This window comes from uncultured Succiniclasticum sp. (assembly GCF_902793885.1).
Taxonomy (GTDB): Bacteria; Bacillota; Negativicutes; order Acidaminococcales; family Acidaminococcaceae; genus Succiniclasticum.
Genome location: NZ_CADBFF010000010.1, coordinates 1 through 92,203, shown reverse-complemented (window position 1 = coordinate 92,203; position 92,203 = coordinate 1). Strand labels below are relative to the sequence as shown.

Here is a 92,203-nt window from a genome sequence, read left to right as displayed (position 1 = left end):
GCGGTAGGAGACTGAACCAATCCACAGCATCCTCTACAGTGTAGCATATGACCTTGGAGAGGGTCACTAAAAACTACTACTCTATAATACAAGGAGACTGAAAAATGTTTTCATTTTTCAAAAAAGACAATATCCATGAAATTAATTTTAAGGCACAATTTGCTAATTTTCGTAAAAAATATGATAAAGAAATTCGTGCCGTAGGTATGGATGAATTTGGTAAAGAGTTTGGACAGGTAATTGATGAATCCGAAAAAAAGGTTATGAATACTATTAAAAATTCAAAGAATGTACCTGAAAATATAGATTACTGGAATGTTACTGTAAATCAGGTATTATTGGATTTATTAAATAGAGTAATATATGGACGTTATATTTACCGAGGAATGCCCGCTTATGAAACTGCTTATTTCGTAAAAATGTACAAAAAGCTGGTAGAGGATGCATATAATTCAGGTATGTGTAATGCGGAAGAAAGACAAAATGCTTTAGAGAATTTAGCCGACGAAATCAGAAATAATGGTTAGATATTTTTTTTGACAAAACATTAAAGTTTGATAAAATAATAGACAAAAAATACCCCCTTGCCAATTGTTTGACAATTAGCAAGGGGGAATGTTTTATCCCAAAATGTCTTAGCTTAATGACATTGGGTATATCCGGCAGTTTTTGTTTTTAGGGGTAGGGAGTATTTACGTAATACATTATAATTTGTTATTATACTTATAGAAGGTCTATTCGTTCATCTAAAAAAATTATTTCTACATAAAAGTTGAAAGTGCTTGAACTTATGCGGATTATAACGATGAGAGCATGTAGTTTATGTATTTATTGTTATTTTTTGTTGTAATCATATTGATTTTTTAAAAAGTTAAATAACTTCATAGAAATAAAAGAAAGGATGTTATTATGAAGATTAAAAATTTGTTGATTGTTAATTTGGAAAATGATAATTATGTTGGGCGTATGTATTGGAACAGGTATCATTACTTTAAATCAAGGCAGGGTGCAGAACCGGTATGGGACTCTTGTGCTGACAGTTCTTTGACTGTGGATAAAGCTATCGTTTGGGATTGTAAGATGGTTGAGGAATGTGTTTCCCGTACAAAAGATAGTTTTATCCGTCGTTGTTTGTCCTGGGTATCTGACCATGAGGGAATTGACCCTGAACCCTTGCCTCTGACATTACAGGAAATTATTACTGCGAAGATTGACTATGCTGATGTAGGTGTTAAGAGTATTTTATCAAGTGATACTGTAGCGATTTATTTCATTGAGGTTGATACTGAAGAAGTATTAAAGACATATGGCTGGAATTATTAAGTTGTAGATAATGAAAGGAAATTTTATATGAGGTATCAATATCCTGCTTTGTTGATAAAAGAAGATAATGGATTTGTTGTAAAGTTTATTGATTTTGACGATGTTTTTACACAAGGTCAAACCATTACGGAAGCAGTTGAGAATGGTGAAGATGTTCTTAATTTAATGTTATGTGACAAGGAAGAAAATGAATTTGTTATTCCAAAACCTTCTTCTCTTGATACTATTGATATACCGAAAGATGCTTTTGTGGTTTTGATTAAGGCAGATACTGTCAAATATAGGATGACGCTAGATAAAAAAGCTGTTCGTAAAAATGTTTCTGTTCCCTCATGGCTTAATCAGTTGGCATTACGACAAAATCTCAATTTTTCTTACCTTTTGCAAAAGGCATTAATGAAAGAATTAAATCTGTTTTAAAGATTGAGGATTTGGTCTGAAAAGGACATAGTTGGAAAGTAATTATAGTGAATCGTTCTCGTTTTGGTAGAGGTTGGAGGGCTTATGTAATGTCAGAATTATTTATGGAATATGAACAGATTTTTACTGGAGTAGGATTGCTTTTTGTGCCGTTTATATGTGTTTTTGGGTTTTTATTACTTTTGTGGATTATGAAACTTTTTAGAGTGAGCATTTCTTTGCTTACGGATGAAATGACTCGGTTTGGGTTAATTTTGTTTGGCGGGACACTTTTCTTTGGTATTCTTTATTTTTTAATCATTAATTATTTATTGGTCAAGTATACTTCACTTGATTCTATTGTTCGTCTGTTAATATCGTTAGTTGTTGGTTTATTCATTCTTCCGAATCCTATGCCATTTTATTTGAGATGGAAAAAAGAGAAATGGAAGAAAGAAGGAAAAATTGTTGATGGAAAAGTAGTTAGGGAAAAGTTCGAAGATTAAAAAAGGCATTAATGAAAGAATTAAATCTGTTTTAAAGGACATAGTTGGAAAGTAATTATAGTGAATCGTTCTCATTTTGGTAGAGGTTGTCTTGAATGTTCAAAAAATAAGCGAAAGAAAAAATAAAAAACACCCCCTCGCTAATTGTCTGACAATTAGCAAGGGGGCTTGTTTTTACCCCTAAATGTCTTAACTTAATGACATTGTGTGTAAAAACGGGGGATTGGATTGGAGGAAAAACATGAGTATCATACGCACCAATCTGATTTGTTACATAAAAAGGAGCTATATTTTACTCATTTTCATTATTCAATTTTACATCTGAAATCTATATGATACATTAGTCTGTACCTTTAATAGCTGACCATTGATTTAAACGGTTCCAACACCTCCCTGTCAGCGGTAATTTTCGATTTACTGTCTACTTTTGCATTCTTCTGTACCATGACTGCACCATTGATAATACTGTCCGATCCAACGGTCAGATTCCCCTGACACAGAATCAACGCTTTTTCTAATTTCACACGGTTGCCTATACGCAAATCGCGGTTTGCCAGAATAATAATGCGACCCGTAAACACGGTATTGTCGCCAATTGCCGCATCTTCCGCAAACGCAAGGATTCCATCTCCACTTACATTCAGGCCGTCAGCAAGGGATATGCCCTTGCTGCAATATATCCACCCGTTCAATCCGTCACGTTGCAGTTCCGACGCCGAAGGCAGATCAGTCGAAGTCCAGATTGCTATTTCTTCCACAGAAAATTGCGGAAAAGCCACGCCATCTGATTTGCCTGTGATAGTATTCGTATTCTTCTCTTCTGATCTTTCCTGCACGTCAGAGCTTAGCACAACAACAGGCGAAGATACGAACTGCTGATGTAAATCTTCAGGAAGCAACAACACACATTGCCGCAATATGAAACTGTTCAATAAGGAATCTGAAACGTCAACTTTCAGAAACCGCAAGCCTAAATCCGAAACCCTGTTAACAGAAACGGAAACCTGTACTTCATCATTTCCAGGCTGCAAAGAGGGCAATTTATAAACTGCGTCTGCTAATTCCGTTTCATTTTCCTGTTGCAGGGCAACAGACACAAAGCTTTGCGCAATGATTTCCAACTGTTTCCGACACATAAATTCCCGAGCCGTCTCTGTTTCCCGGAGCACACTGCGCCCATAACATAAGGCCAAACCTGAACAAACCATCAGGAACAGCAGGAGCGGAAGCACAATGAATCCCTGCTTCCTTTCCGATCCTCCCGCTGTATCCCGATCGTTTGCCCCACTTGCAAAACATCTCATCAGAACTTCACTGAACGATAAAACCATTGCTTAAAAACACAGAGAAAGCAGCCTGTCTTTCCAACCCGGTTTCCGGTTCCCTCAGATTTATCACGATACCAAGTTTCTCCTTCCCTAACGGAATGGTTCTGAAACCGGTTATCTGAACATCCGGATCAGAAAACGGATTAGTTCCTGTCGCAGCGCCTCTCATTGTTTTGCGGTATAAAACCCCACCTGAAAGATACCAATTAGATTGCGTATTGTTTACTGTTTTCCGACAGACAATCTGATCCCTGTTATTGAGGTCCTTGCTCAGCTTCACCTGCGTCAAATTGTAGGAAAGTTCTCGGCGTACAATGCTTTCTGTATAGCGTGCTGCCTGAGCTATTTCAATGTCCGCCAGGATTTTTCTGTAGTTCTTAAGAACCGTTTGAGACATATTACAGTAAACACCGCTGACCATGACTATGATAAGGAATATAATGTTTAGTTCTAAAAGAATTGAGCCAGATATTCTTTTATTACAGCAATTATCATGCTTTTCAGGATGCATGGTCGTCTATTTTTCCTATTGGTATAAATTCCATGCGGTTCACCAGTGTCTTTCCCGTAGTTTTATGGCGCATTTCTTTAACAAGAAGAATGTACGGCCCCACTTTCTGTGTGGATACGACTCTTTCATAATCCGTTTTGTACATTACTTCCCATTTGGCAGATAGCGCTTTGTCCTGCCAGGTCACCTCATCATCTTCCAGCAACGAATACGCCTGCATCATCTCATTCCTGTGCGTCATAGCCTGTATTGAATAAGAGACAGAACCGGCGATTGCTGTAGCAAATCCCAGTAGCGTCAAAAATGCCGGAATCATCATCACCGTAATAAAGCCTTCTGCGGTTTTTCCTGGCCGAAGCCTTTTTCGATAATTTTTTAAGATAGTATTTTTCTGCTTCATAAGCTCACACGTTCTACCCGCACCCTGCCGGTAACAGGTTGAAGGCTGACTTTAGCCTGTACAGACCTGAACTTTTCATGCTGTAATACGAAGACTCCGGTTGCAGAAGGAGAACCATTGACAGAAAACTTAATGATGTAAGCAGGAATACTGCTGAATTGCAACGCTGAAGACCCAGCCGACGCAAAATCCCGTTTCTTATCAACCAGATTCGGCCTCCGATAGACCCTGTACCCTTTACGCCCGCTGCTTAATTCTACAAATCCGAGGGCAGAACCAGCCAGGGCTCTTTCCCTTGTGCGCAGAATATCCTCAGCAAACTCCCGGGCCGCGTTTTCTACCTGCACCGTTGCCAATACTCTTTCATACCCGGAAATCCCCGTATACAGTCCGGAGAAAAATACTCCGTACAAAAAAATGCCTGCCAGCCATTCTGCAAGCAGAAATCCGTTATCCCTGGGTTTCCGCCGCAACACTGCCATTTGAAGTTACAGTATTGCCTTCCGCGTCTGAACCGGTCAGACTGTAATTATTGCCGGATACGGAATACTGGAAGTCTTCGTTTTTCGCATCCTTGAATCCCTTGTTTTTGGCAATATAACCAGGCACCAGATTATCAAGAGAGGCCGGAACGCTACCCTGTTCAAGCTTGTAGGTGGCAATTGCCTGATCCAATGTCGCGAGATCATTTTTAAGTTTAGCATTGCGCGCCTTGGACCCTGCACCGTCAATCGCAGGCATCAGCATGGTTGCCATTACGCCGATAATAATCGTAACAGCGATTACTTCAATCAGGCTGAAACCGGCATTACATTTATTAGTATCCTTTTCTCCGGCTTTCCCGGCAAAACACATCTTTTTTTTAATTCTTTTTAACAAAGCTATCCCTCCTGTCAGGTATATTCCGGCATTCGGGTCATCAAATCAAACAGCGGCGAGAGCATGACAGCCATTACGGCAAAAATCATCGTCGCTATTATGACAACCAAAGCCGGCTCTAAAATCGACTTTATGTCCCGGAGGTGTGTAAAAAGTTCCTGTTCCTGAATTTTCGCAAACTCGTCCAGCATATCCGGAAGATTACCGGAGCTTTCCCCAATACTCAAAAATTCTAATCCCGTTGGGCTGAAAAGATCACCCGACTGCATAGCCGCTTCTGTAATGCCCACACCACGCAGAACATTCTCCGAAAACTTTTTTGCGTTATTCTTCATAGACGCGTCTGTCAACGTAACAGAAGCACGCAGAATAGCTTCCGGAAACGATATGCCGCTATGTAACATCAGAGCCATCAGCCTTGTAAACCGAATTTCCAGAAAGGAATGGCGAATCCGCCTGATTCCCGGAAAACGCATCAGCAGAGACAGAATGCTTGCACGCTGCTGCAATAATAACCTGCCGCCGACCACACACATGCAGGAAAGAGCAATTGCATGATTCTCCAATAGATTGGAAATGGAAAGCAGCATCTGCAGAAGCGTCGTTTCCCTCACTCCCAGCGATCGATACAGGTCTGCAAAAGAGGGTACCAGTTTCACACTGAAAAAAATGAATGTAAGAAAAGCCAATGTGAGCAAAAAGCCCGGATAAATACAGACATTGCGTACCAGTTTTGCAAGTTTATCCTGCTGTTTATAAAATTCAGACAGCGATAACAGAACCTGGGAGATTTGACCGCTTACTTCGCCTGCCTCAACAACCGAAACATTCATTTCAGAAAAACTCCCTGGCTGTAAGGACATGGCATAGGATAAAGGGCGTCCGCTTTGTAAACTCAGGTTAAGCCGCGTACAAATCGGCTTGTATTTTTCACTCAACCTCTCGGCGACCATTTCAATCCCCTTCACAATGGGGATGCCAGCATCCAACAACGTGGAAAGCTGTTTATAAAAGTTCGCTCTTTCCCTGTTTGAAAATTGCAAGCGCGGTTTAAACAAACGATGAAAGGCCTTTTTGTTTTTAACCCTTTCAATGTTTACGACATACCCATAATTCCTGTGGACGAAGTCAATAACCTGTTTTTCGTTCTCTGCATAGTATTCGCCGTTATATGCTTTTCCACCCGAACTCCGGGCTTGCCATCGGAACAACCGCAACGTATCAGCCTCCTTTCGCTTAAGGAAACACCGGTCAATTCGTCTGCACGCTGACCGGTGCTTTTCGTGACTGACTGTCTCAATCGCAAAAAGCCCTCAGTCATTGCACAGCCTCATTTAATCGGCGTCTCCGTAACGCAAGTTTTAGTTTAAAGACATGCGACAAAAAAATAAAGCGTTTTTTCGGCTGAATTGTGAACAAAAATTCATAATTCAAGACTGTTTTCAGCCTTTTTCCGAAGAAACGCTAATTTTTGACAAAATTTGTGAAAAACCTGTGAACTATTTTCTCCCTCACCTCACCATCCACCAGTACACGATGCTCCCGATGCCGATGAGTCCGGCGAAGTTGTAGAACAGGAACATGCACAGGTAGCTCATCACCTGGTGGGGATAGGCGGCGGCGTACAGTTTATAGGAGATTACGCTGGCCATGGAGGCGATCAGGGTGCCCAGGCCTCCTACGTCCACTCCCAGCAGCAGTTCCCCGGCGTTGCGGGTGAAGCCGGCCAGCAGCATGGCGGCGGGCACGTTGCTGATAAACTGGCTGGCTACGATGCCGGTCACGTATACGATGCCCCGGGCGTGGTGCAGGTAGTGGTGCAGCTGCCGGATGGCATCCCAGTGGGACAGGTTGCCGATGAAGATGAAAAAACCGATGAAGGTCAGCAGCAGGGAGTAGTCCGCCAGTTTCAGCAGGTTGCGGTCGGTCAGGGCCACCACGGTCACTACGACGGCGGTGCATATCAAGGGGCTCACCACGTGGGCCACGGACAAAAAGCACAGCAGCAACAGGGCGGTAAAGAGCAGGATCCGCAGCCGCGGGCCGGTTTCCGTTTCCCGGTGTTCCATCTGCAGCGGCCGGTTGGGCAGCCCCAATACCAGGATGGCCAGCCACAGGGCGCTCAGCACGGACAGAGGTCCCAGCACGGAAAAGAAGTAGCTTGTGGTCAGCTGGTAGTGGTAGTAGATGAACAGGTTCTGGGGATTCCCCATGGGGGTGCAGGCGCTGCCCAGGTTGGCGGCCAGGGTCTGGAAGATGACGATGCGCCCTACGTCCAGTTTCATCTGTTTGCCGGTGATAAGGGTCAGGGGCACAAAGATTAAAAGGGCCACGTCGTTGGTCACCAGCATGGACAGGAAAAAGGTCAGCCAAATCAGCACTGCCCCCACGTGCCGGGTGGTACGGCAGCGGGAGAACAGGACGCCGGCGACTTTTTCCAGCACGTGCAGCTGCCGGAAGCCGACCACCACCAGCATAAAGGACAGCAGCATGCCCAGTACGGGAAAGTCAATATAGGAAATGCGGGGTTTGAAAAAAAGAGAAGAAACCAGTGCAAGCACCAGGGAGATGGTCAGTACCAGGTCCCGTTTCAGGATGCTTCTGATTTCCTGTTTCAGCTTAACGGTATGCATCGGTTACTATCCCTGTCACAGACCCAGATTTTCGCCTACCAGCACCACTTCCATCTCCATGTTGCTCATCTTCTTGAACTCGATCAGCAGTCCGTTGCAGATACGTTCGGGGCTGGCGCAGTTATAGCAGCGGTCGCCGCGTTTTGCGCAGGGCGTGGCCTTGTGCTTGCGCAGGCAGTTGCGGGGGGCGGCAATGTTGCGGAGCCGCCAGATGGCGTGGTCCAGGTCCGGGCAGATTTTGTTCACCCCTGCCACGTAATACACTTTTTCGTGTCCGAACAGCGCGGCAGCCACCCGGTTCCCCGTGCCGTCCATGTTCACGAGGATGCCGTCTTCGGTCAGGGCGTTGACGCTGCACAGGAACACGTCCGTAAGCAATGTGCCTTTGGCGTATTCAAAAAATGACGTGCCTTTGTTGATGGGGCTGCGCTGCACGTTGTGCACCTGGTTGTGGGCAGCCAGCGCTTCGTGCAGTTCCAGTTTCCGCAGTGTCTCCGAGTCGCCGATGCCAACTTTTTTGCCGTCAATTTTACCGTTCAGGTACGCCCGCGCTTCGGCGGCATCGGCACAATAATGGGCTTCAAAGCGGTTGGCCCGCAGTCCTTGCAGCACGCGTTCGATATCCGGGGTATATACCGCTGCCGCAGAGCCTTCAGGGCTTGCCTGCCAGGCGCGGGTTATGGCGTCGTCCAATTCGGGCCGTGTAACATCGATCATCGTATTTCCTCCTTGTATCCGGGGCGCGCGGATCCCCTGTGCGTGCATACCTGCCGGCATGTGTTGCGGACGGATCGGCGCTTTTTTAAATTGTACCATAAAATATGCTTTTTTTTCAATTTTACCGGAGTTTTCCTGCTGCCTCTTTCAAACGACATTATAACGATAAGGAAGAAACGAAACGGAAAGCTGGCGCTGAATACACGCCTTTGCGCATACAGATGATCCGAGATTCCCCGGAGCATAAAGGAAAAACCAGAGGTCAACGGATTCTTTTCCGCAAGCCTCTGGCTTTATTTTGTAAAAATATGCGGTTCGTTTCGATGAATTCAGGTTGCGGCGCAGTCGCTATGTTGCCGCAGTCCGGTCTGTTTCCGGTCAGGTCAGCTTATGCTGTGTAAAAGGTAAAGGTACGTTTCCCCTGCTTCTTGGATTTGTACATGGCCTCGTCGCCCTTTTTCAGCAACGCTTCCGCATCCGCTGCCTGGGTTCCGTGCACAATGCCTACGCTGACAGAAAACGGTGGTATCCCGTCTCCCGGCGTCTGCAGTTCCCGGTTGATATTGACCATTTTCCGTTCCACGAGATGGCGCTGCATTTCGTCGGAATGCACCATAAATACCACAAATTCGTCGCCGCCCAAACGGCAGATATAGTCGTCGGAGCGGAAGCTGCCCTTCAGCACCTGCACCAGCTTTTGCAGCACTTTGTCGCCGATTTCGTGTCCGTAGGTATCGTTGATGACTTTGAAGTTATCCAGGTCAAAGAACATCAGGTACGTGGATTTCATATCCAGACTCGAAACCAGGAGGTCATAGCCGGCCCGGTTATAGGCTCCCGTCAGTTCGTCGTGGGAAGCCTTGAAGTTAAGGTTCGCAATGCTTTTCCGGTAGATGGCATACAGATTGTTGTAGGCGTTGGCCAGATACCGGAATTCGTTGGCCCCTTTCTCCCGGATGGGACTGTTGGCCTTGATCTGATCCACCGCGTGCAGGATGGGGTTGATGCCCTGGGAGGCGGTCAGCCACACCACGAAGAAAATCGCCAGGATCTGGAGGATGATGCCTGCCCGGCCCAGGTTCAGTTCGTTCTGGAAACCATCCAGTGCTTTCGTCTCTTCTGTCTGGATCAGGTCCTCCACGGCCTGCAGGCTGTTTTTCACTTCCCGGCGGATCCAGTTTTTCTGTTCATAGTATCCGTCGTCCAACACCAGCTCCGCAGCCCGTTGCATTTTTGCTTCCGGGGAAAGAGCGGCGTCTTCTGCAGTCAGCTTTACCTGTTTAATCTGGTCCGGATAGTCTTTGATGCCTTTCGCTTCCACCACCAGGCGCATGGAGTAGTACTCCCTGTCCATGAGTTTGATGGAATGCCGCAGCGCTTCCTGCAGCCGTTCCACGGCAGCGGTGGCTTTGGGGTCCAACTGCATTTCATCGATGGCCTGTTCCCGTCGTTTGGAATTAAAGGCTTCTTTAAAATACTGATCCATAAACCGGCGGTCGCCGTGTACGGTAAAGCGCTGGGCGTTTTCCGTAAGGTAGTCGGACGCTTCCATCAGGTTATCGATGGCGCTCTCCAGCACAATATTTTCGTTCAGGGTATCACGCACATGCATGAAGTTGTTCATGATCCGGTAGGTTGAGTAAATCATGAAGGCTGACACAATGACGGCGATAACGATCAGCCCCCTATGGATTTTGCGAAGGGATATGCCCTCTTTCAGTTTATTCATTTTGCATCACCCGTATTCGGGAAACGCTGGCACAGCGGACGGCTGCATCGGGTCCCGGACCTTTACGCTTATAGTAGTACTGCTTTACTCGTATTAATTGGTTTTATACTATCTATAGATTATAGCATAATTTGTAAAAATAAACCATGGTAAATCAATTATGCACTTTTATATACTCTGCGCGGCGCGGTACGCGGAGGCTCGTGCATCACAGGTTCTTCATCATGGCCTTTCGGTGGTACATGATATCGTCGGCCCGGTCAAACACGTCTTTTATCGTCTTATCCTGCAGCGGATTGAACAGGGAGCAGCCAAAGGCGATGGCGGTCTTTCCCTGCTGCGCGTTCTCCGCCATCTGGTTTTCCAGACTTTCCAGCAGCGCGTCCCGGTTTGTGTAGTCCGCCCCTTCCAGAATGACGGTAAATTCGTCGCCGCCGATACGATACACCGGGCTGTGGGCAAAGCAGCCGCAGATAGCCCGGCAGGCTTCCCGGATCGCCTTGTCCCCGGATTCATGCCCCAGGTGGTCGTTGATGGCCTTCAGGTCGTTCAGGTCGCAGACCACCACGCCGAATTCCGCCACGCTGCCGTCGGCAATGCGCTGATCCATGCGCTTTGTGGCTTCCAGGTAGGCGTGCTTGCTTTTTACGCCGGTCAGCGGGTCCGTGTTCACCTTTCGGATGGCGGTCTGCAGCTTTTCTTTCTGTTGCAGCTCCCGGCGCAGCCCCTCTTCGATCTGCCGCTGCTGTTCCATCATCTTCCGTTCCGTTTTCAGCTTTTGCAGCAGCAGGAAAATGGTGAGGGCCGCTGCCGCTACGATGACGGCGATGACGGCAATCCAGTTATTCTTGAGGAACTGGGTAAAGGAAACTTTCTGGTTTACATGGGCGTACGAAGCCAGGGCGGAATCCATATCGCCCCGCTTGGCCAGGACCGTAGTTTTGTTCATGATGAAATAGAGTTCCCGGGCGTCTTTGTTTATCGCAAAGGCAAGGGGCATGGATTCGCCGGTAGGAACGGAGTACAGCTTGTATTTTTCCATGACTTCCTGCATGGCGTTGATCCGGTAATTGCTCACGAGGAAACAGTCCGCCTTGCCGGATACCAGTGCCTCGCAGCACTCTTTCAGGGTGGAATAGTAAGCCAGATTGCAGAGGGGGTAGTGATCCTTGATGAAGGTCTCAATGTTGGCGTTGCCGCTGTTGACAGCAATGGTAAGGGTGCTTTTCGGGCTGATGTCCCGGGTGTCCGTAGCCCGCATAATGGCCTGCATTTCGGTCCGCATCACCGGGTTTGTCAGCACCACATCGGCCACATTGGCGTCGTGGGCGCTGAGATTGACCGGGAACAGGCAGTCGATCCGGCCGGTTTTCATGGCCAGCATAGCCGCTTCCGTAGTAGCAAAGGGCACCGCTTCAAAGCTGATGTTGGAATGCTTCAGGCTGTTGACAGAATGAGCCAGATAATCTTTCAGCGCCCCGGTCAGCTTGTCCGTGGCTGCTTCTTTCGCGCTGAACGGCAGATACTTATCCCGGTACCCTACCCGGATCTTTCCGTGTTCCGCCAGCCACTTTTCCTGGGCCGGGGTCAGAAACGCGTTGGTCTTGGTGAGGAAGAGATGTTCTTCAAACATCCGCTGGTTATAGAACGGGTCTTCGTCCTGAATGCCGGACAGGGCCCGGTTCAGGTCATCCAGCAGGTCCGGCCGGTTCTTATTGACGGCATAGAAAAAGTCCGAAGCCCCTACCTTGCAGACCGGGATTACTTTTTCCTTGGCGCCGAAGGTGTTGGTGGACGTATAGCCGTCGATTTCCCCCCGGGCCAGCATGGCCATGGATTCGGCTTCTTCCACTGTCAGCGGGAGGACGGTCAGCGCGATGTTGTGTTTTTGCGCCCAGGTCTTCAGGTATTCTTCCTGCACGCTTCCCTTGTTGACGCCGATCCGTTTGCCGTTAAAGGACTTCCAGTCGTCCGGCGTGATTTCTTTGTTGCCCGCGTCAATATAAATATAGTAGGATTCCGACCCCATCGGCAGATCGGGGAAGGACATGGACGCCGTGCGCTCTTTGGTATAGGAAACGTCGCTCAGCAGGTCGATTTCGCCTTTTTTCAGTTTTTCCAGCAGATTGGACCAGCTGTCCTCCACATATTCGTAGGTCCAGCCTGTATAGGCGGAGAGCTTTTGCTGGTACTCATAGTCAAGGCCGCAGCGTCTGCCGTACCGATCCCGGAAACAGAACGTGGATTCATACCAGCCGACGCGCACGACCTTCCTTTTGGGCGAATACGCATAGACTGACACCGGCGCCAGGATGCTGATTGCCAGCAGCACGCACAGGATGAGCCGAAGTATTTTATTGCAGCGCATGGTTGTCCACCTACTCTTTATCGTATATTGTAGTCTTGCTATTCGATATTTGTATGTATTTATGCTATATTATATCACTCTTTTTATGGTTCTTCTACCTTGAAACAGCAAAACAGCCGCGGAATGATATCAATTCCACGGCTGCTGTCGGTCGTAACGTTATTCCTTTCTCTTCCAGTCTTTGGTGATCCGGTAATCGTCGCAGGGATTGACGTCCGCATGGATAATACCGGTACGGCTGACAATGTTGGTCTTCGGATACCCGAATACGATGACCGCCGTATCGTCCAGCAGGATCTTCTGCATGTCGAGGAGCATTTGTTTCTGTTTCGCCGGATCCGCTTCCGCGGCCAGCGCATCGCTTAAGGCATCGAAGGCTGCATTGCGGTAGCCGGAAGTATTTTGCGGATTGCTGCCGTTTGTATCCGATTTCCAGTTCCGGTCCAGATAATGCAGCGGGCTTCCGGCCAGCGTCGTCATGCCGGAATGGATCAGCATGTCATAGTCGCCGGTTTTGCGCGCCTGTTCCAGCGCGTTGCGGTCCGCTGTTTTAATGGTCACCTTGATCCCGACGTTTTTGGCGTCCAGTTTCACGGCCTCGGCAAACAGCGGCAGTTCCGCCCGGTCGGTGCAAATCGTAAACCCGATCTCCAGGGTTTTGCCGTCTTTGTCCACGAAGCCGTCGCGGTTGGTATCTTTCCAGCCTGCTTCCGCCAGCAGTTTCTTGGATTTTCCCACGTCCTGTCTGCTCCCATACGACTGCATCAGTGCATCGTAGCCGTATCCCAGGCCCGGCGCCAGAACCGGACCGCCGGGGATAAACGTGCCTTTCAGCAGCGTCTTGCAGTAAGCAGGGCGGTCGAGGCAGCAGATCAGCGCGTCCCGGATCCGTTTATCCGCCAGGGGCTTTCCCGGTTTAACATTGAGCAGGGACAGGACGGAGCTGACAGACTCCGTTTCGCTGACACGGAAGGTGTTGGCATCCTGAAACAGGGTAAGGTCGCCGGAAGCAATATCCAACGCCGCGTCCACCTGCCCTTTCTTCAGGGCCATGGCGCGGGTATGGGGGTCAGCGAGGACCGGAAGCTCCACCCCTTTAAAGGGAACGGGGCCGTCCCAATAATGGGGATTAGCTTCCAGGACCGCTTTATCCCCTGCGAAGGACGTTACTGTATAGGGACCGGTGCAAACAGGTCCCCTTTGCGGGATATCCCGGTCTTTCACCGAGGTATCGATGACGGTAAACCGGGGGTCGCACAAAACGCCCGGTAAGTGGGGAAGCGGCTGCTTGGTTCGGATGGTCAGGGTCTGGCCTTCCGCTTTCATGGATCCGATCCGGGCCCAGCCTTTCGCCTCCGGGGATTTGGCCAGCGTCCGCTCCAGGGAAGACCGGACGGCTTCGGCCGTAACCTTGTTGCCGTTGGAGAACTTCGCCCTGTCCCGGATGGTAAAGGTCCAGGTCAGCTTGTCATCGGCAACCTGCCAGCGTTCCGCCAGCCAGGGGGCCGCGTGCATGGTTTTGTCAAACTTTGCCAGCGTCTCACCCTGGCCCCAACGGATCAGGGTCTGGCCGGCGGCATAATCGGCCGGTTCAAGGGTATCAGCCAAACCGGCCACCCCTACTTTCAGGATTTCCTTTTTGCCGGCATTTTTATCTCCGCCGCCGCAGCCTGCCGCCGTTACAATACATAATCCGGCCAGCGCCGCTGCGGCTGTTTTTTTCCAACGTACTTTCATGGGCTCCGCTTCCTTATATATTTCCTGTTTTGATTCCTTTTGTGTTTCGTTTTCTTGCTATATTAATTATAGCCTCACCATATCCCGGGTAATTTCCGCCAGGGTATGGGCGCCGCACATTTCCATGGTGTCTTCCAGCTCCGCCGCCAGTTTTTGGGTCAGCACACGGATTCCTTCCGCACCGGCGCCGTACACCGCCGTTACATACGGACGGGCAATGATGACCGCGTCCGCCCCGATGGCCAGTGCTTTGAAAATATCCACGCCGGAACGGATCCCGCCGTCTACCAGAACCTTCATCTCACCCTGCACCGCATCCACGATTTCCGGCAGCACTTCTGCCGTCGCAGGACACTGATCCAGCACCCGGCCGCCGTGGTTGGAAACCACAATGGCGGCAGCGCCGGCGGCTTTTGCTTTCAAAGCGCCTTTCACCGTCATGATGCCTTTTACGATGAACGGCACGCCGGCGTTGCGGATAATTTCAGCCAGTTCAGCTTCCGATTTGGAACCTGCCGACGTGTTCAGCTTTTTCAAAAAAGGCAGACCGGCCCCGTCCACGTCCATGGCGCAGGCAAAGGCACCGCTGTCTTTCACACAGGCAAACTTCTCCTGCAGCGTTTCCGGTCCCCAGGGTTTCACGGTGGGAATGCCCAGGCCGCCGACCTTTTTAATAGCCCCGCAAGCCGCCTGCATCACCGTGGCGTCAGCGCCGTCGCCGGTCATGGCTACGATGCCTTCCGCGGCGCAGCCGGAAACCAGCACATCGTTATAGGTGGTATCCGTATAGGCATCGCTGTAATGTACGGCCACCAGCCCTACCGGTCCGGCGATAATCGGGTATTTCAGGCGTTTGCCGAAAAAGTCCAGGCTCATGTCCACGGGCTTCCGTTCCACCAGCGTGTCCATGTTGATACGGATTTCCTTCCACTTTTCATAATTGCGGATCGCCGTATCCCCGATGCCCTTAGCGCCCGGTCCGGGCATTTTGTTCCCGCAGGCGCGGCCGTTACAGATCAGACAGCCTTTACAGTTTTCTCCCAGCCGGGGACGGGCCTGTTCCATCAATTCCACGTAATCCATGATGCTTCCTCCTCTTAGTATTATCCAGGCGTTCACTAAAAATCCGTTGAATCTTTTATATTATTATATCATATAGTTCCAGGTGTCCTGAAACATTTCATATAAAAATAGCCGATACGGAACTTTTAAGGAAACGCTGATGAAATGAGCTTCCTTAATATCCCGTATCGGCTGGTATGTGCATTTACGAATCGATGGCCTCAAAATTGGGAATGGAAACAGCCGCCGTCAGTTTGCCCTGCCTCTTGTTCTCGTACATCGCCTCATCGGCCCGGCGCACCACCTGCTCTACGTCGGTATCCACTCCCGGACGGAACTCCGCCATGCCTTTGGCAATGTTGACCTTCTCCCAGGGATTTTTCGCGCCCGCATTGACTGCTTCCGCACTGCTGTCAAAGACCTGCAGTAACGTCTCCCTTTCTCTGTAAGCCTCATGCTGGAGCAGGACAAGAAACTCATCGCCGCCCATACGGAATACCGGGCTGTGAAGAAAGGTCCGGCAAATGACTCCGGCCGCCGTCTGCAGATAGATGTCACCCCGTTCGTGACCGAATTCATCGTTGATTTTCTTTAACCCGTTGCAGTCAAACATAACCACGGCAAATTCCTGTCTGCTTTCCGTTCCGCCAAGACGGATCGCGTCATTGAGCCACTCTTTGACTGCCTCGAAGGCGCCCTTGTTCTTGATCCCCGTCAGGGCATCCGAAAACGCCCGGCTGTTCAGGTCGCTGATGTACAGTTTCAGATGATCGCGCATCTGCCGGAAAGACCGGGTCAGTATCCCGACTTCGTCGTCGCCTTCATAGTCCAACTCCGCGTTATAATCTCCGCTCGCCAGTTTCTGGGACGCGGAAGTAAGCCGCAGCAACGGTTTGGTTACCGCGCCTACGATAACCAGGGTCAGCAGCGCAAACACGACAAGAATGGCTATGGCGCTCAGCAAAATGGACCGGGTCATCTTATGCCAGGATGCGGATATTTCATCCACAGGCGCAACTACCACCAGTTTCAGCCCGTTGGTGAGGGTGGCAAAGGATACCTGGCGCCTTTGCCCCTCCGCATTATATCGGATCAGTTCACTGCCGTTACTTTCTCTGCGGAAGAGTTCCGGATCAAGGTTCAGGCTGATTTCTTCCAGCCTCGTTTCCGGTTTCAGCCGCGGATGGTAAAGAATGCGTCCCGTTTCGTCCATCAGGCAGGCGAAACCGGTATCATACACCCGCAGCGAATGCACCGGGGCCCGCACGCTGTAAAACAGCGTATCCATACCCAGCACGCCGATCAGAACATCCTCTTTATAAACGGGCGCTACGTAGGAAACCGTCAGCAGGCCACTCAGAAGACGGGAACGATAGGGTCCCACCCAGCAGGGCTTGCCCCGCCTGATGGGTGAAAAATACCAGTTGGAATCCCTGTCCGCAGGATCCAGTTTGTCGGCGATCAGCTTGGGCTGCTCTTCAAAATCCGTCTTCCCCACTTTGGAATAGAAAAAGCCGTGCTCCGAGGTGCCGATGTCCGGACTGATGCAAAAATAATAGGTGACGATACTGTCAGAATGGTTGGCGATACTGCCAAACACTTGCCTGACTTCTTCACAGTATTTTTGCATAAACGCATCCAGTTGTTTTGCCTGCTCGGGCGTCCGCGCGGCGCGATTGGCCCCGCCGACTTCCGCAAGATTCAGAGAGGCCAGGGAATCTTCCGCGATGTCAGCCACCACGTCTACCGAACGCTTCAGGCTGTTCAGCCGGACGTCCACCGTTTTTTGCGCGTTCTGGCTCAGCAGGTTCAGCGTTTCTACCGAAGTCTTATCGTTCTCTTGCATCATCGTAAAATAGCTGATGCCGATAAACGCTGCCAGGCTGGTAAGAATGGCCGCCAGGATCACTGCTGTAATTTTGATACGAATGGAATGCATGTTACATCCTCTCCGCCAGTGCACTTTATGACAACTGTACTGTTTCGAGATACGCTACAAACTCTTCCGGAGGAACCGGACGGGAATAAAAGTAGCCCTGCTGGTAATCGCAGCCGATCCCGGCCAGTTTCTCTTTCATCTCCGCCGTTTCGATCCCTTCCGCTACCACGCCTACATGCGCGTTATGGAACATGCGTACCATGTCCGGCAAAATGCCGGTTTTTCCGCTGAAATAGGACTGGACGATATACATATCCAGTTTCACGATATGGATCGGCAGGTTCAGCAGCCGGATCAGGTTGGACGTGCCGGTGCCAAAATCATCCAGCGAAAATTCCGCACCCTTTTCCTGCAGGCGCAGCATCTGCTTCCGGATCAGCAGATAGTCCTCAATGGAAGTTTCGGTAATTTCAAAATCGATCTGACTTAGCGGCACACCGTGTTTGTCCGCAATAGCCGAAAGTTCAGCGGCAAGCTGGTCGTTCCGGCACTGGGCCGGGGACAGGTTCACGTTGATCTTCCGGATGCCCAGGCGCTGGGGCTGTCCTGTCGCCAGAAACTCGCAGACCCGTTCGAAGACCTGCCGTCCCAGTTCCATAATGTCGCCGGTCCGTTCCGCCACCCGCACGAATTCATCCGGAGGAATGAACCCCAGTTCCGGGTCCTTCAGCCGGGCCAGGGCTTCCGCTCCGGTAATCCGATGTTCTTCCATGGAATAAATCGGCTGCAGGTACACTTCGATGCGGTGGTCTTCCAGCGCTTTGGCCAGCGCCATCTCCACCGCTTCCCGACGGTACAGGTCGGTTACGATATCTTTGGAGAACACCTTGTTCCCCTTTTTATTCTCCATATAGGTCTTGCCGAATGCGAACTCCACCAGGTCATCGATTTGTTCCATTTCTTCCGGGAGGATCTCATACGGCAGCACCATGGCGGACATGGAAAGGGAAACCTCCGTGTCTTCTCCTTTCCAAGGATGTGCAAAGCGCGTGTTCAGCTCGTGGATAATCTGTTCCCTGTGATCTTCAAATTTCCCCTTCTGCAGCATGAGGAACTCGCCGTGTCCGTAATAAAACACGTAATAATCACGGAAGGAGTCAATCATCCAGCGGCCAATGAGGCCGATGGCGCTCTCAATCTGCTGATAGCCGTACAGTACCTTGGCAGAAGCATAATTATCCGCCGTCACCGTGATGCAGTGGAACGCCGTCCGTTTACGCCGGAACTCCCGACCGATTTTATCAAAGGCGTCCTTGTTGAAAAGATGGGTCTGCCTGTCCCGGTACAGATCCGGGTTCTGGGCGGACAAATAAATCACCAGAATGGCCAGGATACTGAAATAACTGGTGACCAGCGTATTGATAAACGCCTTGCGGAGCAGGATACCGGCAATCAGCACCGCGTTGTAGCCCAGCATGCTCATCTTCAGGCGGAAGTCAGTCTGCTTCCAGCGCAGGAAGACGCACAGCAGGGACATGGCGATGTAAAAATAGGTGCAGAAGTAAATAATAGGATACAAATGGCAGTTATAGTATCCTTTATCCGGTGTGAAGTGGAAAATCGTAGCCGTCCATGGCGTGGAAAGGATGAGAAGCACCGCAACTGCCGCCGGGACATTGGCCAGGGTAGCCAGATATTTTCCCAGGGACGCATACCCATGGCATTCTTCCGCCGTGTAATCGTACAGCGCCCAGCCCCGGAGTATAAAACCGAGGAAGTAACCCTGGTTGACAACATACATCAGCCACAGGGGATACTCCGTCCAGATTTCGTTCATTTCACAGGAAATCAGGTCGAAGGCCGTCATGGCCAGATTGGCCAGCATGACCCACAGAAAACTGTAGCTGGCGCGAATGGGCAGGTTCCTTCTGGAACAGTAAAATATTAGCAAAAGCAGCTGAATGGGAATGGCCGCAAGGGCAAAATCGTAATTATACTGGCTTAGCCACTGGAACATGGGGCATCTCCTTGTAAGGTGTCCTTGTGTTTCTGAATTTAAAATGTATAAACCGGATATATGGAATACGTTATGAAAGACCGGACGGGTTTCAGGGCCGTCCGCCTTTTTTAAACGCTTATTTTTACTTTATTTTATTAATTATATAAGATAAGTAGTAATACTGTCAAATAACAGAAAAAATCAGGGCGACTCACGGAAACCGCAAGCCGTCCTGATCCGGTTTTCTCTTTTATGCCCCCAGCAGCAGCTTCTGCTCGGTGATCTGCCGGGCCAGCTGGTTGAAATCGTCGTAATACAGCACATGCACCACGTAATCCGGTTCGATCAGTTCAAAAATCTTCGTAACCGCCGGATCGGTAAAGGGTCTGTGCTGGTCAATATTGCAGACATGGCTTAACAGCCTGGCATCGTTCTCCAGAGACGGGATCATCCGGGGCGACTGCCGCTGGTACTCGCCGGACAGGGAGCAGCTCAGGTGCACGCCTTTGATGTAATGCCGGAGTTCGCCCATCTCTTTGAGGATACTGCAGATATAGTCGATACCCTCCCGCTCGCTCTGCAGGTCCGGGTTGGTATTCAGCAGATGCCCCGTATCCAGCATCAGCCCGATATTATCAAATTTGATTTTTTCCAGAAATTCCCCCGTCTGCTTTGCATTCTGCAGGGTAAGGCCCGGCCACCAGGAGTTCTCAAACAGCACTTTCGTGTCTGCAGGAACCTCTTCGGTGACCCGGTTGAAGACCCGGGCCGCCATTTTCATGACTTCCGCGTTTGTATGGTCGAAGTTCCAGGAATACTGCTCTGCCGGGGAAACCTCCTCGACCCGGTACACCAGGTACTCCGGCTTTTCGATCAGGGCCGCCTGAATATTGCGCCTGATCTGCAAAAGCCAGGCCCGTTTCTGGGTGCCGCCGTAGTAATCCCGCAGCGCATCGTCGCTCCGGAAAATCTGGTAGAGACGGTCCTTGTTGTTTTTCCAGAGGTCGTACCAGCAGGACCAGGAACGCAGGTGCGCGCCTACCGCTACCTTATCAAAGGGACGCATGTACGGTTCGCTGCGGTATACCAGAAGCTCGATCCCGTCCAGTCCCAGCATCGCCAGATAATCCTCCAGCGATTTGCCGGTGCGGCGGATGGCTTCCTCATACCCCGGAACCGTAGAATAATTAAACAGTTGTTTCACAGTTTTTCTCTCTCCAACGAATTTGGATTTTATAGTAAATCCCGGCCTGTTACCCAAACAGGAAACAGAGCCGGGAATCTATTTCGTTAAAATGCGTCTATTCCGCCAAAGCCTGCCCCGCCGACGATCCTGACGTTATCCACGGAAAACGCGTCCATGATATCTTTCAGATGTTCTTTCAGCAACAGGGTGCGCAGCCGTTCGCTGCCGGTAACGATCAGCAGGTTTTTGTCCGAACGGTTGATGTTCTGCAGCACGTTGAAGCGTTTGGCAAAGGTCTCGCTGCCGACTTTTTCCTTCAGCTTTGCAAGACAAGCCGCAATCTCCGGTTTTTCACCGGCCATACGCTCTTCCAGGGGGATAAACTCCGTAGAAGTCAGTCTGGGGTTTTCCACAAACTGCGCATCTTCTTCCAGACGGCCTTTACGGGCCAGGACTACCTTCTCACTCACTGCCTGCATGGAAATCGGTTCAAGAGCGGACATGTTACATTACCTCCTTAACATAACCAATGATAAATGTTCACACACAATCTCTGATAAACGTCGGAAGCATGTACCTGTGAGAGAGGAAGAAACGGGCAAAAAGGGATCCGCTGTCTGCCGCAGCGACAGCCGTCATACCTGCCATGCGTATCTTCAAGCACAAGCTAGTTAAAATAGTAATTTATTAGTAATAATTACTGTTATACGACCAATTTAATCATACAATTATTTTAACAAAATGTCAATCGGATTTCAGAAAATACGATACTTGTTTCGGATTATGCGAAACTGCATTCCCCAAGCGTTATTGATAACAATTATTGAAAATACTTTATGTTTTTAAAAAATGATTTGCGGCAATACCTATGTTAGATTATAATAGTAATGTACGGTGTTATCCAAAAACGCTATGTTCTAATGCAAAAAACGGCAGGTACATATGCACAGGGATAATACAACCCATGAGATTACAGACAGAGAAGCCAAAATTTTAAAACAGGAGGAATCAACATGAACGAAGCGAAAGCAATGGAAGAAATGAAACGGCTGAAAGGCACACAGACCGAGAAAAACCTGGCAGCAGCCTTTGCCGGCGAATCCCAGGCCCACGTAAAATATACGCTGTTTGCCCGCCAGGCGGAAAAGGACAGCAAGATGAGCCGCCAGATTGCCGATGTTTTGGATGAAACGGCCGCCCAGGAACGGGCCCATGCCAAAATTTGGTTCTGGCTGTTAGGCGATTTTTCCAAATCCACGGCAGAACACCTGAAAATGGCCGCGGACGGGGAAAACGAGGAATGGACCTCCATGTATCCGAAATTTGCCAAAACCGCCAAAGAAGAAGGTTTTGAAGAGATCGCCTTCCTGTTTGAGCGGGTTGCGGAAATCGAGAAGCGCCACGAAAAACAGTACCGCCTGCTGCTGGCAAATGTGGAGAACGAAAAGCTGTTCAAGCGGGACGAGAAAAAACTCTGGATGTGCGCCAACTGCGGCTTTGTATCGGAATCGGTGGAAGCGCCGGAAGAATGCCCCGTATGCGCCCATCCCCGATCTTTCTTTGCGATTAAGGCAGAGAATTATTGATACAGTTTTTAAAAATTCCTTGACAAAATTCAAACAAAGTGTTACTATGCAACTGTAAATTGCAAAAGGAAACAGCGCGCAAACCTTTTGTAGATTTATAAATCAACACGTACGAGACATCGGCGTCTGATTGTGAACTGCTCACAATCAGGCGCCTTTTTTCGTACCGGAAAGGGCTTGATCCGTATGAAAAAACTCTGTAAAAAAACAGCGGCAACGTTTTTTGCCGCCATATTGCTTTCCACATTACCGGTCTCCGCTTTTGCAGCGGATCCATTACCCCAGCGTTATTCTTCCGCGGACACCGTCTGGGTGCTGCTGGGAGCCGCGCTGGTCTTTTTTATGCAGCCTGGCTTTGCCATGTGCGAGACAGGCCTGACCCGGGCTAAAAACGCCGGTAATATCGTCATGAAGAACGTCATGGATTTTGCATTGGGTACGCCGGCTTTCTGGATCGTCGGCTTCGGGCTCATGTTCGGCACGGACATCGGCGGCTTCATCGGAACGCCGGACTTTTTCGTGACGAAATTCACGGTGGGGGAAGACGCGGGGTATCCGGTCATGGCTTTCCTCATTTTCCAGACTGTTTTTTGCGCCACAGCGGCTACCATAGTCTCGGGTTCTATGGCAGAGCGGACCAAGTTCTCTTCATACTGCATTTACAGCATTCTGATCAGTTTATTCATCTACCCCGTTTCCGGACACTGGATCTGGGGCGGCGGCTGGCTGGCCCAGATGGGGTTCCACGATTTTGCCGGTTCTACCGCCGTACACATGGTAGGCGGCGTATGCGCCTGCATCGGCGCATACCTGCTGGGTCCCCGCATCGGCAAATATAACGCGGACGGTTCCGTCAACGCCATTCCCGGACACAGCCTGCCTCTGGCCACCCTGGGGGTATTTATCCTATGGTTTGCCTGGTTCGGCTTCAACGGCTGCTCCACTGTCAGCCTGACCGGGGACGAGGCGATCCTGTCCGCTGCCCATATTTTTATGACCACCAACATGGCCGCTGCCATTGCGACCTGTACCGTGATGTTTTTTACCTGGTTCCGTTACGGCAAACCGGATGTATCCATGACCCTGAACGGCGCGTTGGCCGGTCTGGTCGCCATCACCGCCGGCTGTGACCTCGTGACCGTACCCGGCGCCTTTCTGATTGGGATCATCGCCGGAATCACCGTTGTCTGCTCCATTGAATTCATCGACCAGAAACTTAAGATCGACGACCCCGTAGGCGCCATTTCCGTGCACGGCGTCTGCGGCGCCCTGGGAACCGTCCTGACCGGATTATTGGCGGAAAAAGAAGGCTGGCTCTACTGCGGCGACCCGCACTTCTTCCTCACACAGGTCACCGGCGTAGCCTCTGTTATTCTGTACGTAGCCGTTGCAGCTTTCATCGTATTTAAAACAATCAAGTCCACCGTAGGCCTCCGGGTCACAGCCAAAGAAGAAATTGCCGGGCTGGATTTTGAAGAACACGGCCTTCCCTCTGCCTATGCGGATTTCATGCCGGCGCCGGAACATATCGTTGATACATCGGCCATACCCGCAAAACCGGATCCGGTTCTGAGCCCGCAGCGGGAAACCGCGCCGTCCGTTCCCGGGCTGCATCCTGTCACGCCCGACGGGCATGCCTATTCGTTGGTCACCATCATCACTTCCAAAGAACGATTCCTGCCTCTGAAAAATGCGTTGGAGAAGATCGGTATCACCGGCATGACGGTAACGGAAGTACACGGCTACGGCCTGCAGAAAGGCCATGCGGAAATGTACCGGGGCGCCTCCGTCGTTTCCCGCCTGCTGCCCAAAATCCGTCTGGACATCGTGGTCTCCGCCATCTCGCCCCGTATTATCATCGAAGTCGCCAAACAGGTTCTATACACCGGTAAATACGGGGATGGGAAGATTTTCGTTTCCACGATTGACAACGTGATCAAGATCCGCACCGGGGAAGAGGGCTTCGATGCGTTACAGGACTACCCGCTGTAAAAGAGAGTTTGACTTTTCGCATGCCCCGTGGTAAAGTAACGTTGTAGATGTCAAAGCAGACAGAGACCTTGCGTCTTTGCCTGCTTTTTTATTTTGGGAAATGCTGATTAATTCGTCTGCAGGCAGCAGAAACCGCAAGGCGGATAGTCTGTCAGTCTGCGGACGGTTCGGACAGAAAGAAGCGTGCAACATGGATAAAGTGAAAGAAGAATGCGGCGTTTTCGGTATTTTGGATCCGGAGGGCGGCAATGTAGCCCATTCCATCTATTACGGGCTCACGGCGCTGCAGCACCGGGGACAGGAAGCCTGCGGCATCGTAACTTCCGATACGAGCGGGCCGGTGGGTAATTATCACTGCCGCAAGAACGCCGGGCTGGTCAGTGAAGTCTTCCATGAAAACAGTCTGGAAAGCCTTCCGGGCAATTTGGGCATCGGGCATGTGCGTTACTCCACCACCGGCGGTTCCCGTCCGGAGAACGCCCAGCCGCTGGCCATTTCCTATATAAAAGGGACGCTGGCATTAGCCCACAATGGGAACCTGGTAAACACGGCCGACCTGAAATGGGAGCTTGTCCGGAACGGCGCTGTGTTCCACACCACCACCGATTCGGAAGTCATCGCCTTTTACCTTGCCAGAGAACGCGTCCATACCCAAACGATACAGGAAGCGGTGCTGGCTACCGCCCGGAAATTATCCGGGTCGTATGCGCTGGTCATCATGAGCCCCCAGAAACTGATCGGCCTGCGGGATCCCTACGGCTTAAAGCCTCTTTGTCTGGGGAAACGGGGCCAGACGTACATACTGGCTTCGGAAAGCTGCGCCCTGTCCGCCGTGGATGCGGAATTCATCCGCGATGTGGAACCGGGGGAAATGGTAACCCTGTCGGAAAAAGGCATAGAATCGGACCGTTCCCTGCAAACGGGAAGATGCGCCCACTGCATCTTTGAATATATCTATTTTGCCCGACTAGACAGCAGGCTGGACGGCATCAACGTATATGACGCCCGTATCGCCGCCGGACGGTCTCTGGCCCGGTCCCATCCGGTGGCTGCCGATCTGGTAACGGGCGTGCCGGAATCAGGGCTGCCTGCCGCCAAAGGATTTGCCTTAGAGTCGGGCCTTCCTTTCGGCTTCGCATTTTATAAGAACTCATACATCGGCAGAACTTTCATCAAGCCTTCCCAGGCCGAACGGGAAAGCGGCGTCCATCTGAAGCTCAGTGTGCTGGCCGCATCGGTAAAGGGAAAACGCATCGTACTGGTAGATGATTCCATTGTACGGGGCACCACCATGAAAAACCTGGTACAGATGTTAAAAGAAGCAGGCGCCACTGAAGTGCACGTCCGTATCAGCTCGCCGCCCTTCCGCCACCCCTGCTATTTCGGCACGGACGTCCCCTCCGAAGAGGAACTGATCGCCAACCGGCTTTCCCTTGAGGGAATTTGCCGAATGCTGGGAGCAGATTCCCTTGGCTATCTGGACCTGAAAGCCCTGCCGGAAATGGTAAAGGGCCTCCCCCTCTGCACCGGCTGTTTCGACAACAACTATCCCATGGAGATACCGGAACCGAAACCGCTTCCCTTCTGGTGCGGGGAATAAAACCCGTCAGCACTCCCTGTCATCGACATTTATGTTATAATATAAACAGCGAGCCTAAGGAATGGCTGATTAATTCGTCTGCACGCTGACTCTGTATCAGCGATTCGCACGCAAGCAAGCTTGCGGCTCTCTGCTTATGCCGGTGCCTTTTGTAAACGGCAGCGTCAATCGTACATATTCATTTAATCAGTGCTTCCCTGACAAAAATCTTGAAATGGAACGGAATGGAAAGTATGACTTCATTACTTACACAGGAACAATGGGATATCCTGGACGGCATGCGCAGCAACCTGGGACTGGCCGCCGACCTGGCCCAGGCCAAGATTTCACTGATCCTGCCCCTGGACCGCAGCCGGCAGCTCTGCGCATCTGCGGCGCAACTGTCGGGCAAACGAAAAGCGAAAGCAGGAGGAGACATTTGCTTTTTAAGCGTCTTCGACCAGGCAGAACCCCTCACCCGCTCGGAAAACACGGAACCGGAAGAGATGACCCGGGCTGCAGATGAACCGCTGATGACCCAGGCGCTGGCAGAAAACACCGTCACCGAAGGGTTCCGGGAAGTTGCGCCGGGCCAGTTCGCCCGGCTGAAGGTCTATCCGATCTGCGACGGGCACAACCGTTGCTTCGCCGCTGCCGCCTTTGAAGACCGGGAAGCTGATGTGGTATTCTGGGACGCCACCATGGACTTCCTGCACGGCAGCAAAACAGACTATGCCTCTAACAGCTGCTACCGCCGCCTGTCCAGTATCGACGGACTGGTACTGGTAAATGCCCGGGACGGGCTGATCCTTGCAGCCAACAATGCAGCCCGGCATATTTACCGGGTGCTGGGCGTCGGGCATCTGGTGGGCCGACGAACCAGCAGTGAAGAAATTAACTGGAACGGCATCGACAACGTCTTGTACACAGGCACGGCCGAAGAACAGGAACTGCAGAAGAAAGGCCTGTTCCTGGATTTCCGTTTTATCCCGCTGCATGCGGCAGGAGGTATAGAGCGCATCATTGTAGTTATCGAAGACGTAACCCAGCTGAAGCTGAAGGACGAGGAACTGCGGGTAAAGGCTGCGGTAATCCGGGAAATCCATCACCGCGTCAAGAACAACCTGCAGACCATCGCCAGCCTGCTGCGGCTGGAACAGCGCCGGGCAGCCTCGGAAGAAACAAAGGTCGTGCTGCGGGATTCCATCAACCGGATCAGCAGCATCGCGTTGGTACACGAATATCTTTCCGGTCAGGGCACGGAACTGGTGGACATCAATGAACTTGGCAACGGCGTGTACCGTACGGTCATGAGCAGCATGAAAACGCCGGACCTGGAACTGGAAATGAAATTTTCCGCCGATAACCTGCGGCTGCCCTCCCAGCAGGCGGCCAGCCTGGCGCTGGTGCTGAATGAATTATTGCAAAACGCGTTGGAGCACGGATTCGAAAACCGAAAAAAAGGAACGCTGACAGCTGCCATCAGCCGGCTGGATGAAGACGGAGGAAACCGGGAAAAACTCCAGGGCAAGGCAGCAGAAGCAGCGCAATACAGTGGCAATGCCAAAAAGGAAACCACAGACCGCCTGCTGTTACTGGTGAAAGATGACGGCGTAGGCCTGCCTGCCGGGTTTGACCTGCAGAAGACCAAAAGCCTGGGCCTGAAGATCGTGCAGACCGTCGTGCAGTCTGATTTAAAAGGAACCTTCAGCCTGGAACCGCGCACCGACGGAAACGGCACCGTGGCTAAAGTGGTCATTCATATATAATGGAGGGGAATGGGAAGTGAAACCGTTAAAGATACTGATTGCGGATGACGAAGCATTGCTGCGCCTGGACCTGCGGGAAATGCTGGAAGAAGCGGGACACACCGTCGCAGGAGAAGCGGAAAACGGAAAAATCGCAGTAAGCCTTGCGGAACGGGAACGGCCGGACTTGGTCATCATGGATGTGAAAATGCCGGAGATGGACGGCCTGGAAGCCGCCAAGCTCATCGGGGAAGCAAAACTGGCCCCGGTGCTGCTTCTCACCGCCTACAGCCAGCAGGAGATCGTACAGGAAGCAACCAATTCCGGCGTGTTCGCCTATTTGGTAAAACCGGTCCGGGAAGAGGAACTGTTTCCCGCCATTGAGATCGCCATCAGCCGTTTTGCCGCCTTCCAGCGGTTAAACGCCGCACTGGACAAGGCAAAGGACGATTTGGAGACCCGGAAACTGCTGGACCGGGCCAAGGGCATCCTGATGGATCAGTATAAATTTACAGAAAAAGATGCCTTCCAAGCCATGCAAAAGCTCAGCATGGATCGCCGGCTTTCCCTGAAGGCAGTGGCCAAAGCCGTGATTGCCAGCGCAGAGATACACGAAAAGGAAACAGGAAAAAAGAAAAGCAGAAAATGAATTTTTATTCATGTTTTATTTGACAAAGCCCCGGTAGCAGTGTTAAAATTCTATAGATAACAAAGGCGTTCTTTGCCGTGCAAATTTGCGTACGGCAAGGGGCGCCTTTATTTTGTTGGGCTGCGGACTGTTCGGCTTTGCTTTTATGAATTTTGCGGCGAAGGCTGTCAGCTCTTCTCCGAAAGGAAGCGGCCCGGGAAGAAATGAAATGAAATCGAGGCAACTATTATGGCAATCAACTTCAACCGGAAGATCCTTCTGGAAGACGGGCAGGAGTACTACGGCTATGGCTTCGGCGCAACCGGGGACAAAGTACTGGAAATCGTCTTCAATACTTCCATGGTGGGCTATCAGGAGATCCTGTCGGATCCCTCCTACACGGACCAGGCCGTGGTAATGACCTACCCTCTCATCGGCAACTACGGTATGGCAGAAGAGGATTACGAGTCTGCACACCCCAGTATCGGGGCACTGATCGTACGGGAGTACAATGACGAGCCTTCCAACTTCCGCAGCGCGGCAACCCTGGGGGAAGTTATGAAGAAATACGGTATTGTCGGCGTCTGGGGCGTAGACACCCGTAAACTGAACCGGAGCATCCGGGACTTCGGCAGCCGCAGGGCGCTGGTCACCGATGCCGCCACCCCGCGGGAAAATGGACTACAACTATTGAAGGAAAGCAGCCTCCCCACCGATGCCGTTTCCCGGGTAAGCCGGAAAACCCCAGCGGAAATCCCGGCAGAGCAGGCGCGTTTTCATGTGGCCGCCATCGACTGCGGCATGAAGCAGAACATCGTCCGTTCCCTGAACAAGCGGGGCTGCAGCGTGACAATCGTCCCCTGGGATACCACGGCAGAAACGATCCGGTCACTGCAACCGGACGGTGTCTTCATTTCCAACGGGCCCGGGGATCCTACGGACGTTCCTCAGACCATCGAAACCATCCGGCAGCTGCTGGGAACCGTTCCCATCTTCGGCATCTGCCTGGGCCACCAGATCATCTCCCTGGCCTACGGCGCCAGAACCTACAAGCTGAAGTTCGGCCACCGGGGCGGCAACCATCCTGTGAAAAATCTGGAGACGGGCAAAATCGAGATTACCTCCCAGAACCATTCCTATGCGGTGGACAAGGACAGTCTGCGCCATACGCCCCTGAAGGTAACCCACATGAACCTGCTGGACCAGACGGTAGAAGGTGTGAAATGTGAAAAAGACCGGGTGTTCAGCGTCCAGTACCATCCGGAAAGCGCCCCCGGCCCTCAGGACAGCGCCTACCTCTTCGACCGCTTTATCCACATGATGGAGGAAGGGGGTACGCACCATGCCTAAAAGAACAGATATTAAAAAAGTACTCGTCATCGGCTCCGGCCCCATCGTCATCGGGCAAGCTGCCGAGTTTGACTATGCAGGCACCCAGGCCTGTCTGGCCCTGAAAGAAGAAGGATATCAGGTCATCCTCTGCAATTCCAACCCGGCCACCATCATGACCGATACCAGCATGGCTGACAAAGTGTACATGGAACCCCTGACCCTGGAATACATCGCCAAGATCATCCGCTTCGAGCGGCCCGACGCCATTCTGCCTGGCATCGGCGGCCAGACGGGCCTTAACCTGGCCATGCAGCTGGAAAAGAAAGGCATCCTGGCCGAGTGCCGGGTAGAACTGCTGGGCACCGACAGCCATTCCATCGAACAGGCGGAAGACCGGGAACTGTTCAAGGAACTCTGTGAGTCCTTAGGGGAACCGGTGCTGCCTTCCGATATCGCAGGTACCGTGGAAGACGGCCTGAACGTGGCGGAAAAGATCGGTTACCCGGTCATCCTGCGCCCTGCCTTTACCCTGGGTGGGACCGGCGGCGGTTTTGCGGACAACGAAACGGAGTTCGTGCCCCTGATGAAACACGCCCTGGAACTCTCTCCCGTCCGGGAAGTGCTGATTGAAAAAAGCATCAAGGGCTTCAAGGAAATCGAATACGAAGTGATGCGGGATAAAAACGATACCGCCATCACCATCTGCAACATGGAGAACCTGGACCCGGTGGGCATCCACACCGGGGATTCCATCGTGGTCTGCCCGTCCCAGACCCTGACCAACAAGGAATACCACATGCTGCGGGACAGCGCCCTGAAAATCATCCGGGCGCTGAAAATCGAAGGTGGGTGCAACGTCCAGTTCGCTCTGGACCCCAACTCCTTCCAGTACTATTTAATCGAAGTCAACCCCCGTGTCTCCCGTTCCTCCGCCCTGGCTTCCAAGGCCAGCGGCTACCCTATCGCCCGAGTATCCGCCAAGATCGGTATCGGCATGACCCTGGACGAGATACAGATCGCCAACACCCCCGCCTCTTTTGAACCCGCGCTGGATTACGTGGTGACCAAGCTGCCCCGCTTCCCCTTCGATAAATTCGCCGACGCCAACAACGCCCTGTCCACCCAGATGAAAGCCACCGGGGAAGTGATGAGCATCGGCCGGACCTTTGAGGAAAGCCTGCTGAAAGGCATCCGTTCCCTGGAAATCGGCGCCTTTCATATTCATCTGCGCAAGTTCGATACCATGAGCCGGGAAGAGCTCCTTGCGTATATCCGCATCGGCACGGACGACCGGATCTACGCCATCGCCCAACTGTTCCGCCTGGGCTGCGACGTGGACAGCATTGCAAGACAGACAGCCATAGACCGGTTCTTCCTCCGTAAAATCCGGAAAATCGTGGCGATGGAAGACGAAATCCGCAACCACCCCGACGACATCCCCACACTGCGGGACGCCAAGAAACACGGCTTTTCCGATAAAGAAATCGGCCTGCTGTGGAACAAAACGGAAACAGAGATTTATCGTTTCAGACAACAAAACGACGTCAAACCGACATATAAAATGATTGACACCTGCGCTTCCGAATTTGAAAGCTATATCCCCTACTTCTATTCTACCTACGAAGAAGAAAACGAGTCCCGTGTTTCGGATAAAAAGAAGATCGTAGTGCTGGGTTCCGGTCCTATCCGTATCGGCCAGGGGGTGGAGTTCGATTACTCCACGGTCCACGCGGTGCAGACTATTCAAAAAGCAGGTTACGAAGCCATCATCATCAACAACAATCCGGAAACGGTCTCCACCGATTACACCTGCTCCGACAAGCTGTACTTCGAGCCCCTCTGCCCGGAAGACGTGATGAACATTATCGAACTGGAACAGCCGGAAGGCGTTATCGTCACTTTAGGCGGACAGACAGCCATCAACCTGGCCGACCCGCTGAAGGAACGGGGCGTTAAGATTATCGGCACGGACTGCGACGCCATCGACCGGGCGGAGAACCGGGACCTGTTCGAAAAGCTGCTGCTGTCCCTGCACATCCCCCAGCCCCGGGGCGAAGCCGTCACCAGTATCGAGGCCGGCATGGAAGCGGCCCGCCGCATCGGGTACCCCGTCCTGGTGCGTCCCAGCTTTGTGCTGGGCGGCCGGGCCATGCAAATCGTGGGAAAGGAAAAGGATATGCACGACTATCTGAAAACCGCGGTGGAGGTGGACGAAGACAAACCCGTGCTGGTAGATAAATACATCCGGGGCAAGGAAGTGGAAGTGGATGCGGTCTGCGACGGGGAGCACGTGTTCGTGCCCGGCATCATGGAACTGGTAGAACGGACCGGCGTCCATTCCGGCGATTCCATCAGCGTATATCCTTCCTACAGCCTGTCCGAAAAAGTGAAGGAAACCATACTGGATTATACGGAGAAGCTTGGTTTGGGCATAGGCATCAAAGGGCTGTTCAACATCCAGTTCATCGTGGACGCCAACGAACAGGTCTATATTATTGAAGTAAACCCACGGTCTTCCCGGACCGTCCCCTTCTTATCCAAGGCCACCGGTTACAGTCTGGCGGACATCGGCACCCTGGCTATTTTAGGCGTATCCCTCCGGGAACAGGGCATCACCGAACGGTATCCGAAAGAAAAGACCCGGTACTATGTGAAGTGCCCCGCCTTCTCTTTCTCCAAACTCCGGGGCATGGACGCCTATCTTTCGCCGGAAATGAAGTCCACCGGGGAAGCCATCGGCTACGACGATAAGCTGCACCGGGCCGCCTTCAAGGCTCTGATTGCCTCCGGCCTGACCCTGAAAAATTACGGCACCATCGTGGTCAGCGTGGCAGACGAAGACAAGGAAGAAACCATTCCGCTGATCCGGCGTTTCTATAACATGGGCTTCAACATCGAAGCCAGCACCCTGACAGGAGAAGTGCTGCGGGAGCACGGCATCCGCACCCGGATCCGCCACAAACCCAGCGAGGGCAGCGAAGAGATACTGGACTCGATTCGTGCGGGGTACGTGAGTTACGTCATCAACACCCGGGCCATCCTCTCCGGCGTCCACTACGGCGACGGCGTGGCGATACGCCGGGTAGCCGCCCAGAACAATGTGGTGATGCTCACCTCCCTGGACACCGTCCGCATGCTGCTGGATGTGCTGGAAGAAGTGACTATGGGGATTTCGACGATTGACGCGAAATAATAATACAAAACCAGCGGCGGGAAAAACTTAGTAAAACCGTGCCCGTTTGCTATTTCATGGACTCATTCGCCTGTGGCTTCGAAACTCGGTGCTTCGCACCTCAAACAGTCTCGCCACGTGCGGCTCATTTCGTCTTATGAAATTACGCAAACAGTCCCGATATTTTACTTAGTTTTTCCCGCCGCTGGCTTTCCATTTAACTACTATGATTCAATCGCCTCTAAGTCTATAAAATCCAGTAGCAAAATCTATATGCACAAACACAAAAAAAATCGACAACACTGCCGGAATGCGTCTTCCCGGCAGCATTGTCCAAACAAAGGAAAGGTAAAAAATGTAAGAGAGAGTCTTTATTGTGAAAAACCAACAGTCAGGCATGAGAGCGCTGACAGTCAGTTTTTGCACGCAATGCTATTGTATGGGACAAGTTCGATAGAAAACGAAGCGTCAGCCTTTTTTTCTGTGGCTGCTGCCGCCTTACTGTCGTTGTCCGTTCAGCTGTTGATGCCGAACAGCAGCTCGCCGTAGGTCGGATACGGCAGGTACTCCTTGCCCAGCAGCACTTCCACCTCGTCGCCGCTCCTGCGGAGCGCTTCCATGGCCGCCAGAACCTTGTTGTGATACACGGTGCTGGCCTTTTTCTGGTCTTCGATGGCTTCTGCTTTGGCCAGTTCTTTCGCCAGGGTTTCGCCGTCTTTATACATAGCCTCCGTAGCGTCCTGCAGCTTTTTCAAAAATGCCACATCCGGTTTCAGCCCCAGCGCTTTCTCATTCAGGGCAGTTTCGGATAAATCTTTCAGGTATTTTTTGGCAGCCGGCAGCAGGTCTTTATGCAGCATATCCAGCATGGTCAGGGCTTCGATGTTCAGGGTCTTGTTGTACAGTTCGTACTGAATCTCGCAGCGGGACAGCACTTCCGTCTTGGTAAAGATGCCGTGCTTCACCACCAGGTCCACGTTCTTCTTGCTGGTCATGCAGGCCAGGGCTTCCGGCGTGGATTTATTGTTATACAGCCCGCGCTTCGCCGCTTCTTCCACCCAGGCGTCGGTGTAGCCGTTGCCGTTGAACACGATGCGCTTATGATCCAGGTAGATTTCTTTTACCAGTTTTTTCACGGCGGCGTCCAGTTCTTCCGGCGCGGTGCCTTCCAACTTATCCGCCACCCACTCCAGTTCTTCTGCCACAATGGTGTTCAGGTAGGCATTGGGACAGGCCAGGCTGGCCTGGGAACCTGCCATGCGGAATTCAAACTTGTTGCCGGTAAAGGCAAAGGGAGACGTCCGGTTGCGGTCTGTGTTATCTTTGCTCACCGCGGCCAGGGTGTTGCCGCTGAGTTTCATCTGGATATGACCGTTGGTTTTATACTCCTGCCCGGAAGCAATGGCTTCCAGCACCCCGGTGAGTTCTGTGCCCAGGAAGATGCTGACGATGGCCGGCGGTGCTTCGTTGGCGCCCAGACGGTGATCGTTGCCTGCGCTGGCCACGGTGCCACGCAGCACGTCCTGATATTCATCGATACCTTTGATGATGGCCGCCAGGAACAGCAGGAACTGGTTGTTGTGATACGCGTCGCTGCCGGGATCCAACAGGTTTTTCCCTTCCAGGGTGGACAGGGACCAGTTGTTGTGCTTGCCGCTTCCGTTCACGCCGTCAAAGGGCTTTTCATGGAGCAGGCAGACCATGCCGTGCTTTAAGGCGATGCGTTTCATGAATTCCATGGTCAGCTGGTTGTAGTCGCAGGCCAGGTTCACGGAAGTATAAACGGGGGCTAGTTCGTGCTGGGCGGGTGCGACTTCGTTGTGCTCCGTTTTTGCCGGAATCCCCAGCTTCCACAGTTCTTCGTCCAGTTCTGCCATGAAGGCCTTCACCCGGGGTTTGATGGCTCCGAAATAATGGTCTTCCATCTCCTGCCCTTTGGGCGGCTTGGCCCCGAACAGGGTGCGGCCCGCAAAAACCAGGTCCTTCCGTTTTTCCCACATGGCCTTGTCTACCAGGAAATACTCCTGTTCCGGGCCCACGTTGGTGATGACTTTTTCTGTATGTATGCCGAGAATCGCCAGTAGCCGTCTGGCCGCTTCGCTTAATACGGCGATGGAGCGCAGCAGAGGCGTCTTCTTGTCCAGTACGTCCCCGGTATAAGAGCAGAACGCGGTGGGAATGTACAGACAGTCGTCTTTGATAAAAGCGTAGCTGGTAGGATCCCAGGCGGTGTAGCCCCGGGCCTCAAAGGTGGCACGCAGGCCGCCGGACGGGAAGCTGGAAGCGTCCGGTTCGCTCTGGATCAGATCCTTGCCGGAGAAGTCCATAATGACCCGGCCGTCCGCCGCCGGGGCGATAAAGCTGTCGTGCTTTTCCGCCGTAATCCCTGTCATGGGCTGGAACCAGTGGGTGAAATGGGTGCAGCCGTTTTCCAGCGCCCAGTCTTTCATAGCATACGCCATCATATCGGCCAGTTCCCTTGTCAGGGGCAGACCCTCTTCCACCATCTTGCGGAACGTGCGGAAGGTTTTGGCCGGAAGCCGGTCCTTCATCACCCGTTCATTAAACGTCAGACTGCCAAATAATTTCGGGACATTAACCATGTTCGCTTCTCCTTTCTGTGCCGGGAACCGCCTTACACACAACCGGACAACCCGGAGGTTCCGTTTCCTGTTCCGGCGTTCCTGGCTATATACGCTTATGCAAGTCTTCTGTCCACAGCCCGGAGCAGCCGCTTCTGCCCCCTCATTACGCAGAAATAACGCGGCTGTCGGACTGCTTCCGGAACAACATGTTCCTCAACATAAATAAGATAAATGCAACGTTGGGATATGCAATGCAGCTGCATTTGCGCAGCCTCTATTCAACCGTTACCGACTTGGCCAGATTTTTCGGTTTGTCGATATCGCAGCCGTTTTCCCTGGCCACGTAATAGGCCAGCAGCTGCAACGGTACAATTTCCACCACTGCGGAAAACAGGGCGTCAATCTTCGGGATAAACAGCAGGTCATCGGCAACGGAAACGATCTTCTGATTGTTCCGGAAGGTCAGGGCCAGCACTTCCGCGCCCCGGGACTTCACTTCCACGATATTGCTCAGGGTCTTTTCCATGATGGCGGGATTGCCGCACAAGGCAATGACAGGCTGGTGCTCTTCTATCAGGGCGATGGTCCCGTGCTTTAACTCCCCTGCCGCGTAGGCTTCCGCATGCAGATAGGATATTTCTTTCATCTTCAGCGCCCCCTCCAGGGCGATAGCGTAATCCGTGTTCCTTCCAATAAAGAACAGGGATTTGCTGGCGTGATACTTCTTCGCCAGCGCAGGAATCGATGCGTTCAGGTCAAAGGCCTGCTGGATCTGCCGTGGCAGCGCCTGCAGGGCAGTCAGCAGTTTCCGGTCTTCGCCTTCCGTACGTCCCAGCTGTCCCGCAAAATAGACGGCCAGTAAATACAGCACCGTCACCTGGGTGGTATAGCCTTTCGTAGTGGCCACGGCAATTTCCGGGCCGGCCCAGGTGTATACGGTATAATCTGCCAGCTTGGCCACGGTGCTGCCAACCACATTGACCACCGCCAGCGTCCTGGCTCCTTTAGCCTTGCATTCCTTCAGGGCCGCAATGGTGTCCGCCGTTTCCCCGGACTGGGATATCACAATGACCAGCGTCCGGTTATCAATGAGCGGGTCGCTGTAGCGCAGTTCGCTGGCCAGCACCACTTCCACCGGAATGCGGCACAGCTTTTCGATGGCATATTTCCCGGCGCAGCCCGCATAATAGGCCGAACCGCAGGCGGTAATGATGATCTTGCGGATTTCCCCGATTTCAGAAGCGGTTAAGCCCAGTTCTTCAAATACGACCTTCCCCTCTTTGATCCGGGGCGCAATGGTCGCCTTCACCGCGCCGGGCTGTTCCATGATTTCCTTCAGCATGAAATGCTCATAGCCGCCCTTTTCCGCCGCCTGCACGTCCCACAAGATGCGGGTAACCTTCTTCCGGATTTCCTGACCGGTACAGTCAAATATCTTGATGGTTTCGCAGGAGAGTTCCGCGAATTCGCCGTCTTCCAGATAAATCACGTTACGGGTGTGGTTCACCAGCGCCGTCACATCGGAAGCGAAATAGTTCTCCCCGATGCCGACCCCCAGGATCAGCGGGCTGGCTTCCCGGACTGCGTAAATCTTGCCCGGTTCTTCCGAACAGATGACGCCCAGCGCGTAGGAACCCTGCAGACGGTTCGTCGTCTTCAGCAACGCCTTCCGCATGTTGCCCCGGTAATACATTTCTATCAGATGGACGATGACTTCCGTGTCGGTTTCACTTTCAAAATGGTAGCCGTCACGAATCAGTTCGTCCCGCAACTGCATATAGTTTTCGATGATGCCGTTGTGTACCACCGCAAAACGGCCGTCATTGCTCAGATGGGGGTGTGCGTTTTCTTCCGTAGGCGCCCCGTGGGTAGCCCAACGGGTGTGGCCGATCCCTGTCGACCCAGGCACGTCTGCCCCGTCCCGGGTTTTCTCGCACAAATTCGCAATGCGCCCCGTAACCTTGCTCACGGTAATCTTCTGTCCGTCCATGACGGCAATGCCTGCCGAATCATAGCCCCGATATTCCAGTTTTTTCAATCCGTCCAGCAGGAGCGGCGCGGCGCTTTGCACACCGGTAAATCCAACAATTCCACACATAAAGACTGCCTCCCTGAATTGGTTTTTCTCTCTTTTATAAAATAAAAAGCAACAAAGACGGTTGGACTGAGTGTCCACTTGCAACGTCTTTGTTGCTGAGTTAACTGCTTGTTACAACTGCTTACGCAGCCGTGCCACCGCTTCTTCCGTAGCTTCCCGGCTGGCAAAGGCGGTCAGGCGGAACCAGCCTTCCCCCCGGCTGCCGAAGCCGGAACCCGGCGTACCTACAATGCCCAGCTTCTCCAGCAGGAAATCGAAAAACTCCCAGGACTTCATCTGCCGGGGGCACTGCAGCCAGATATAAGGCGAATTCGTGCCGCCGTAATATAAAATCCCTTTTTCTTCCAGCGCCTGGCCGATCAGCCGGGCGTTTTCCTTATAATAGGCCAGGTTGGCCCGGCACTGTTTCTGCCCTTCCGGCGTAAAGACCGCTTCCGCAGCCCGCTGTACCACATAGGGAACCCCGTTGAACTTGGTGGTCTGCCGCCGCAGCCACATCTTATTCAACGACAGTTCCTTACCGCTTTTGGTCTTGCGTTTCAACGCCAGGGGCACTACCGTATAGCCGCAACGGGTACCGGTAAAGCCTGCCGTTTTGGAAAGGGAGCAAAGCTCAATAGCGCATTCCTTCGCTCCTTCGATCTGGAAAATACTGCGGGGCAGTTCCCCGTCTTCGATAAACGCTTCGTAGGCTGCATCGTACAGAATCACCGCGCCGTTTTGCCGGGCATACGCCACCCACTCTTTGAGCTGCGCTTTGGAATAGGCAGCCCCGGTGGGATTATTGGGGGAGCACAGATAAATGATATCTGCCTTAACGGCCGGATCCGGCATGGGCAGGAACCCGTTCTCCGGCGTTCCCTCCATGAACCGGATCTTTCGCCCCCTCATTCGATTGGTATCCAGGTAGACCGGATAGACAGGATCCGGAACCAGGATCACGTTGGCATCGTCAAAAATATCCGTAATATTGCCACAGTCGCTTTTCGCGCCGTCGCTGATAAAGACCTCGGAAGTTTCCAGCGTAACGCCGAAGCCTGCGTAATACTTCACCAGCGCTTCCTGCAGAAAGCCGTAGCCCTGCTCCGGTCCGTAACCCCGGAAGGTTTCCTTCACGCCCATTTCCGCTGCCGCTTTCTGCATCGCTTCCACTACGACCGGCGCCAGGGGCAGCGTCACATCGCCGATCCCCAGACGAATGATCTTCTGTTCCGGATGGGCGGCAGAATACGCCGCCACTTTATGCGCCACCTGCGAAAACAGATAACTGTCCTGCAAGGCGGTAAAATTCTCATTGACCCATGCCATGATGTAAAAGGCTCCTTTGCAAATAAAAAAGCAACAAAGAGAAACGGATAAAACAATCCGCAACCTCTTTGTTGCTTATGGAGTTATTATAATACCCCGTAACCGTTTTGTAAAGAAGAAATTTGGAAATTTACTCAGACAGTACGGCTTCTTCCGGCTTATTCGTCAGCCCCAGCTTCTTCAGCATTTCCATGTCGCTGGCAATCGTCGCAGCGCCGGCCGTGGTCAGCATATTGCCGGTGATGGAAGCGGACGCCCCCCGGCCAATGACCGTCTCCCCGGACTTCGGCAGAATGCCGCGCCCCGCCCCCAGGCGGATGTTTGCCGTGGGGTTGATGAAACGGAAGATAGCGACCGTACGGGCCACATCTTCCGCGGAAATCTGCGGGGTATCCTGCAGCGGCGTGCCCTTGATCGGCATCAGGGCGTTCAGCGGAATGGACTCAATTCCCAGTTCGGCCAGCGTCAGCGCCATATCGATACGGTCGTCCCAGGTTTCCCCCATGCCGATGATACCGCCGGAGCAAACGCACATGCCTTCTTTTTGGGCAATCTTTATGGTTCGGATCTTATCCTCAAAGGTGTGGGTGGTACAGATATTCGGGAAATTGCGGCGGGAGGTTTCGATATTATGATGATAGCTGGTAACGCCCGCTTCCTTCAGGCGACGGAACTGTTCCGCGTCAATAAACCCCATGGAAGCGCAAAGTTCGATTTTCAGCTTTGCGTGCATCTCTTTATAGGCTTCAATGGCTTTATCGAAATCTTTGCCTTTTAACGCCCGGCCCGCCGTGACGATAGCAAAGCGGTTCACACCCGCGTCCTGGTTTGCTTTTGCAGCCGCAAAAATCTTGTCTTTCGGCAAAAAGCCGTATTCGTCAATGCCGGTATGGTTGCAGGCGGCCTGGGCGCAGTATTTGCAGTCTTCACTGCAGCGTCCGCTCCGCCCGTTGATGATGGAGCAGAAATCCACCAGGTTCCCGCAGAAATGCTTCTGCAGTTTGCCGGCACAATCCAGCATTTCTTCCAGATCTGCCGTTAACAGCAGTTCCTTGTCCAGATTTTCACGGGTGATCCGGTACCCTTCCTTTAGTATCTTTTCCGTCAGTTCCGCAATGGTCATAACATGTTGCCTCTTTTCTGTATTTTAGTCAACAAATTCAATGTTAACGTTAACATAATTATAGTTAACTTAACAGGATTCGTCAACCCAAATTATAAAAAGGAAGCAAAAAGCTGTTGTATCTCTTTCACATCGCTTGTTTTCGTTAGCGCCAGCTGCAGCAGTATTTTCGCTTTTTGCGGATTCAACGGACCGGCGGGGATAAAGCCGTTTACCGCCGTCATCGCCTCTGACAGCACCACGACACCGCCGCCGCAACGGGTGGCAATCACTACCGGCACGCCGGAAGCAGCCGTTTCCTTTAACAGGCCCGTCAGTTTTTCCGGCACGCTGCCGTTACCGCAGGCCGCATACACTAAACCTCTGGCTCCGTCCCGGAGAGCCGCCTTCACAAACAGTCCGTCGTCACCGCCCACGTAGCCGTAGATGATCCTCACCTTGGGAAGCTGCGTAAGGTTTTTTACAGAAACGGATCCGCTGTGGTTTGGCAACGCACACGCGCCGCTCTCATTCCAGCAGATCTTCTCATCGATAATAACGCCCATCGGGCCCCTTCCCGGGGACTGGAACGCTTCCAACGCGTTGACGTTGACTTTTGTAACGGTTTCCGCCCCGTTGATCTGCCCGTTCATCACCACCAGTACGCCGCGTCCTGTTGCGCTTTTGTCTGCCGCGACCTGCACAGACTGCCAGATGTTCATGGGACCGTCCGCGCTGATGGCCGTAGCCGGACGCATTGCGCCTGTCAGCACAATGGGTTTGTCCGTCTTTACCGTCAGCTGCAGGAAATACGCCGTTTCTTCCTGGGTATCCGTACCGTGGGTGATCACAATGCCGTCCACGTCCTTCCGCTCTGCCGCGGCCTCCACTCGCTCTGCCAGCTGCAGCCAGATTGCTTCTTGCATATCTTTGCTGTCGATATTGCAAAGCTGCTCGCCGGAAAGGTTCGCCAGCTTATCCAGCCCCAGTACGGATGCGATGAGCTGTCCGACCGTCAGTTCCCCTGCTTTATAGCCTACCGTGGCCGCCGCCGAAGCCGCCCGCCCGGCGATGGTGCCGCCGGTTGCGATGATGTGCACGTTTGCCTTTCGTTTCATAGTGTTTCAACCTCTTCCAATAAAATAATTGTCTCTTCGCCTGCTTGTCTGTTTTATTATATCATACAACAGACCGATTCAGAATATAACACTGATTAAGGAAACGGCGCATCAAAACAGAAAATCCGGTATCAGTCTGCTTACGACCGATACCGGATTATATGATTATCTGTGTTATGAAACGATGCAATTCAATTAGTCAAACACATATTATAAAAACCTGCTTAAATGAAATACTCGATGGCTTTTTCTTCCGTCAGCTTCGTGCGCGTATCAAACAGCAACACCGCTTCCCGTTCCGCTTCACTGCCCAATGCGTAAGGAGCCTGCGTTTCCCGGTTAAAATATGAAAAGGGCACAATACGGTTGTAATGGAACGGGTGGTCCGTCGTGTTTTCTATTTCAGTTTCCGCAAGTCCGTCAGGCAGGTAGTAAGGGTCAAACAGATAAACGCGTCCCTCCTTTTCCCCGGTGAGCAGCACATAGTGCTCCCCGTCCAGATACAGCCGTACCACCGCCACGCCGTTCCGGTGCAGCGCGTCCACAAGGGTACCGTGGGCATCCATGCGCACGTCCCTGCCGGAAAGGTAACGGCTTTCTACCGGCAGGATACCGGTCTTGCCCACGCCGTCCAGCCAGTTGCTGAGAAACATCATGGCCATGCGGGAGGTGCCGCGTTTCCCCGGCGCGCCGCCGCTTCCGTAGCAATCCAGCGAGTACAGCATGATGTTACGGATCAGTTCCGGCGAAATCTCCTCCCGCTGGAACAGGTAATTCAGGGCGTTCAGCAGGGAAGTTGGCCCGCAGTCATATTCTGAAACCTGATAACGCAATGGGATTTTCATATCTATCCCCTCCCGGGTTTATCCAGCGCTTTTTCCAATGTTCGCCAGGAAAGCAGCGCACACTTTACCCGCGCCGGCATATGGGAAATGCTTTGCAGCGCCGCTGCGTCCTCCAGTTCTTCCAATTCGCCGACATCCGTAACCTCGCCTTTAATCATACGCTGGAACAGCGCGATCAGGCTTCCCGCTTTTTCCACAGACTGCCCTTTGATTAAATTGATCATCAGGGAAGCGGATGCCTGGGAAATGGCGCAGCCGTTCCCTGTGAAGGACGCATCTGCGATCCGGCCGTCCTGCACTTCCAGTTCCAGTGTGATCTCATCGCCGCAGCTTGGGTTGTGCCCTTTTTCACAGCAGGTGGGATGCGGCAGATGACGCCGGTTTTCCGGGTTACGGCTTTCTTCTGCAATCAGTTCCGTGTAAATCTCCGATAATCCGTTCACAGTCGCATCACCTTCCTTACCTGTTGTAATGCTTCGATCCAGCGGTCGATGTCTTCCCGGGTATTATACAGGTAAAAGCTGGCCCGGCAGGTTGCGTTCTGCCCCAGATAACGCATCAGAGGCTGAGCGCAGTGATGCCCCGCCCGAATCGCCACCCCCTGCGCGTCCAGAATCGTTGCCACGTCGTGGGGGTGCACATCCTTAACATTAAAGGTAATGATTCCCGTCTTATTGTTTCGCCGCGTATCGCAGCCGTACAGTTCAATGAACGGCAATTCCCGCAAGCGGGGCAATGCGTAATCCAGCAGTTCCTTTTCAATCTGTTCAATCCTGGCAAAGGTAAACTGTTCCAGATAGTCGATCGCAGCCGTCAGACCGGCCGCCCCGCCCACGTTCTGGGTCCCCGCTTCAAACTTGGCGGGCAGTTCCGCAAACGTAGCGTCCTGTTCTTCCACGTATTCGATCATATCCCCGCCCATAAGGAAGGGCGGCATCGTTTCCAGCAGTTCTTTTCTTCCGTACAGCACGCCGATACCCATGGGACTCAGCAGTTTGTGCCCGCTGAAAGCGAAAAAATCCGCGCCCAGTTGCTGTACGTCAACCTGCATGTGCGCGGTGCTCTGGGCACCATCCACTACACAAACCGCGCCCACGCTATGCGCCTTGTCCGCAACACGCCGCACGTCGTTCACCAGGCCCAGCACGTTGGATACTTGGGTTACAGCAACAATTTTGGTTTTCTCCGTTATTTTGGTCTCTATATCGTCTTCGGAAAGGTTTCCATCCTTTTCCAGATACATATATTTCAGTTTTGCGCCTCTTTGCCTGGCCACCCGCTGCCAGGGTACAAGGTTGCTGTGATGCTCCGCGACAGAGATCACGATTTCATCGCCGGGCTGTACAAAGTTCAGGCCATAACTGTACGCAACAAGGTTCAAAGCCTCTGTGGCATTTTTGGTGAAAATGATTTCCTCCGGCCTGGCTGCATGTATGAACCGCTGTACCCGCGCCCGGGCCTGTTCGTATATTTCCGTAGCTTTCACGCTGAGTTCGTAGGCGCCCCGGTGGGGATTGGCATTGCAGCCCCCGTAATATCCACAAAGCGCCCGCACCACATGCTCCGGTTTCTGGGTCGTTGCGCCATTGTCCAGGTACACCAGCGGCTGTCCGTTCATTTTTCGGTTCAATATCGGAAAGTCTTTCCGGAATTCAACGCTGTTCATGTTCGATCTGCTCCTCAACCACTCTGCTGATTTCCTCTCTCAGCTCCGCATCGGGAACCCGCTCCAGTACCGTGGCGAACAAAGCGCCCACCACCAGTTTCTGAGCTTCCTTCTCATCCAGCCCGCGGCTCATCAGGTAGAACAGTTTAGACTTGTCCAGCCTGCCTGCACTCACTGCGTGTTGCCCGTTCACATCCTCTTCGGCGGAAAGCATCAGCGGCACACTGCGGTTGCGAATCCCCTCGTTCAGCAATACGACCTCTTCCTTTTCCCGGCCGGTGCTGCCCTTGCTTCCTGCTTTAAAATCCAGGGTACCGCGGAATATTTTCGCCGCGCTGTCCTGCAACGCGCCCCTCACCTGCATATTGGCTTCCGTCTTCTTCCCTGCCTGTGTAATTACATAATTCAAATCTATGCTGCGCGTGCCGTCGCCGAAATACAAGGCCGCTACGTCCGCTTTGGAACCATCGCCTGCCAGATGGATCTTCACCTGTGCAAGCACACGGGACGCCCCGATCTCCGCCCCCGTGTAATAAACCTGCGCGTCCTTTTCAGCCGTTACCGTTACACTGCAGGTTCCGGCTTTATCCGGGGGAAGCAGCTGCAATTGAACCAGCTGGAGCGAGCCGCCTTCCGCCACGTGGGCTGTAATTTCCGTCCGCTGTTCCGTTCGGTTGGCGATCACCTGAGTAACATGTTGCCCTGCCGGAACTTCAATTTGCGTTTTACGGACCGGCGTTGGCAACATCTGTATTTCTTCCGGCAGATACGCTTCGTTGACCCCAAGCCAGCGCCAGGTAGGCACAGGAAGGGTACTGAATATTTCTTTTTCCATGTCTGCTACCTCATCCCATGCTGCCAACCAATTCCAGGTTGATCAGGTTGTTCATTTCCACGGCATACTCCAGCGGCAGCGCTTTGGCTACCGGTTCTACAAACCCGCGCACGATCATAGCCTGGGCTTCTTCTTCCGCAATGCCCCGACTGGTCAGGTAAAAGATCGCTTCATCGCTGATGCGTCCGATTTTCGCTTCATGCCCTATTTCCACATCATCGGTTTCAATATCCATCACCGGAAGCGTATCACTGCGGCTCTTTTCATCCAGCAGCAACGATTCGCAATTGACCAGGCATTTCGCCCCTTTGGCCCCGGGGGTCACCTTTACGGCGCTACGGTAGGTGGCTGCTCCGCCGGATTTGGAAATCGTCCGGGTGTTGATATTGGCGCTTGTATTTGGCGCCAGCATGACCACCGTCGCCCCCGTGTCCAGATCCTGTCCCCGACTGGCAAAGGTAACGCCGGTAAACTCGCAGCGGGCATTCTCCCCATGCAAAATGCTGCTCGGGTACAGGCACGACACATGGGAGCCGAAAGACCCCGACACCCATTCGATCAGGCCGTCCTTTTCCACCAGCGCCCGCTTGGTATTCAGGTTCATCATGTTGCGCGACCAGTTTTCAATGGTCGAATACCGCAACCGCGCCCCCTCTTTTACATACAGTTCCACGCAGCCGGCATGAAGATTCGTCACATTATAACGGGGAGCGCTGCAGCCTTCAATAAAGTGCAGGCTGGAATTCTTTTCGCAGATGATCAGCGTATGTTCAAACTGCCCCGCCCCCGCTGCATTCAGACGAAAATAGGACTGCAGCGGAATATCCACATGCACGCCTTCCGGCACGTACACAAAGGAACCACCGGACCAGACCGCCCCGTGCAACGCTGCGAACTTATGATCTTTTGGCGGCACAAGCTTCATAAAATACTCTTTTACAATATCTTCGTATTCGTGTACCGCCGTCTCAAAGTCCGTATAGATGACCCCCTGGTCGCTCAGTTCTTTCTGCACCCGGTGATACACCACTTCCGAATCGTACTGCGCCCCTACCCCCGACAGGGAGGTTCGTTCCGCTTCCGGAATCCCCAGACGATCGAAAGTGGCTTTGATTTCTTCCGGCACTTCCTGCCAGTTCCCCGCCATCTTCCCGCCAGGACGGACATACGTGACGATGTCGTCCATATTTAATTCGGAAATATCCGGTCCCCAGACCGGCAATGGAATCTGATAATACTTCTCCAGGGATTGCAGCCGGAAATCCAGCATCCACTCCGGATCCTTTTTCTGCCGGGAAATATCCCGGATGATGTCCTCTGTCAGTCCCCGCTCCGTTTTATACACGGAATGGTCTTCGTTGCGGATATCGTACAGGGTGCGTTCGATATCTTCCACAAACGTCTTTTGCTGTTCCATACTCTTAGCCTCGTGCCTGCCCGTTACAAGCTTAACCATTTTAAAACTTCACATGTCTATATTACAGGCAGCGCATCACACCGTTGTTTCTTTTATATGTCCAAACCCGTCCCGGTTGATCTGTTCCACCAGTTCCGGCCCGCCTTCTTCCACGATCCGTCCCTGCATCAGCACATGGACCCGGTCCACCTTCAGTTTGTCCAGAATGCGGGCGTTATGTGTAATGACCAGGCACGCATTGTCCCCGTTGTGAAATTTGCTGACACCACGGGACACGATCTGCACCGCGTCCACATCCAGGCCGGAATCCGTTTCATCCAGCAGCGCCAGTTTCGGCCGCAACATCAACAGCTGCAGTATCTCATTGCGCTTCTTCTCCCCGCCGGAAAATCCTACATTTAAATAGCGCTCGCTATAGGACGGGTCGATCTGCAACTCTTCCATCATTTCCTTCAGTTCTTTACGGAACCCAAAAATCCGTTCCCGTTTACCGGTTATCGCCTGTCTCGCCGTGCGCAGCATGTTTTCCACAGTAATCCCCGGAATTTCTTCCGGCGTCTGGAAAGACAAAAAGATACCGGCCCGGGCCCGTTCAAAGGTCTTTAACGCGGTAATATCCTTCCCTTCAAACGTCAGGCTGCCTTCCGTCACCTGATAGCCCGGATGTCCCATAATCACGTTCATCAGGGTAGACTTTCCCGAGCCGTTGGGACCTAAGATGACATGTATTTCCCCTTTTTGAATGGTAAGATCTATACCTTTTAAAATTTCCCTGTCTGCAGCCCCGGCATGCAAGTCATGTATCTCTAACAGCGTTTCTGCCATAATCAATGCTCCTTGTTTCTCTGAATTTCGTATTTTTGATTGTATCATTCATTTCATAGTATGTCAATGGGAATAATGTGATTAACTCGGTCTTAAGCGCTTCTTCACAGGTATGGAAGCACGAATTATCATTCACTGATTATCATTCCGCTTTCACAATCTTCCCGCCGCCGATGACACAGCGGTCTTCATCATAAAACACGGCCGACTGTCCCGGCGCGGCCGCCCGTACCGGTTCGTCAAAGATAATTCGGAGCATATCCTCGCCTTCCATTTTCAGCCAGGCGTCTTCTCCCTTGTGATGATACCGTATCTTCACATTGGCCCGCAGCCTGTTTCCGGCTTCTATCCCCGCAACGCTCATAAAATTCACCGCATTGCACAGGATTTCCTTACTGTACAGAGATTGTTCATCGCCTATCACGATTTCATTATGCGCAGCGTTGATGCTCTTAACATAGGCAGGATACCCCAACGCAAGCCCCAGCCTTTTGCGCTGCCCTACCGTATAATGAATGATTCCCCTGTGTCGTCCGACGATGTTTCCGTCCACATCGACAAAACAGCCTTCCGGCGGAAGTTGTGCGTCCGTTTCTTCTTCAATGTAGTCTGCATACCCGCCCCCGGTCACAAAGCATATCTCCTGGGAGTCCTTTTTATGGGCTACCGGCAAACCGGTTTTTTCTGCAATATGGCGGACTTCCTTTTTGCTTAGTTTACCCAGCGGCATGATGGTACGCGAAAGTTGCTCCTGGGTCAGCCGGTACAGCATGTAGGTCTGATCCTTTTCGGCAAAGGAAGACTGCTGTACCGTATACCGCCCGTTCGGCAGACGGACCAAAGAGGCGTAATGTCCCGTAGCGATATAATCCGCCCGCAGCCTTGCCGCAGCCAACAGCATCTGCTCCCATTTGACATCGCGGTTACAGTCTACGCAGGGATTCGGCGTCAGACCATGTACGTAATCTTCTACAAAGGGATCGATCACCTTTTCCCGGAAACAGGAAATGCAATTTACCGCATAATACGGAATATCCAGTTTCTGTGCCACAAGCATGGCATCGCTGATCTCACAGCAGCGGCTTTCCTGCCCGTCCGCACCGGACCAGGTGCGCAGTGTGATTCCGGTAACAGCAAAGCCGGCGGCTTTCAGCAGGTAAGCAGTTACCGCGCTGTCAACACCGCCGGACATCCCGACAATTACTTTTCGCATGATTATCTAATCCTCTGTTTCGTTTACCTGCAGCCTTTAAGGAGCAGCTGTTTCGGAGTTTTCCAATCAACAAGAGATGGCTTTATGTATCCGTTCCAGCGCTTCTCGAAGCACGCTGCGGGGACAGGCTGCATTGACGCGCTGGAAACCTTTGCCTGCCGCGCCGAAGATAGCGCCGCTGTCCAGCCAGAGGCCGGCCTTTTTTACTATAAGTTCTTCCAGTTCGGTATTGGTAAGTCCCAGTCCGCGGCAATCCAGCCACAGCAGGTACGTTCCCTCCGGCTCGATCAGGCTGATCTGCGGAATATGCTGCTGTAAAAATGCCCTAGTAAAGTTTATGTTCTCACGCAGATACTGTTTTACCTCCTCCAGCCAGGGAAGCCCATACTGATACGCCGCTTCACAGGCAACCAGCCCCAGCGTATTCAGCTGGCTGTAACCCGCCGCGTTGATTTCATGCCTGACCCTTCTGCGCAGTTCATAGTTGGGAATAAAAATGTTGGAAACCTGCAGTCCCGCCAGATTAAAAGTCTTGCTGGGAGCGGTACAAATTACTGCTTGCTGTGCGAATGTTTCGCCCAATGTAGCATACGGGATATGCGGCCGTTCCGTCCAGACGAAATCTTCATGAATTTCGTCTGCCACCACAATCACATTATGTTTATGGCAGATACCGGCAACCGTTTCCAGTTCTTTCCGGGTCCAGACCCTTCCTGCCGGATTGTGGGGACTGCACATCAAGAACAGTTTCACCTGATTCGCTATGATTTTCTGTTCAAAATCCGTAAAGTCAATTTCATAGTGCCTGTCCTTCAGGACCAGATCGCTGCTCACCCTGCGGCGGCCGTTATCCAGGATCACTTCGCTGAACGGATAATACACCGGCTGCTGGATCAGCACGGCATCGCCGGGGTTCGTGAACGCTTTGACCGCCATGGCCAGCGCAAACACCACGCCCGGCGTCTGCAAAAGCCAATCCTGTTGTATCTGCCAGTGATGCTGTTCCCGAAACCACTGCTCCAATACATGATAGAACCGCTTCGGATCCGGTTCGCTGTAACCGAAAATACCGTGGGCCGTCCGTTTTTGTATCGCCTCTATGACAGGCTGTGCAACGGGAAAATCCATATCCGCCACCCAGAGCGGCAAAATATCCTCCGGATACCCGCGCCGAACCGCAGCATCGAATTTCAGGCAATCGGTATTGCGGCGATCGATGATGTTATCCAAATCCATTGAAAGAGCCCTCCCTGTTTCTGCTGTTCGATAAGTCAGCCTGCCTTCATAATCAAAGCGCATATGCAGAACGGGTAACTTAACTTTTTATGCAAAACAATCTGCTGCATTATTTACGCTTCCCGCAAAGCGGCGGCAAAGGCCTGCTCCAGATCCGCAATGATGTCTTCCGGCGCCTCCAGCCCTACAGACAGGCGCAGCAACCGCTCATTGATGCCTTTTGCCAGCGCTTCCTCACGGGGTACATCGGAATGGGTCTGTAGCAGCGGATAGGTCAGCAGGGATTCCGTTCCGCCCAGACTTTCCGCAAACAGAACCAGCTTCAGTTTTGAGAGTACGCTGCGGGCAAACGCTTCTGACTCTGCTTCAAAGGAAATCATGCCGCCGAAGCCGCTTACCTGTTTTACATTTGCAGCATAACGGGGGGAATCCTCCAATCCCGGATAAAACACCTCTCTGACCTGCGGCTGCTGCTTCAGCCATTTGGCAATCCGCAATGCCGAGGCTGCATGCCGTTCCATCCGCAGCGGCAGCGTTTTCAGCCCACGCAACTGCAGCCAGCTGTCAAAAGGAGAAAGTACCGCGCCGATGGTATTCTGCAGAAATTTAATCTTTGCCGTATCTTCTTCCTCTTTTGTCACCAGAATTCCCGCCAGCAGATCGTTGTGGCCACCCAGATACTTTGTACCGCTGTGAAGGACGATATCCGCGCCAAGCAACAGCGGTTTTTGGAAATACGGGGTCAGAAATGTGTTATCCACAATCACTTTCAGATTTTTGGCATGCGCCCATTCGCTGATTGCGCGAAGATCCGTAATCTGCATGGTAGGATTGGACGGCGTTTCAATATATACGGCTTTTGTGGCAGGCCGGTACGCTTTTTCCACAGCCTCCAGGTCGCCGGTATCCACTTCCGTGTATGTCAGGCCGTTCTTCCGGGATACTGCATTGAAAAGACGGATCGAGCCGCCGTATAAATCGGCCGTAACGATAAAATGATCCCCCGGTTGGAACAGTTCCAGCAGGCAGGCCAGGGCCGCCATACCGGACGCAAACGCAAAGCCGTTCGTACCACCCTCCAATGCTGCCAGGCAGCGTTCCACGCTCTCCCGCGTCGGGTTCTGCGTTCGGATATAATCATACCCGGTGCTCTGCTGCACACCGGGATGGGCATAGGCTGTTGATGTATAAATCGGAGCGCTGACGCTCCCCGTACAGTCTGGTTTGTAACCGCTGTGAATACATAACGTTGAAAAATCCATAAGTAGCCTCCTTAAAATGCCAGTCCGGCAGATTTTCTGTAATGCACTTTATTTTCTAATTATTACATCGGTTTCTGTCTTGAACTACTAATGATTACGTGCCCGCTTCGCAAAATAGTTCACCAGCGTTTGTACTGACTGTACAATTACTACCAAAATAACGAATGTCGCGAGCATCCCAAATGTGCGACAAGACCAGTATTTAATGGCAGAGGATAAACCGGAATATCATTGTCTGACAAGACCTGCTTTATATACACTGTAGTCGTAAACTCCTGTCAGAACAGCTCCGGATGCCTGTACAGCCGATAAAATATTTCTTTAGCATCGGCAATAGCTCTTCCAATTTCCATAACTTCATATCCTAAATAACTACTGCATTTAAACGTATTTCCCGCTTTCATTGCATCCAGGCAAGCTTTCCCCTAAACACGGGTTTCAGAACCCGGTACAATAACGTCGCTACTGCTACGGAAGGAACCGCGCTTACCAGCATGGAAACCGCACAGTTCATTGCACTGACATAAGCGATATGCTGGTCGTAGCCCAGCAGGTAATATTTAAAGACATACCGGATCAACGGTTCTGTTATAACATTGATCAGCGAACCGGCAATGCCCGCAAGCAACACTGCAGTCACTTCCCGTCCTGCTGTATCACGCTGTCTGACAGCAAAAAACTGTCGCGCAAAAAACGCTGTTGCGGCACCCAATATAAATTTCGCCAAAAATGTTGGCGGCGCGGACGTTACATAGCCAGCCAGGATATCGGCCAGCGAAAGACCTACCGCGCCTGTCAGCGCGCCGAATTTTGCGCCTAATAAAATCGCAGAAAGAATGATGAAAGTATGCCCAATATAAACTTTGCCGGTAAGCCCCAGCCCCATAGGAATCTCAATACGCAGATACGCGAAGCAGATAAATGCCATGGCCGCAAACATACCTGCCAGCGTCAGCTTTGTAATTTTTTCTTTCTGCATAGTCATCCTCCATCACTTCTAGCTTGCCTTCAGCTTCAGCTAACGCCCGTTCTACATCAAGCTACTTCTGTAATCGTTTTTTCAATTCAGGCCATTCTCATTTCATCTGTTCCAAAGTTGTCCTGCAGCAACAGATTTTCAATTACATGCGACGCCATCTGAAGTCCTCAATTACAAGCCTGAATCATTGCGATTCTCTGTTGTCCCGATGATTATTCCACCGGTACAATCGTCCCCTTAAAGGTATCTGCTATATATTTGCGGACGCCCTCGGAGTGGAAGAGTTGCGCTATCTTCAAATACGTGGCGTTCTCTTTATCCTTGCCTTTTACGGCCAGGATCATAACCGCCAGCGGCTCGTCCTTCGTCTCCCAGAAGAGCCCCTGTTTCTTCACATCAAGACCGCCGCTCATCACGTAATTCATGGTAATCACGGCAACGTCCACATCCTGCAGACTGCGAGGCAGCTGCGCCGCTTCCAGTTCCTTAAACTGGAATTTCTTAGGATTATCTACAACATCTTTGGCTGTTGCTTTAAACCCGACGCCTTCTTTTAATTTGATCAGTCCGGCCTTTTCCAGCAATACCAGCCCTCTTCCGCCGTTGGTCGGATCATTGGGAATCGCAATGATCGCATTTTCCGGCAGGTTCTTCAGATCTTTATGCTTATCGCTGTAAATGCCCATGCGCATAAGGATCGTTCTTCCGATAGCCACCAGATCCGATTTGTTCTGCTTGTTGAAATTCTCCATAAACGGTTTGTGCTGATAGCTAACCAGATCAATCTCACCGTCAGCCAAAGCCTTATCCGGCGTAATGTAATCAGAAAACTCAATGACCTTGATATTCAGCCCCTGTTTTTTCCCCTCTTTAGCCACTGCCTCTACGACCTGTGCGTGGGGACCTGCCGTAGCGCCAATCTTGATTTCTTTCGCGGCTGGCTTTTCTGCTTTTTTCGTATCACCGCCGCAGCCCGCCAGCGAAAAAGACAATACCAATATACTGATGAGCAACACGAGTTTTTTCATAAACATCCCTCCACCTTTTCATCTGTGTACCTTCCATTCACAGCAAAATCACAAATCCTATAGCTGGAGGCGGCACCCGGAATTGAACCGGGGATAAAGATTTTGCAGACCTCTGCCTTACCACTTGGCTATGCCGCCGCGCACTACGAAATTTTGTGATTCTGATTTTAGCACTTATTTCATAGTATGTCAACAGGAATTATATGAATTAATTTTGAGTCCGCCATATAATAAAAAGCATATTGACAGATTCCCTATATCTGTTAGAATTTCTATAGTATTCATATTAATTCTATATGATTACTATATCTGTTTCGGTAAAGGAGAGAAACAAAATCATGGATTCAACCACACCTGCAAAAAAGCTATTAGCGCTTAAAGCGTATCTTAATAATCTAAACAGTGTTGCCATCGCTTTTTCCTCAGGCGTTGACTCAACCTTTCTGTTAAAGGTAGCCCACGATGTGCTGGGAGATCAGGTCGTTGCTGTCACGGCCCGTTCCTGTTCTTTTCCTGTCAGGGAACTGAAAGAAGCGGAAGAATTCTGCCGAAAGGAAGGCATCCGCCATATCATTGTTGACAGCGAAGAACTGGATATCGAAGGGTTTCGCCATAATCCCAGGAATCGCTGTTATCTGTGCAAGCATGAGCTGTTTACAAAGATCATCGCCATCGCTCAGGAAAATCATCTTGCCTACGTAGCCGAGGGCTCCAATATGGACGATAACGGAGATTACCGCCCCGGGTTAAAGGCAGTGGCAGAGCTTCATGTGGTCAGCCCGCTGCGGTATGTTGGGCTATACAAAGAAGAAATCCGGCAGCTGTCCAAAGAACTGGGGCTGACGACCTGGAACAAGCAGTCATTTGCTTGCCTGTCCAGCCGCTTTGTCTATGGTGAAGAGATTTCCCCTGAAAAGCTGTCCATGGTCGATAAAGCCGAACAGCTTTTACTGGATTTGGGTTTTACCCAGCTGCGTGTACGGATTCACGGGACCATAGCCCGGATCGAGGTCGGACAGGATGAAATCCTTCGGCTGGCTGCGCCTGAAATCCGCCGACAGGTTTCCGAAGCCCTGCACGGGCTTGGATTTTCCTATGTAACCCTTGATATGGACGGGTATCAGACCGGCAGCATGAACCGGACACTGCCAAAATAATCGCAGAAGAACCTGTGGGCGCCTAATCAATAAACGGACGCCTGACCAATATAATCGAAACTCCGAACGCTGTCTGTTATTCATACAGCAGCATTCGGAGTTTTTATCTTTTTGCTCTAAGATAATAAAAGCAACCAGTCGGACCGGTTCAATGCCAGACTATTCAGGTTGAAACAGTTACAAAATTACCGACTCTCTCAAATCATGTATTCCGGTGTCAGCACACGGCTCAGGAACTGGCGCGTCCGTTCTTTTTCCGGTTTGGAGAACACCTTTTCCGGATCACCTTCTTCCACAATGATGCCGTCCTCCATAAAAATGACATGGGTAGCAATTTCCCTGGCGAACTGCATCTCGTGGGTGACGATTACCATGGTCTTCCCTTCCTTTGCCAGCTGTCGGATGATCGTCAGCACTTCGCCGATCAGCTCCGGGTCCAGCGCCGAGGTGGGCTCATCGAACAGAATCACCTCCGGTTCTATGGCAATGGCGCGGGCAATGCCGACGCGCTGCTGCTGTCCGCCGGAAAGCTGCGAAGGATAATAGTCGTAATGGTCTGACAGCCCCACCTTATCAATTGCCTGTCTGGCAATCCCAATCGCTTTTGCCTTCTCCACGCCATGCCCGTAAATCAGACCTTCAGCCACATTTTCCAGCACCGTCTTATTGTTGAACAGATTGTAATTCTGAAATACGAAAGCCGTCTTTTTCCGCACGTTATGGATCTGCTTTCCGGTAACGGTATCATAGTCCAGCGATATCTCATCAAAGTCAAGATGCCCGCTGTCCGCTTTTTCCAGAAAATTGATGCAGCGCAGCAGCGTGGTCTTTCCGCTGCCGCTGGGACCTAAAATGACAACCACGTTCCCTTTGTTAACAGTGAGGTCTATTCCTTTCAGCACTTCATGCTTATTAAATTTTTTGTGAATCCCGGTAACCTTTAACATAATCTCTCCCCCATCTGTTAATCGGGCAGCCCGTTTTCTTATTTTACAGCCGCCGCTTTATCCCGTACCCAGTTGAACCGCTGTACATCGATATCCCTGGGTACCGTGCAGTCTGCGCCTAAAATTACGCCGACAGTCCCGGCTTCCTTCAGCAAACGTTCTGTTTCCTGTTCTATTTCTGCTTTGGTACCCACGTAAATCACATCTTTTTCCGTCTGCCCGAAGCCGCCGATAACAGCCCGTCCGTCAAACAGCTTTTTACCTTCTGCCAGGGACACGCCCTCCAGATGCGCGGCCCAGTTAACCGCTAGGAATGGATACTCTTTGTACCACTCCAGATGGTTCAAAAAACCTTCATACCCGCAGATGTGCAGGATATTTTCCGGATTTGCCCGGTTTGCTCCGGCCAGGACGGTAATTTCGCTGGGCGCGATATAAGCCTGATAATCAACTGCCGCCACGGTATCTTTATTTATGTTGTTGACCGAAAGATAGATCCCGTCCACACCGCCGTCGCGGATCAGCGCCTCTGCCAGCGCGGCATAGTCTTCCGCAATCACGTCCAGTACTTTTTTCAGGGTTGCCGGATCTTCACGCAGAAACACAGCCAAATCCGACTGGCCTCCCACTTTTTCCTGCACAAAGTTAAGAGTACGGGCCGGTGCGAACAAGTTATAAAACAGTTTGATTTCTTTTCCGTAAGCGCTGCTCAGCTTCTTCGCAAAGGCAACCTGACGGGTAAACCAGGCAGAATCCCTGCCAAGAGGCCGGACATCCGCCGCTTCCTGAATCGATTGAATCGGCCTGGTCACAGCCGGATTCGGATATTGGAAAAATCCGTCTGTCATGATTTTCACAAAATCCGGATGCCAGGATTCGATAAAGTTCCTGTGCCCCGCCAGATTCTGTTCTTCCAGAGCCGGATCGCTGACGGCATCCGTATTACGCTGGTCTTCCAAAAAATGGAACCAGAAGCCCACAGGCACCCGGTCAACCGGTTTATTATGTAAAGCTGCTTCTACCAATTCACGTTTATTCTGAGTCATCTTTATTCATCCTTTCAATTAAATAGTTTTACTTATCAGCCGCTGGTCTGGGAAGCGTGGCGGAACCGTCCGAGATGCTTCTCCGAAATACGGAAGGCAATCTGCACCAGCGAGCACACAATGATGTAAACCAGGAACACATCCAGATAGGCTTCTACGTAGTTATATCCGTACGATGCGGCAATTTTGCCTGTCGCAGTTATATCCTGCACCGCCATCATAAAAGCCAGCGAGGTATTTTTGAGCAGCGTGACCGTAACATTACACAGGCTCGGCATGGCCGTCACCAGCGCCTGCGGAATCAGGATACGCCGGTAAATCGTCCGGCGGTTCATGCCTACCGACAGCCCCGCCTCTATCTGCCCGTCGCCGACACTGCCGAGCGCAGACCGGAAAACCTCTGACAAAACCGCGATTTCACCGAGAGTAAAGATGATGTAGGCATACCAGATTGTATCCAGATCAAAAATGTTATACGCAATACCCGCTCGTTTAAACAGATAGTTCAGCAGACTGGGCAGAAGGCTGTACACCAGCAGGATCTGTAAAACCATGGGGATGCCACGCATCACCGAAACGTAAACGGAAGCGAATTTTGCCACGTACGGCACGGTGTAAATCCTTGCCAGCGCCAGCAGGAACGCAAAGGGCGTTGCCAGCACCAGCGTCACCGCGGTAAGCTTGAGGGTGACCGGTATGGCCTGCAGCAAAATCCCAAAGGTCCGGACCATAAACGCATAATCTAATTCCATTTTATTTCTGTATCCTTTCCGGTCGTGTTTTCTGTGGCAACAGCTTTTGTTCCAACAGCATCGTCGACCTTGTGATCAGAAAAGCCAGTCCCAGATAGATCAGCCCAACTGCAGTGTAGACTTCCAGCGCAGAGCCTCCATACTGGCGGGAGATGATCAGATTCCCTTCCCCAAGCAGATCGATCAGTCCAATTGTATAGGCCAGCGAGCCTTCCTTCATCAGGTTCAGCACCGAGTTTCCAAAATTCGGTAACGCCACTACCGCAGCCTGCGGCAGAACGATCCGCCGCAGTGCGGTAAAGGAGGAGAGGCCTATACTTACCGCCGCTTCATACTGCCCGTGATCCACAGACAGGTACGCGGCGCGCATGACTTCCGAGCTGCTGGCTGCATATAGCAACGTAAAGGATATGATTACAAAGACTGCACGGCTCAACCCATTGATGTCATAACCAAAAGCTTCCAGCACGAATTTGGGCAGACCGTAAAAGATCAGGAAAAGAAGAATGATGGACGGAGTGCAGCGCAGGATATAGGTATAACCTGTAGCCAGGCTCCGAACCACTCGCCCGCCGCTGATTTTTCCCCAGGCGATCACACCGCCCAGCAGGCTGCCGAAGATAATTACGGAAACCGTAACACCCAGCGTTACGCTCAGGTACGGGAACACTTCCACTAAATACTGCGGAATCAACTGAGGCTCAAACGGGCGCATCTTCTATCACCTTTCTCCTTTGCCGTCGCCTTTGACAAGCTTGAAAATATCAAAGCCGAAATACTTGTTTTCCAATTCCAGCAGCTTGCCGCTCTTCTGCAGCTTTTCCCATACTTTGTCGTACTCGTCGGCGAGTTGCTGGTCTTTCTTATTGAACAGCGCATAGGTGGGAATTGCCTGATGCCGTACATAGGCAAATTTATCTCTCAATTTATAATATTTGCCGGTTTCTTTTTCCACATTGTTTATGTGGTTGAGTTCAATGTTAAAGTACCCGTCATAACGGCCTTCCAGTATCCAGCCATACGCCTCATCCACTTTAAAGTTCTCCGAAGGAACCAGCTTGACCTGATTATCCGGATGTTCCCGGTTATACTGCTGCACCACTGCGTACTGTGCATTCTGCGGCGCAATCGGAACCAGCTTTCCTTTCAGCTTTGCAAAGCTTTCCAGGTCTTTGATCTTTCCTTCATCCTCTTTTCGGAACGTGATGCCGATAACGCTGGCCGCGATATAATGCTTCGGGAAGATAAATTTTTCCTTGCGTGCTTTCGTGTACCAGGCGCCTTTGACTCCGATGTCATATTTACCGCTTTCCACGCCGATCAGCAGGTCATCGTCAGATGTGGGAATGAATTCAAATTTGTACTGGGGCAGCGCTGCCGCCAGCTCCTTTAATACCGCCACTTCAAAACCGTCCGACTGGTTATCCTTATTGATGAAGCAGTACGGTACATAATCCGCCCTGTGCGCGACCTTCACGACTTTCTTCGCGCCGGCATCCGCCGGCTTATCTGTTTTTTCCACCTTCTTTACGCCGCCGCAGCCGACCAGAAGCCCTGCCGTCAATAAAGAAACAGCTGCAACCGCCAATACGTTTTTCCAATTATATTTCATCATGCTACCCCTTTCGTTATAAACCGTTACTCCTTAATTTTTGCAATAAAAAAACAGACCGCAGTCTGTTTCGTAATCTGTATGATGATGCAATCGTCAATCATGTCAGAAGACATAAACAGGCATTTCTTGTTCTACACATATTCATGCTGAGCGCGCAAGGACAACAACACATACACATGACAGCAGCCAGTGTACGCATAGAACAAGATTCTGCCCGACGCAATACCGCTGATTTTTTCATTCAGGTCGTCCTCCTTCTCATCGTATTTTTAAATCATATTATTCATATTTGTTTAGTATGATTTAAACTTGTTATGCTTATTATAACCAACCAATCCGATTTGTCAACAGCATTTTTATAATTTTTGTGATTTCGTAACAACAGGAGTAAAGTACTGTAATTTTTGTTAAATTCGATACAGTTTTTCGAATTTGAGTACGCGAAAAGGATAACGGGCAGCTCTTATCTGAATAGCAACTTGTATAAAAAAACTGTATCGCACCGGCCCTTTGGCCGATTTAACGGTACAGTTTCTTATTATATAATTTGGAGGCGGCGCCTGGATTTGAACACAGGGAATGATAGTCTTGCGGACTATTGCCTTAAACGCTTGGCTACGCCGCCTTAATACATGTAAGATAAAGGGTTTTGCCGTTATCTTACAGCTGTTGCTAACATCGCTTCCAACGTCAGTTTTCGTTTTTCTCTTCTTACAGAATCGGAAATCATTCTATCATTTACGCATACCTTTTATTCCGTAAACAACGGGGTGGAATAATACCGGTCACCACTGTCTGGAAGCAGGGCTACAATGACCTTGCCTTTGTTCTCCGGGCGTTTTGCCAGTTCAATGGCACCGTGCAGCGCCGCGCCGGAGGAAATACCCACGGAGATGCCTTCTTTTTTCGCCAGCAGTTTGGCCGCCGCAAAAGCGTCCGCGCTTTCCGCTTTAAATACTTCGTCGTAAAGTTTGGTGTTCAGCACTTCCGGTACAAAGCCTGCGCCGATGCCCTGGATCTTATGGGCGCCTGCCCTGCCTTCGGATAACACGGGGGAATCCGCCGGTTCCAGCGCCACAACTTTCACATTGGGGTTCTGTTCTTTCAGATACTCGCCGGTACCCGTTACGGTGCCGCCGGTCCCTACGCCCGCGATAAAAATATCAACTTTGCCGTCAGTATCATTCCAGATCTCCGGGCCGGTAGTGGCTTTATGGATCGCCGGGTTGGCCGGATTTACAAACTGGCCGGGAATAAAGCTGTTGGGGATTTCCTTCGCCAGCTCATCTGCTTTGGCGATGGCGCCCTTCATGCCCTTCGCGCCTTCCGTCAGCACGATTTCTGCACCGTAGGCTTTCAGGATATTGCGGCGTTCCACACTCATGGTCTCCGGCATGGTGAGAATGATGCGGTACCCTTTCGCCGCGGCGATGGCTGCCAGACCGATGCCCGTGTTGCCGGAGGTAGGTTCAATGATGACCGCGCCCGGTTTCAGTTGGCCCTTCGCTTCCGCGTCTTCGATCATCGCCTTGGCAATGCGGTCCTTCACGCTGCCTGCCGGGTTGAAATACTCCAGCTTCACCAGGATCGTAGCTTCCAGGCCTAACTCCTTTTCAATATTGACAACCTCTACCAGCGGCGTGTTGCCGATTAATCCCAGGGTTCCTTTGTAAATCTTAGCCATGATACATGCCTCCCAATTGTTATTGAATTTGCACAGAATGTGTTGCCTCAAATTCTTAATCCCATTTATACCACTTTAATCATACTATGTCAATAGGAATTTAGGAATTTGTTAAAATAATTATGCAATGACTAAAAAAGCAGCCTGTAAAATAACAGACTGCGCGTGCCATTACCGAAAAACGAAATACTTAACAGAAAAGTGCTGAGCAAAACATCGGGAACGTTTGTGACATTTCGTGAGACGAAATGAGTCGGCCGTGGCGAGACTGTCTGAGGGCGAAGCCCGAGTTTCGAAGCCACAGGCGAATAAGTCCACGAAATAGCAAACGTTCCCGGTTTTACGAAGACTTTTCTGTTACTTATTTATCTACCGCCGCAAACCCGTTTTCCAAATCCGCGATGATGTCGTCAATATGCTCCGTGCCGATGGAAAGGCGGATGGTGCTGGGCGAAATGCCCTGGTCTTTCAGCTCCGCTTCCGTCAGCTGGGAATGGGTGGTAGAAGCCGGATGAATCACCAGGCTCTTCACGTCCGCCACGTTGGCCAGCAGGGAGAATATCTTCAGGTTGTCGATAAACTTCCAGGCCGCTTCCTGGCCGCCTTTGATCTCAAAAGTGAAGATGGAGGCGCCGCCGTTGGGGAAATACTTCTCGTACAGCGCATGATCCGGATGCTCCGGTAAAGACGGATGGCTTATGCTTTCTACCAGCGGGTGCTTGCTTAAATATTCCACAACCTTCTTCGTGTTTTCCGCGTGGCGGTCTAGCCGCAGGGACAGGGTTTCCACCCCCTGTAATAAAAGGAAGGCGTTGAAGGGCGAGATGCAGGCGCCGGTGTCCCGCAACAGGATGGCGCGGATATAGGTTACGAAAGCAGCGGGACCGACCGCGTCATAGAAAGACACACCGTGATAGCTGGGGTTCGGGTCGGCAATGTTGGGGAACTTGCCGCTCTTCTTCCAGTTAAAGGTGCCGCCGTCCACGATAATACCTCCCAGGGTGGTACCGTGGCCGCCGATAAACTTTGTGGCGGAATGGACCACTATGTCCGCGCCGTGCTCGATGGGACGGATCAGGTACGGAGTTCCGAAGGTGTTGTCGATGACCAGCGGCAGGCCATGCTTATGGGCAATCTCCGCAATGGTATCGATGTCGGGGATATCGCTGTTGGGGTTTCCCAGGGTTTCCAGATAGATGGCCTTTGTATTTTCCTGAATAGCGTTTTCCACTTCTTCCAGATTGTGAGCGTCCACAAACGTCGTTGTAATACCGTACTGCGGCAGCGTATGTTCCAGCAGATTGTAGCTTCCGCCGTAGATGGTCTTCTGGGCCACGATGTGTCCGCCGTTGGCTGCCAGCGCCTGCACGGTATAGGTGATTGCCGCTGCGCCGGAAGCCACGGCCAGCGCCGCGCTGCCGCCTTCCAATGCGGCCAGCCGTTTTTCCAGCACGTCCTGGGTGGAATTGGTCAGGCGCCCGTAAATGTTGCCGGCGTCTTTCAGGCCGAAACGGTCCGCCGCGTGCTGACTGTTGTGAAATACATAGGAAGTAGTCTGGTAAATCGGCACTGCCCGGGAATCGGTAGCCGGATCTGCCTGTTCCTGTCCAACGTGTAACTGTAAGGTTTCAAATTTATAGTTTGCCATGATGATCTCTCCTTTTCCATATTTTTTATTTTAGCCTGCAAAGGATTGCAGGGTTAAAACCGGTATTCTTTTGCTTTCAGAAATCTGGAATGTTCCGCTCTGTATAACCAGCTTTCCAACCTGGTTCAAGATGAACCTCTGATTTCATCCAATGTCTTATCGCAAGTCTATCATGCAACGTCTTGTCGCAGGTATCTGCATGTCCCGACGTTCCGCTTTATCTATTCCTTTTTCGTCAGCGTCAGCAGATTGTAGGGTGTTTCCTGATACACCATGTTCAGCCAGTTGCCGTAAAACAGGTGGGCGTAACTGCACCACTTGAACACCGGCTGTTCGGTACTGTCGTTGTCCGGGTAATAATATTCCGGCAGGTCCGGGTCCATCCCCTTCTTCTTGTCCCGGATGTACTCGGTGGCCAGGGTTTCCCGGTCGTATTCAAAGTGCCCCAGGACGAAGATCCGCCTCATGTCCTCCGTACAACAGATATTAATACCCCGCTCCACAGAACGGGACAGGACCTTCAGGTCCGGTTCGGCGTCCACGGCCTGGTGGTCGATATCCGTATGGCGGGACTGGGGAATGAAATACCGGTCGTCAAAGCCCCGCAGCAGGGGATGATGCTTTACCGTCAGACCGTAACTGTAAATACCGAAAAATTTCCGCGGCAGTGTGTGCTTCTGCACACCGTAAAAATAGTACAGCACAGCCTGGGCGCTCCAGCAGAAGGACAAAACAGAAAATACATGATCCTGAGACCAGCGGATATAATCCACCAGCTCCGGCCAGTACTCCACCTCTTCAAATTCCAGACATTCCACCGGGGCCCCGGTGATGATGAACCCGTCGTAATAGCGGTCTTTTACGTCCGCGAACTCCAGATAGGCTTTGTCCAGATAGGAATTATCCGTGTGGGTCGTCTCCCGGGAAACGGTGCGGGCAAAATCTACTTCGATCTGCAGGGGGCTGTTACCCAGCAGACGCAGCAACTGCAGCTCCGTAGGTTTCTTCAGGGGCATCAGGTTCAGGATTAGAATCTTCAGGGGACGGATATCCTGCGTCACCGCCCGTTCCTCCGTAATGGCAATGATCCCTTCCTGCTGCAGATTTTCTACAGCAGACAACTGGTTTGTGATTTTTACCGGCATTTTGGTTCCTCCTTGCGGCTGTGATGTGTTTTGCCTTGTGACGCTGACAGAAGTCAGTGGGTGTTACCTGCCCTCGCGCTGCCCCCTTGGGTACCCTTGCGCAGCGGCAACAGGCCTGAAACTAAAAAATGCTTCCGCCCCAATGGGACGAAAGCACCGTGTTACCACCCATATTTACCGGATGCTCACACATCCGGCCTCCTCGGGTACGCGGGATGTATCCTGATACCGCGAGCAGCAAATGTAAAAATTACAAAACCAGCTTCTCGGGTACGCGGGACTTCTCCTTGAATACCCCAGCACGGTAACGGGTGCGCCCGGACGGTCTCAATTACTTCGACCAGTCAGCTCCAAGGCCATCTTCGGCAAAGTTCCCTGCGCTTTCTTGCACCGGTATGAAAGCTCTCTGTGGCAGTTTCCTCTGCGTACTCTTCTCTTCACAGCCAAATCATAGTATTTAACTTGTGATTAAAAATAGCAGAGATGCAGCCCATTGTCAAATAAAAACTACACTTTTTTCTAAAATTATAATTTTGCGTTAGAAATTGTGCAGAATGTTACACAATGTCATATAAATCACTATGATTTATAGGGATTTAACAGCTGCGTCGAGGAGCATTGATGCAGTCAGCCACAAAACCAGCCGGCACACACAGAACGGATCAGCAGCTACTTAACACGGTTGCGCAGACAGGAGACACTGAAACCTCGGTCCCTTCCAGTAACCTCGTAAAATTTATTAATAAATTTTATATTCTTATTGATAATAAATCTTGTAAATGATAAAATATATGTGGGAACAGGCGGGGCAAAGGGTTTGGCCGCTTATGTCCCGAATCCGACACCATTACAGTCATTTTTTATAGAACGATTCACCGTTACACAGGACAACAGGAGGAGGTAATCATGGAAAAGCGCAGGATCACATACGACAATGAACTGGAAATCATGATTGAAGATTATCTGGCAAACCCGCTGGAAGTAGAGCTGGAACGCGTGATTGAAGGGCTGGAGGAAGAAGAACTGGCGGAGCGCCGTGCCAAAGTGCAGTCCGTGCTGGAAGGCCGGGAAAAATTTGAGATTCCCAGCGCCCAGATACTGCACAATATCATGGAAGTGTGGCGGGCCTTCCGTCCTTCCGTGTACAAAAAGCTGAAACGCATGGAGATTATGCCCCTGGAAGCGGAACGGCTGCTACAGGAACAGGGCCGCATCAAATCCAAGCTGCCCTATAACCGTGAGACGACGGATATGTTCACCCTGATCGGCAAAGACCAGGATCCGCTGAATGAATATCCGGAATAACATAATTATTGAAAACAAAAGCGCGCAAGGTTTCGCAATACTGTGCGTGTTTGCTATTCCATGGATTTATGCGCCTGCGGCTTCGAAACTCGGGGCTTCGCCCCTCAGACAGTCTCGCCGCTGCGGCGCATTTCATCTCATGGAATGACACAAACGCGCACAATGTCTTGCTCAATCCTTGCACGCTTTTTGTTTTCAACAACTTATTTTCATTACAAAAACCCCGGCTTCCTTACGGAGACCGGGGTTTCGGACTTCCCGAGGCGGCGGGAAGTCCGCTATCACACAGCAGCTAAGGCGGTAACCGCTGTGAATAAGCCTTTTTTGAGACGGATTCGCCAAAATCCGCAATCACAGGTACATTATTTCTTAAATTTTCAGTTCAAACAGGGCGCGCTGCAACCAGCTGCCCCACATTCAAACCGTGTCCGTTTTCCGCTTACTGACGAACCTTTACAGCTTGTCGCTCTGCAGATGCTTGATGGCCGCCCGGTCCATATCGAAGCAGCGGATCAGTTCGGTAACTGCCTGGCTGGGGGAAATCAGTCCGTTTACTACGGAATGCTCTACCAGCGGGATACGGCCCTTGATCATCGGATCGTTAAAGAACAGGTTATGGAGATGCTCGTCGATCATGCCGCGTACCCAGGACAGAAGCTGTGATTTACGGCGGTTCTGGAACACTCCGGATTCTTTTGTTTCTTTTTCAAACTTCCGCATGACAGCCCACAGTTCGGGCAAACCGTCATGGGTCAGTGCGGAACATTTATAAGCATGGGTCTTCCACCCTTCCGTGGCCGGACGGATGAATTCCACCATACGTTCGTATTCACCCTGGGTCACGGTAGCCCGCGCCAGGTTTTCGCCGTCCGCTTTGTTAACTACAATGGCGTCGGCCAATTCCATGATACCTTTTTTAATACCCTGCAGATCGTCACCAGCGCCGGTCAGAACCACCAGCATAAAGAAGTCTACCATATTACGTACGGTCGTCTCCGACTGGCCTACGCCTACGGTTTCTACCAGAATTACGTCATAGCCTGCCGCTTCGCAAAGCATCATGGTCTCGCGGCTCTTACGGGCCACACCGCCTAACGTTCCGCCGGAAGGCGTGGGACGGATAAAGCAGTTCGGTTCCCGGGACAGGTTCTGCATACGGGTCTTATCGCCCAGAATGGAACCGCCGGTCAGAGGACTGGTGGGGTCAACGGCCAGAACGGCCACTTTGTAGCCCATACTGCACAGCAGCTGGCCAAAGGCTTCGATAAACGTACTCTTGCCTGCGCCGGGAACACCGGTGATACCGATGCGCAGCGCCTTGCCCGTTTTTGGCAGCAGCCCCTGCAAAACACGCTGGGCCTTATCAAAATCTTTGGGAGCATTACTTTCGATCAGAGTAATCGCTTTGGATAACATCACGCGATTGCCTTCGCCTACCCCCTTTACAATCTCGTCAAGAGTGGGTTTCCTGCGCAACGGAACCCTGCGGACTGCATTGGGATCATAGACTTTTTCTTCCGAGTTGGCGTTAACTTTCGTGTCGATGCCACCCATTACGGAACAGGCAAAGTTTTCATTTGCATCCTCAGGCACCCAGCTGGGATGTAAATCGGATTTTGGAATTTCAGGCATGATTATCATCTCAACTTTCTTCATATATAGTGGCGCGGCAGGCGTCACGCTGCGCAGACCGCATGCGTTCTGCGTCCCGCTCCCTATACATGAAATAAATGGGCTGTCTGCCCCCGTTACCACAACAGGGGCAGGCACGCACCATAATTCTTCTTACACTTGGGAACTGTCCGTCAACAGCCGTTCAGGCTGTCTTCCTTACAATTCCGTTATTCCTGAGCCGCTTCCTCTTTCGCACGGTCTACTAACATCTGCAGCAGTTTGATGCAGCACTTCGGAATGTTGGTACCAGGCCCGAAGATAGCAGCTGCGCCATGATCGTACAGATAATCGTAATCCTGTGCGGGGATAACGCCGCCGATGGTTACCAGAATATCCTCACGGCCGCGTTTGGCAAGTTCTTCCACCAGAGCCGGCAGCAAGGTCTTGTGACCGGCAGCCAGGGAGGAGAAGCCTACCATGTGAACGTCGTTGTCCACTGCGTCCTGTGCGGTTTCTTCCGGAGTCTGGAACAGAGGCCCTACGTCAACGTCCCAGCCCATGTCAGCGAAGGAGGTCGCCAGAACTTTCTGTCCGCGGTCATGACCGTCCTGACCCATCTTAGCCAGGAAGATACGAGGCCGGCGGCCTTCCAGTTTTTCAAACTCTTTAGCCAGCGCATTGGCTTTTTCCATATCGTCGTTGCCGGAGAATTCGCTGCTGTATACGCCGGATACGGTGTGGATAACCGCATTGAAACGACCGGATACTTTTTCGATTGCGTCGGAGATTTCGCCCAGGGATGCACGGTCGCGGGCTGCCTGTACGGCGCATTCCAGCAGGTTGCCGTTTTCGCGGCTTTCTGCTGCTGCGGTCAGGGCTGCCAGATCGCGGGCAACCGCTTCCGGATTCCGTTCTGCACGCAGTTTTTCCAGACGTTTGATCTGAGCGTTACGAACGGCGGTGTTATCGATGGACAATACGTTCAGCGGGTCTTCCTTGGCCAGACGGTATTTGTTCAGGCCGACGATGGTTTCCTTGCCGCTGTCGATATTCGCCTGACGACGGGCCGCGCATTCTTCGATACGCATCTTCGGCAGGCCGGTGGCGATAGCTTTGGCCATACCGCCCAGGGATTCAACTTCCTGGATGTGCGCCCAGGCACGGCGGATGATCTCGTTGGTGAGGTATTCCAGATAGTAGGAGCCGCCCCACGGATCGATGATCTTGCAGACTTTGGTCTCGTCCTGGATGTACAGCTGGGTGTTACGTGCCAGACGTGCGGAGAAGTCGGTCGGCAGTGCGATGGCTTCGTCCAGTGCGTTGGTATGCAGGGACTGGGTATGGCCCAGTGCTGCGGACATAGCTTCCATACAGGTACGGGAGATGTTGTTGAACGGATCCTGTTCGGTGAGGGACCAGCCGGAAGTCTGGGAGTGGGTACGCAGTGCCATGGATTTCGGATTCTTGGCGCCGAAGCTCTTCAGAATCTTAGCCCACAGTACACGGGCCGCACGCATCTTGGCAACTTCCATGAAGTAGTTCTTGCCCATATCCCAGAAGAAGGACAGACGTTTTGCGAAGGCGTCAACCTTCAGGCCTGCTCTTTCACCGGTGCGGATGTATTCCATGCCGTCGGCCAGGGTGTAACCTAATTCCAGATCGCAGGTAGCGCCGCATTCCTGAATGTGGTAACCGGAAATGGAAATGGAGTTGAACTTCGGCATGTAATTGGTGGTGTACTCGAAAATATCGCCGATGATACGCATGGACATATCAGGCGGATAGATGTAGGTGTTACGTACCATGAATTCCTTCAGAATATCGTTCTGGATGGTACCGGCCATGATCTTCTTGTCTACGCCCTGTTCCTCACCGGATACGATGAAGAAGGACAGGATCGGAAGAACAGCGCCGTTCATGGTCATGGATACGGACATCTGGTCCAGCGGAATGCCGGAGAACAGGATGTTCATGTCCAACATGGAGCAAACGGATACGCCTGCTTTACCAACGTCGCCTACTACACGGGGGTTATCCGCGTCGTAGCCGCGATGCGTCGGCAGGTCGAAGGCGATAGACAGACCTTTCTGGCCCGCTGCCAGGTTGCGGCGGTAGAAAGCGTTGGATTCTTCTGCGGTGGAGAAACCGGCGTACTGACGTACCGTCCAGGGACGGAATACGTACATGGTGGAGTACGGCCCACGCAGGAACGGAGGAATACCGCTCATGAAATCCAAGTGGTTGCATTTTTTGTAAATTTCAGCAGTGTACAGCGGATCAACCGGGATACGTTCCAGGGTTGTACCTTTCAGGGCATCCCAGTTTTCACCGGTCTTCTTTTCCAGACCTTTCTTCCAGTCCTCATAGGAGCAGGAAGGGTGTTCGGGAAAACTAATCTTGGTGAAATCAGGATTCAGATTTGCCATTATTCAATCATCCCCTTCCTCTTCTGCAAGTCTTTCAGAATATCAAAGCAGTTGGCAGATACGCTGATGAAGTCGTCTACGCCTGCATCCAGATACGTCTGTTTCATATCTTTGGCAGGAGCGCCGGCCAGGAACAGTTTCATGGTCGGGTTGGCAGCTTTCAGCAGCGGAGCCATTCCCGGTACGTCTTCCGGATAGGTAGCGTCGGTGGAGCAGATAACCGCGCAGTCATACGGGGTGCCTGCTTCGTCGATGCCTGCCTTCAGGGCAGCCGCAGCCTTTTCCCAACGGGAATTGGGCTTGCCTTCGTCGTCCTGGAAACCATTGTTCAGATGCACGTTGAATTCGCCGACCTGCAGGAAGCTGGTGGAGAAGTCAGCGCGGGCTTTATGCTGCGGAATCGGTCCCATGTTGGCCAGGAATACTTCCACGTTCTTGCCGGTCTTGGCAATGTAAGCTTCGGTATCTCTGCGCAGGGCTTCGAATTTTTCCGTCCAGTGATGTTCCGCAATCGGTTCAACCGCAACGTCGCAGCAGCAGGCTTCTTTGGCAGCAGCCTTGGCAACCTGTCCGATGGTAGCGCCGGCGGTGAAAGCATCTGCTTCCGCGTCGATCAGGGCGTCAGCGCCGGCAGCCTTAACCGCAGCCAGTTTGGCGTCCGTTTCTTTTGCGTCTACATCAGCCAGATATTTATCTACGTTAGCAGACAGAATCTTTTTGATTTCTTCGGTATTTTCCGGACGGGGATCCAGCGGTTCTTCCGTCATGTTCGGATACATGTTTACGCCGACCGCGCGGTCTTTGCGCAGTTCCAGAGCCTTGAAGCGGGCAGCCAGGATATCGGCGATGCCTTTCTGGATGCTGCCGTCTTTCAGTGCGGCAATTACGCCGCCGGCTGCTTCTACTTCCTGGAATTTAGCCCAGATCTTTTCAGTAATCTGTTTGGTCAGCGCTTCCACGGCCCAGGAGCCGCCAGCCTGATCGATAGGCGCCTGCATGCCGAATTCTTCCTGCAGCATGATATGGATGTTGCGGGCAATACGGCGGGAGAAGGTGTCGCCTTTGCGGATCAGTTCGTCAAAGGGTTCGTTTTCGTAGGTGTTAACACCGCCAACTACGCTGGAGAAAGACTGAGTGCAGTTACGCAGCATGTTCACATACGGGTCGATCACGGTCTTGGTGAAAGATGCCGGACGGCCATGTACGAAGGAAGCGCGGTCCGCTTCTTCGGCGCCGAATTCTTTCATGATGTTAGCCCAGATCTGACGGGCTGCACGCAGTTTTGCGATTTCCATGAAGAAGTTTGCGCCCTGGTTGAATTCGAAAGCGATCGCCTGGGAAATATCATGGATATCCAGGCCCCGTTTCATCATCTGGCGTACATATTCCACCGCTACCGCATAGGTGTAGGCAACTTCCTGAACGCTTTCCGCTCCGCCCAGGGAGAACACGGTGCTGCGAACGAAAACGGTACGCAGGCCGGGCGCGTTTTTCTTTGCCCATTTAATGGCAGCAGCCATCTGGTCATACAGCGCATCCAGGGACTCGCTGGTCTTGCCGTTTTTAATCAGCTCGCCGATAGGGTCGGCGCCCACAATGCCTTTCAGCTTTTCCACTTTCTTGCCGCCGGCTTTCAGCGCAGCTACCATCATAGCCAGCAGGCGGGTGGAAGCTTCCCCGGTATATAACATGAAGGGAATCTTTTCCAGGTCCAGTCCGTCCAGCATGGTGTGCATGTCTTCCACGGTGGTCAGGCTAACGCCTTTATCACCGGGTTTTTCGGCATCTTTTACGTCAACGCCGGCCAGGGTGGCTTTGTCAACGCGCACATGGTAAACCGTGCTGCCTTTGGAAATTTCGAATTTCAGCAGTTCGTTGTTTTCCTGCGGTTCGGTCAGATCGCAGGCCTGGGCGATGCCCCAGGGTTCGTGAACGTAACCATTTACCGTACTGCCGCGCAGGAAGTCGCCCATGCCCGGATAATCATCCGTCGGCAGGATGTCTTTCCATTTACGCAGCGTGTAAATGGGATCGAAGGTAATGCCTTCATAGTTTTTGGTGTACATCATCTTGTCAAAAGGCTTGCCTTTTAACAGTTCGTTACAGGCCTCCACCCATTCCTCCGGCGTGGGGACTGTAAACTCATCAAACGGAACATCCGGGTAAGACGCGTTCTGTTCGGACTTACGCAGAAGTTCTTCCAACTCCTTGTCAGTCATCGGCTTGGATTTGGACTGCTCGATGTTGGTTTCTTCAGCCATAAACAATTTACCTCCTCATTAGATTTCGGAATCATCGGTCAATCATCCGACCATTCTGCTTGTCCAATTTTTCCCGAACCTCGTTGTCGTCGCTCGGCGCAGCTACAGCTACGACTCACTTCTCCGCCTTGTCCGGGAAAATTTGTCCTGCGCATTATGACCAGATTATTTCCCTCCAATTCCTTTGTGATTCTCCTCCCGGGAAATGCGCCCGGTCACTGAATCTATGTAAGACCATCCGTCGCCGGATGGATGTTACCAAATGTTACCAATAAAAAAACCTGCTCGTGTGAGAGTGATTCCTGCCACTGCCGTTTCATCCTCTTCCTTCACCTTCAGACCCGTGCGGGTAACCCAGTGTCCGGCTGCGTTACCCCGCACGTGAATTCGGAAGGTTTGAGAATGGCAAATCATTATATGACGGTTGTCCAGGCCGTTATATAAACTAAATTAAAAAACGCCTTTTCGTAATGAAAAGACGGTTTGAAGGCAGCTGCCAGCACATAACGGCTGTGCAGTCATCTCCTCCCCGTCGCTCGCGGGTCAAGAAATGGATTCCATACAGGCAGTTCTTCTGACTTGGGTTCATCGCTCGCTTCGCCTTCCCAAAACCGGACGTTTCAGTGACATCTGTGAAGTTCGCTCCCCCTTACAGCGGCGGGACCGCGCCGGACTTGCACCGGACTTCTCTGTTGGGCCCTTTCGGGCACCTGTAAGTTTGCTGTATTCTGTTTTTAACACTCTTCGCCGGAAACCAGAGGATTTGATTTGGCCTTACCGGTTTCCCTGTCCAATAATATAATAATAATTATCATTAAGAATGTCAAGCTAATTATTAATTTTTATTATAAGATTGTCAATTTTACTTACTAATAAAACTCATTACTGTTTGCAGGGCCGAAATCCAAATGTCGTTGCAAAAAAAATGACCGGATAACCGTCCGATCTTCCTCCCCATCCTGCAGTGCATCCAGTCGTTTCCGCGCACGTTCCGCAAAAATTCTGTGGACCGCTGCTATATATAATATTGAACCAAAGGGGGATATTTGCTATAATATGTGTGATTGTACTATCAATGATAGCTAATTCTTTGTACCAATATATATTTTGTACGGACACAGCAACAAAGTAATGACATACCAGGAGCGGATACGTTTATGAAAGAGCAAGGAAACACACAGCATTCGCTGTTGAAGATCCTGATCGCGCTGCTGCTGCTTGCAGCCGCATTTTTCGGGTACAGACACTTCTTCCCGACCCGGGTAGTCACCGTGGGCTTTATCTACGACAACGACGAGACGGCGCCCTATTCCTACAATTTTTACCTGGCCCAGGAAACGGTGCAGAAGACCTATCAGGACAAGGTTCGTACCGTCATGTGCAGCAATGTGCTGGACGAGCATATCCACCTGGCCGTTGAGAAGCTGGCGGCCGGAAAATGCGATATTATTTTTACCAACAGCTACGGAAACATCCGCGACCTGGCTCCCAGGTATCCCCATATCCAGTTCTGCCAGGCGTCTTTCGACCCGGTTCCCAAAGAAGCCCCGGCCAATTACCATACGTTTAAAGGCGAGGTATACCAGGGCCGGTATGCCAGCGGCGTAGTGGCGGGACTGAAGCTGAAGGAAATGATCCAGAAAGGCAAGATCAGACCGGAAGAAGCCAAGCTGGGTTTTGTGGCCGCTTTCCCTTATCCGGAAGTCATCTCCGGTTTTACCGCGTTCCTGCTGGGAGCGCGCTCCGTGGTTCCCCAAACCGTGATGTACGTTAAATACACCAACATCTGGGACAGCTACACGCTGGAAAAGGCCTGCGCGGAAGAACTGCTGGAGGAAGGCTGCGTGATCCTGTCGCAGCATTCGGACACGGTAGGCCCGGCCATCGCCTGCGAAGAAAGTTACGCAAAAGACGTGTACCATGTCGGGTATAACATCGACATGACGGACGCGGCGCACCATACGTCCCTGGCCGGCACGCGGATCAACTGGACGCCCTACATCCTCGGCGCGGTCAAAGCCGTAATGGACAATAAACCCATTGAGAAAACCGTAGCGGGCACGGTACACCCCAACCAGGATATGAGCGCCGGCTTCAAGGAAAACTGGGTTGAGATGACCAGACTGAACACCGCCGTTTTGCCGGAAGAGGCACAGGAGCAGCTCAAAGAAACGATACAGAATCTGCGGGACGGAAAAGTCCAGGTGTTCAGGGGAGACTATACCGGGGTGAACCCCAATGACCCGAAAGATACCATTGATCTGCGCAGCGGGTTTACCGAAAACAAAGATTCCTCCGTTTCCTCTTTCCATTATATATTAAAAGACGTGGTTACCGTTTTACAATAAACGACGTTCCTGACAGGAGTGGTTTCGATTGAAGATACGCATAAAGACAGCGTTATATGGGGTCATGGCAACGGCCTTCTGCCTGATTCTGTCCGCCTGCGCCGGGCCGGCGGGGGATAAATCCGCCTCCGCTCCCAAAACGTCCGCATACCTAACTTTTCTGGACACGGAACCGGCTTTGGCAGATCCCCAGCGCATTTCTGAAAAATATACGGTGGTCCTGAATGTGTTCGACCGTCTGGCAGAAGAAAAGGTAGAAGACGGCCGCAACCGGATGGTTCCCTCCCTTGCGGATTCCTGGGAAGTATCCGGGGATGGCCTGGTCTATACGTTCCGCCTCCATCCCGGCGTAACGTTCAGCAACGGGGCCGCCCTCACCGCGGAAGACGTGGAATTTACGTTCCACCGGCTTATTTCCCATCCGGAAAGCCGGAACCGGGACCTGGCCATGAGCATCCTGGGGGCCGAAGCACTGCGCGAAAAAAAGACCGACAAGTTAGCAGGATTTAAAATCATCGACGACCTGACCTTTACCATAACCCTCGCCTACCCCTGCGCCACCTTCCTGGAAGGACTGACCACGCCGGGAGCCTCCATCCTTGACAAAGAGACCACGCTGAAAGCGGGAGACGCCTTCGGCAGGACGCCGGAAACAACCGTCGGGACCGGTCCCTTTGTGCTGACGGAATGGACTAAATATAAAGGCATCGTTATGAAAGCCAACCCGAAATGCTGGTCCGGCCCGCCCAAATGCGACGGCCTTTCCATGCATTTTTACGCGGAGAACAGCCCGCTGCGCCAGATGTTCCTCAACGGGGAGCTGGATATCCTGGATTTGGACAAACTGGGCATTGACGCTGAGTATTTCCTGCGGGGGGACATTTACCGGAAGAACGTGATCCGGGGTCACCGCGTGGGCATCTCCTATATCGCCCTCAACCAATCCCTGCCTCCTTTGCAGGATGTGCGGGTCCGCAAGGCGCTGCAGCTGGCGCTGGATCGTAAGACCCTGATGCAGACAGCCATCAGCAACCGTGGCATTCTGGAAAACGGCATCTTCCCCCGGGGGCTGAAGGGACATAATCCCGGCTTGCCGGAAATCCCCTTCGATCCTGCAAAGGCCAGGCAGCTGCTTCAGGAAGCCGGGTATCCGGGCGGATTCGAGCTGACGATCAGCTATTCCGATACCACAGCCCAGCGGGTGAAGGAAATGCTGAGGCTGACAGCAGCCATGTGGAAAAAGATCGGCGTCCGCGCCTCCCTGATGGAGATGGAAAACCGTTCCTTCCTGAACCGCAGGAACCACGGCGAGCTGGCCTGTTATACCGGGACCTGGTCGGCTGACTATAACGACCCGGACAACTTCATCAGCGCCTTCTTCGGCAGCAGGGAGAATTCTCTGGGGCGCAGCCTGTGCTATCCGGACGAAGCGGTGATGAAACGGGTCGTGGACGCCCGCTCCATCGTGGACCCGGAAGCGCGCATCCGGGAATACCGGTTCCTGGAAAAGAAGATCATCCAGGACGACGCGGCGTGGATCCCCCTGTATTCCGGCTACCATTTCTTTGCGGTGAACGAACGGGTCAACGGATTCCATGTGCGCTGGAACGGCTGGTCAAGCAACCGTTACGCGGATGTTTCGATAAAAGCGGAAGCGGATCGGGGGAACTGAGATATGCATTCTATACGTACAAAAATTACAATCCTTACAGTTTCCGCCATACTGATCTGTTCCGTCCTGATTGGTACCCTGTCGGCCTTTACGGTCAAAACCAGGGAAGAACAGAACGCCCAGCGGCTGCTGAACACGATTTGTGCATCGAAGCTTGACAAAATCAACAGCTACCTGAACATTATAGAGAATTCGGTGGACTCCATTTCCCGTTTCGTATACAGCTCCTTTGATACCGTTGTGTTATCGGATGCAAATGCAATCGGGGCTACGGGTTCCGGCCGGAGCCTGCGGAAACGGACCCGGACCGCCGCGCAGCAGGAGGCGCTGGATGCGTATCTGCAGGAGCATCTGGCAGCGACCCGGGAAATGTGCAGGACCATCGCGGCAAATAACTCCAGCATCCTGGGGTACTATTACCGTATCAATCCGGAACTCAGCGAACATATGAAAGGGTTCTGGTATTCCCGTCAAAACAACGGCCAGTTCAAACAGCTGATGATGACGGAAATCAGCGAGTACAAACCCGACGATTTTGCCCACGTGGGCTGGTATTACCTGCCCCTGGAACGGGGCCGCCCCTCCTGGCTGGATCCCTATGAGAACAAGAACCTGGGGGAAACCGTCGTGTCCTACATCATGCCCCTTTATAAATCCGGTACGTTTATCGGTGAGATCGGCATGGACATCAGCTATTCCACCCTCGTAAACCAGATTAAGGAACTGAAGATCCTGGAATCGGGGTATGCGTTCCTTACCGACCGGAAAGGCAAAATCGTGTATCACCCACAGCTGAGCCACGGAACCCTGCTGGGGGATGTCAGCGAGGAAATGAAAGCCGCAGGGAAAAGCAGTGATACCCGGTTGATCCGTTATACCAATAACGGCGTGGAAAAAGAAGCCGCCTGGAACACCCTGTCCAACGGACTGATTCTGTTTGTTTCGGCGCCGGTCAGTGAAATCAGCGCCGGCTGGCGGAACCTTTCCTGGCTGACGCTGGCAACGGCGGCGGCCACGGTAGCCCTGTTCATCATCCTTACCCTGTCTCTGGTGAGGAAGATCACCAACCCACTGGTACAGCTGGTACATGCTTCCCAGCAGATTTCCGAAGGGAATTATAACGTAGATTTGAATTATGAAGGAGACGATGAGATCGGAATCCTCACCAAGTCCTTCCAGCAGATGGTCAACCATATGCGGGTCTTTATCAGCGACCTGAACAGCAAGGCCTTCCGGGACGCCCTGACCGGCGTAAGGAACAAGGGCGCCTTCGACATCTTCCTGATGGATAAAAATGAAAATATCCGACAGTCTGATCCGAAAGACGTAGAGGATTTCGCGGTCGTTATGTTTGACTGCAATGAGTTAAAAACCATCAATGATACCTACGGCCACGAAAAAGGCGATCTCTATTTGCAGAATGCCTGCCGTACGATCTGTAAAGTATATTCCCACAGCCCGGTTTTCCGTATCGGCGGCGATGAATTTGTGGCGATCCTGCAAAAGGAAGACTGGAAAAAGCAGGTGGAACTGGAGCAGCAGTTTACAAAGGCAATGGCTGATGTCAACGCAACTGCTGCAAACCCCTGGGACCGTGTCAATGTGGCCATCGGTACCGCCAATTACAATCCTGAAACAGACCCGGATATGGAGTCCGTTTTCCGCCGGGCCGATGTGCTCATGTATGAAAACAAGAAGCAGATGAAAGAAGCAAACACAAAATGGATGGAACAGTAAGCAGCATGACTGCACTGTAAACCGGATTCAGATCTCAAAAGCGAAAGGGCCTGCCAACTGGCAGGCCCTTTCATTAACAAGCGCCCGCACCCTGTTACAGGTACGGGCGTTAGTTCCGGAGTTTTCCAGACCTTTGCCTGCTGCCAGAACCGTATCCGGTTCTGCGTCCGATTTGCGTTAATGAGACGCTGATTAATTCTTGATTTCTTCCTGCTGCATGTCTTCCAGCACCGCCACAAGAGCCAGTTTGGCCTCTTCCAGCCGGTCCAGGTCATAAATGATATCCCGCACCAGGAAATCTTTGGTGCTCACCGTGTTGCTGATGCTGTCGATAACTTCATCCATCCGTTTCAGTACGCCATACAGAATATCCCGACGCGTTACATCCCGGTTCACTTCCATGATTACATCCACCTCTTTTCTTTTTTATTTATCGATATCTATTACTATTTACGATAATTTATAATTAATATATCACAACAAGCCTCAATTTGCAATTTGTTTTTCAACAAAACCCGTATCCGGACCGTGCGGGTTTATTAGTGTAACACTACACCTCTTTTAATTTTTGTTTCTTTTATTACGCGGTATTGTAGAATTGTATGCTTTCTGATAAAATAAATTAAAAAGAATTATCTTTACTCTCACAATTAGTCTAATGATAAAGGAGCCTGTGTTATGAAAAAACTGAAAGCTGTTTGCGCCTTGTCTCTCGCCGGCCTCTTGCTGTTCTCCCTCAGCGGCTGCGGCGGTGAAAAGAAAGAACCGGTTAAGGCCGGTACCCAGAAACTTACGGTCTACTGGGGCGCGTTGGAGGATTTCATGGCAGCGGATGTGGCCGCCTTTGAAAAAGAAACCGGAATCAAAGTGACCGCTGTCCGTATGTCATCGGGCGAAACCCTGAAACGGCTGCAAGCAGAAAAAAACGCCCCGAAAGCATCGGTCTGGTTCGGCGGGCCGGCAGACGGCCAGATTCAGGCCAAAGCGGACGGACTGCTGGAAAAATACGTTTCTCCCAACGCAGCCAAAATTCCCGACCGGTTCAAAGATTCGGACGGTTTCTGGACAGGTGTCTATGTGGGCTATCTGGGTTTTGCCTCCAACGGCAAGCTGTTAAAGGAAAAGAATCTGGAACCGCCCAAAAGCTGGAACGACCTGCTGAAACCGGAATACCGGGGACAGATTGTCATGCCTAATCCCAAAACGTCGGGTACCGGCTACACCTTGCTGGCTTCCATGTTCCAGCTCCGGGGTGAGGAAGACGCACTGGAATATATGAAGAAACTGGACAAACAGATTAAGACCTACCAGCGGTCCGGTTCCGCGCCGGCAAAAATGGCAGGTCAGGGCGAATGCATGATCGGCATCTCTTTCCTGCACGACGCCATCAAATTCCGGGAAAGCGGCATGAAAGACCTGATCCTGACCTCCCCCTCGGAAGGAACCGGATATGAAGTGGGCGCCGTGTCGCTGATCAAGGGAGGCCCCGATCAGGAAGCGGCCAAACGGTTCATCGACTGGTGCCTGACGGCTAAAGCCCAGGAAATCGGCCAGACCGTCGGTTCCTACCAGTTCCTCACCCACCCCGACGCCAAACCGCCGAAACAGGCAGACGAACTGAAAGGCACCCAGCTGATCAAATACAATTTCCTCTGGTCAGGCAAGCACCGCGATGAAGTGGTGAACAAATGGGAAAAGGAAATTGACAAGTAACCCGGTACCGGAAGACAGGAAGCAGAATGAATAATAGGACCCCGTTTTCCGATTTCTATTGACAAAATTATCAGGAATGATTATAATTAAGGTATCAAAATTAATTATGATAGTTTCCGAAGTTTAATAGCAACCCTTATCCTTCTTCTTCACCTTTTAACACAGCAAGACGAAAAGCCCGCATGAACCATGCGGGCTTTTCGTCTTCGTTTTATAGTAAATATTATACTATTATTATTTACAATCTCAGTGCGGCATACCGGCAGTCCGGCCCTCTGTCACGTTCTGCAGGGCATCCCAGCTTTCCAGCGCCCGCTCCACAAAAATCCTGCGGACGGCAGGATTCTCGCCCATGCCGTGGATGTAGGGCGTAACGGCAAAGCCTTCCTTCTGCAGAATCACTTTATGGGAATCCTCGTCGTCCCCGGCCATATCGTTGTTGGCATGATCCCCTGCCACCATCATCATGGGCATCAGGGTCACACGTTTCACACCTTCCTCTTTCAGTACGGGAATCACATGCTCCAGCATGGGCATGCCTTCCACGCTGTACACATGGATGTTGCCCCGTTCCAGTTTGTTCAGGCGGTCCTGGATCACTGCATAGAACGCATTGGAAGGATGGGGCGTGCCGTGGGTCATCACCAGCAGCGCTTCGTCGGCGGCCAGATCCGGGAACTGGGTAGCAAAGGCTTCCACCGTTTCTGCCACATCGTCCCGCTGTTCCTCCTGTCCCTGCCAGAACAGAAGGGGCAGACCCATGGTCATCTTCTTGAACTGATTGCGGTAGTTGCGGTAAATGCCGCATTTATAGTCATACTCCATCCCGGGAATGATATCCAGCGAAGCCAGGGCGATCCGGGTATAGCCCTCCGCCTTCAGCTGTTCCAGCGCTTCCTCCGGTGTGGGAATGACCACCCCTTCTTTTGCCCTGATGCGGTCGATGATAATGTGGGATGTATACGCCACCACCACCTTCACATCAGGCAGCGCTTTCTGAATTTCCGCTACCGTAGCGTTAATAGTCTTGTCTCTCGTTTCTTTCATCGTAGTACCGAAGGACATCACCACCATGGCGTCCTTATCGGGCAGGTCCTGCATCGCCTTATTGTTAAACACGCGCACGCCAATCTCCGACGCTTCTAGCAGGGCCGGCGTAGGATTCTTCACTTCGCCGCTGAGTTTATAACCGGCATGGCCCGGCACGGCAAAGGCCATACCGCAGGCGGACAACAACACATTCGTTAACACTTTACGGAATTTTCTCATTGTGGAACCTCTTTCTGTGGATTTGTGGAAATGATAAAACGCTCTGCGATTGTGCCGGTACTCCATTGACGCCTCCCTGAGGGTAAAGGAATACGGGAATGCACAAATCAATATTCAATTAATTATAAGATATTACATATAAAAATGCAATACTAATAGAATGTATTCTTAATAATTGTGCGTATAAAACAGCGGCTGCGCTTTTAAAGCACAGCCGCGCACATCATCGCATCCTATATTCTACGCATATCCGAAAATATAAATCGGACGGCGTTTGCTGTTCCCAAAGCAGCCTGCCGTAACGTAATGCTGAAGCTCAACCCGCGGTTTATACTCTTACACACTCCCCTAGGCCTCCAGTTTCTTTTCAAACTCTTCCACCGGCAGCGGCCGGAAGAACAGGAAGCCCTGCACGATATCGCAGCCTGCCTCTTTCAGCAGCTGCAGCTGGCTTTCCGTTTCCACGCCTTCCGCCAGGCATTCCAGCCCCAGCTCTTTCCCCATGGCCACCACATGCTTGAACAGGCTGCCATGCTTTCCGTAATCCCCTTTCCCTTCAGGGAGGACGCTGCGGTCAATTTTCACCACATCCCAGGGAATCGTCTTGATCAGATTCAGGGAAGAGTAGCCCATGCCGTAATCGTCTACGGCAGTACAAAATCCTTCCCGCTGCAGCCCGCTGACAATTCGCCGCAGGTCGCTGAATTCCACGTCCGTGGTGGTTTCCGTAAATTCAAACTCAATAAACTGATGGGGAACCCGGTTCCGGTCAATGATTGCAACCAGATCGGCCAGCAGGTTCCGGTTCACCATATGCTTGCGGGACAGGTTCACCGAGATGCGTACCACCGGCAACCCCGCGTCAAGCCAGCGCCGGATATCCCGGCACACATGGTCCAGCATGTAAAAATCCAGCCTGCATATATCGCTGGTCTCTTCCAGCGCCGGGATAAAATCACCGGGGGAAACGGTCCTGCCGTCATGACACCAGCGGCACAGGGCTTCCGCGCCGCAGATCTTCCCGGTACGGATATTCACCTTGGGCTGGTACACCGGATAATACTCTTCCTCCCGCAGGGCATGGATAAAATCCTGCTGGACGTGGGTGACCTTTTCCCGTTCCCGGGCCAGTTTATCATCATAGAACACGATATGGTCCTGTTTTCCGCTCATGGCAGCCATATAAGCGGAAAGGAGCGGACCCCGGATGTCATCCGGGCTATGGAGCACAAACCCGTCCGGCACGACAAACACGCCGGCATTGGCAGAAACGGTTACAACGTCATCCGATTGTTCGCCATAGGAGATCCGGGTTTCGAGCAGGCAGTCCAGCAGCTTCTCCAACCGCTCCTTCCTGCATACCGCTACAAAATCATCGCCTGACAGGCGGCACACGATGCCCTCTGTGCCGACCAGTTCTTCTACAGTTTTGTAATGACTGCACAGCACGGCATTGGCCTTTTCCCTGCCCAGTTCCTGATTCACCACCGTAAAATGGCGCAGATTATACCGCACAACCGCGAGGCCCACAAACCGGCCCGTTCTTTCTGTCTGCATGAAATGGTTCTGCAGGCTCCGGGTGTTCCGGTACCCATCGTAATCGAAAAATGCCAGATCCTCAATCGAACGCTGCATCCGGTTGCGGCAGACAAAACTCAGCGTAAGACGCATGATAAGTTCCACACGCCGCCGTTCCTCCGAAGAAAGAGGCCGGATGCCGGACTGCATGTACACAGTCATGGTAGCGATCGCCATACCGCTGGTCACCACACGCTGGAACGCCACCGGCTCCCCTTCCCCGATGTCGAAGCTGCAGAAGGTCTCGCCGCCGCCTTCCTTTTCTTCATCCAGGCTGCGGTACAGGCGGGTCACGCCCTTGCAGAGACGGAACAGTCTGGCAATTTCTCCCAGAATCTGCTCAATTTGTGAAATATCAGCTTCGCCTGCAGCCGTCATAGCCGACACAAGCTGGTCAAACAGCTCATAATACCGCATGTCCTGACCAACGTTTTGCTCCTTCACAATCCTCACCCCAAGCACAATATATTACCAGGGAAAATTTACGGAAACACTGATGAATTTATAAATCAACACTTGATTCATCATATTATATCACAAAATGATACATAAGCGGTACAGAATCCTTACCGCCCGCCGGCGCCCATGCGCATCAGTACGTTTTTCCGCACGTACATTTCGGCATCGGCCCGTTCAAACACAGTGTCTACATCGGCATCCTGACCCGGAATGAAATCCGCCATACCAAGCGATACGACAGCCTTTCCTTCCGCCAGATTCTGTTCCGCTTCCCGGTTAAAGGCAGCCGCGATCGCATGACGGTTCTCATAATCCTGCCCCTGCAGGATCACTTCAAATTCATCGCCGCCAAAACGGAACACCGGACTGTGGCTGAAGTGACGGCAGATGATCCTGCAAGCGGAAATCAGCAGCTCATCCCCCGCTTTATGCCCATAGGTGTCGTTGGTCATCTTCAGTCCGTTTACATCAAGGGAGACCACGGCAAAATCCCGTATCAGTCCCTCTTTTATCTTCGCATCCAGCTCTGCTTCGTAGTCTTCACAGGCCCGTTTGTTCTTTACGCCGGTCAGGGGATCCTTATACGCAAGCTGTTTCGCGGAGCCGATTTCTACTTCCTGCTGCTGTTGGATCTGCAGCAGCTCTTCCAGCTTTTGCAAATACTCTTTCCGTTCGTCTTCCACCACAAATTTGTGGATGAGGCAGCAGCCCAGTAGATAGCCTAACGCGTACAGCGGCAGCAACGGATAAAAATACTGGGCTGTTATGGTTACGATCATGATGATGCCGAAAAAGCCCACCGTCTGAAACCGCCGTTTTTTCGTTCCCGTTGTTTTTCCCGCGATATACAGCGTCTGCGCCGAGGTCAGCAGGAACACCAGGATTTGCAGAATCAGCGCCACATAGCGTATTCCGCCTGCGTGATAGGCGCCGGCTTCATCAAAGGTAAAGTAAACCGGCCAGAACAGATTGACGATCAACCCGGCTACCTGGAACCAGAAAATGGCACGCCCTGCATGAATCAGAAAAGTGCCAAAGACGCTCTTCTCTTCCAGATACAGAATAACATACCGGGTCCATAAAAGGACGGACGAAGCCATCGCTACATAATAGACCACGGTATCCGCATAAAGCAGTTTTACGGCCTGCAGGCCGTTGAAAACGCCCCATAAGGCATCTGTTACATAATAAGCAAAAACAGCCAGCATAAAATACCGGAAACTGCGTTTTACCTCGGAACCGTCTTTCTTGTTTTGGGGCTGGAAGACTTCGTAATTGAGAATCAAATGAATCGCAATCGCAAGAAGCCCGATGATCGAATAAGTCATGGATTATCCTCTTTGTTTTATTCTTTGCCAAATACATTTCATAAGCTTGCGATAGTTGGCATCCAGATAATTGGTAATCACAGAGTAAAGGGTATAGTCAGTGTTACCTTTCAGTTCTTCCAGGTACGCTTTGAATGCTTCTGCGTTCTTGTTCATTTTCCTCCTTTATTTTTTAATCTACTACAATTTCAGCATCGGACGCTGTTTGCTGCAGGATTCCGGTATCCACAGCATCCAAGCCAAAGAGTACTTTCTCCCGCAGGGCCTCGCCGGGTTTCGTAAACCATGTACGGTCAAAGGTGTACTGTCCATGCTCATTGGTCAGCCGCTCCCGCATCATGTCCACTACGCTGAGGTTATCACCGTAAAGCTTGTCATAATACCTGCCGGCATCAATCAAAACGGCCCTGTGTGTCCTGACTTTTCCGTCCGTATAAAGATCGAACGGCCTCGTCTTGCTGTATGCCCTGCCCAGGTTATTCCAGTAGTAAAGCTGTTCCCCGTCCCGGGTGGGAGTGCGCCCGAAGATGGCCAGATCCGTCAGATTGTTTTCAAGATGGATCTTGTCCTTTGCAAGCACATCGTCAATCGCCAGATTTCCTTCGTCTACATGGACATTCCCGCGGTTGGCCCAAAGTGACGGCATATGTGTACCGTTCCCGGAGCGGAGACTTCCGACGGAAATTTCACCGCTGATAAGCTTCTGGTTGCCTGCACCTATAGCCGACAGCTGCAATACCGAGTTGCCGCCCTTGGCTTCTACCGTGCCAATTTGGATAAAGTTACCCGTCAGTTCCACATCGAGACCGGCGCCGCCGCTTGCCTCTGACTTTACCGTATTGACGCGGGATGCTGCCGTATTGTTTTCCATACGCAGCACCACAGCCTTGCCTTCCGCCAGATTCAGGAAGAGATCCCCGTTGGTCAGCGCCACATGGGTCGTACCGCCGGAAACAATGTTGTTTCCATTGATATTGCCCCGGCCTGTGTTGGTTATGGTGGTATTGCCCACAACATTGACATCCCGTTCCAGTGCAATATTTCCTTCATCAAGAACCGTCACTTCCAGATTCCGCGTAGCCTTCACCGCGTCCGTCACGCGCAGATCGCCGTTGCGGCCGTTCAATATAATACCTCCACCGGAATTCAGTTCTCCGTCATCCCGGATGACGAAGTTCCCGGCACCCGTTCCCTGTTCATAGGCATTCTTTCCGGCCGTCATCGTGATATCACCGGTTATCGTGGATGTTTTGCCCTGAATATAGATGGTTCCAAGGTCGGTTCCGACAGTGACGTTATTATTCGCCTTTATCGTTTCCTCATTCGGCGTATTTTCGACACCGATGTAGATTTCACCCTTACCCGTCTGTACCGATACATCTCCATTCTTGGACTCGACGGATCCGGTAATGAGGACGCTGCCCTCGTTGTCAATATTCGCAATGACATCGCCTTTTTCGGCAATAACGTCGCCCGCAAAATGAATATCTCCGTCTCCCTTCACATAGAAACGGGCTTCATTCCACGCCTCAAGCAAAGTTTCATTCTCAGACAATTCGCCGATGCGGATGCCTCTTCCATCTGAGCTTGGACTCGTGACCCGAATATCCATGTCGTTTCCGGCGCTGATGGTTCCGATATAAGTGACCGCATCTCCTGCCGACAGGGAGAAGTCCACCCTGACGCTGCTCACTTTATCATCGTAAAAATCCCTTTGTATAAGTTGTAATTTCACACAATTACTCAACGTTATTATATTATAAAAATCCTGATATGTATAGTTACTTTATTCATATATATATATACAAAACAGCCCCGGCAAAATTGACAGCAGATTTCAGGGTTATCATTAGGAAAAACAGAGACCATCCTGTTACAGCCCCTCTCATAGAAACAAGAACGCCCGCACCTTTTTTCAGGTACGGGCATACGTTATGAAAGTGTCAAATTTTTATTTTTTCTGTGCCGACGGCTGCGTATCCTGTTCGGCCTGGCGGATATCTTCCTTCATGTCTTTTGCCAGGTTCAAATTCTGGAACGGTTTGTCGTCCGGAATCAACATGTTAAATTTGTCGGTCTTGTCAATCAGCACGCTGCCGCTTTGGAAAGTAAGTTCCAGCACATGGCCGCCGTGTTTTTTGTCATCGGAAATAAAATGGAAATGCCAGCCGGTTGAGTTCAGCCCGCCCATGTAATTGGGGCAAAACAGGCCTACCACGGTGCCGGTAATGTTCTTATGGGTAAATTCCGTCTGCTTTTCTTTCAACGCGCCTACCAGCGTGGGATACGGTTCCTGACTTCCGTATTCGCTGCGGAACAGGATGCTGGGGAAGGTGGTGTGCAGCTTGATCATGTAGAAGCTGTTTGCCCCTTTTTCGTTGACGATCTTGTTCAGCCGCTCTTCCAGCGCCGCTTTGTTTGCAATATCCGTCAGCGGCAGGGTGATGTCCTTGTCAAAGAAGGTTACGTTGGAGAAAGGTACGGTGTCTTTATCGTTGGCAACCACCACTTCACCGCTGCCCAGGGCCTGATAGACGGTGCCGTCCAGTACGATCATTTCGCCGTTCAGCCCTTTGAAGGTTCCGATGCCGGTGTCGCCCACCGAGCGCACCTGTTTCACGGTAACGGTGCCGCCGAAATATCCCTGTGCCAGCGACTGCAGCAACGCAACCTGCTGGATCGTTTCCCTGTCAGCAGTTGCCGCGTAAGCGGAACTGCATGCTACTAAGCCTGCCAGCAATGCGGCAGCGCATTTCTTTTTCAAATTCATAAACGTCTCCCCCTTTTATCTTATCAGCCGTTCGGCCTTCTTTTGAAATTATTTTACTGTATTGGTCAGTTATTATACTAATTATATAATAAACAAAGATATGTAGCAAGAATAACAACAAAATCGTATGAATCCCGATCTTAATACACTTCCATAAACCGCAATAAGCACGTTTCCTCTGTCAGCTTGTCTTCAATCGGTTCGCATTGTAGTCCCTTATCGGAAATGATGAGCGCTTTGGGGAACCGGTTCCAGTCGATGGCGCCGACGCCTTTGATTTCGTTATTGTAAAACCGCATCGCGTCCCCGCGCAAAAATTTAATTAAAAATTTCCGGAGCATCTCAGATATATCCGAATTCAGTACGTTGCCGTACAGCTGCGCACCTTCCCGGTTTCCCAAAAACGCCGCCGCTACGTCCACCGTGCCCGAGCCCAGATTCTCGATCAGCGGTTTTACGTTCCAATACATCAGATACACTTTTTTTCCGCTTTCCGCCAGTTTTCTGGCGGTAAGATAGCCGCTCAACGCGCTGCATTGCTCCACTACTTTCGCTTTGGCTTCAATCTCGGGCATCGTCTCCGCCAGTTCACGGATATAGTCCCTTACAGCCTGCGCATCGGTGGCGTTGACCGTGTCAAGGAATTGCAGCGCGATGTCCAACTCGTTAGTTATGAAATCTTCATATGTTTGCTTTCCGACAATGGATTTGTAAACCTGCCGTTCATTGCGGGCCACGCCTATCAGGAATTCGACGCGATCAGCCGCTCCGTTTCGATAGGCCTCAAACGCATCCAGGGGAATCAGTCTGCCGTCCCGGGTCGGTCCGGTCGGATACAGGTCATGCAAAATCTTTTGCGATACTTCCTTCAACCGGTCCGTGGAAAGCTGCCTAAGCTCTTCCATGGTCGTCGCGGATGTCTCCTGCAGCAGTTTCTTCGCCAGATTCCGGGACACCTCCGGCGTTTCATAGGCCGCCTGGGGATTGCCCTGGAACACAAACGCTTTACGGAAGAGACCTTTCGCCTGCTCACAGGCCGCCAGCAGACAGATGGAGATGGCTCCGGACGCAAAACCCATCACGGTGACCCGGTCGGGGTCGCCGCCGAAGGCCGCGATGTTTTCTTTGATCCATTTCAAGGCCGCAATCTGATCCAGCAGGCCAAGGTTTAAGGCGTCGGGATACGCGTCCCCTCCGGGCACCTGGGAAAAATCAATGAAGCCGAAGAGACCCAGACGGTAATTAAAGCTGACGCCTACAATGTCCGGGCAGGAACGAATCAATTCGACGCCGTCCAGCAGCGGATCGGCCGATCCGCCGTAGGCAAAGTCGCCGTGATGGAACAATACGAGGACCGGCTTTTTCTGATCCGTTTTTTTAGCGCCTGTACAGATATTCAGCGTCAGGCAGTCTTCGCTTTGCCTGTGATGCTTTAAGATCGAGCCTTCGTGTTCCACCTGTATGGCAGAGGCCCCCAGGTATTTTGCCTCGAATACGGCTTTCGATTCCGGCAGCGGTTCGGGCGCTTTCCACCTGCGTTCCCCCACGGGAGGCTTTGCATAGGGAATTCCCGAATAGTATATGATATTTTTTTCTTTGACGCCCACATAGATGCCGGTTTTTGTTTTCACCGCCAGGTCGGTGTCATAGGCGCCGGTGATTGGCTGGTTCTGCCGGTTCACTTCGTCCAGGTCGATTTTTTTCAGCGCGTCGTCAAATACAAAGCCCTGGCTCCCGTCCCCGTACTGTTCGCGGATTTTCCGGACACGGTACCAGCGGACAGCCATATGGAACGCAAATCCCAAAATCGGAAGACCGACGATATACACATACTGTTCCAGCAAATAATCTGACGCGGATAACCCCATCCATGACATGACGGCATACTCGGCCGCCAGAAAGAGAAGGACGAACGCGCCAAAAACCGTGTACCGGTAGACCGTATTACTCTGTACGGTTTTGCTGAAGAGGATCCGGGTCGCTACCTCCTGCAGCACATATCCGAGCACCCAGCAGACTACCGCGCACTGCCAGTCCGGCCAGCCCATCGCCTTCGGGACTGCGAAGCCTAAGCCATATCCGATGGCCATGATAAAGCCAACCATTAAATCATCAATCGTGAATAGTTTTTTCATGTTGCACCTGAATTTCTATTTCTTTGTTTGTCTGAACTGTCAAAACATATTCTGTTCGGTCAGGAAATACGTCCTGTCCCAATCCTGGGTTTTCGTATGCTTCACACGCCTGCCGTTATCGGCCCGCCTTATACGCTGCGATGCGTTTGGCCACGTTGTCCCTGATGTTGTTGTAGTAGTATATGTAATCGCAGTCGTGACGCCCGTCCGGTCCGAAGAAAGAAGCCGCGATCTCGGCTTCCCCTTCGGGCAGCGGGACGAACTTGGCGTTTGTCACGACTACACCGCGGGCAAGATTCAGCTGCGCGTCCGCGCCCAGATCGCCAATCTCCGCCTTGCCGGTTTCTTCATTCAGCACGAGGGAACCCAGGTTCGCACTGGCCGGGGCGTATGTTTCGTCCAGTTTCCAGTTCAGCGGGTTGATGGAAATCGCATTCGGCAGCACCACCACGTTCACGGCATTTTCCTCCACGTTTTTGGGACCCTCGGTGTTCCAGCTGACAATAACGCCCGTATCCGTTTCGCCGGTGGCGAACTTCAGGTGCGGGTTGGCCGCAAGGTACTCCTTCGTGACAGAGTAGCCTATGGGATAGGCCGCGACCATGCGCTTGCAGTACTCGGGATGGTCTTTGAAATATTTACTCAGCAGGAGCAGGACCATGGACGAGCCCTGGCTGTGGCCCGCGATGATAAACGGACGCCCCCCGTTGCAGTTCTCGAAGTAGTAGTCCAGGGCTGCGGTTATATCGTCGTAGGGCATACCGGAAAGCGCCGCGTTGACGTCCCCGGTCTTCTTATGGATTTCCCCCGCGTACCGCAAGCCGGCCTGGCGATAGTACGGCACAAACACGTTGGTAGCATCCGCGAAGGCGGACGCATGCATCATGTACTCGCCTGCCACGCCCTGCAACATCTCCTCATTGTCCAGCGTCGCGTAATCAGGGGATCCCTCTTCGAAGCTCCCCATGATGTACTCCGTGGCATAAATGTAGATCGTGTCGACCTCCCTGGCAGCATCCGGAATCTGATACCAGCTGGTCTTCCGGGAGTAGTCGGTCATAGCATAGCCTTTTTCTGATGGCAACGTCTGATTCTTCATTTTTTTTACATCCTTTCGCTATCGATCAATATGTATTATTGTAACATATTCCCCACATTTTGTAACCGAATCACTCTTACGCCTTGTAAACTTCCTCGCCGTCCACGATGGTGGCGACGATGTTAGCCTGTGCGACCTTCTCAATGTCGTCGTGGAGGAAATCGCAGTCATTGACTCCAACGATATGATAATATTCGTCACTGTACCTTGCACGTTCTGCGACGATACGGGCGATTTCCGCCTTCGGGTTTTCCGGATTGTCGGGAATCACCATCATCAGTTCAGCTTGAAATCGTAATGCCTGGAATAATCCTCCTGAATGTTCAGGCGAAGTGTCCTGTTCGCCAAGTCGTAAACCGCTGTGTGCCATGTCTGCCAGTAGTTATTGGGATGAATGTTCCTGTCGTGCAGCTTGTAGGTATCAATTTCGGACTGAATAACCGCTTTGAAATCCATAGGAGCGTTTGCGATGGTCAGGTTTCCGTCAGTATATTCCGTATACCAGAACGGCTTTGTATCCGCTTCATAAGTCTGGGTATATTTCACACGCTCCATTAAGCGAGCCATTCCTTCCGCGGATTTACCGCCCTCTGCGTAATGCTCCTTCAGTATGGCGTAACGTTCCACTCCGCAGGCATGGGGCGTAAGGATGGGGAAGCCCTTGTAGGTCTTGCCCGCCACGGTCTGCCCTGTCTTCGCTATATGCTTTGCGTAAGAAGTATTCGGCGCGTAGTTGACATAGAAATTTGTCATGATGTTGTCCGTGTCTTTTCTGGCCACAAGCTCGCCGTCAATACACTCGATGATATAGGTCTCCTTCTCGTCGGAGAGCATCCAGTGAAGCCCCCATGTGCCATAACCGCCGTAAATATCCATATTTTTCAAAAGCTCTACACCGTGAGCGGCGGATTTGGCGTGATCAAGGACGTAGCGGACTACCGCAACAGCATGGATGCGCGGCTTACCGTAATTGGTTGAGAGCAGAGTAGCGAAGTCCAGGTCAATGGCGGGACAGACGTTGCAGTTCATGGCCACGCCGTTTTCATTGATACCGTCAAACGTCAGGTTTGGCATGGCAAGCAACTGCGCTTCCGAAACGCGGTCAACCTCATTGGATTTCAGCGTGAGAATTGCGGCCAGCCCTATACTTGCGTAACGCCCCTCAGACTTTTTGGGAGCTACCTTGATGACGAATTCCGGAACATCGGCGTAATCCAGATCCAGATTACGTCCGTAGAAGTTTCCGTTGCGCACAGCGGAGCACGCGAAGCCGGTTTTGACCTGTTCACCCGTCTTTAAGTCAGCCGAGTAGTCGGAGTATTCCATGTAGTACAGGTAATCTGCCAGCTTTTTCGGAGTTGTGAAAGAAGACGCCTGTGCCACTGAAACGTAAGCGACGAAACTGAAAGCCATAAGTGCGGTCAATAAGAGATGAAATGCTTTCTTAGAGATTTTCATTGTATCTCCTCCTGTAGAATATCTTACTTTAATTCGCCGCTGTCGGGATTTACGTCCCGCGGCGACGCCCGGTTATCGATACCGTCTCTATTCTTCCTGTTCCTTACGCCTTGTAAACTTCCTCCCCGTCCACAATGGTAGCGACGATGTTAGCCTGTGCGACCTTCTCAATGTCGTCGTGGAGGAAATCGCAGTCAAACACCGTCATATTAGCGAGCTTGCCGAACTCGATGGAGCCCATGCGATGCTCCTGGCGCCACTGACGGGCTACGTTGATGGTCATGGCGCGCAGCGACTGTTCGCGGGTGATGGCTTCCTTTTCATTGTTCGGTAAGTCTATGCCGCCAAGCACTTCTTTCGGATACGAACGTTTTTCCGCCGTGTAAATGCTGTATTTGACATTCATCATCGGAGAAACGGGATAGTCGGAATGGAAGACCACGTTGGCGCCCGCATCGTAGAAGGATTTGATGGGATACGCATTCGCCGCCAGTTCCTCACCCACATACGAGACTTCAATTTCATAATGGCCCGGGATTTTCGCGGTCCACAGCGGCGGAACCGCAGGAACGGAACCGGTCTCCGCCATGCGGCGGATATCCTCCTCGGTCACAAAGTGCAGATGGGCCAGTACGTTACGCTGATCTTTATTGCCGGTAATCTTTTCCGCATCCTCGATGCAGCCCAGCATAAAATGAGTAGCGCCTCCTCCTTCGGAGTGGACATGGACGGACATGCCTTCTTTGTCCGCTTCGGTGATCAGCTCCACCATCTTGTCGTGATCGTTGAAGCGCTCCACACCGTGATAACCGGGCTCGTCAGCGTAATCCTGGTTCTGCCAGCCCGTGTGCGCTTCGGTCACGCCGTCCAGAAATGCCTTGGCGCCGACAATATGGAAGTATTCGCCGCTTATCGTAGCGCGCTGTGCTGCGATACGGGCGATCTCCGCCTTCGGATTTTCAATATTGTCCAGAACATACATATAAGCGTAGGTGCGCAGCTTCAGTTTTCCCTCCTGCTCCAGCTCATGGTAGGCCTGGGGAGCATCCCGGTGGACGATCTCCGCACCCGCGTCACAAACGGCTGTGAAGCCGCTCCTGAGGGCGAAATCCTGCCAGGCCAGCAGATATTCCTTGATATCTTCGATTGTAGTGGGAAGCTTCGGCACGATTTCAAACACGGGGCCTTCACAGATATAGCCGTCCGGTTCACCGTTCTCGTCCACATGCACCTGGTCATAGCCGTACTTCTTCGCGTAGGCCGCGTCAATGCCGGCCCATTCCAGCGCCTTCGTGTTGAGCAGCATGGAATGTCCGCCGCCGGTTTGCAGGAGCAGCGGCTTATCCGGACAGATTTCGTCCAGGTACGCTTTGGTGACGTATTCGTCATTCTCGATCCACCCTGCGGCTACGTAAAACTCGCGTTTTGGGTTCTTCGCAATGAATTCTTTTATGATTTCACGGTATTTGGCATAATCAGTCAGGCCGGCCTGCATCAGGTCCGCCTGTCCGATAAAACGGAGGCCGGCCAGATGACCGTGGCAGTGGGACTCCAGGAAGCCGGGATAGATAAAGTTTTCACCGTAATCCAACACCTTCGCGTCGGCGCCGGCCAGCTTTTTCGCTTCCTCTGCACTGCCGATATAGGCAAATACGCCGTCCTTCACCAGTGCCGCCCTGGCAAAAGGCCTCTTCTCATCCATGGTGATGATGTTGCCGAGAACAATCGTTTGTTTCATGGTACAACTCTCCTTTTATTTATGATAGTGTGAGAGGGAGGGGCGGGCCCTCTCTGTCTGCCCGATTCAGTTCTGTCAGCTTCAAGGGGAACGTAATGAATCTCATCAGTCTAGCCTGAAGAAGCAGGAAGTATTATTGAATGACTTCCTAAGGACAATCATTTTTTGGGGTTGAATTCAGACGGGCAGTCATTTCCGGGGCATGGCCCATGCCCTATGGTCGAACAGCCATTCACATCCCAGCACGCACCGCCCGCCACCTGTTTCACCGTTTCGGCGTCCAGTTCTACATCCGAAAGCTCCGACAGGTATGCCTCGGCCTCTTCCTGGGTAATGTCGTACCCTTCGGATTTTGCATACGCCCTCAGTTCGTCGGCAGTATTGCACTGCATGGCTTTATAAATCTGTTCTTTTGTGACTTCGTTTTCGTTGATTGGCATAATGAAGTCCTCCGAGAATTATTTATAATTTAAATGCCCCTTATAGAATTTTTTTACCCCTAACAGGCTCAAATATAGTTTATTATAGTTGGACAGTATAGTCAATGAAGGTTCCAGATTGTCACACCTACTTTAATTATAATTGTTTTCATAATTATATCATAACGCAATCCGCGAATACAGGAAACTGCTTTTAGAAACTGCTTTTATTAACTGTAATTTTTTAAGAAAAACTGCAAAAGTGAAATTTAAAAGAGGCGCGGAATCCCACGCCTCCCGTTTCTTTTTCAGATACTACCATTAGAACGTATACGCTACGGCCACGTTGCCGCTCATACCCCGGCGTTTGCCCGCATAACCCGACAGGTTGATGTCCGCTTTCCACGGGCTGGTCTTCGAGGCTTCCATCCGCAGGCCGATTTCAGCCCGCACGCTGCCGCCTTCCATGCTGGCCGCCCGGATTGGCGCGCCGTCGGCACGGCCTGTGGACTTGCCGTCAAATTCGTATTCGTAGGCCAGCCCGCCGTACCAGTTCCATTTCTTATCGGTAGCGCCGTAACGGGCCCCTACCCGCAGTACGCTGCTGGTGACGCTGTCCAGGTCGAAGTGGCCGCCCGCCTCAAAGCTGACGCCGTCCCGCTTCATGTGG

Annotated in this window: 74 protein-coding genes, 2 tRNA genes, 1 riboswitch and 1 other annotated feature; of the genes, 17 read left to right on the top strand and 59 right to left on the bottom strand. The window is 51.8% G+C overall.

Going from position 1 to position 92,203, the window contains the following annotated elements:
* The first annotated feature begins 104 nt into the window (after positions 1-104).
* The 4 genes from QZV31_RS06740 to QZV31_RS06725 all read left to right on the top strand — a co-directional run bounded on the left by QZV31_RS06740 (position 105) and on the right by QZV31_RS06725 (position 2,228).
* Entirely contained in the window at positions 105-527 is a 423-nt protein-coding gene (locus QZV31_RS06740; RefSeq protein ID WP_295359296.1) for a hypothetical protein, read from the top strand.
* Between the two features lie 382 nt (positions 528-909).
* Positions 910-1,323, top strand: coding sequence for a hypothetical protein (locus tag QZV31_RS06735; protein WP_295359294.1), 414 nt, complete (start codon positions 910-912; stop codon positions 1,321-1,323).
* A 27-nt stretch (positions 1,324-1,350) separates the two neighbouring features.
* On the top strand, positions 1,351-1,743 hold the full coding sequence (locus QZV31_RS06730; protein WP_295359293.1) for a type II toxin-antitoxin system HicB family antitoxin: 393 nt from the start codon (positions 1,351-1,353) through the stop codon (positions 1,741-1,743).
* Positions 1,744-1,832: 89 nt separating this feature from the next.
* Complete coding sequence (locus QZV31_RS06725) at positions 1,833-2,228, top strand: hypothetical protein (protein WP_295359291.1); 396 nt, start codon at positions 1,833-1,835, stop codon at positions 2,226-2,228.
* 353 nt (positions 2,229-2,581) lie between these two features.
* Here QZV31_RS06725 and QZV31_RS06720 read toward each other — a convergent pair whose 3' ends face one another.
* From QZV31_RS06720 to QZV31_RS06645, 16 genes are all read right to left on the bottom strand, one after another.
* Positions 2,582-3,460, bottom strand: a complete 879-nt coding sequence (locus tag QZV31_RS06720; RefSeq protein WP_295359290.1) for a hypothetical protein — start codon at positions 3,458-3,460, stop codon at positions 2,582-2,584.
* 79 nt (positions 3,461-3,539) lie between these two features.
* Positions 3,540-4,067, bottom strand: a complete 528-nt coding sequence (locus QZV31_RS06715) for a hypothetical protein (RefSeq protein ID WP_295359288.1) — start codon at positions 4,065-4,067, stop codon at positions 3,540-3,542.
* Positions 4,057-4,467 (bottom strand): hypothetical protein, encoded by a 411-nt coding sequence (locus QZV31_RS06710; RefSeq protein ID WP_295359287.1) that lies wholly within the window; start codon positions 4,465-4,467, stop codon positions 4,057-4,059. The genes QZV31_RS06715 and QZV31_RS06710 overlap by 11 nt, the downstream gene beginning before the upstream one ends.
* Positions 4,464-4,880, bottom strand: a complete 417-nt coding sequence (locus QZV31_RS06705) for a hypothetical protein (RefSeq protein ID WP_295359285.1) — start codon at positions 4,878-4,880, stop codon at positions 4,464-4,466. Before QZV31_RS06705 ends, QZV31_RS06710 begins: the two co-directional genes overlap by 4 nt.
* Positions 4,881-4,917: 37 nt before the next feature.
* Complete coding sequence (locus QZV31_RS06700) at positions 4,918-5,346, bottom strand: prepilin-type N-terminal cleavage/methylation domain-containing protein (RefSeq protein ID WP_295359284.1); 429 nt, start codon at positions 5,344-5,346, stop codon at positions 4,918-4,920.
* 14 nt (positions 5,347-5,360) lie between these two features.
* Complete coding sequence (locus QZV31_RS06695) at positions 5,361-6,389, bottom strand: type II secretion system F family protein (protein WP_295359297.1); 1,029 nt, start codon at positions 6,387-6,389, stop codon at positions 5,361-5,363.
* Positions 6,390-6,857: 468 nt separating this feature from the next.
* Complete coding sequence (locus QZV31_RS06690; RefSeq protein ID WP_295359283.1) at positions 6,858-7,979, bottom strand: SLC13 family permease; 1,122 nt, start codon at positions 7,977-7,979, stop codon at positions 6,858-6,860.
* 15 nt (positions 7,980-7,994) lie between these two features.
* Entirely contained in the window at positions 7,995-8,696 is a 702-nt protein-coding gene (locus QZV31_RS06685; RefSeq protein ID WP_295359282.1) for a lactate utilization protein, read from the bottom strand.
* 388 nt (positions 8,697-9,084) lie between these two features.
* Positions 9,085-10,425: a GGDEF domain-containing protein gene (locus QZV31_RS06680; RefSeq protein ID WP_295359280.1), complete on the bottom strand. Its 1,341-nt coding sequence runs from the start codon at positions 10,423-10,425 to the stop codon at positions 9,085-9,087.
* Between the two features lie 208 nt (positions 10,426-10,633).
* Complete coding sequence (locus QZV31_RS06675; RefSeq protein WP_295359278.1) at positions 10,634-12,793, bottom strand: transporter substrate-binding domain-containing protein; 2,160 nt, start codon at positions 12,791-12,793, stop codon at positions 10,634-10,636.
* A gap of 159 nt (positions 12,794-12,952) precedes the next feature.
* Entirely contained in the window at positions 12,953-14,530 is a 1,578-nt protein-coding gene (locus QZV31_RS06670) for an ABC transporter substrate-binding protein (RefSeq protein WP_295359277.1), read from the bottom strand.
* 66 nt (positions 14,531-14,596) lie between these two features.
* Positions 14,597-15,613, bottom strand: coding sequence for an alpha-hydroxy-acid oxidizing protein (locus tag QZV31_RS06665; protein WP_295359276.1), 1,017 nt, complete (start codon positions 15,611-15,613; stop codon positions 14,597-14,599).
* 184 nt (positions 15,614-15,797) lie between these two features.
* On the bottom strand, positions 15,798-17,531 hold the full coding sequence (locus QZV31_RS06660; RefSeq protein WP_295359275.1) for a diguanylate cyclase: 1,734 nt from the start codon (positions 17,529-17,531) through the stop codon (positions 15,798-15,800).
* 25 nt (positions 17,532-17,556) lie between these two features.
* Positions 17,557-19,488 (bottom strand): EAL domain-containing protein, encoded by a 1,932-nt coding sequence (locus tag QZV31_RS06655; RefSeq protein ID WP_295359273.1) that lies wholly within the window; start codon positions 19,486-19,488, stop codon positions 17,557-17,559.
* Positions 19,489-19,720: 232 nt separating this feature from the next.
* Positions 19,721-20,674, bottom strand: coding sequence for a TIM barrel protein (locus QZV31_RS06650; RefSeq protein WP_295359271.1), 954 nt, complete (start codon positions 20,672-20,674; stop codon positions 19,721-19,723).
* Positions 20,675-20,760: 86 nt separating this feature from the next.
* On the bottom strand, positions 20,761-21,159 hold the full coding sequence (locus QZV31_RS06645; protein WP_295359269.1) for a hypothetical protein: 399 nt from the start codon (positions 21,157-21,159) through the stop codon (positions 20,761-20,763).
* 510 nt (positions 21,160-21,669) lie between these two features.
* Between QZV31_RS06645 and rbr the strand changes: the two genes are divergently transcribed.
* The 7 genes from rbr to carB all read left to right on the top strand — a co-directional run bounded on the left by rbr (position 21,670) and on the right by carB (position 32,714).
* Positions 21,670-22,242: a rubrerythrin gene (rbr, locus tag QZV31_RS06640; RefSeq protein ID WP_295359267.1), complete on the top strand. Its 573-nt coding sequence runs from the start codon at positions 21,670-21,672 to the stop codon at positions 22,240-22,242.
* Between the two features lie 186 nt (positions 22,243-22,428).
* Positions 22,429-24,234, top strand: a complete 1,806-nt coding sequence (locus QZV31_RS06635; protein ID WP_295359265.1) for an ammonium transporter — start codon at positions 22,429-22,431, stop codon at positions 24,232-24,234.
* A gap of 190 nt (positions 24,235-24,424) precedes the next feature.
* Positions 24,425-25,834: an amidophosphoribosyltransferase gene (purF, locus tag QZV31_RS06630; protein WP_295359263.1), complete on the top strand. Its 1,410-nt coding sequence runs from the start codon at positions 24,425-24,427 to the stop codon at positions 25,832-25,834.
* A 233-nt stretch (positions 25,835-26,067) separates the two neighbouring features.
* A complete protein-coding gene (locus QZV31_RS06625; protein WP_295359261.1) occupies positions 26,068-27,582 on the top strand; it encodes a PAS domain-containing sensor histidine kinase in 1,515 nt (504 codons plus the stop codon).
* 16 nt (positions 27,583-27,598) lie between these two features.
* Entirely contained in the window at positions 27,599-28,210 is a 612-nt protein-coding gene (locus QZV31_RS06620; protein WP_295359259.1) for a response regulator, read from the top strand.
* A gap of 228 nt (positions 28,211-28,438) precedes the next feature.
* Positions 28,439-29,539, top strand: a complete 1,101-nt coding sequence (gene carA / locus QZV31_RS06615; protein ID WP_295359257.1) for a glutamine-hydrolyzing carbamoyl-phosphate synthase small subunit — start codon at positions 28,439-28,441, stop codon at positions 29,537-29,539.
* Positions 29,532-32,714 (top strand): carbamoyl-phosphate synthase large subunit, encoded by a 3,183-nt coding sequence (gene carB, locus QZV31_RS06610; protein ID WP_295359255.1) that lies wholly within the window; start codon positions 29,532-29,534, stop codon positions 32,712-32,714. Before carA ends, carB begins: the two co-directional genes overlap by 8 nt.
* 494 nt (positions 32,715-33,208) lie before the next feature.
* Here the strand turns inward: carB and QZV31_RS06605 are convergent, their stop codons facing one another.
* The 17 genes from QZV31_RS06605 to QZV31_RS06525 form a co-directional block, all read right to left on the bottom strand.
* Positions 33,209-35,296, bottom strand: a complete 2,088-nt coding sequence (locus tag QZV31_RS06605) for a glutamine synthetase III (protein WP_295359254.1) — start codon at positions 35,294-35,296, stop codon at positions 33,209-33,211.
* A gap of 256 nt (positions 35,297-35,552) precedes the next feature.
* Positions 35,553-37,376 carry a glutamine--fructose-6-phosphate transaminase (isomerizing) gene (glmS, locus tag QZV31_RS06600; protein ID WP_295359252.1) on the bottom strand — a complete coding sequence of 608 codons (1,824 nt, stop codon included), beginning with the start codon at positions 37,374-37,376 and terminating at the stop codon, positions 35,553-35,555.
* A gap of 111 nt (positions 37,377-37,487) precedes the next feature.
* Positions 37,488-38,684: an LL-diaminopimelate aminotransferase gene (locus QZV31_RS06595; protein WP_295359250.1), complete on the bottom strand. Its 1,197-nt coding sequence runs from the start codon at positions 38,682-38,684 to the stop codon at positions 37,488-37,490.
* A gap of 130 nt (positions 38,685-38,814) precedes the next feature.
* Positions 38,815-39,807, bottom strand: coding sequence for a biotin synthase BioB (gene bioB, locus QZV31_RS06590; RefSeq protein WP_295359248.1), 993 nt, complete (start codon positions 39,805-39,807; stop codon positions 38,815-38,817).
* Positions 39,808-39,899: 92 nt separating this feature from the next.
* On the bottom strand, positions 39,900-40,904 hold the full coding sequence (locus QZV31_RS06585; RefSeq protein ID WP_295359247.1) for an asparaginase: 1,005 nt from the start codon (positions 40,902-40,904) through the stop codon (positions 39,900-39,902).
* 224 nt (positions 40,905-41,128) lie between these two features.
* Positions 41,129-41,749: a C39 family peptidase gene (locus QZV31_RS06580; RefSeq protein WP_295359245.1), complete on the bottom strand. Its 621-nt coding sequence runs from the start codon at positions 41,747-41,749 to the stop codon at positions 41,129-41,131.
* Between the two features lie 2 nt (positions 41,750-41,751).
* Entirely contained in the window at positions 41,752-42,192 is a 441-nt protein-coding gene (sufU, locus tag QZV31_RS06575) for a Fe-S cluster assembly sulfur transfer protein SufU (RefSeq protein ID WP_295359243.1), read from the bottom strand.
* Complete coding sequence (locus tag QZV31_RS06570) at positions 42,189-43,415, bottom strand: cysteine desulfurase (protein ID WP_295359241.1); 1,227 nt, start codon at positions 43,413-43,415, stop codon at positions 42,189-42,191. Before QZV31_RS06570 ends, sufU begins: the two co-directional genes overlap by 4 nt.
* On the bottom strand, positions 43,402-44,250 hold the full coding sequence (locus QZV31_RS06565) for a SufD family Fe-S cluster assembly protein (protein ID WP_295359239.1): 849 nt from the start codon (positions 44,248-44,250) through the stop codon (positions 43,402-43,404). The genes QZV31_RS06570 and QZV31_RS06565 overlap by 14 nt, the downstream gene beginning before the upstream one ends.
* A gap of 10 nt (positions 44,251-44,260) precedes the next feature.
* Complete coding sequence (sufB, locus tag QZV31_RS06560) at positions 44,261-45,667, bottom strand: Fe-S cluster assembly protein SufB (protein WP_093730054.1); 1,407 nt, start codon at positions 45,665-45,667, stop codon at positions 44,261-44,263.
* Between the two features lie 75 nt (positions 45,668-45,742).
* Positions 45,743-46,492 (bottom strand): Fe-S cluster assembly ATPase SufC, encoded by a 750-nt coding sequence (gene sufC, locus QZV31_RS06555; protein ID WP_295359236.1) that lies wholly within the window; start codon positions 46,490-46,492, stop codon positions 45,743-45,745.
* Positions 46,493-46,634: 142 nt separating this feature from the next.
* Complete coding sequence (gene mnmA / locus QZV31_RS06550; protein WP_366508695.1) at positions 46,635-47,708, bottom strand: tRNA 2-thiouridine(34) synthase MnmA; 1,074 nt, start codon at positions 47,706-47,708, stop codon at positions 46,635-46,637.
* Between the two features lie 63 nt (positions 47,709-47,771).
* On the bottom strand, positions 47,772-48,941 hold the full coding sequence (locus QZV31_RS06545) for a MalY/PatB family protein (protein ID WP_295359232.1): 1,170 nt from the start codon (positions 48,939-48,941) through the stop codon (positions 47,772-47,774).
* A 113-nt stretch (positions 48,942-49,054) separates the two neighbouring features.
* A complete protein-coding gene (locus QZV31_RS06540; protein WP_295359230.1) occupies positions 49,055-50,203 on the bottom strand; it encodes a PLP-dependent aspartate aminotransferase family protein in 1,149 nt (382 codons plus the stop codon).
* Positions 50,204-50,603: 400 nt separating this feature from the next.
* Positions 50,604-51,182 (bottom strand): ECF transporter S component, encoded by a 579-nt coding sequence (locus QZV31_RS06535; protein WP_295359228.1) that lies wholly within the window; start codon positions 51,180-51,182, stop codon positions 50,604-50,606.
* 212 nt (positions 51,183-51,394) lie between these two features.
* Positions 51,395-52,216, bottom strand: coding sequence for a MetQ/NlpA family ABC transporter substrate-binding protein (locus tag QZV31_RS06530; RefSeq protein WP_366508693.1), 822 nt, complete (start codon positions 52,214-52,216; stop codon positions 51,395-51,397).
* 58 nt (positions 52,217-52,274) lie between these two features.
* Positions 52,275-52,348, bottom strand: a tRNA-Cys gene (locus tag QZV31_RS06525).
* Positions 52,349-52,548: 200 nt separating this feature from the next.
* Here QZV31_RS06525 and larE point away from each other — a divergent pair.
* On the top strand, positions 52,549-53,367 hold the full coding sequence (gene larE / locus QZV31_RS06520) for an ATP-dependent sacrificial sulfur transferase LarE (RefSeq protein ID WP_295359225.1): 819 nt from the start codon (positions 52,549-52,551) through the stop codon (positions 53,365-53,367).
* A 197-nt stretch (positions 53,368-53,564) separates the two neighbouring features.
* Here the strand turns inward: larE and QZV31_RS06515 are convergent, their stop codons facing one another.
* The 9 genes from QZV31_RS06515 to metA all read right to left on the bottom strand — a co-directional run bounded on the left by QZV31_RS06515 (position 53,565) and on the right by metA (position 62,204).
* Positions 53,565-54,314, bottom strand: a complete 750-nt coding sequence (locus tag QZV31_RS06515; protein ID WP_295359223.1) for an amino acid ABC transporter ATP-binding protein — start codon at positions 54,312-54,314, stop codon at positions 53,565-53,567.
* A gap of 38 nt (positions 54,315-54,352) precedes the next feature.
* On the bottom strand, positions 54,353-55,360 hold the full coding sequence (locus QZV31_RS06510; protein WP_295359220.1) for a uroporphyrinogen decarboxylase family protein: 1,008 nt from the start codon (positions 55,358-55,360) through the stop codon (positions 54,353-54,355).
* Positions 55,361-55,395: 35 nt separating this feature from the next.
* Positions 55,396-56,112 carry an amino acid ABC transporter permease gene (locus QZV31_RS06505; RefSeq protein WP_295359218.1) on the bottom strand — a complete coding sequence of 239 codons (717 nt, stop codon included), beginning with the start codon at positions 56,110-56,112 and terminating at the stop codon, positions 55,396-55,398.
* Position 56,113: 1 nt separating this feature from the next.
* Positions 56,114-56,827, bottom strand: a complete 714-nt coding sequence (locus QZV31_RS06500; RefSeq protein ID WP_295359217.1) for an amino acid ABC transporter permease — start codon at positions 56,825-56,827, stop codon at positions 56,114-56,116.
* A 6-nt stretch (positions 56,828-56,833) separates the two neighbouring features.
* Entirely contained in the window at positions 56,834-57,727 is an 894-nt protein-coding gene (locus tag QZV31_RS06495; protein WP_295359215.1) for a transporter substrate-binding domain-containing protein, read from the bottom strand.
* A 548-nt stretch (positions 57,728-58,275) separates the two neighbouring features.
* Positions 58,276-58,352, bottom strand: a tRNA-Cys gene (locus QZV31_RS06490).
* 126 nt (positions 58,353-58,478) lie between these two features.
* Positions 58,479-59,411, bottom strand: coding sequence for a cysteine synthase A (cysK, locus tag QZV31_RS06485; protein ID WP_093730067.1), 933 nt, complete (start codon positions 59,409-59,411; stop codon positions 58,479-58,481).
* Positions 59,412-59,772: 361 nt separating this feature from the next.
* Positions 59,773-61,059 carry an O-acetylhomoserine aminocarboxypropyltransferase/cysteine synthase family protein gene (locus QZV31_RS06480; RefSeq protein WP_295359212.1) on the bottom strand — a complete coding sequence of 429 codons (1,287 nt, stop codon included), beginning with the start codon at positions 61,057-61,059 and terminating at the stop codon, positions 59,773-59,775.
* Positions 61,060-61,280: 221 nt separating this feature from the next.
* Complete coding sequence (gene metA, locus QZV31_RS06475) at positions 61,281-62,204, bottom strand: homoserine O-succinyltransferase (protein ID WP_295359210.1); 924 nt, start codon at positions 62,202-62,204, stop codon at positions 61,281-61,283.
* A 140-nt stretch (positions 62,205-62,344) separates the two neighbouring features.
* Positions 62,345-62,654, bottom strand: a binding site (T-box leader).
* A 456-nt stretch (positions 62,655-63,110) separates the two neighbouring features.
* Between metA and QZV31_RS06470 the strand changes: the two genes are divergently transcribed.
* The gene (locus tag QZV31_RS06470) at positions 63,111-63,509 is read left to right on the top strand and encodes a hypothetical protein (protein WP_295359208.1); all 399 of its coding nucleotides are present in this window, start codon (positions 63,111-63,113) and stop codon (positions 63,507-63,509) included.
* Between the two features lie 453 nt (positions 63,510-63,962).
* On the opposite strand, the gene meaB is transcribed toward QZV31_RS06470, so the two are convergent.
* The 3 genes from meaB to QZV31_RS06455 form a co-directional block, all read right to left on the bottom strand.
* A complete protein-coding gene (gene meaB, locus QZV31_RS06465; RefSeq protein ID WP_093730088.1) occupies positions 63,963-65,141 on the bottom strand; it encodes a methylmalonyl Co-A mutase-associated GTPase MeaB in 1,179 nt (392 codons plus the stop codon).
* 209 nt (positions 65,142-65,350) lie between these two features.
* A complete protein-coding gene (gene scpA, locus QZV31_RS06460) occupies positions 65,351-67,549 on the bottom strand; it encodes a methylmalonyl-CoA mutase (protein ID WP_093913343.1) in 2,199 nt (732 codons plus the stop codon).
* Entirely contained in the window at positions 67,549-69,810 is a 2,262-nt protein-coding gene (locus QZV31_RS06455; protein ID WP_295359203.1) for a methylmalonyl-CoA mutase family protein, read from the bottom strand. The genes scpA and QZV31_RS06455 overlap by 1 nt, the downstream gene beginning before the upstream one ends.
* Positions 69,811-70,356: 546 nt before the next feature.
* Positions 70,357-70,539, bottom strand: a riboswitch (cobalamin riboswitch).
* A 428-nt stretch (positions 70,540-70,967) separates the two neighbouring features.
* Here QZV31_RS06455 and QZV31_RS06450 point away from each other — a divergent pair.
* The 3 genes from QZV31_RS06450 to QZV31_RS06440 are packed head-to-tail and all read left to right on the top strand — an operon-like array spanning position 70,968 to position 75,567.
* Positions 70,968-72,158: a BMP family ABC transporter substrate-binding protein gene (locus QZV31_RS06450; protein WP_295359201.1), complete on the top strand. Its 1,191-nt coding sequence runs from the start codon at positions 70,968-70,970 to the stop codon at positions 72,156-72,158.
* A 28-nt stretch (positions 72,159-72,186) separates the two neighbouring features.
* A complete protein-coding gene (locus QZV31_RS06445; protein ID WP_295359200.1) occupies positions 72,187-73,830 on the top strand; it encodes an ABC transporter substrate-binding protein in 1,644 nt (547 codons plus the stop codon).
* Between the two features lie 3 nt (positions 73,831-73,833).
* Entirely contained in the window at positions 73,834-75,567 is a 1,734-nt protein-coding gene (locus QZV31_RS06440; protein WP_295359198.1) for a diguanylate cyclase, read from the top strand.
* Between the two features lie 192 nt (positions 75,568-75,759).
* Here QZV31_RS06440 and QZV31_RS06435 read toward each other — a convergent pair whose 3' ends face one another.
* Positions 75,760-75,969 carry a hypothetical protein gene (locus QZV31_RS06435; protein ID WP_295359197.1) on the bottom strand — a complete coding sequence of 70 codons (210 nt, stop codon included), beginning with the start codon at positions 75,967-75,969 and terminating at the stop codon, positions 75,760-75,762.
* Between the two features lie 276 nt (positions 75,970-76,245).
* On the opposite strand from QZV31_RS06435, the gene QZV31_RS06430 reads away from it, so the two are divergent.
* On the top strand, positions 76,246-77,280 hold the full coding sequence (locus QZV31_RS06430) for an ABC transporter substrate-binding protein (RefSeq protein ID WP_295359195.1): 1,035 nt from the start codon (positions 76,246-76,248) through the stop codon (positions 77,278-77,280).
* A gap of 246 nt (positions 77,281-77,526) precedes the next feature.
* Here the strand turns inward: QZV31_RS06430 and QZV31_RS06425 are convergent, their stop codons facing one another.
* The 13 genes from QZV31_RS06425 to QZV31_RS06365 all read right to left on the bottom strand — a co-directional run.
* Positions 77,527-78,498, bottom strand: coding sequence for a sirohydrochlorin cobaltochelatase (locus QZV31_RS06425; protein WP_366508694.1), 972 nt, complete (start codon positions 78,496-78,498; stop codon positions 77,527-77,529).
* Between the two features lie 399 nt (positions 78,499-78,897).
* Complete coding sequence (locus QZV31_RS06420) at positions 78,898-80,571, bottom strand: GGDEF domain-containing phosphodiesterase (protein ID WP_295359191.1); 1,674 nt, start codon at positions 80,569-80,571, stop codon at positions 78,898-78,900.
* Positions 80,572-80,693: 122 nt separating this feature from the next.
* Complete coding sequence (locus QZV31_RS06415) at positions 80,694-81,914, bottom strand: GGDEF domain-containing protein (RefSeq protein WP_295359189.1); 1,221 nt, start codon at positions 81,912-81,914, stop codon at positions 80,694-80,696.
* A 3-nt stretch (positions 81,915-81,917) separates the two neighbouring features.
* Positions 81,918-82,070 (bottom strand): hypothetical protein, encoded by a 153-nt coding sequence (locus QZV31_RS06410; protein ID WP_295359187.1) that lies wholly within the window; start codon positions 82,068-82,070, stop codon positions 81,918-81,920.
* A gap of 16 nt (positions 82,071-82,086) precedes the next feature.
* Positions 82,087-83,649 carry a hypothetical protein gene (locus tag QZV31_RS06405; RefSeq protein WP_295359185.1) on the bottom strand — a complete coding sequence of 521 codons (1,563 nt, stop codon included), beginning with the start codon at positions 83,647-83,649 and terminating at the stop codon, positions 82,087-82,089.
* Between the two features lie 216 nt (positions 83,650-83,865).
* A complete protein-coding gene (gene budA, locus QZV31_RS06400; RefSeq protein ID WP_295359183.1) occupies positions 83,866-84,684 on the bottom strand; it encodes an acetolactate decarboxylase in 819 nt (272 codons plus the stop codon).
* Between the two features lie 140 nt (positions 84,685-84,824).
* Positions 84,825-86,819 (bottom strand): carboxylesterase family protein, encoded by a 1,995-nt coding sequence (locus QZV31_RS06395; RefSeq protein ID WP_295359181.1) that lies wholly within the window; start codon positions 86,817-86,819, stop codon positions 84,825-84,827.
* Between the two features lie 115 nt (positions 86,820-86,934).
* A complete protein-coding gene (locus QZV31_RS06390) occupies positions 86,935-87,918 on the bottom strand; it encodes a DUF3089 domain-containing protein (RefSeq protein ID WP_295359179.1) in 984 nt (327 codons plus the stop codon).
* 76 nt (positions 87,919-87,994) lie between these two features.
* Positions 87,995-88,195, bottom strand: a complete 201-nt coding sequence (locus tag QZV31_RS06385; RefSeq protein ID WP_295359177.1) for a hypothetical protein — start codon at positions 88,193-88,195, stop codon at positions 87,995-87,997.
* Entirely contained in the window at positions 88,195-89,376 is a 1,182-nt protein-coding gene (locus QZV31_RS06380; RefSeq protein WP_295359174.1) for a linear amide C-N hydrolase, read from the bottom strand. Before QZV31_RS06380 ends, QZV31_RS06385 begins: the two co-directional genes overlap by 1 nt.
* A gap of 103 nt (positions 89,377-89,479) precedes the next feature.
* Positions 89,480-91,114: an amidohydrolase gene (locus QZV31_RS06375; protein ID WP_295359172.1), complete on the bottom strand. Its 1,635-nt coding sequence runs from the start codon at positions 91,112-91,114 to the stop codon at positions 89,480-89,482.
* A 158-nt stretch (positions 91,115-91,272) separates the two neighbouring features.
* The gene (locus QZV31_RS06370; protein ID WP_295359170.1) at positions 91,273-91,554 is read right to left on the bottom strand and encodes a hypothetical protein; all 282 of its coding nucleotides are present in this window, start codon (positions 91,552-91,554) and stop codon (positions 91,273-91,275) included.
* Between the two features lie 300 nt (positions 91,555-91,854).
* Positions 91,855-92,203 (bottom strand): autotransporter domain-containing protein (locus QZV31_RS06365; protein ID WP_295359168.1); only part of this gene is annotated, 349 nt, incomplete at its 5' end.

Bases quoted from the DNA above. Each gene is read 5' to 3' on its own strand.
- QZV31_RS06740 (WP_295359296.1), top strand. From the start codon at position 105: ATGTTTTCATTTTTCAAAAAAGACAATATCCATGAAATTAATTTTAAG.
- QZV31_RS06735 (WP_295359294.1), top strand. From the start codon at position 910: ATGAAGATTAAAAATTTGTTGATTGTTAATTTGGAAAATGATAATTAT.
- QZV31_RS06730 (WP_295359293.1), top strand. From the start codon at position 1,351: ATGAGGTATCAATATCCTGCTTTGTTGATAAAAGAAGATAATGGATTT.
- QZV31_RS06725 (WP_295359291.1), top strand. From the start codon at position 1,833: ATGTCAGAATTATTTATGGAATATGAACAGATTTTTACTGGAGTAGGA.
- QZV31_RS06715 (WP_295359288.1), bottom strand. From the start codon at position 4,067: ATGCATCCTGAAAAGCATGATAATTGCTGTAATAAAAGAATATCTGGC.
- QZV31_RS06710 (WP_295359287.1), bottom strand. From the start codon at position 4,467: ATGAAGCAGAAAAATACTATCTTAAAAAATTATCGAAAAAGGCTTCGG.
- QZV31_RS06690 (WP_295359283.1), bottom strand. From the start codon at position 7,979: ATGCATACCGTTAAGCTGAAACAGGAAATCAGAAGCATCCTGAAACGG.
- QZV31_RS06685 (WP_295359282.1), bottom strand. From the start codon at position 8,696: ATGATCGATGTTACACGGCCCGAATTGGACGACGCCATAACCCGCGCC.
- QZV31_RS06680 (WP_295359280.1), bottom strand. From the start codon at position 10,425: ATGAATAAACTGAAAGAGGGCATATCCCTTCGCAAAATCCATAGGGGG.
- QZV31_RS06675 (WP_295359278.1), bottom strand. From the start codon at position 12,793: ATGCGCTGCAATAAAATACTTCGGCTCATCCTGTGCGTGCTGCTGGCA.
- QZV31_RS06670 (WP_295359277.1), bottom strand. From the start codon at position 14,530: ATGAAAGTACGTTGGAAAAAAACAGCCGCAGCGGCGCTGGCCGGATTA.
- QZV31_RS06665 (WP_295359276.1), bottom strand. From the start codon at position 15,613: ATGGATTACGTGGAATTGATGGAACAGGCCCGTCCCCGGCTGGGAGAA.
- QZV31_RS06660 (WP_295359275.1), bottom strand. From the start codon at position 17,531: ATGCATTCCATTCGTATCAAAATTACAGCAGTGATCCTGGCGGCCATT.
- QZV31_RS06655 (WP_295359273.1), bottom strand. From the start codon at position 19,488: ATGTTCCAGTGGCTAAGCCAGTATAATTACGATTTTGCCCTTGCGGCC.
- QZV31_RS06645 (WP_295359269.1), bottom strand. From the start codon at position 21,159: ATGTCCGCTCTTGAACCGATTTCCATGCAGGCAGTGAGTGAGAAGGTA.
- rbr (WP_295359267.1), top strand. From the start codon at position 21,670: ATGAACGAAGCGAAAGCAATGGAAGAAATGAAACGGCTGAAAGGCACA.
- QZV31_RS06635 (WP_295359265.1), top strand. From the start codon at position 22,429: ATGAAAAAACTCTGTAAAAAAACAGCGGCAACGTTTTTTGCCGCCATA.
- purF (WP_295359263.1), top strand. From the start codon at position 24,425: ATGGATAAAGTGAAAGAAGAATGCGGCGTTTTCGGTATTTTGGATCCG.
- QZV31_RS06625 (WP_295359261.1), top strand. From the start codon at position 26,068: ATGACTTCATTACTTACACAGGAACAATGGGATATCCTGGACGGCATG.
- carA (WP_295359257.1), top strand. From the start codon at position 28,439: ATGGCAATCAACTTCAACCGGAAGATCCTTCTGGAAGACGGGCAGGAG.
- carB (WP_295359255.1), top strand. From the start codon at position 29,532: ATGCCTAAAAGAACAGATATTAAAAAAGTACTCGTCATCGGCTCCGGC.
- QZV31_RS06605 (WP_295359254.1), bottom strand. From the start codon at position 35,296: ATGGTTAATGTCCCGAAATTATTTGGCAGTCTGACGTTTAATGAACGG.
- glmS (WP_295359252.1), bottom strand. From the start codon at position 37,376: ATGTGTGGAATTGTTGGATTTACCGGTGTGCAAAGCGCCGCGCCGCTC.
- QZV31_RS06595 (WP_295359250.1), bottom strand. From the start codon at position 38,684: ATGGCATGGGTCAATGAGAATTTTACCGCCTTGCAGGACAGTTATCTG.
- bioB (WP_295359248.1), bottom strand. From the start codon at position 39,807: ATGACCATTGCGGAACTGACGGAAAAGATACTAAAGGAAGGGTACCGG.
- QZV31_RS06585 (WP_295359247.1), bottom strand. From the start codon at position 40,904: ATGAAACGAAAGGCAAACGTGCACATCATCGCAACCGGCGGCACCATC.
- QZV31_RS06580 (WP_295359245.1), bottom strand. From the start codon at position 41,749: ATGAAAATCCCATTGCGTTATCAGGTTTCAGAATATGACTGCGGGCCA.
- QZV31_RS06570 (WP_295359241.1), bottom strand. From the start codon at position 43,415: ATGAACAGCGTTGAATTCCGGAAAGACTTTCCGATATTGAACCGAAAA.
- QZV31_RS06565 (WP_295359239.1), bottom strand. From the start codon at position 44,250: ATGGAAAAAGAAATATTCAGTACCCTTCCTGTGCCTACCTGGCGCTGG.
- sufB (WP_093730054.1), bottom strand. From the start codon at position 45,667: ATGGAACAGCAAAAGACGTTTGTGGAAGATATCGAACGCACCCTGTAC.
- sufC (WP_295359236.1), bottom strand. From the start codon at position 46,492: ATGGCAGAAACGCTGTTAGAGATACATGACTTGCATGCCGGGGCTGCA.
- QZV31_RS06545 (WP_295359232.1), bottom strand. From the start codon at position 48,941: ATGGATTTGGATAACATCATCGATCGCCGCAATACCGATTGCCTGAAA.
- QZV31_RS06540 (WP_295359230.1), bottom strand. From the start codon at position 50,203: ATGGATTTTTCAACGTTATGTATTCACAGCGGTTACAAACCAGACTGT.
- QZV31_RS06535 (WP_295359228.1), bottom strand. From the start codon at position 51,182: ATGCAGAAAGAAAAAATTACAAAGCTGACGCTGGCAGGTATGTTTGCG.
- QZV31_RS06530 (WP_366508693.1), bottom strand. From the start codon at position 52,216: ATGTTTATGAAAAAACTCGTGTTGCTCATCAGTATATTGGTATTGTCT.
- larE (WP_295359225.1), top strand. From the start codon at position 52,549: ATGGATTCAACCACACCTGCAAAAAAGCTATTAGCGCTTAAAGCGTAT.
- QZV31_RS06515 (WP_295359223.1), bottom strand. From the start codon at position 54,314: ATGTTAAAGGTTACCGGGATTCACAAAAAATTTAATAAGCATGAAGTG.
- QZV31_RS06510 (WP_295359220.1), bottom strand. From the start codon at position 55,360: ATGACTCAGAATAAACGTGAATTGGTAGAAGCAGCTTTACATAATAAA.
- QZV31_RS06505 (WP_295359218.1), bottom strand. From the start codon at position 56,112: ATGGAATTAGATTATGCGTTTATGGTCCGGACCTTTGGGATTTTGCTG.
- QZV31_RS06500 (WP_295359217.1), bottom strand. From the start codon at position 56,827: ATGCGCCCGTTTGAGCCTCAGTTGATTCCGCAGTATTTAGTGGAAGTG.
- QZV31_RS06495 (WP_295359215.1), bottom strand. From the start codon at position 57,727: ATGATGAAATATAATTGGAAAAACGTATTGGCGGTTGCAGCTGTTTCT.
- cysK (WP_093730067.1), bottom strand. From the start codon at position 59,411: ATGGCTAAGATTTACAAAGGAACCCTGGGATTAATCGGCAACACGCCG.
- QZV31_RS06480 (WP_295359212.1), bottom strand. From the start codon at position 61,059: ATGGCAAACTATAAATTTGAAACCTTACAGTTACACGTTGGACAGGAA.
- metA (WP_295359210.1), bottom strand. From the start codon at position 62,204: ATGCCGGTAAAAATCACAAACCAGTTGTCTGCTGTAGAAAATCTGCAG.
- QZV31_RS06470 (WP_295359208.1), top strand. From the start codon at position 63,111: ATGGAAAAGCGCAGGATCACATACGACAATGAACTGGAAATCATGATT.
- meaB (WP_093730088.1), bottom strand. From the start codon at position 65,141: ATGCCTGAAATTCCAAAATCCGATTTACATCCCAGCTGGGTGCCTGAG.
- scpA (WP_093913343.1), bottom strand. From the start codon at position 67,549: ATGGCAAATCTGAATCCTGATTTCACCAAGATTAGTTTTCCCGAACAC.
- QZV31_RS06455 (WP_295359203.1), bottom strand. From the start codon at position 69,810: ATGGCTGAAGAAACCAACATCGAGCAGTCCAAATCCAAGCCGATGACT.
- QZV31_RS06450 (WP_295359201.1), top strand. From the start codon at position 70,968: ATGAAAGAGCAAGGAAACACACAGCATTCGCTGTTGAAGATCCTGATC.
- QZV31_RS06440 (WP_295359198.1), top strand. From the start codon at position 73,834: ATGCATTCTATACGTACAAAAATTACAATCCTTACAGTTTCCGCCATA.
- QZV31_RS06435 (WP_295359197.1), bottom strand. From the start codon at position 75,969: ATGGAAGTGAACCGGGATGTAACGCGTCGGGATATTCTGTATGGCGTA.
- QZV31_RS06430 (WP_295359195.1), top strand. From the start codon at position 76,246: ATGAAAAAACTGAAAGCTGTTTGCGCCTTGTCTCTCGCCGGCCTCTTG.
- QZV31_RS06425 (WP_366508694.1), bottom strand. From the start codon at position 78,498: ATGGCCTTTGCCGTGCCGGGCCATGCCGGTTATAAACTCAGCGGCGAA.
- QZV31_RS06415 (WP_295359189.1), bottom strand. From the start codon at position 81,914: ATGACTTATTCGATCATCGGGCTTCTTGCGATTGCGATTCATTTGATT.
- QZV31_RS06410 (WP_295359187.1), bottom strand. From the start codon at position 82,070: ATGAACAAGAACGCAGAAGCATTCAAAGCGTACCTGGAAGAACTGAAA.
- budA (WP_295359183.1), bottom strand. From the start codon at position 84,684: ATGAATTTGAAAAAGAAATGCGCTGCCGCATTGCTGGCAGGCTTAGTA.
- QZV31_RS06395 (WP_295359181.1), bottom strand. From the start codon at position 86,819: ATGAAAAAACTATTCACGATTGATGATTTAATGGTTGGCTTTATCATG.
- QZV31_RS06390 (WP_295359179.1), bottom strand. From the start codon at position 87,918: ATGAAGAATCAGACGTTGCCATCAGAAAAAGGCTATGCTATGACCGAC.
- QZV31_RS06385 (WP_295359177.1), bottom strand. From the start codon at position 88,195: ATGATGGTGATTCCCGACAATCCGGAAAACCCGAAGGCGGAAATCGCC.
- QZV31_RS06380 (WP_295359174.1), bottom strand. From the start codon at position 89,376: ATGAAAATCTCTAAGAAAGCATTTCATCTCTTATTGACCGCACTTATG.
- QZV31_RS06375 (WP_295359172.1), bottom strand. From the start codon at position 91,114: ATGAAACAAACGATTGTTCTCGGCAACATCATCACCATGGATGAGAAG.
- QZV31_RS06370 (WP_295359170.1), bottom strand. From the start codon at position 91,554: ATGCCAATCAACGAAAACGAAGTCACAAAAGAACAGATTTATAAAGCC.